Below are 115,343 nucleotides of genomic sequence, written 5' to 3' on the forward strand. Positions count from 1 at the left end.
TACGAGTTCGTTTGTGGTAAGATGGGTGTAGGTCATTTATGGTAGTTCCTCTCAGACAAATGTGGTGTTTATCTGAGCCTAACATAAATGGCTTTTTTCTGTCTAGCTTAATTTTACAAATTGGGGTTACAAAAAGTATATTACTACATTGAGATAGTTTGGTCAATAGAAGTGTTCATTCTCTACTATCTAATTTTTTAAGAGGTTATCACTTGGTGTTAATTCTAAATGATAAAGGAAAGAGACACGCACAAAATTCTGAAGCTGACAGCACAGCTAACTTGATAAGCAACGGTTTATAAACCTAAATCTGTTACTGCTTGCTGTCACCTCTTCTATAAACAATCTAGAGGGCAAACCAAGTTGGTCGTGTTATTTTGAGCTAGCTGTAGTGCTCCAGCTATACTGGGAAAATCTTTATTATACCTTAACTTTACATTGATTTTGACTAATAAATTTGCTAAACTAGCTATAATAAAATTTTAAGGAGTTTTAATATGAATACATCCACAAATGGTCTACGCACCTTGGCTAAGGCTAATGGTTTGCTGGGGGTGATTGGGGGAGTTATTGCCTGTATTTGTACGGGGATTCTAACTGTCTATATCTTAATGAACGGAAATGATGCAGAACAGTTGGCAAAAAGTGGGGTAGTATTTCTTTCTTTCCCCACTTATATCATTCGAATTGCCGCTCTAGTGATGGGAATTATTGCTACGGTTAAATTTAAAGCAAATAAAAATGTCCCCCTAGCAGCTCATATTTTGTTCATTGTGGCATTTCCGGCAGGGTTTATTTTGGGATTTTTTGCTGATCTGTGCATTATCATCGCTGGTATCATTTATCTGGTTTCACTTAAGAACTTTGATCAGCCTCAGGATCCACAGCAGCAAGCACCGTTTCCTCGGCAGTAATGTCAATCAAAAAGCCACCTTAAGTCATTTCACAGACTTAGGTGGTTTTTTTGATTTTAAAATGTATCGACCATACTTTTTAACAGTTTAAAAGAATGGCCCTGAGCCTTCTGGTCATAGATATAACTATTGACAATGAGCTCGTCAAAGTCCACCCTGTTTCTAAGTTGGTTCAGCTGTTTGGAAGCTGTCTCTGGACTGCCGATAAGAGAAATCTGCGACATCTGTTTAACAATTAATTTCTCACGATGAATAATATCCTTACGCTCAAACGCTATCGGTCCAAAGTGCGGAACCTTAGTTGCCTGAATATAGTCCTGCCAAACCGCTTCCTCGTCTTCAAGCGGAGGGAGAAGCCCACTGGGATCACCTGTAATAATACCAAGGAAAGACTGCAGCTGAGTAGTAGCCAGACGCTTGGCTTCTTCATCACTGTCGGCTAGTACTGCATTGGCTCCTAATATCACATAAGGCTCAGCCAGGCCTTCTGATGGCTTAAAATTTCTGCGGTAAATAGCTACTGCTTCCTCCATCATAGCTGGCGCAAAATGAGAAGCAAAAGAATAGGGCAGCCCTAATTTAGCAGCTAGGTAAGCACTATCTGTGCTTGAGCCGAGAATATAGAAGGGAACGGTTAAACCAGCTGCTGGATAGGCATGAACAGGGTTCGTATCTCTAAAATAACCTGCCAGCTCAGCCACGTCCTCTGCAAAATGAGGATTAAGATCATCAGTTCTGCGCAGAGCCCTAGCCGTTACCATATCAGTTCCCGGTGCACGTCCTAACCCCAGATCTAATCGGCTAGGATAAAGAGTAGCTAAGGTACCAATCTGCTCGGCCACAATGTAAGGACTGTGGTTAGGGAGCATAATCCCACCGGAACCAATACGAATACTGGTGGTATTGGCTAGGGCATGTTGCATGAGGAGTACCGTGGCGCTGGAAGCAATACTTTTCATATTATGGTGCTCAGCTATCCAAAGGCGGTTATAACCTAAATTTTCTAGCTTTTGTGCCAAGTTAACCATATCATCTATAGCTTCCTTGTAAGTTTGCCCTTGGCGCAAGGGCACTAAATTCAATACTGACAGTTTCATCTTGTCTTCTTTCTAATCTTTTGGGCAGATCTACTTAAATTCTGTAATCTGCTCAGCCTTAAGACGAACAGATTCGTGCCCTTGCTCTTTGGCTTTTCCAAGAGCTAGAATCATTACTGGGACATAGCGTTCTTGTTCTAAACCGAATGTTTGTGCCAGCTGATCAGCTTCAAATCCACCAATAGGATTAGTATCATAACCATGGGCACGTGCCACTAACATTAGCTGCATAGCCGCTAGACTGGCATCAATTTTGACAATGCTGGTCATAGTATCGCGATCCAAGCTTTGATAAAACGGAATGATTCTGTCTAATTGGGAATCACGAATTTCTTTAGACATCTTGCCTTCTTCTACTGCTTTATTATAGATCTCTTCACCGTATCGATAGCATTGTAAATCACCAAAGATCAAAACCATAGCCGAAGAAGTTTCATTCTGGATTTGATTGGTCTTTAGAAGAGGAGATAACTGTTGCTTTCCTTCTTGACTATCGATAACAATAAAACGCCATGGCTGCATGTTAACAGAAGACGGAGCTGTTGCAGCCTCATCAAGCATATCTAGTATCTCGTTGCGGGAAATTTTTACTGCCTCGTCATAGATGCGTATAGATTTACACCCTAAAACAATCTCATCAAACTGGTTCGTTTTCATTCTTCCTCCTGCCTATGAAAACCATTAAACGATTATTCTACAATCAATACACAACGGACCATCATTGATATATGCTGGGGGTTCCCAGCCGCTTAGAGCTTTTTCAAAGCTTCTTCTAAGCCAACCTGACCTTGTGTCATTTGGATAACCTTACCGATAGTATTATCATACTGAAGCAGCTTAGCTAAAACTGAAGCAACATCTGGAATCGGATTGCTGCCGACCTTGTTCGGAGCTAGATCTACTTGTCCTGTCCCTGCCTCTTCAACCAGTCCGCCTGGCTGTAAAATTGTATAATCTAAATCTGTCTGCGTTATAAGATAATTATCTGCAAAAAATTTCGCAATATTATAGTTGGTCAGTTGATCAAGACCGGTTTGATGCCATTTTTCAGGTTCTGTCGCAAACAAGGAACTCAGAAGGATATAGCGCCTGACGCCAGTTTGTTGGGCAGCCTGCATAGACTTGACAGCACCGAAAGCATCTGTCTGCAAGAGATCCTTTCCACGAGACCCTGCCATAAAATAGACAGCATCCATATCCTTAAATTTTTCAGCCATCACATCAGGATCATCATGCAGATCAAATGAAATAGGAATAACTCTATCAGCCACCTGAAGTTTGCTAACATCCCTTACACCAGCATAGATAGTGTGACCATCTTTTAGCAATTGTTGAGTCAACCCTTGAGCAACCCTGCCATTAGCACCAATGATAAAAATATTCATTTTACACTTCCTCCTTTAAAAATACTGAGATTAGAACAATGCACATATGAGCTTTGCAGCCATGCATAACCATCTTAACCTCCTAGGTATAATGTATTTTATGACTTCCTAGGCCATCTGTCAAAAATCTGGATTTTTGACAACATTTTCTGGACTATTTTATTACTAGTCAAGATAATAAAAAATCGACCCATTATTAAAATGAATCAGATTTTCTCTTATTCTTCTACTAAAGCAATATCAGCACCTAAGGCTCTCAACTTTTCAATAATATTGGCATAGCCACGTAGGATAAACTCAATATTGGTAATCTCAGTCCTTCCCTTTGCCATAAGGCCAGCAGTCACCAGCGCAGCTCCTGCTCGCAAATCGGTGGCCTTGACTGCAGCACCTGTCAGCTGACTTGGTCCATTATAGACAATCTGACCACCAAGTACAGAAATATCTGCTCCCATACGTGCTAATTCAGCAACATGGTTGACCCTTTTTTCATATATAGTGTCCTGAATCGTTCCACGACCGTCAGCAGTTAACAAGAGCGGTGTAATCGGCTGCTGCAAGTCAGTTGCAAATCCGGGATAAGGTGCTGTTCGAACAGAAATAGCCTTGAGGCCTTCTTGCTTTTCAACAAAGATCGCATCTTCATCAATGACCATGCGGACGCCCATTTCTTCCAACTTCGAGATAAAACTATCCAAATGCTCATAAAGAACATTGGTTATACGGATGCCCTCACCAATAGCCGCTGCCATAGCAATATAAGTTCCAGCTTCAATACGATCAGGAATAACTTGATGACGAGTTCCGCCTAGACGCTCAACACCATCAATAGTAATCATATTAGTACCAGCACCGCGGACTCGCGCTCCCATATTGTTAAGTAGAGTAGCAACATCAATGATTTCAGGTTCACGCGCAGCGTTTTCGATAACAGTCCGACCTTGCGCCTTGACAGCCGCTAGCATAGTATTGATAGTGGCACCGACACTAACGGTATCCATATAGATATGGGCACCTTTCATGGGCTGACCGCTAGTAGCCAAGCGCATAGCCTCATCTTCATAGGAAATACTAGCCCCCATGGCTTCGAAGGCCTTGAGGTGCAGATCAATAGGGCGGGGACCTAAATCGCAGCCGCCCGGTAAGCCGACCACGGCCTGTCCAAAACGTCCTAGCAGACTGCCATAGAAATAGTAAGAAGCCCGCAGACTATTGATTTTGCCAAAAGGCATAGGCATATCTTCGACACCGCGGGGATCAATTTCAAGTGTATCACCTTCTCGCTTGATTTTAGCCCCCATGATTTCCATGATTTCTACCAGACTGTCCACATCACTGATAGCAGGCACACCATCTAATGTTACAATATCATCTGCTAGGATAATGGCTGGAATCAAAGCGACAACACTATTCTTCGCTCCTGATACAGCCACTTCACCAGACAGTGGCCTACCACCATTGATAATAATTTTTCGCATACCCTATGTGTTCTTTCTATATCCTTGAATTCAACCTTTTTATTATAGCAAAGATTAAGGTTTTTGACAATAAGTCTGAATAGAAAAGGCAAAGCTCCGCCGAAGGAACTTTGCCGCTAATACTATTGACTGATGGAAGCTTTCAAGGCTTCAACCTTGTCCAATTTTTCCCATGGCAGGTCGATATCGGTCCGTCCCATGTGACCATAGGCAGCAGTTTGTTTGTAAATCGGACGCTTGAGGTCTAACATTTGGATAATACCTGCTGGACGCAGATCGAAAGTTTGGCGCACTGCCTTTTCCAAAGCTGATTCTGATACGATAGCCGTACCAAAAGTATCAACACGGACAGATACCGGATGAGCAACGCCGATAGCATAAGCTAGTTGAACTTCCGCTTTATCAGCCAAACCAGCAGCCACAATATTTTTAGCAATATAGCGAGCGGCATAAGAAGCAGAACGGTCTACCTTGGTCGCATCCTTGCCAGAGAAAGCACCGCCACCATGACGGGAGTAACCACCGTAAGTGTCCACAATAATTTTACGGCCTGTCAGACCAGAGTCGCCTTGAGGCCCGCCAATAACGAAGCGGCCTGTTGGGTTGATGAAAAACTTAGTTTGCTCATCCAGGTATTTAGCAGGGATGACTTCCTTGATGACTTGTTCAATAACGTCTTGGCGAATTTGCTCGTTGCTGACTTCTGGGTCGTGTTGCGTGGAAATAACCACTGTATCTATACGTGCTGGCTGGTCATTTTCATCGTATTCTACTGTGACCTGAGACTTGGCATCTGGGCGAAGGTAAGCAATTGTACCTGATTTACGTAGTTCTGCTAATTTCCTTACCAATTGGTGAGAAAGTGAAATTGGTAAGGGCATGAATTCAGGTGTTTCATTGACCGCAAATCCAAACATCAGGCCCTGATCACCAGCACCAATCAAGTTCAGATCATCTTCCTGACCTTGACGGGCTTCCAAGGCCTCATTGACCCCTTGAGCAATGTCAGTAGATTGTTCTACTAAAGATGGATGAACTCCAACAGAGTCAGCGGAAAAGCCATACTCTGCTTTATCATAGCCGATTTCAGCGATAGTCTCACGCACGATTCGGTTGATATCAATATAGGCTGTCGTCGATATTTCTCCGAAAACATGGACGGAGCCTGTATATACTGCTGTCTCAGCTGCCACGTGAGCATCTGGATCCTGCTTTAAAACAGCATCTAAAATAGCATCTGAAATTTGGTCTGCAATCTTATCTGGATGCCCCTCCGATACAGACTCAGACGTGAAAAGTTTACGTTCTGACATAAAAATGTCCCCCCTTATAAAATGTGAAACACTCACCGTTCATCACTTTTAGAGACGGCAAGCCAAACTGAAATATTGATATTTCAATTTCCTAAAGGGGCTGGGACAAAAGTCCTGCCTCCATAAATTAATTGAGATATAACAGTTTGACGCAGTAGTTGAATGACGTCCTTATCCCTTGCCTTGCAAGAGATAGTGGCTATACTAATCAACTGTGCGGAGGTGGGACGACAAAATCGAAATCGCAATTTTATTACGATTGACCGATTTTTGTCCCACTCTTTTTTGTCGAGTTACAAAGAACTGGCCCTGATAACGTACAACAGCTGCTAAGCTATAACTTAGAAATCCTCAGGCCACCTTTTCGGGACTCACTAACTCCATCATTTTATCACAAAAGACAGGAAGTTCCTATTTTTTTTCACAATACTCACTAAATAACTTTATTTAATGACTTAAAACAGCTTCTAAGACTAACCGGTTTATGATACAATCATAGAAAATAGAGACCGAGAGTCAGAGTATCAAATGAATAATTCTTAACTATTTTAAATAAACTGAAATACATCAGACAATCAACCACGAAGGAAATTCTATGAAAACTTATGAAAAGCTCTATAATTTATTATTAGCACAAAATAATAATTTCATCAGTGGCGAACAGCTAGCACAGAAGCTAGCTGTTTCTCGGACAGCCGTTTGGAAATCTATCAAAACTCTTGAGAGCAAGGGACTAGTTATCGATTCCTTAAAAACCCGAGGCTATCACCTAGTTCAGGGTGATCTACTTCTACCAGAGGTCATCGCACAAGCAACGGGAATAGCTGTCCACCTTAAAGAAGACTCCGCTTCCACTCAGGAGGATGCTAAAGAAGGGATACAAAAGGGACAATCTTCCCCCGCTCTTTATATAGCCCCTAATCAACAATCTGCACATGGCCGCTTTGAACGTCCCTTCTTCTCCCCAGAAAATGGTGGTATCTACATGTCTCTCCACCTCCAGCCTAATATTACTTATGACAAAGCACCAGCCTACACTCTCATGACAGCTGCGAGTATTGTCAAAGCTATTTCTAGGCTCAGTGGCAAGAACTGCCAAATTAAATGGGTTAATGATATTTATCTAGAGCAAAAAAAACTAGCAGGTATCTTAACAGAAGCTATTACCTCTATTGAGACAGGTTTAGTAACTGATGTTATCATCGGTGTTGGCTTAAACTTTTTTGTCCCCCAGTTTCCAGCTGATCTGACTGAAAAAGCCGGCAGCCTTTTTACCAGCCAGCCTGACATTAGTCGAAACCAACTGATTGGGGAAATTTGGAAGACCTTCTTTGAAACGCCAGAAAAAGATCTCCTCAAAGTCTATAAAGAAAAATCACTCGTTCTAGGTAAACGAGTGTCCTTTGTAGAAAATCATGTTAGCTATGCAGGCCTAGCTCGTGACCTTACAGACAGTGGACAGCTAGTCGTACAACTGGATAATGGCAAAGACAAAGTCCTAAATTCTGGTGAAATCAGTCTTTCTTCTTGGGAGACTTAGGAAGGGACTTGAGCAATTCTTTAAGGAGCCGATCAGCCAGATAGGCATTTTGTAAATTACGTATTAGTAGGAAAGCCCAAAAGGCAGCTATCCAAAAATGTCCTGTCAGCAGAGCATCACTGAAAAAATAGCTTTCCAGTGCACACCATAAAGCCATGCTGGTAAACTGTAATCTATTCATATACTTCATTATAGCAAAAAACCATCCAACTGGGTGGTTTTTTGCACAGAAAGAAAATTATAACTATTTAGTGACAATATCCTTCCTTTTTAATCTTCTTCAATATCAATCTTGCCAGAGAGAAATTCGAAACCATCCGGAATAAGTCCTTCTTGCGGAGTTTCTTCTTCTACTGCTGTTTCTTCCTTTGAACCTCGCATTTTTTGAGCAAATTCTGTACGAATTTCTTCAAAATCAGCTTTTGGCACTGCCATGATTTGGGGCGAGAAGCCGGCAGCCTGACTCATGATATTGCCAAAGACAGTATTTAAATCTGTCCTTTTCATAGCCTGTTCAGCATTGAAGGCAGCCTGAAAGGCTAAGATTGCATTCTCACTGTTGGCTAAAACAGGCTCCGATCCCAGCAACAAAGCTCTATCCTGCGGACCAATAGAATCCAAAATTTCATTCCAAGAGCTTTTTAAAGCATCCAAATACTGGCGAGACTGTTGACTATCTGCTACAGTTTCTTCCATTATGGTCAAAATCTTAGCCTTATCAACCTTAAAGGTGAAGCTTGTCTTAACCCTGGGCTTACTAATCAAAGCAGGAAGAGCCGTGTCTGCTTGAGCTACCTGCTCCTTGAGCTGGGCAACTTCTTGTCTTAACTGTTTAAGTTCGACTTCTAACTCTTCTGAGATGTCAGTCCTATCAGAATGTTGGACATGTTCAGCTAGTCTCATCGTTAGCATTTCTGCATAGATCTTAGGCTGGGTGCCATTCTTAATTTCAGGCAGATAGTCTGTTACTGTCTCAATCATAGCAAAAACACGTTCTTGAGGAAGAGCTGTATTAGCCTGAAAGACTCGGCTAGTTCGTTGAACCTCTCCTCCTACCTGAACCATAAGTATGTCTCGTAGGTAACCTAGCAGGTCTGTAGCGAGGCGACTCATACTCTTACCACTGTCAAAAATGACTTGCAAGTTTTCCAAAGCAGCTAAACTATCGTGCTCTGCCAACTTAGCGACATAATCATCTAGAGCTTGCTGGCCGACACTGCCTGTAATTTCCTCGGCAATAGCTTCAGTTATTTGGTTGTCAGTAGATAAGCTTAGGGCTTGATCCAGAATTGACAAAGCATCCCGCATCCCGCCCTCAGCTTGGCGGGCAATCAGTGTCAGTGCTTCATGTTCATAGGCAATCTTTTCACGCTCTAAAATATCGGACAGATGCTGACGGATAGCTACCTGTTTGATAGCCTTAAACTCAAAACGCTGAACTCGAGACAGAATAGTTGCGGGAATCTTATGCAATTCCGTAGTAGCTAGAATAAAGACAACATTCTCAGTCGGCTCCTCTAAAGTCTTAAGTAAAGCATTGAAAGCCCCTGTTGAAAGCATGTGAACTTCATCAATAATATAGACCTTGTGGGTTGCTCGGCTCGGCGCATAAGTTGACTTATCGCGAATTTCCCGAATCTCATCAACACCATTATTAGAAGCGGCATCAATTTCAATGACATCTTCCAAACTGCCTTCTGTAATATCGCGGCAGATATCACAGGTGTTGCAGGGCTCGCCATCCACCTGATTAGGGCAATTCATGGCCTTAGCAAAAATTTTAGCAACACTGGTCTTACCGGTTCCGCGGGGACCTGAGAAGAGATAAGCATGGCTGATTTTCCCAGAAGCTACGGCCTGCTTAAGCGTTGTTGCCACTACTTCTTGTCCAATTAGTTCACCAAAGCTCTGGCTGCGGTATTTACGATAAAGCGCCTGATACATTACTTTCCAACTCCAAACATGGCAAAATCCCATTCTGTCTTATCCACAAGAATGGCAACAAACCTCTCCAGATAGTCCTGATCAATTTCATCGTAATCACTGACAAGCGAAGAGTCGAGGTCTAAAACACCTAATAAGCGGTCCTTATGGTACATGGGAACAACAATTTCTGACATGGCAGCCGAATCACAAGCAATATAATTAGCATGCTTGGTTACATCTTGAACAAGCAAAGTTTCATTTTTTTGAGCAGCTTCGCCACAAACCCCTTTTCCAAGAGCGATATGAACACAGGAAACATGTCCTTGAAAAGGGCCTAAAATCAACTCACTACCATCATACAGATAGAATCCCGTAAAGACCGAGTTAGGCAGTCCCTGACGCAGGAGAGCCGAGGCGTTGGCCAGATTAGCAAGGGCGTTAGTTTCACCTTCTAATAAGGCTTCTAACTGCGCTAAAAGTAAATCGTATTGTGATTTTTTTTCTACATTTGTCATAGGGTTATTATACCAAAAAAGACTGAGCCGAGCGAATTTAGAGGTGCAAAAGAAAAGGAAAACTCTTGAAACCTGCTGGCGCTAGACAGGAAAATCGAGCCTTTGAATTTTAGTTTTGACACTAGATCAGCAAATAATCCCCCTTCAGTAAAGACACTAAAATTTGACAGCCATAATGCTTTTATATCATTGCTTTATGAGCTTAATAAGGCTGTCTTATTTCTTATTTTTGCTTTTTAAGGACGTCATGTCCTACTTTATTAAATTTAAAATAAATTCCCTTGCAAAAATAGTCTGTCTCAAAAATCAAAATTTCCAAAGGGCTTCTATTTTTCTGTCGGAAATTGTCCCCAGCAAAGTCCTTATTGCTATCTTATTCAATTAAACTCAAACGGCACAACTGAGTGAAAAAGAAAAATCCACCTAGAATTTCCAAGAATCCACTGGTGAATTTCCCAATTTCATTTTACTTGCCGTGAAAAGGTTCGTGTAAATCTAATTAATAATATTCGCCTTGGCGATAATTCCATGAGTTAAAGATATCTGATAAGTTCATCATGATCTTATCAATGTCCAGACCTTTGCGAATAACGACAGGACAGTTGTCAATTGAGCGACTGCCCTCACCTTGTTCAGGGATCAACTTACCATCTTTATCCACCATAGACACCATGACTCCTTGTTCATAGCGGGTTTCAATTGTCTTATCCGGTTGGATTGAAGCTACATAGTCATCAGCCTCAATAACCAAGTCGACTGACGATTCAATGCGTTCACCAATTCCTTCGACTTTACCGCGGTTACCCTTACCTGATGGGTTAGCAGATGAGGCATAAACCATCTTGCCTTCTTTTTCCCACATTTCTTTGGCAATCTGCTCACCTGCAACACCAAACTTGATGACAAAACATGAGGTACCACGGCTGTCAGTCATTAACTCTTCACGCCCATCACCAAAGGCTTGGAGCTTAGCGTAAGCATCTTCACGCCATGGAAGGATACAACCCAGAAGGATATCTTCATCCCAATGTTTTTGGTAGAAGCGTTCAATTTCAGGTGTTAATTGTGCAAGAGCACGAAGTTCGTCCATACTGCCGCAAAGGACAACTCCTGGTTTATTGCGATTACGGTTTTTAGCTTCAAACTTGCGTTCCAAACCAGCCTTATCACTGGTCATAATGATGTAACCAACCTTTGTTGGGGTTACAATACAACCACCATCGCCTTTAAGAATTTCAAGGCCTTCTTGGTTAAGGCTTCCATCCCATTGAACATGTTTAGTCATAAAATAGTTTCTCCATCTAAATCAATTATCGACCTGACCATTTTAGCATGAAACAGGTCCTTTTTCAAGTAATTTTCTGAATTTTCAAATACCAATTCTGATTCAACCTTGCCAGTAACTCGGACGATTTCTCTCGTATTCAGCAATCAACTCTTCGTACTGAAGTGTAATACCGATATCGTCCAGCCCATTTAGGAGTTTGTGTTTCCAATCACCATCGATCCCAAAGCTGAACTCACCGACGGGGGAATTGATCTTTTGTTCATAGAGATCAACCGTCACTTCATCCGTCGGAGACAGTTCTGCTAGTTTTTGGCGAACCTCAAGTGGCTGAACGATAGGCAAAATTCCATTGTTGAGGTCGTTGTTGTAGTGAATATCACCGAATGAGCCGGCGATAATCACTTTAAAACCATAATCAGCCAAGGCCCAGGCCGCGTGCTCACGCGATGACCCAGCACCAAAGTTGTCCCCTGTGATCAGGATTGTCGCCTTGCGGTAGGGGGCAGTGTTGAATACAAAGTCCGGATTTTCTGTGTAGTTATCATCTAGATAACGCCACTCATACATGAGGTACTTACCAAAACCTTTCTTATCAATCAGCTTGAGGAATTGCTTGGGAAGTATTTGGTCAGTATCAATATTATCATTCATTAAAGGAACTGTTGTCCCTGTATAGACTGTAAATTTTTCCATAAATTTATTATTTGCTGGTTTTTAGCCAGCCCATCCTTTACTGTGCTTCTGGAAGTTGACGGACATCGACAAAACGACCTGCAATTGCAGCTGCAGCCGCCATAGCAGGGCTACAGAGATGAGTTCTAGCGCCTACACCCTGACGATCCTCAAAGTTACGGTTGCTGGTTGATGCTGCATGAACTCCAGATGGGACCTTGTCAGGGTTCATCCCCAAACACATCGAACAGCCTGGATCGCGCCATTCAAAACCAGCATCCATAAAAATTTTATCCAGACCTAGATCTTCTGCCGCTCGCTTAACTGGCCGTGACCCTGGAACCACAATAGCCGTTAGATTCGGAGCAATATGTTTACCCTTAACAAAATCTGCCGCTACCTTGAGGTCGCTGAGACGGGCGTTAGTACAAGAACCCAAAAAAACATACCCGAGCTCAATATCTTTAATGTGTTCACCTGGTTTAAGATCCATATAATTATAGGCACGCTCATCATTCATATCACGAATCTCAGGGAAAGGTTGGTCATAAGCCACACCCATGGATGGATTAGTGCCCCAGGTTACCATAGGGGCAAGCTCTGAAACATCCACCTCAATGATTTTGTCATATTTAGCATCAGGATCTGATACTAAAGTCTTCCAATCCGCTACAGCTGCTTCAAAATCTTCACCTTGAGGTGCTTCTGGACGCCCCTTGACGTAATCAAAAGTAGTTTGATCTGGATTCATAATCCCCATCTTAGAGCCAAATTCAATAGACATGTTGCAGATGGTCATACGTTCTTCCATGCTCAAAGCCTCTACGGCTTCACCAACATACTCAACAACATGGCCGACACCGACGGCTACCCCATACTGGGCAATAAGAGCTAGAACATAGTCTTTCGAATAAACGCCCTTTTGCGGCTTCCCGATAAAGCGGACCAAAAGTTTCTTAGGCTTTACCTGCCAGATGGTTTGGGTCGCAAAAACATGCTCAACCTCGGTCGTACCGATACCAAAGCCAATGGCACCAAAAGCGCCATGAGTAGCTGTGTGGCTATCACCACAGACGATAAACTTCCCAGGCTGAGTACGGCCGCTTTCTGGCCCAACCATATGGACAATCCCCTGATTTTCGGAGCCATGAGGGGCGTGGGGAATCCCAAATTCTTTAACATTACGCGCCAAGGCATCCATTTGGGCTTTGGAAATAGCGTCACGAATATCATAAATATTAACTGTCGGCACATTATGATCAAAGGTTCCAAAAGTCAAATTCGGCCGGCGCACTTGACGATCAGCTTCGCGCAGGCCATCAAAGGCCTGGGGACTAGTTACTTCATGGATATAATGCTGATCCACATACATCAGCTGGGGCTCACCTTCATGTCCCGTAATGACATGACGTTCCCATACCTTATCAAATATTGATTTTCCACTCATTTTACATACTCCATAGGACATAAATAATCACTGCGTCAATAAGCAGTCCCAAATACCAACAAATTCTAAAATACCATTTTAAGATTTTGTGACGAAAGAGTCTGGCAGCTAGATAGGAGCCGATGCCTGCTCCTGTTAAGCTCATAAAGAGCAAGCTCCTTTCAGAAATTCGCCAGTCCCCTCTTACAGCACGCCTTTTGTCCAAACCGTAAAGAATAAAAGCAATGATGTTCCATGCCAATAAGAGGCCAGCAACAGTAACAATAACCATACTTTTACAGGTTAGCGATAATGGCGGCTGTCATCTGAGCCGTATCGGCATTACCACCTAAATCACGCGTAAAAATACCTTGAGCAAGAGTCTTATCTACTGCTGCTTCAATCATATCGGCCCCCTTTATCTCACCAAAAGAATCCCGCAGCATCATAGCGACAGATAAAATCATGCTGATTGGATTAGCAATCCCCTGACCAGCAATGTCGGGCGCTGACCCATGGATGGGCTCATAGAGGCTAGGACCATTTTCTGAATGGCTAGCCGATGGCATAACACCAAGTGTCCCAGGTAGGACACTGGATTCATCAGAAAGAATATCACCAAACAGATTTTCCGTTACAACCACATCGAAGCGGGCAGGATCAGTAATCATCAGCATGGCTGCACTGTCCACTAACTGATGCTCCAGCCTAACATCAGGATAATCTTTGGCAAGATCATCAGCCACTTTACGCCAAAGCTTAGAGGTCGCAAGCACATTTTGTTTGTCAATACTGGTTACTTTTTTACTGCGGTTTCGTGCGATATCAAAGGCTTTGCGCAGAATACGACGGATTTCTTCTTCTGAATAATCATTGATATCACGCGCTTTTGCTTCCTCAAGAATGTGTTCCCCAAAGTAGATTCCACCCGTCAGCTCGCGTACTACAACAAAATCAACACCTGCAATACGCTCGGGTTTAAGAGGAGATAGATGCTTGAGCGCATCAAAAATTTTTACCGGACGGATATTAGCAAATAGATTAAGCTCCTTACGCAGGGCTAATAACCCCTGTTCCGGTCGGACAGGTGCTGTATCATATTGAGGGGCACCAATAGCAGCTAGGAGGATAGCATCTGCCTGACGGCTGGCTGCAAGGGTCTCTTCCGGCAATGGCTGCCCCTTAGCATCAATGCCAGCACCACCAAAGAATTGAGCGTCAATGTTGTAAGCAAAGTCTATTTTATGAGCAACAGCTTCAAGAACCTTCAATCCGGCAGCCATAATTTCAGGACCAATACCATCACCAGCTAGAGTTACAATGTTTTTCGTCATACTATCTCCCTTTTACATGTCTTTTTCTGACAGACGCCGGCCAATTTCTCCAGCATTTTCCTTTTGAACAAAGACATTGGCATTCACATAAGCTATACTACTAGCCTTCATAACATCAAAATCAATACCAGAGGCGTTGAAAATCGTACCCGTATCAACATTCTCAACAGAAACTGAAACACGAGCTTGAGCATCAATACCATCTGTGATGGCATCAATACTGTAGCTGAGTAGTTTAACGGTTTGATTAAAGAACTTATCAATAGCATTAAAGGCGGCCTCAACAGAACCCTTGCCATTAGCAACGACATCAACCTGCTCGTCGTCGATGTTGGTCATGGTTACGACGGCTGTTACAGTATCATCATTGTTTGAGGTTAATTTCAGATCATCAAAATGGAAGCCTTCCGGATTAGCAACATCGTTGCCTTCCACTAGGGCGATGATGTCTGCATCTCGGATATCGTGCTTCTTATCTGCTAATTTTTTAAATTTGGCAAAGAAGGTGGTAATTTCCTCTTCAGCAAAATCCAGCTCCAACTCTTTGAGTTTCTCAACAAATGCATGACGGCCTGACAACTTACCAAGCGGCAGGGAGCTTTGCTTAACCCCAACCAGCTCAGGGGTAATGATTTCATAGGTCAATGGATTCTTAAGCACACCATCTTGATGAATGCCAGATTCATGAGAGAAAGCATTGCCACCGACCACAGCTTTGTTTTTAGGTACAGGGATACCTGAGAAGCGCGATACTATAGCAGAAGTATTCACTGTTTCATTAAGAATAATATCGCTAGTTACATTAAAATAATCTTTACGAATATTAAGGGCTACTGCAACTTCCTCTAGCGCTACATTCCCTGCTCGCTCTCCAATACCATTGATAGTCCCTTCAACTCGACCGGCTCCATTTTTAATAGCAGCCAAGGTATTGGCTGTAGCCATACCGAGATCATCATGGCAATGGGGACTAAAAATGATATCGCGATCAGACTTGATATTTTCAATGAGGTATTCAAAAATATGTCCAAATTCGGTCGGTGTCGTGAACCCCACAGTATCCGGAATATTGATGTAGGTTGCTCCAGCATCTACGGCAGTCTGTACTACCTCCAAAAGATAATCCAGCTCCGTTCGTGTGGCGTCTTCTGGTGAGAACTCCACGACATCAAAATACTGGCGAGCATAGGAAACGTGCTCCTTAATGACGTCCAAAATTTCTTCTTTAGATTTTTTCAGCTTAAATTCACGATGGATAGGACTTGTCGCAATAAAGACATGGCACTGAGGATATTTCGCATCTTTCAAGGCCTCATAGCAAGCATCAATATCCGACTTAACTGAACGAGCCAAACCTGTTACAGCTGTAGTTGTCATGGCAGCTGCAATCTGTTTAACAGCTTCAAAAGAATCCGGACTAGCTGCAGGGAATCCTGCTTCAATAGCAGAAATGCCCCATTTTTCCAGCTGCTTAGCAATAGCTACCTTTTCTTTTACTGAAAAGTTAACCCCTGGAGTTTGTTCACCATCGCGCAGGGTGGTGTCAAGAAATTCTACTTTATGCATAGACTTACCTCTCTTTTTAATAAATCAGTAAAACGCACCTTAAGCTCTCCGTATGAAATTAAGTTCATTAAAATTTACCCTTATTTTCACCCTTTTGGTACTTTTTAAGGATGAGATGCTTACTGGCCTGTTTTTTTAATAAGATAAATAAAAACACCTCGCACCAAGCGAGATGTTTTCATGAATCCCGCTTGGTAAGCCAAACAGGACTAATGCTTTTGCACTAGCCCTCATTCCTCAACAACAAGACTGTCATAGGTTGTGAGATCATTTGACTTTTTCCCTTCGATGTTTCTTGCTTAATATCCTATCCTATTCTAAAAGGAAAGTCAAGTGTTTTTAGAAATTTTCTGAAAAATCGGATAATTATATCTCGATAAAAGTTCCAAAATAAAGCTAGCGACTGGCAAATATTTCAAACATCTAGGTGCGAAGGTGTGTATAGCTATCACAAACCGTTTAACAGACAGAGGGTCTCTAAAGTTAACAGCTTTCCAATAAGATCGCACCTTGTCCGCTGTTAATAGTTAGTTACCCAAGATACTGGCAATCTTAGTATTGATAAGGTCGATAGCCACAAGGTTTGATACTCCTTCTGGGATAACAATATCAGCATAGCGCTTTGTCGGCTCAATGAACTGGTGGTACATGGGCTTGACCACACTGGTATATTGTTCAATGATACTATCTAAACTGCGGTCGCGCTCTTCCATATCCCGTTTAATACGGCGAATGATACGAATATCATCATCTGTATCAACGAAAAGTTTAATATCCATGAGATTTCGCAAGCGTTCATCCTCTAATACTAGAATCCCCTCCACGATAAAAACATCCTGCGGCTCTTGCCGATAGGTTTGCTCACTGCGTGTATGCTGGGTATAATCGTAAATCGGTATATCTACTGGTCGCCCCGCCTGTAGTTCTCTGATATGTTCAATCATAAGGTCAGTATCAAAAGCCAGAGGATGGTCGTAATTAGTTGAAACTCGTTCTTCAAAGGTCAGATGAGACTGATCCTTATAATAGGAATCATGCTCAATCATCGCAATTTTAGAATCGGGAAAGTGATTTAAAATCGCTCGTGAAACACTGGTTTTTCCACCACCAGAACCACCAGTGACGCCAATAATAATCGTTTTTTTGCGCATGCTTTTCTCCAAAACTTTTAATTAAAAATCAACTTCCCTATTATACCCTAAAAGATGGTATAATTAAAGCCGACATTAAAGAATAAAGGAAGTATAATGACCATCAAACTCCCACTAGTACTGCAAGAAAAGTGTCAGCAAAAAGATATCACTGATTGGACATCTATCCAGAAGCAAGCGTTTCAGCCGATAAAGAGCGGTGCTAACTTTTTAGGAATCAGCCCAACTGGAACGGGAAAAACCCTAGCCTACCTTCTGCCGCTCCTCTTAAAAATAGATAGACTGAAAAGTCAACAAGTCTTAATTTTAGCACCAAACACTGAGTTGGCTGGACAGATTTTTGAGGTTGTCAAAGACTGGGCAGAACCTGTAAAGATTTCCGCCCAGCTTTTCATCTCTGGTTCCAGTCAAAAAAGACAGATTGAACGCCTCAAAAAGGGACCGCAGATTTTAATTGGCACTCCAGGACGAGTTTTAGAATTGATCAGGCTGAAAAAAATCAAGATGATGAATGTAGACACCATCGTCTTGGATGAGTTTGACGAACTCCTTAGTGATTCCCAATACCAATTTGTCAGTAAGATTTCCCACTATGTCCCTCGCCAGCACCAGATGATTTACATGAGTGCGACGTCTAAAATTGATCGGCAGGAGCTGGCTGAGGATACTCTGGAGATCAATCTGAGTGATCAAAGTCTAGACAATATTCATCACTATTATCTCCAAGTAGATAAACGTCAACGCCTAGAAATCCTGCGCAAGCTGTCCAATATTCCCGAATTTCGAGCCTTGGTTTTTTTCAATAACCTCTCCGACTTAGGAGCCAGTGAAGAACGCTTACAATTTAATGGTGCTTCTGCCGTTTCTTTGGCTAGCGACGTTAATGTCAAGTTCCGAAAAATTATCTTGGAGCGCTTCAAAAATCAGGAGATTTCCTTGCTATTGGCTACAGATCTAGTAGCACGTGGTATTGACATTGAGAATCTAGAAACCGTTATCAATTTCGATCTTCCTCGGAATAAAGATGTCTACACCCACCGGTCAGGACGCACCGGGCGAATGGGTAAGAATGGTACAGTAATCACCTTTATTAGCCATCCAGAGGACTTAAAAAAACTGAAAAAATTTGCAAAGGTTCAAGAAATTAGTTTGAAAGATCAGACCTTTTATATTAAATAGCCTTAACTTTTTCCTGTCTTAATAGGTATCACAGATCTTGATCACTCTTCTCGACCAAGATCTGTGAGCCAGATAAGGGGGCTCTGTAGCAAAAGAAGCTGGGCGAAACTCGTCCAGTATTTTTGTTTTAGAATAAACTCTTACCCCTACACAGGTCATTGGTTGCTTTAGCACCACTGAACCACTGCTGGCTGGCTTTCCTTGTACCACAAGATCAAAGGGAAAAACCTAAACGACTGCAATGAACATCGTTCATCTCATTTTCAATCTCCAAAGGCTCCCCGAACCTTATGGGGTGGCTACTGTTCGTCTTATCTCTACTTTTACAGTTGGTTAGGATAGCCGCTATCACTTGTATAGCAGGGGATAAGGATATCCAACCAACCACTGCGCCTAGCAAATAAAATTGACCAATAAATAAGGCTGAGAACTTTTGTCTCAACCTCGGGAAATAGAACTGGCAAAGCAAGCAAGTGTTAAAAACAGTCTGAGGCTAGACTGTTTCAGGCAACAACTAAAAATGAACATTTGTTGATAGCCCTTTTGTTATTTTTGGGTTGATCCCACTCCCTTTTCTTATATAAGTTAGTATTTCCTTCGCTAATTTAGATCCCTTAGAGGCGAGAAGACAATTTTCTCAATATCATTAAGATAAACTGACAGAGCTTGCTGTGCCTCAAGATAAGATTTCAAAAGACTATTGCCTTCAAGCTTTTGTCCAAGTTCTTCAATCTTTTTTTGATCTGATTCACTAGGCATTTGACCAGACTGCATAGCAGTGTAAAGTTGTTCTTGAAGGGCTGAAAACTCTGTAAATAAAGTTTTTGCTTCCTCATTAGCATCAATTTGGGCTTTCTGGTCAACTAGAGTTTGGTATTCCGGTAGCGCACGAATGCCACGTTCAAGTTCATTGGCTAAGTCATAAATATTTGCAGTCATTTCTGTTTTCTCCTCAATCTATCGTTACTGTATAGTCTGAACCTTTATTAATAAGAATCAGGGCCTGTTCTTGGTCTTTTTGATTTTTAAAGGTGATCTGTAAGATACCATTGATATCTTCTCGGTTTTCCTCATTGATACGAATATTCATGACGGAAATGCCACGCAGCAGTTCCATAACTCTTAAAATGCTGTCTTCTTCATCGGGAATGGTAACATAGAGGTCAAAACCACTGTCTACCCCACCTTTTTTATGGATTTCCATAGCTTTACGGGTCAAGCGAGCCTGATTAAAAAATTGCCAAATTGCCTCTTCATCGCCTTTTTCAATACGATCTGCTACTGTATCCAAGCGTTGTTTAAAGTCAGCAATCCGACCGAGAACGGCCTCTTTATTAGTCAGCAGAATACTGCTCCACATTCCAGGTTCACTTTCAGCAATCCGAGTCATATCCCGAAAACCACCAGCAGCAAAATGATTCGTCATCTCATGATCTTGCGCATAATCCCCAGCTTGCTCCATAAGACTGGCAGCCAAAACATGGGGAAAGTGGGAAATTTGACTCGTCACACAGTCATGCTCCTCAGCATCTATCTCAATAAAACGCGCATGCAGACCACTTAATATCTTCTTTAGGTCAACAATCGTTTGCGGTCGGGTTAAAGCAGTAGGCGTGAAGATATAATAAGCATTTTCAAAGAGGTTGATATCCGCCGCAATAGCTCCAGATTTATGTGAACCAGCCATAGGATGAGAACCTACAAATTGGACTGGACAATTGGCTAAATAAGATTCAGCAGCAGCAACGATATCTCTCTTAGTTGAGCCGGCATCTGTGATAATCACATTGTCCTTAAGTCTCAGTTCAGCTAATTCCTTAATAAAACCAATCGTTTGCTTAATGGGAACAGCTAGAATAATGATATCTGCTCTTGGTGCAAATTCAGCAAAATTTGCTGTTGCCTCATCGACTATACCGCGCTCCAGAGCAACGTTACGAGATTTATCTGAGCGATTGTAGCCCAAAACAGTGTAGTCAGGGTGACCACGTTTGATGCCTAGAGCAATTGAACCGCCAATCAGTCCAAGGCCGGCTATATAAATTGTTTTCGTCATGATTCCCCCTTTTTTCTGTTTCCTAATGCTTACTACTTATTATTTTTTGTTCCAATTCCAAAAGGTATCGCTTACGCTCAATACCACCGCCATAACCGCCTAAATCACCATTTGCAGCAATGACGCGATGGCAAGGAATCAAAATTGAAATTTGATTGGCACCGTTGGCATTCCCAACTGCCCTTACTTTATCAGAACCACCTAGAGACAGGGCCAAATCCTTATAAGACCTTGTTTCACCTACAGGAATTTCCTGCAGCAGTTTCCAAACTGAACGCTGAAAGCCTGTCCCTCTTTGATATAGTGGAATTGTGAAATCAGCAGAAAGCCCTTTAAAATAGTCCTCTAATTCTTTTTTTAACTGCTCTAAGATCATGTTGTGACCATGAATGATACGAGCATTTTGTTGCCGACGCAATTTTTCAAGTTCTTTTTCCAAGCCCCTGCGATTATCAAATTCTAAGAGGTAAAGATAGTTGTCATCAGCAAGAGCAAGCATGCGACCTATTGGAGTCATGATAAAAGAGGCGGTGATAACTATAACATCCGTTTTTTTAGCAGGGTTCCCCATAATTTTCGTAAAAGCATCATTAAAGCCACTAGATGATTGGTAACCCATTGCTAGCTGCTGGTCAATAACTTTTGAGCCTTCTTGGATTTCTTTGAAAGCTAATCCCATTCGACGAGATCTGGCATACTGCACAAAGGTCATGTGATAATAATCTTTAAATTTTCGTCTTGCTGTAGCAGAATGTAACCCCAGCTCTCTAAAGTCTTCTTCCCGCCAATGTTTTTCTGGGTCGCTTTCTACCGCATCCACTAAAACCTTTATATCATCAGGTATTTGTTGGGGATAAGACAAAGGACAGCAGATTTTACAGGGACGATATCCCGCAAGCAAGGCCTCTTCAGCAGTGCGATAAAAAAGACAATTTTCAAATTTGGGTTTTCTAGCACGGCAAGTCGCATGGCAAAAGACACCTGTCGTTTTGATAGCTGCAAAAAAGATGCCATCAAATTGTATGTCTCGTTCAACAAGGGCACGGTAATAGCGATGGGTTAAAGTGTTATCGGTAATCATTAATCAAACTCCTTCAGCTGTACGATCATTTTATTTTATGATAACGCAATGAAGGTGAATTTGCCTCCGAAAAATGAACAAGTATTTACCGGAGGAATACCACGATTAAAAGTTCTTCACATAATCGCGATGGCGTGCCACTGCTTCTTTAAGTTCTTCCATGTTGTCCGATGAGAATTTTTCCAAGATTTCATCAACCAAAACTGTTGCGACAACAGCCTCCATGACAACACCAGCTGCAGGTAGAGCAGTTGGATCAGAACGTTCAACCGTAGCCTTATAAGGCTCATGTGTCTCGATATCAACTGACATCAGCGGTTTATAGAGAGTCGGAATGGGTTTCATGACACCGCGGATGACAAGAGGTTGACCGTTAGTCATACCGCCTTCAAAGCCGCCTAGATTATTGGTTCTGCGGGTATAACCCTCTTCTTCATTCCAGAGAATCTCGTCCATAACTTGGCTGCCGCGCAAATAACCGTCCTTAAAGCCAAGGCCAAACTCAACGCCTTTAAAGGCATTGATTGAAACAACCGCTTGGGCAATCTTGGCATCTAGTTTGGTATCCCATTGCACATAGGAGCCCAGTCCAACCGGAACACCGCCAACGACCGTCTCAATAACACCGCCGATGGTATCGCCTTCTTTTTTTATCTGGTCAATGTAATCTTTAATTTCTTGTTCACGCTCTTGGTTGACAATTGATACTTGCGACTTGGCCGCTAACTCTTTGATTTGCGAGACGCTCAGACCATCGGGCACATCAATTTCCTTGCCGCCAAAGACCACAACATGATTAGCAATTTCAATACCCAATTCGGCTAGTATACGTTTAGCTACTGCTCCAACTGCGACTCGCATGGTCGTTTCACGGGCACTCGAACGTTCCAAAGAATTGCGTAGATCGTCAAAGCGGTACTTGATACCACCGACTAAATCTGCATGCCCAGGCCGTGGATGGGTAATCTTTCGTTTGGTCTTGAGGCGCTCCTCAATATCTTCTGCTGACATAATATCCAGCCACTTCTGGTGATCCTTATTAAGGACATCCATTGTGATTGGAGCACCGGTGGTTTTTCCATGGCGAACACCTGAGGTAAAAACGATCTGGTCGCTTTCTATTTTCATGCGCCCACCGCGACCATAGCCCCCTTGACGGCGTTTAAGATCAGTATTTATATCCTCCGCTGCTAGGGATAAACCTGCAGGTACACCTTCAATGATAGCCGTTAGACGTGGACCGTGTGATTCACCAGCTGTTAAATATCTCATTTACTTCACCAAATAATCTTTCATCTCAGCCAAGGGGATTTGATTAACAGCAGCCTGTCCAATTTTAGGAAGGATAACTGTTTTAATGCTATTTCCCCGTGCTTTTTTATCATGGGTTAAAGCAGTGTAAAGCTCTTCAACCTCCCACGGTTCGTGGTCAATTGGCAGTCCAAACTTGATACACATATCGGCAATCTGTTGCGTAATACCTGCGGGCATCAATCCTTTTTGTTCGGCTACCCGCGATAACTGTACCATTCCAATAGCAACAGCTTCCCCGTGCATCACCTTACCATAGCCTGCTGTTTGCTCAATGGCATGACCGATAGTATGACCAAAGTTAAGGTACATACGAACGCCGCCTTCAAATTCATCTTCAACTACAATTTTACGCTTAACATCGCAGGAATGATATATGATAGATTCCGCATGCTCTAAGATAGATTGAGTTGTCCCTGACATAGTCTCCAATTCCTGCCAAAGCTCCACGTCATTGATAAGACCATACTTGATGACCTCTCCCATTCCCTCGATAAGCTCACGATTCCCTAGAGTCTGCAGCGTATCAGGGTCAATGAGTACACCATCTGGCTGAGCAAAACTCCCCACAATATTTTTAGCTAAAGGGGTATTAACCCCCGTTTTTCCACCAATAGAAGAGTCTACCTGTGCTGTCAGGCTAGTTGGGATCTGCAGAAAGTGGATACCGCGCATATAGGTAGAGGCGATGAAACCAGCCAAATCTCCCGCAACACCGCCGCCTAAGGCAACAATACCATCGCTGCGGGTCATCCCCTGCTTAATGAGAAACTCATAGGCTTTTGTAGCTGTAGTCAGGCTCTTGCTGGCTTCTCCTTCCAAGAAATCAAAAACGCAAACATCAAAACCAGCTCCTTCTAAGCCTAGTTTAACCTTTTCAGCATAGAGACGGGCAACATGATTGTCCGTAATAATAGCAATTTTTTGCGGCTGCCAAAGTTCAGTCACCCATCTCCCAACTTCGCTAAGGGCACCTCTTTTGATCACAATATCATAGGGAGTATGTGTTAAATCTACATGTAATTTCATCCTGTGCACCTCTCACTCAATGCTTAAACGTCGTAGCGCTTTGTCAACTCCTGCCAAATAGTATCGGTCGGCATTGTTTCACCCGTCCAAAGCTCAAAAGCCTTAGCAGCCTGATACAGGAGCATTCCCAGACCATTGGTCGCCTTAAGTCCTTTGCTGCGAGCATATTTTAGAAAGGGAGTTTCAAAAGGCTGATAAATAACATCAGCTACACGTAAGCCATCTGGCAAGAACGTATCGTCCGCAATGACCATAGATTCTCCGTCCATACCAACACTTGTAGCATTTACTAAAAGATCAGCCTGAGTAATCTTTTCCTGAATAAGAGACTGGTTCTCAATAGGGAAAACTTCGATAGCAGCTCCCGTTGCTTGAGTATAGCGCTCTGCCTGACTGCGAGTATCTTCTAGGAAAACTGACTGGTTAAAGATATTGATCTTCTGGACACCATTAAGAGCAGCCTGAACAATAATTGAGGTGGCAGCTCCACCGCCTCCAAGAATGGTCATGGTTTTCTCTTTAATATTAAAGCCATCTTTGGCCAAAGCCATAAAGAAGCCATAGCCATCCGTATTGTAGCCGACCAAGCGACCCTTACTATTAACAACTGTATTGACAGCACCAATGAGCTCTGCCGCTTGATCTAACTCATCTAAAAAAGGGATAACCGCTTGCTTATAAGGCATAGAAAGGTTAATCCCAAACATGTCGTAGCGACGGATATTTTTGACAGACTCCTCTAAGTCTGCCTCAGGAATATCCCAGGCTACGTAGACCCCATTAATACCTGTCGCATCAAAGGCCCAATTATGAATAAAAGGTGAAATAGAGTGCTTGATGGGCTGTGCGACTACAGCCGCCAGCCGTGTATGTCCGTCAATCTGCATCGAGAATCTCCCTTATCTTATATATATCTGTTAAAGCTAATTGACCCGGTGCACTGCCCTCTTCAACGCTGGCGAAGGTCCAGCTAGATCCCATCAAATCACCAGCTATACGTGAAATTTGGCCAAGTTTTCCTATGGACATGGTTGCATAATCTTGTTCCGGGTTAATGACCTTGAAGCCACGTGTAAAATTCATAACATCAAGAACATCTTGTTCATTTCGCGGCATCACTGCAATTTTCACCACACGCGGTGTCAAAGCTGTCAGCTCTGATATAATACTCATGAGATTATCCGGTGTTTCTTGAAAATTATGGTAGGACAATACCAAATTAGGAAAGTCCAACATCTGAGAGAATACCTCTTGATGGGAATAGTATTCAAAGTCAATATAGTCAGGACGATAAAGAGCTGAAACTTCTTTAATCAGGTTGATATACTCATCATCAGTCAGCGAAATCTGTCCGCCCTCTTTATCGGTCCTTAGTGTAAAAATTATTTCCCTGTCCGGAAATTTTTCAAAAATAGCCGGAGCTACTTCGATAATACTCTCTTTAGGGAGAAAATCTGCCCGCCACTCGATAATATCAGCATGGTCGTATTTAGCGATGTCAATGTTATTAGCCTCGTCTAGGGAACGTGGCATTACTGGAACTACTATCTTCATGATCTTACTACTCTACCTTTATTGTATATACTTTTAAATAATTACTACGCTTATCAGCTTTGTTGACAGCAAAATCAGCAGGCAACTGTTTCAAATTCAGATACCGATGTCCTGCTTTGCCGAAACCTTTTTCTAATTGTTTTTTGAATTGCTCAACCGACATATTTGAAGCATTGGTTGAGGCAATAATAGTTCCGTCGGGATTTAAAATCTCTAGGGCTTGATGCACCAACTTATCATAATCTTTTACAACTGAGAATGTTTGCCCTTTATTACGAGCAAAGCTAGGAGGGTCTAAAACCACAATATCATAGCTCAAGCCCTTGCGCTTGGCATACCTAAAATACTCAAAAACGTCCATTACAACCAACCTATGAGGAGTTAGCTCCAAGTTGTTAGCTTTAAAATGGGCTTCAGACAGCTGGCGTGAACGTTTAGCTAAATCAACCGAAGTGGTTTCCAGAGCTCCTCCCATAGCCGCAGCTACTGAAAAAGCCGCTGTATAAGAAAACATGTTCAAGACAGTTTTTCCCATTGCCAAACCGTTAATGAGGCTGGCACGAACTTCATGCTGGTCGAGAAAGATTCCCGTCATCAAGCCCTCATTTAAAAAAACCGAATAGGTCACACCATTTTCTATGACTGTGAACGTATCAGGAGCTTCTTGGCCGTATAAATGTGCTGATTCATAATCCAAGCCTTTAAAGCGAATTTTCTCGTAGGCACCTAAAAGCTCAGAGAATACTTCTCGAAAGGCTGCTACAATAATATCCTTCAAGCTGTAAATATAGGGATTATACCAAGAGAAAAGCGCGTAATCCGAATAGCGATCGATAGTCATACCACCGAAGTCGTCACCATCCTGATTAAAGAGGCGGTATGCCGTCGTTAAATTATCCTTTTCGTAGAATTGACGCTTGTTTCTGGCTTGCCTGAAGAGATTGATGAAGAACATCTTATCCAGTTGGACAGTTTGCCGCGAAATAACCCAACCAACCCCCTTATTTTGCGGGGATAGGTAGGCTGTTCCCAGAAACTCTTGCTTGGACGAGTAGAGTTCCAGAACCTGATCTTTTAAAGAAAGTGTTTTGAAATCTTCTCCTTGCAAGAGCTGAATGCCACGGTTAATTTTTTTGACAACCGAGCTATCCACGGTGAGCTTATTCATACTAAGTATTGTACCAAAATTTCAGTAAACTTTCTACCTTGTTTCATATTTAAAATTAAATTTGTGGTATAATGAAAAATGAATTTTTTAGAATAACAGTGATCGAGGATATAGAATGAAAAAGTATTTAAGTCCCTTGAAAAAATTGGGTGGCATTATTAATACGCGTTTAGGCTTTGTCCTAGTCCTGCTCTTTTTCTATTGGATAAAGACTCTGTGGGCTTACGCGATTGATTTTAACCTAGAATTGGAGGATACCCTTCAGACTGTCGTGGCTGTCCTCAATCCTCTTCCTTTGGGACTATTAATTTTAGGACTTCCTCTCTATTTCAAAAATAGCAAGGTTTTCTATACCCTAGAAGTCCTTATCTACCTCTTTTTAAATATCGTGATTATTGGGAATTCCATCTATTTCCGAGAATTTACTGATTTCATCACAGTTAATACCTTACTGGCAAGCTCTAAGGCAGCAGCAGGTCTAGGAGACTCGGCAGCCAATCTCTTTGAACTGACCGATCTCTTTTATTTAATTGACTTAATCTTCTTTGCTTATCTATTAATTCGCAAAAAAATTAAATCAGATAGCCGCTATTTCAACAAGCGAGCGAGTTTTGCAGTGACTGCTCTGTCTGCTCTACTTTTTTCTGCTAATCTCTTTGTTGCGGAGGTTATTCGTCCCCAACTCTTGACCCGCGGTTTCTCCAATTACTATGTAGTTCGGGGAATTGGACTGCCAGCCTTTATCACCTACAGTGCTAATCAGACTTATCAAGCACAGAAAGAGCGCAGCTCTGCGACAGCTGATGATCTCAAGGACGTGCAAAAGTATGTTGATCAGAATTATGCAGCTCCTGATAAGAAATATTTTGGCGTTGCCAAGGGACGCAATGTTATCGTCATCCATTTAGAAAGTTTCCAACAGTTCCTAATTGACTATAAATTGAAAGCTGATGGTCAGGAATATGAAGTAACACCTTTTATTAACTCCCTTTACCACTCTCCATCATCAATCTCATTTTCAAACTTTTTTAATCAGGTCAGAAACGGTAAAACCTCTGACGCAGAAACCATGATGGAGACCTCTCTCTACGGTTTAAACAGCGGCTCTTATATGGTTAACTACGGTGGTGACAATACAGCCTATGCCACACCATCTATCCTCGCGCAAAAAGGCGACTATACTAGTGCTGTTTTCCACGGAAATACTGGAAGCTTCTGGAATCGTAACAATACTTATAAACAGTGGGGTTACAATTACTTCTTTGACTCAACTTACTTCCAAAAACAAGACAGCAGTAATTCTTTCCAATATGGTCTTAATGACAAGTACCTCTTTGGGGACTCTATCAAGTATTTGGAACAGCTGCAGCAACCTTTCTACACGAAATTTATTACCGTATCTAACCACTATCCTTACACCAGCTTGAATGGTGAAAAGGATGAACTCGGTTTCCCTTTGGCAGATACAGGTGACGACACCGTTAATGGTTACTTTGCAACAGCTAACTATCTGGACTCGGCTCTTAAGTCCTTCTTTGATTATCTCAAGGCCAGTGGCCTTTATGATAACTCAATTATCGTCCTTTATGGGGATCACTATGGTATTTCAAACGACCGCAACACCAGCCTAGCACCCCTGCTTGATAAGGACTCAGAAACTTGGTCTGACTACGATAATGCTATGATGCAACGAGTACCTTACATCATCAATATACCGGGCTATACTGATGGCTTTGTCAGCGATACTTACGGTGGTGAAATTGACTCTCTGCCAACCTTACTCCATCTTCTCGGTATTGATACTAAAGGATACATTCAAATGGGACAAGATCTTCTGTCACCATCCAACGATCAGCTAGTACCACTTCGTACCCCTGGTTACTACATCACTCCTACTTATACTAGTTACGGGGGTAAGACCTACTATACTCAAACCGGTCAAGAAATCATTAAACCAAATACAGTAACGCAGGCCGATCTCGATAAATTCCGCAAAGCTGCGGCTACCCAGCTGTCCAACAGTGATACAATCCAAACTGGAGACTTGCTGCGCTTTGCTAATTTCCCTGGCTTGGAAAAAACCGATGCGAGTCAATATTCCTATACCAACTCGCTGAATGATCTCAAAAAGATCAATAAAAAACGAGGGGATAAATCAACCAGTGCCTTCCATCGCAATGGCGATAAGACAACGACCAAACTTTATCAGCCTAAGAGTTACTCTGAAATCCATGGTTCTAATAGCTCCAGCAGTTCAAGCTCTTCCAGCTCCAAGTAGACCATAGATAAGAACAAACCTGTAGTGATTTGTTTTGAAAGGCTCTTTATCGACTGTAGCGGATGATTCACTTCTAGAGAGGACAAGCCTTGTCTTCTCTATTTGTATATTCAAAACAATGAACATTTTGGTTTTGCTGCTTTGATTTTAAAATTTCTTGGGTTCTTTGCGCAGTCTTCAAGGGAGGTGAAGACTTTATGGGATTGCTTTTATAACTTAACTTCGCGAAACAAACTAAAGACTAAAGTATTAGCAAATAAACCAACAAACTTTCAAGACTGTAGCTGCTCAGCTTTTACAACAGATTCTTGAGTCATAATAAAATAAAAGGAAGGTTTTATCCACTCTTTGGGGATCAGACCTTCCTTTTTGCTTATCCGCTATTCTTAGTTTGACCAATAAATAGGCCTAATTCATTCTTTCTTTACTCACTTCCATACTTGATCTGAACATTGAGAAAAACCATCAGTTTAAGAAATAGACTAGTCATATTAGAAAGCACTCCAGAACTTAGGCCATTATACCTGGAAACAAAAACCAAGAAGCTGAACAACTGAACTGTTTTAGAGTTGCTTCTACTCTCGCTTTTCAAAAACCTTGTAAGGACGGCCAACCTTAGTGTAAATGACATGACTGTTGAGATATTGCTGCTCTTCCAGATAGGAGACGTATTTACGGATGGTAACATGGGAGATTTGGCAGCTATCAGCCAGTTCCTGAATGGTAAAAGGAGCTGGCTGTGCGAGAATTACCTTTTTAATCTTTTGTAGGGTTTCCAAAGATAGTCCCTTATCCAGTTCTGAAACGTCCTGTTTTGCCTGCTTTTCATGGCTACTGATAAGCTGATCAATCTGTTCTTGACCGACAGTGGCCTTGTTTAAATTGGTTCTTTGCCGGATAAAAAGAGCTATGCTTTGCTGAAAGCGCTGATTCGTAAACGGTTTGATTAGGTAGTCAACAACTCCCAGATGGAGCCCTTCCTTAACAGTTTGAGCTTCATTAGCGGCAGTAATCAATATAACATCGCTATTGCTATGCTGCTTACGGAGATCACTAAGAAGTTCTAAACCACTGCCGTCTTTCAAATGAACATCCAAGAGAATCAGATCAATTTCATAACTTTCCAGCAATTCTTCTGCATCTTGCAAAGAATTAGCCGAATAGATCGCCTCAAACTGACCGCCTTTTTCTAAGTAGTTGCGATGGATAAATTCAACCATAGGATCGTCTTCTACAATGAGTACCTTCATCTACTTTCCTCCCTGTAGGGTAATACTAAAACAAGCTGAACCAAATCATGGTCTATTTCTAATTCAAAATCAGCCCTATGCTCTTCCAGCATCTGCTGAAAGAAATGATTATCAAAATAGCTCTGCAGCTGCCCATGCTGCTTATTGGGCAGGGTCAAAAGGTAGCATACCGTTAACTGGACATTCTTATAATGAAGCAGCAAAGAGGGCTGAGTAGATAGAACAAACTGCAGGAGGACATGGTGGATATAACGGCAGATATTAATCAAAGCCTTAGTCTCTGCTTCGTTTTGACTGGCCGGAATTTCAGATGAAATTTCAATCACTAGCGGTGTTTTACGCTCCATAAATTTTTGGCGTTCACCATTCAAAAAACCTGCAATCTGAGGATTTCCAACCAAAAAGGGCAGCTGCTGGGCAAACTCATGATCTGGTTTCAGGATATCTTCCAAGTAGACTTTCAATTCCTCATACGCATTGAGGTCTGCCAAACCATAGATGACGTGGAGACGGTTGACAAATTCGTGAGTTTGGGCCTGCAAGGCCGAGGCATAGGCGGTTGTATTGGCTAGCTGATCCATAATCAGGAAAGATTCGGTAGCATTGCGTAAAAAGATAAGCCAGCCAATCCGCTTACCATTTACTTCAATAGGAGACGATGAAAAAATATAATCCTGCCCCTTTTGCCGATAGATCTGCTCTTTTTGATTTTCCAGCATATCATGAGAAAAATCTGCCATCAGCTGGGTAATAGACTGTCCCACCAAACTGTCGCTGAGGCCGCTGTTTTTGCGGTAAAGCTGCTCTGCAGCGATATTGGCCAAATTAATTCGATAACTAAGATCAATCACGACCACGGCATCCTTGCTCTGATCCAGCATCGCATTGCGTTCTTCAAAAAGACGAGATAGTTCTTTGGGTTCCAAATTAAGAAGCTGTCGTTTGAGATAGAAAGCTAAGCCAGTCGCAGCTAGAAAACCTGCCATAACGCTTAAGAGTAAGGCCAGAGAATAGCCTTGACGCGAGGTTTTGATGAGAGTGCTCAAGGAGCGCACCTTGATTCCCAATACCACAACACCGATTTGTTTCTTCTTCGTGCTGTCAGCATAGATAGGGACAAACCCTCTCAGGGACTTGCCCAGACTCCCCCGACTAACTGATATTTTTGTCCTGCCTTTTAGAGCAGGCAGTTCATCACCTCCTTCAAAATGCTTGCCAATTTTGCTGCTATCTGGGTGGGTCAGGCGAATCCCCTGCATGTCAGTAATAACCACGAAATCCAGTTCATGAATGGCCGCAATCTCTTTAGTATAAGCTTCTAATTTTCCGCTTTGATGTTTATTTAAAAGAGCCGCTTTGATCTGCGGATCCAGAGCCAACTGGCGGCCAAGAGAAAGCAGCTGCTTTTCCTGCAGCTTGTACATAAGCTGAGAGTGCTGATGTTAGTAAGTAAAATAGAGAAACCATCAGCAAAAGTGTCAGAATGAAGACCGTGGTCAACAAATTTCTAAGATTCAAGCTCTTTTTCATAGTCACCTCTTACTTTTTATTGGCAGGAGTCTTATATGTAAGCGCTTCATTGTTCAGTATAACACATTTCCTATAAGTCCTTCTTTTTAAAAAAATTGATTTACTTAAATTACTTAAATAATCTTAAGTCTTAAATAATATTCTTTTATAATGTGTTTATTAATAAAATTAGGAGGAGGAATTTATGGAAAAGGTTAATAATACCCTAACAGGTTGGGACAAGTGGATGAACCGCTATGTTGGTTCTGTTCCCCTTCCTGTCTACCTAGTTTTGTCTGTAATCATCTTGATTACAGCCCTGCTTCAGCAGCTGCCTGTTAACATGCTGGGAGGCTTTGCAGTTATTCTGACTTTAGGTTGGCTTTTAGGAACAATCGGCGGTAATATCCCGATTTTGAAAAACTTTGGCGGTCCGGCTATTTTTTCATTGCTGATGCCTTCTATTTTAGTTTTTCTCAATCTGCTCAACCAGAACATTTTAGATGCTACAGATATCCTGATGAAACAGGCCAATTTTCTGTACTTCTACATTGCCTGTTTGGTCTGCGGCAGCATTTTAGGCATGAACCGTAAAATCTTAGTGCAAGGGTTGATACGGATGATTATCCCCATGATGTTGGGAATGGTGTGCGCTATGGCAGTCGGTACCTTGGTTGGAGTACTGTTGGGACAAGACTGGAAGCATACTCTCTTCTTTATTGTCACGCCAGTTCTCGCCGGAGGAATCGGGGAAGGCATTCTCCCACTGTCCCTTGGTTACAGTGCCATCACTGGTATGGGAAGTGAGCAGCTGGTTGCACAGCTTATCCCTGCTACTATTGTCGGCAACTTCTTTGCCATTGTATGCACGGCTATCCTATCGCGCTGGGGAGAAAAACGAACTGACTTGTCTGGGCAGGGACAGCTAGTCAAACTTAAATCACAGGATGATATGGCCGACGCCCTTGAGGATGACTCCGGCCCGCTTGATATTAAAAAAATGGGAGCTGGCGTTCTGACAGCCTGCAGTTTATTCATTATTGGCCATCTGCTGCAGCATTTGACAAGTTTCCCAGGACCAGTATTGATGATTGTAGCTGCCGCTGCTCTCAAATATCTCAATGTCATCCCTAAGGAAACACAGCATGGGGCTAAGCAGCTCTATAAATTTATCTCAGGCAACTTCACTTATCCTTTGATGGCTGGACTCGGTCTGCTCTATATTCCGCTGAAGGATGTAGTCGGAGTATTAACACTGCCCTATTTTATTATTGTGATCAGTGTTGTCTTCACTGTTATTTCGGTTGGGTTCTTTGTTGCCCGTTTTATGAACATGTATCCGATTGAAGCTGCTATTATTTCTGCCTGCCAAAGCGGAATGGGCGGTACAGGAGATGTGGCTATCTTGAGTACAGCCAATCGTATGAATCTCATGCCCTTTGCCCAAGTAGCTACCCGTCTTGGGGGAGCTATCACAGTCATCACCATGACGGCTATCTTACGGTTTATTTTTTAATCATTAACTACATTAACTATAATCTTATAAATGGAGGAATTATTATGTCAAATGATGTTAGAGAGCTGGCTTTGCAACAAGCTAGAGAAAACGGAGGCAAGTTGGAGGTTACTTCCAAAGTCAAAGTTGAAGATAAAAGAGATTTAAGCATCGCTTATACACCCGGTGTTGCTGCTGTTTCTTCGGCTATTGCGGAAAATAAGGAATTGGCTTATGAATTGACAACCAAAAAGAACACAGTAGCAGTTGTCAGTGATGGTTCTGCTGTTTTGGGACTAGGAAATATTGGTGCTGAAGCGGCAATGCCAGTTATGGAAGGCAAGGCTGCTCTCTTCAAACGGTTTGCTAATGTAGATGCTGTCCCAATTGTCCTTGATACACAGGATACTGAGGAAATCATTGCTACTGTTAAGGCTATAGCTCCAACTTTTGGTGGGGTTAATCTCGAAGATATCAGTGCGCCACGTTGCTTCGAAATTGAAGAGCGGCTCATTAAAGAATGTAACATTCCGATTTTCCATGACGACCAGCATGGTACAGCCATTATTGTTTTGGCAGCAGCTTTTAACAGTTTAAAGCTAATTAACAAGGCCATTGATGAAGTTAAGATCGTCGTGAATGGCGGCGGTTCTGCAGGTCTGTCAATCACACGAAAATTCTTGGCTGCTGGGGCTAAGCATATCACGGTTGTCGACCGAGCAGGTATTATCAACGAGGAAGATCCTGATCTCCCAGCCCATCATGCTGATATCGCTAAGCTCACCAATCGTGAACATTTGTCAGGTAATCTGAGAACTGCCCTGCAAGGCGCAGATATCTTCATCGGTGTATCAGTACCGGGGGTATTAAAGGCAGAATGGATTAAGGAAATGGCAGACAAGCCTGTTATCTTTGCTATGGCTAATCCCGTTCCTGAAATATTCCCTGATGAAGCTATTGCTGGTGGTGCCTATATTGTCGGAACCGGACGCAGTGATTTTCCTAATCAAATCAATAACGTCCTCGCCTTCCCAGGTATTTTCCGCGGTGCTCTGGATGCCCGAGCTAAAAAGATTACGATTGACATGCAGATTGCAGCGGCACACGGTATCGCCGATCTCATTCCTGCTAGTGAACTCAGTCCAACCAATATTATTCCCGATGCCTTCCAAGAAGGGGTTGCTAAAACAGTTGCGGCTGCCGTTCGAGAAAGTGCCAAAGGATGACTAGGTTTTTCTTGAAATATCAATAAATAAAAGACTGATCAATTTTGAACTGTACCATCCTCAAAAGTTAGACAGAAAATCTAACAATTTGGATACAGCTCAGTATAGCGATCAGTCTTTTTTTGTACTCCGTCCAATTTTACCCTTGATTGACTCAAATCTTCTGACAAAAACAAAAGTCCCAACATCAGGCTGCAGAAAGCACAGTTCAGTGTTATAGTTGCTGTAATTGGCTTATTCCAAATAACAGACACGACCGACTGCTGCTTTTTTTGCTTAGGCGAAAAAAGCATTTATAGCAGCCTTTTTTGCAAAGAAAACTTTAACCGTTACCTGTTCCTGTTGTTTTCTCCTGTTTGAGATTAAAGAGAGTTTTTTACACCTACATTGGATAACTAGCATCTGATTTGAGCTTTATAGTCTGTTTTTTTAAGAGATTAACTTTCCTGCCCCAAGGTTTCTATGATATTATCAAGAAGTTTATCCACTTCTTCTTGACTGTAACCTCGACATTTAACAATTCATTGTTTGTCACGGATGTCCTGCTGTTTTAGCACCTTTCTGGTCTTTAATAATCTGTAATTTCTTTTCGATCATGAACATTGCTTTTCTTGCCCTGGCGGGCTTCCAGCACTTTATTGACATCGTCCGGCGTCACGCCAGTTTCGACCAGCATGACGGCCAAATGGTAGAGTACATCGGCTGTTTCATTGGCGATTTCTTCTTTGTCTGCATTTTTGGCTCCAATGACAACTTCGGTGGCTTCTTCACCAACCTTTTTTAAAATCTTGTCCAGACCCTTGTCAAAAAGATAGTTGGTATAAGACCCTTCTTTTGGGTGCTGTTTGCGATCCAGTGCTTCTTTGTATAAGGTTTCTAACATATTTAAGATATGAGAGCGTCTAAAAAGCGACCGAATTTTAGGAAATTATCGGAAAATCCTGATTTTCCAGATAATTTATCAAAATTCCGAGCTTTTAGCTCAAACTCAATTCCTTTCTTTCGATTTTTTGAAATGACAGTCCTACTTCTTTTACTCTTCTTCACTGTAAATCTCATTGAAAAAGCAAGAATAGGCTCCTGTATGGCAGGCGGCACCGACTTGCTCGACAGCGATAAGCAGGGTATCTTGATCGCAGTCTGTTTTGATGGATTTAACGTATTGGTAATGACCGCTGGTTGCGCCCTTGTGCCAGAGTTCCTGCCGCGAGCGGCTCCAGTAGTGCATTTGCTTGGTTTCAAGGGTCAGTCGATAACTCTCCTCATTCATATAAGCCAGCATAAGAACCTGTCCTGTCCGATAATCTGTGACAATGACAGGGATTAGTCCGCCCTGCTTAGCAAAATCAAGTTGAATATCTGTCATAAGCGCACCTCGATTCCTGCTGCTGCCATGGCTTTCTTAGTATCTGCAACAGCAACTTCTCCATAGTGAAAAATAGAGGCTGCCAAGGCTCCAGTCGCTGGGGTTTTCTCAAAAACTTCCACCATGTGGGCAATATTGCCCGCACCGCCTGAGGCAATGATTGGGACATCTGCCACCGCTGCGACTGCATTTAGCATGTCCAAATCAAAACCTGACTTGGTACCGTCCTTGTCCATGGAGGTCAGAAGAATCTCGCCAGCACCGAGACGGACTGCTTCCTTGACCCAGGCAAGCAAGTCCTTGCCAGTATCCTTGCGACCGCCAGCCACATAAACATGCCAGCTGCCATCAGCCTGTTTCTTAGCATCAATGGCCATCACTACACACTGGCTGCCAAATTTTTCAGCACAGTCTGCGATGAGCTGCGGATTGACCACAGCCGAAGAATTGACTGCAACCTTATCAGCGCCAGCCTTGAGCATCTTGTTCATGTCCTCAGCCGAGCGAATGCCGCCGCCGACGGTAAAGGGGATGAAGACTTGGTCTGCCACGCGCCGCACCATATCTACCGTGGTTTCGCGATTGTCAGAGGTCGCCGTGATATCTAGGAAGACCAATTCGTCACAGCCCGCTTGGTAGTAAGCACGCGCCGAATCTACCGGGTCGCCGACATCGGTCAGATTGACAAAATTAACCCCTTTGACCACGCGCCCGTCCTTGACATCAAGGCAGGGAATAATTCGTTTTTTCAGCATGTTTATCCTCCAAAACTTTTTAACTCATCCAGCGTGATATTACCGTTATAGTAGGCCTTGCCGACAATGGTACCTGCCACACCGATAGCCTCAAGTTTGATCAAATTATCCAGCTCTGCAATGCCACCTGAAGCGATAACTTTGGCGGTTGTCAGCTCAGCCACCAAACGCTCATAATGGTCAAAATTGGGACCGGTCAGCGTGCCATCTCGGCCAACATCGGTGTAGACAAAGAGCTTGACTCCCATTTTTTCCATTTCCTTGGCCAAGCTGATGTAGTCAACCGTACTGGTCTTGAGCCACCCTTCCGTAGCAACATAGCCATCCTTGGCATCAATACCAACAACAATCTTATCTGCCCCAAACTTATCCAGTGCAGCCTTGACAAAAGTGGGATTTTTAACGGCCATAGATCCGATAATGACACGGTCAATACCGACATTGAGATAGTCCTCAATCTGCTTCAGCGTACGAATGCCGCCGCCGACTTCAACACCAAGGCCTGTCGCCACTTTCAGCGCTGCAATGAGATCGCGGTTGGTCGCCTGACCATCCAGAGCTCCATCAAGGTCCACAACGTGAATAAAGTCAATGCCCGCACCTGCAAAAATACGTGCCTGACCCAGCACATCAGGATTAACCACCGTCTGCTGCTTAAAATCACCTTTGAAAAGGCGGACAGCCTGACCGTCTTTAATGTCAATAGCAGGAAGAATCTGCATAATTAAGATACCAAGAGCGTTAAGAAAGCGAGATGAAAATAGGAAACTGACGACGTGTGCCCGCACACAAGGAAGTTTATCTTTTTCACGACGCTTTTAGCTCGGGTTCAGTTCAGAAAATACCTGAATGAACCGTCCTTTCTAATTTATTTTCATCGCTCACACAAGTCTACAAATTTTTTGAGGATGCCCAATCCGACAGTTCCTGATTTTTCGGGGTGAAACTGGGCGCCATAGACATTGTCCTTGTGAATCATAGCGGGTACTTGGATAGAATAGTCAGCTGCTACGTCAATGTAGGCTTGGGGGACATCTGTAAAATAGCTGTGCACGAAATAGACTGCTTGATCCTGCAAACCAGCTGTCAGCGGCGACTCCTGCTTGACCTGTAAATCATTCCAGCCCATGTGAGGCACTGGAAAACCATTCTTGGCTGGAATTTCACGTGTCGCACCTGGAATGAAGCCTAAGCCAGCCGTTTCTTGGTGCTCCAGCCCTGTTTCGGTCAGCAATTGCATGCCCAGACAAATTCCTAGGAGCGGCGTGCCCTTGGCAACGGCCTTTTTAATAGTGGATACTAGCCCTCGTTTTTCCAGCTCGGTCATTGCTGCAGGATAGGCTCCTACTCCCGGCAAAATCAAGCCAGAAGCTGCCAAAATCTTTTGCGGGTCAGCTGACAGCTCGGCTTCGACACCGATCTTATCCAAGGCTCGCAGGACATTAGCCGTATTGCCGGCGTCATAATCAATGACTATTATTTTCATATCACAACATTCCTTTGGTGGAGTTAACCCCGTGAATTTCTGGGTTGATGGTTACTGCTTCGCGCAGGGCACGGCCAGTCGCCTTAAACAGACTTTCTGCCTTGTGGTGGTTGTTTTTACCATGCAAGATTTTTAAGTGCAAATTCATCTGTACATTAAAGGAAAGGGCTTGGAAGAATTCTTCCACCAATTCGGTATCAAAATTGCCCAGTTTGGGATTGTCAAAGTCAGCATCAAAAACGAGGTAAGAGCGGCCCGACAAATCAAGGCTGGCCATACCCAGCGTTTCGTCCATGGGCACAAAACTTGTTCCATAGCGGTTGATACCGGCCTTGTCTCCCAAGGCCTGGCGCAGGGCTTGACCAAGAACGATCCCTACATCTTCAACTGTATGGTGGCTGTCTACATACAAGTCACCATCAGCTTTGACCACCAAGGACATCCGTCCATGACGGGCAAAAAGCGTCAGCATGTGGTCAAAAAAACCAACACCTGTCTGAATATCCACGGGTTCTTGTTCATCTAAATTCAGGCTCAGTTTGATTTTGGTTTCAAAGGTATTGCGCTTAATTTCTGCTTGTCTCATTTTCTTACCTCATCTAATATCTCAATCACTTTGTACAGGTCAGGCTCCTGAATTTGGTAGGGGGCTTGCTCGCGTACAACAGGTTTGGCACAAAAGGCAATGCCGATACCAGCCTCGTGAATCATGGGCAGATCATTGGCTCCGTCACCCATAGCAACAGTGTCTGCCAACGTCAGCCCATTTTCCGCAGCCCAATCGCGAAGCTTTTGCACCTTGACCTCCTTGGTCACAATATCACCGTAAGTTCGGCCTGTCAGAATGCCGCTTGCCGTTTCCAAGTGGTTGGCCATGACATAGTCAACATTTGCCTCAGCAGCCAGACGGTCAACCGTCTCATGAAAGCCGCCAGATACCAGACCAACCTTGTAACCGCGCGCGTGCAACTCAGCCACTAATTCCTTGGCTCCCTTGTTAAAATGAATGCGGGCATAAACCTTATCAAAGATGTTTTCTGACAATCCTTTCAAGGCGGCCACGCGCTCAGCCAAAGCTTCCTTAAAGTCCAGCTCCCCTCGCATGGCACGCTCGGTAATGGCAGCTACTTGCTCGCCAACGCCTGCTTCTTCTCCCAACAAATCAATCACTTCTTCCTGAACGAGGGTTGAATCTACGTCCATGACTAACAGTCCTTTAATTTTGGTCATTTCTCACCTCGATGGCTCTGGCATGTGCTTGCAGGCCTTCAGCATAGGCCAGGGTCGTGATATCGTGTTCAGCCCTATTAACCGCTGCTTGAGTATATTGGGTGTATTGAATGCGCTTGACAAAGTCATGCACCCCTAGCGCTGATGAAAAACGGCTGGTTGCGGTTGTTGGCAGGACGTGATTGGCACCTGCATAGTAATCACCGATGGGCTCACTGGTATAATGCCCAAGGAAAACAGATCCAGCATTTTCAACCTTGTCTAGGTAATCATAGGCATTTTCCATAGAAATTTCTAAATGTTCCGGAGCCACTTGATTCATAAGGTCAAACATATCAGCAGTATTGGCTGCAATGATGATGCGGCCGTTATTTTCAATAGACGGACGGGCAATGGCTTGACGCGGCAAGGTTTGCAGCTGAGCTTCAATCTCAGCCTCTACCGCATCAGCCAGAGCTTCAGAATTGGTTACTAAAATCGTCCGCGCACGAACATCGTGCTCTGCCTGCGAGAGCAAGTCTGCTGCTACATAGGCTGGATTAGCTGTACTATCCGCAATAACACCAATTTCCGATGGACCGGCAATCATATCAATACCGACAATGCCGTAAACCTGTTTTTTGGCTGTTGCCACAAAGATATTCCCAGGGCCAGTGATTTTATCAACCTGAGGAATGGTCTGGGTGCCGTAAGCCAGAGCGGCAATACCTTGGGCACCGCCCACTTGGTAAATCTTATCCACACCAGCTAGCTTAGCCGCAACCAAGATAGCTGGAACAAAATGCTCCTGTGGCGGCGTGATCATAATAATTTCCTTGACACCTGCAATATTGGCCGGAATGACATTCATGAGGACTGAGGACGGGTAAGCCGCTGTCCCTCCCGGCACATAAACACCCACCCGCTCAATGGGGCGGATGAGCTGGCCGCGAAGGACACCATCTGAGGGCTGATCTTCAAAGCCCGTCTCCAGTTGTTGGCGATGGTAAGATTCAATATTAGCCTTGGCATTTTCAAGAGCTTTCAGAACATCCTTGTCAACCTCAGCAAAAGCTTGATCAATCAGCTTCTGCCCGACTTCAAGATCCCTTAGGTCAACCTTGTCAAATGTCGCGGAGTACTCGCGCAGTGCTTGATCACCGCGATTTTTCACATTCTCAATAATAGCGCGGACAGTTTCCTCAACATCGATATTCTGCCGGCTCAGCTCCAGCTGCTCTTGATAGAGAATCTTAGATATAGTTTCGTTAGTTCCTGTTAGACGTTTCATTGAAAAGGTACCTCCTCGTCTCCAACAATAGCCTCAATTTTTTTAATAAAAGGTAGCACTTGGGAGTTATTTTTAAGAGCTGCCTTGTTAACAATCATTCTAGCGGATATACGGCAGATATCCTCAAATACTTCTAAACCGTTGGCTTTTAAGGTGTTGCCTGTTTCGACAATATCGACAATGGCATCAGCTAAACCAATAACTGGAGCAATTTCAACACTTCCCTGAATGGAAATGATTTCGACATCCTCTCCTTTCTGATTATAAAAATCAGTGGCAACCGTGGGGTATTTCGTTGCGATACGCTTACGCTTATGGTCGCCCGGATCAAAACTAGGGATCGAAGCTACGGCAAATTTACAAAGACCGATATTCAGATCCAGCATTTCCAAATAGCCTGTCGGATGCTCCAGGAGCACATCCTTGCCCACCACCCCAATATCAGCTACGCCGTGGTGGACGTAAGTAGTAACATCCGGTGCTTTAACTAATAGGAAGCGAAAACGGCGATCGGGACTTTCAAAAATGAGACTGCGCCCTTTATCGGCCATAAAAGCCAAATCAAAACCGGCCTGTTTCAGGAGGTCCACGGTACCTTTTTCGATCCGTCCTTTCGTGAGTGCTATCGTAATCTGTTCTGTCATCGCAGACCTCCTCCTTCTAAGCTATTATGAATGGCCTGATAAATACTGTCTAAATCAACTGCCCAGCCAACAGCCGTCAGCTCTGACGCGCCGAAACGTTCAAACAATTTGTCATAACGGCCACCAGACACAAAAGCATCTGGAACATTTTCACCAAAAACTTTAAACATCATACCGGTATAGTAAGGCAGGGAGGGAACTTGCGCGAGGTCAACTGTTGTTTGGGGCAGAAAACGGTAAATGTCTCCTAGTAAAGCTTCCAAATCATCAAGGGCCTTCAAAATCAGCTTGTGTTTAACTAGCCGACGGACTTTTGCCAGCACATCGTGACTTTCCCCAAACAAGAAAGGCAGAGCCTCGATCAAGGCATCAAACTCGCTGGGATGGACTTCGGTAAAAGTATGGAGAGCTGTGATATTCTTATCAATAATAGCTCCCTCCAAATGGTGCTGACCGACTTCATCCAAGTCCAACTCATCATAGATGGTCTGCAAGATAGCTGCATGGGAAAACTCGAACTGATAGACTTTAACCCCAGCTACATCTAGGGCTGCTTTAGCCGATAAGATAGCTTCTTTAAGCGCCTTATCGGCTGGGTAGCCAACAATCTCTACACCAGCCTGAGTGTGCTCATTGAGCAGGCCGCGCAATTCTTCATTATAGTGAAAGACCTTTCCTGAGTAGGAAAACTTAATCGGTGTTTCTACTTGAGTTGAGGCAATGACTCGTCCAATTTGACTGGTAATATCTGGCCGCAGACTGAGTAAATCCCCCGATTTATCAAAAAGATGATAGTGGGTGTTTTTTAACTCATCTCCAAATACTTCTGTATGCTCCAAAGTCGGTGTTTCGATGCGCCTGAACTGTCGTTCTATCAATAAATCACTGATATCACGTTCTAAGCGATACATGGTCGCAGCCCTCTTGAATAATTTGTCGTGCATACCTACTGGTAATGTTGTTTTTTTCATGAAACTACCTCTTGAATGATCATTATGACTTTCTCCATTTCTTCCTGTCGACCGATAGAGATACGTAAATATTCCTTAATTCTCTCTACTCTAGGGAAATAACGGACATAGATATTCTTAGTCTGTAAATACTGAAAGAGCTCCTGAGCTGCTAGAGCCGGCTTAACCAAAACAAAATTGGCCGAACTCGGCAGGACAGTAAATCCGATAGCTTCGAGCTCCTTTACAAACCAATCGCGGGTTTTAACAATTTTTTGACAGTTATTGCTGTAGTAATCCCAGTCATCTACAGCCGCTAGAGCTAATTTTTCTGCTATGCTATCAACGGCGTAAGGGTTGACCGAGTTTTTGACAGCCTCGATAACCTTGATCAACTCGGGGCTGCCAACCCCATAGCCTACACGCAAACCTGCTAGAGAAGCATCTTTTGAGAAAGTGCGCGTGATAAAAACGTTTTTGTATTTTTCCAGCAGAGGCAGGGCGGTCTTACCACCGAAGTTAATGTAGGCCTCGTCAATAATAACAACGACATCCTGATTTGCCTGAATGATCTTTTCCAGTTCATCCAAAGGCTTATAAATACCTGTGGGGGCATTTGGATTAGCGACAACAAGACCGCCGTTTAATGTCTGGTAATCTGATGGGGCTATCTCAAATTGACTGGTCAGCGGCACCTCACGATAGGCAATATCATATAAGTTGGCCCAAACCTTATAAAAACCGTATGTTAAATCTGGAAATAAAATTGGTTCATCATTGTTAAAGAAAGCCAAAAAAGCCATGGAAAGGATATCATCGGAACCGTTACCGAGGATAATTTGATCAGCTGCCACTCCTAAATGAGCAGACAAGGACTGACGCAGTTCTTCTTGAGTGAGTGTAGAATATTTGCGCAAATCGGCGCTGTCAAATGCCTTCAAAGCATCCGCCACCTTAGGACTAGGTGAGTAGGCATTTTCATTGGTATTCAGCTTAATAATTCGTTTACCCTGGGGCTGACTACCAGCTGTATAAGGCTCAATCTCTCTCAGACCTCTAATCATAAAAACCTCCTGATGCACTAGCTATTTAACAAAAAAGCCCTCGCAAAAATTTTTGCAAGGACGTCGCAACGTGGTTCCACCTCAATTCGAAAGACAGTCACCTATCTTTCCTCGTGAAGTCATAGACTTCTGGTTATTAACGAAACCACCCGTCAGGCACTACTATAAGCTTCGCACCTGCACTCAAGACTGTGTGGCCAAACCTGTGTCCCTTTTTCAGCAACGGAACTCTCTGGCAGTTGATTTGGCGCTTGTTCTCTCGTCGTTTTCCTATTACAAAAACCAGTATAGCAAAAAATTCAGACAATTTCAACACAAAAAATAGTTTTCTGACAATTTATTTTTATGCAACAATCAACTCTAACAATTAGCATTGTAAACGTTTCCATACAGTGATATAATAATTTTGAGAAAGCTTTAATATTTATAATCCAAGCTGCTGATGATTGGGCAGCTATAAGACAAGTCGTTAGAGCTTTTCTCTTCAGCCATTAGAAGGAGGCTAACTATGGAAATCAAACGACGCATTAAAATGCACAAGGTAAAAAAACACTGGGTAGCCATCGCAACCATGGTAGTGATGCTAACTGGTCTGGGAGCTGTGAGAGTCAGTGCAGATCAAACGACAGCTCCTGTAAGTGACTCTGTTCCAAGCAGTCAGACGAGCAACGCCAGTCCTGCTAAAGCAACTGAGACTGGTTTCATCACTGATGATAAAACCGCTGAAACGGTGACAGCTTTTGAAGCTAAGTCTCAGGTTCAAGAAGATGCTAAGAATACTGATTCAGAAGGTACTCAGTCGGCTTCTGCCGAGGGAGAGCAAGAACTAGATGACAAGAGGGCTGAACGTGGTACTGAAAGCTCTACGGTTGATGCTAATACTGGGGCGGCAGCTGTTTCAGACTCTAGCAGTTCTGGAATTTCAAAAGCAAATTCTGACACTGACATGCCTAAACATCAGGAAGGTCAAAACAGTTCTGGAATCGTCAGTGAGACCCACGCATTCAACCAAAACGCTCGAATGGACACTGAAAATATGGTTAGCGCTACACTTACTACCGCTGGCTGGCACAAAGGGGATACTGGTAAATTTTACAGTGACGGTAGCGGTCAAAATCTAACCGGTTTCCAGACGATTGATGGTAAGCTGTACTACTTCCAAGATAATGGCCAACTGGTTGAAAACCAATTTTTTACCCCCGATCATGAGGTTACTTGGTACTGTGCTGATGAAACTGGTCAACTTCTGACGGGGCTGAAAACTTTTCAAGGAAACACCTACTTCTTTAGGCCAGATGGTTCTCAGGTCAAGGGTGCATATGCCGAAGTTGATGGAAATTGGTATTATCTGGATAAGGATAACGGTCAGCCACTGAAATTTTGGCAGACTATTGACGGTACCCTGCGCTTCTTTGATGATGAAACTGGTATCCAAGCAAAGAATGGTATCTATACTATTGAAGGTCGTGTTTTACGCTTTGATGATAACGGCAATCCCTTCACAATGGATGGTCAAGTCTACACCCTGCCAAGCGGCCTCTACACCCACAAGGGCAAGACTTATTACCGCAACGAAGATGGCAGCAGGGCAAAGGGGTTTAAGACCATTGATGGTAAACTTTACTTCTTTGGTGATGACTATGCTCAAGTTACTGAAGGCTTCCGCAGGATAGACTACAAACTCTATCACTTTGGTTTTTATGACCACGAAGGTGATATTCTCAAAGGAAGCTATCTAAATGATGGCGACAAGTGGTACTACTTTGATAAAGACACCGGTCAAGCGCTGACTGGCTGGCAGACTATTGATGGTACCAAACGTTACTTTGATGATAACGGTGTCCAAGCTAAAAACATCGATAAGACAATTGACGGCCTGCTCTACCATTTTGACGATAACGGCAATCCATCTGGTAACCAAAACGAAGAACATCCTAGCATCACCGGCCATTTTGAAAGGTCTGGCAATGGCTACGGACACGTCTTCATTGATGATAAAACTGGCCAAAAGGTCAGCGGCGTTCAGTATATCAACGGTGAGGAATACCATTTTTCAAAAATCTATTATAATAATTTCCTCGTTAAAATTGGCAAAGATGGTAAGGCCTATGATTATCGAGGAGAACTGCTGACCCCTGGTCTTACATTAGACGATGTTTCAGCTAATGTTGATCCTATCTTAATCAATGATGACCATACGCTGGCGCGCAACAAACTTTATTGGGGTTCCATTAACTATCATCCACTGCGGCCCCACCTTGGCGATATTAAGACAGGTTACCTCTATTTTGACCAAGAGGGTTATGCCATTAGAGACAAGTTAATAACAGTTGACGGCAAGATCTACTACTTCAGTCAAGACGGTTTTGCCATTACCAACAGCAGCCAGACTATTGATGGTAAGACCTACTACTTTAATGAAGATGGTAACCCTATCACCAGCCAATATAAAGAAATAGGGGGCAATTGGTACTACTTTAATAAGGAAGGTCACATGTTAACCGGCTGGCAAACCATTGATAATACTCAGCGCTATTTTAATAAAGACGGCGTACAGGCTAAAGATGGAGATTACACTATTGATGGTATCCTCTATCACTTCGATGCCGATGGCAATCCCAGTCGCATAGGCTGAGTGTGACTAACTGACCTGCTTTCTTCCAACTTTAGATTATTTTGAAGAGACCCCAATTCCGAATGGAATCGGGGCCTCTTTTATGAGACGAACCGTCAAATTAAGTGTTATATTTTCGGCGTAGCCAAGCCTTTCTGGCTTCCTCAATCAGGAAGATTGGAATTGGGCAGAGAATAAGGATGCCCCACTCTAGTCTGTTAATGGGGGCTGTATTAAAGAGACCGTTGAGAAGAGGGACATAAGCCAGAAGGCAAAAAAGCATAATCTCCAGTGCCAGTCCAAGATTAATGGTACGGTTGGTGAAAAAACCCCGCTTAAAAATAGATTGGGTCTGTGTGCGACAGTTCATGACTTGAGCGATCTGGCTAAAAATAATCGCTCCTAAGGTCATTGTTGTAGCCTCACGATAGAGACTGCCACTGCTAGCTAGAGCGCTGCCCAGCTCTCCATGAAAGGCATAAACTGAGAAGAAAGCAGCCATAGCAACAAGGGCTTCCATACCACCGTACCAGATAAAAGACTTGATTAATATCTTGCGGTTGACCAGACGGTCAGACTTGGCACGCGGTGGCTGACTCATGATACCTTCCTCAGGCTGTTCAACACCTAAACCTAGAGCAGGCATCAGATCGCTTCCTAAGTCGATCGCTAAAATTTGCATAACCGTCAAAGGCAGAGGAACTAATCCCCTAGAAAAGAGAAAGACCGCCGACGGCACAGCTTCTGAAGTATTGCTGTTAAAGATATAGCTGAGGAATTTGCGCAGGTTATTGTAAATACTGCGACCTTCTTCAATAGCTTTAACAATAGAGGTAAAATGATCATCTGTCAAAATCATATCAGCAGCTTCCTTGGCGACATCGGTTCCTGTGATCCCCATTGCGACACCAATATCAGCCTTTTTCAGAGCAGGGGCATCATTGACCCCATCACCAGTTACAGCGACAACATGGCCAAGTGCCTGAAGATTGGTGACAATACGGAATTTTTGTTCCGGAGCAATCCGAGCAAAAATGACTTCATCCTTGAGGGCTTCTTGCAATTCCGCATCAGACATCTCTGTTAGGATACGGCCACTGATAACTCGTGGTTGTTCGGTTTTAACAATACCAATACTCTTAGCAATGCTGACAGCAGTCAGGTCGTAGTCCCCTGTCATCATGATAATCCGAATATCAGCTGCATGGCATTTAGCAACGGCTTCTTTGACGCCTTCGCGCGGTGGATCCTGCATCACTAACAAACCCATGAAGATCATGTTGCTTTCTGCGGTTTTTATCGTAGCGGCCTCAATCTTGTCTTCGTTATCGTAGAGCCGGCAGGCCAGCGCCAAAACCCTGAGCCCTCGTTGGGCATAGGCATCATTGGCTCGTAAAATTGCCGCTTTTTCACTGTCACTGAGGCTTCTGATGCGGCCATTCTCACGAATATAGGGACTGAGCTCCAGAATTTCCTTAGGCGCGCCCTTGGTAAAAGACGCTGTCGATTTACCTTCAATCGCTTGCGCTAGATGATTGAAGGTTGTCATGCGCTTGCGATCAGAATCAAAAGGCAGCTCTTTTAGTCGGTAATTGTCTCTCTCATTATCAGACAAATCAATCCCAGCCTTCTGAGCGGCTACTTCTAAGCAGGCCTCAGTCGGATCGCCCAGCACGGTGTAATTGGGATTATCGCTACTTGGATTGCTGATTTTAGCATTGCTGCAGAGAGTCGCCCCTCGCAGAATCCAGTTGAGATCGGTATCCTGTGCTGCTGCGACCTCTTGACCGTGTAAAAGCACCTGCCCTACTGGCGCATAGCCCAAACCAGTCAGCTTGTATTCCTTTTTGAGGGTCCAAACATTGTGGACAGTCATTTCATTTTTGGTTAAAGTTCCTGTTTTGTCCGAACAGATAACAGTGGTCTCACCCAAGGTCTCTACCGATGCTAATTTTTTAACAAGGGCATTTTCCTTAGCCATGCGCTGAACAGCCATAGCTAAAGACAGTGTAATCGTCGGCAGCAAACCCTCTGGGATAAAGGCTACAACCATCCCCAGTGAAAAGATAAAGGCTCTAGCAATCGGCTCCTTGACAAAGAAAACTGAGGCAATAAAGAAGAAAATTCCAACGCTCATCGCAATAAGAGAAATCTGCTTGGTCAGACGATCAACGTCTTTTTGCAGCGGGCTTTTATCATCGGCAACATCCTGAGTTAAATGAGCAATCTTGCCAAACTCTGTCTGCATACCAATCTGAGTGACTAAAACTCGGGCAGAGCCATTGGAAACCGTCGTCCCCGCAAAGACTAAATTATCAGCTTCCAGTGCTGTAACATCACTATCTGTTACTGTTTTATCATGCTTGCGGACAGGGTTAGACTCACCAGTCAAGGCAGATTGATTAACCTGCAAGTCTGTCGCCATAAGAATCCGAGCATCGGCTGAAATTTTATCACCTTCCTCAATAAGGAGGACATCACCAGGCACTAAATCCTCTGCTAAAATCTTTTGCTCAATGCCGTCGCGAACAACGCGAGCATAGGAAGGTAGCAAGTTTTTCAAGGCTTCAGTTGCCTTCTGAGCGCGATTCTCCTGAATAAAACTAAAAATACCATTGATGACATTGACCAACCAGATGGCAATTCCTAGCTCAATAGTCCCTGTCAATATAGCCACCAGTCCGCCCGTCCAGAGTAAGAGGGCCATCAGACTGGTAAAATTCTTTAGAAAACGCAATAGTTTGGATTCTTGCTTGGCTTCTGCCAGAAGGTTCTTGCCAAACTGCTCCTGCCGTCGGTGAACTTCTTCACTGTGCAAACCAGTCTGTCTCGTATTAAGCTGGTCGTATAGTTCCTGTGATGACAGTGCTTGATAGCGAACTGTTTCATCAATCATGTAACCGCCTTCTTTCTATTTACACCTACATTTTAACACCACTAGAAAAAAAGAAAAGCAAAAAGTTTGAAAGAAGAAATCTAAGTTTTCATTGCTAGCCAATCCCAATTTATCCCTTGGCTACAGTTGGACGATCCGCCCATCGGATCCCATCAGCACTGGTCTAGAATCACCCTTGCGTGTATAGGTGAAACTCTACATCCTGAACTGATTCAATAATCAAAGCAGGCTGAAAAATCTCTAGCTAGACTTTGGGAGCCAAAACGACAGGAACGAACTGGTCTTTGATTAATAAGACCACCTAGAACATGCGGTAATCTAGGAGGAAAAAGTAAACTCTAAGGCTATATTCTCCCGCAGTAGCTTGCTCACCCGACATTTTTCATTGATATAAGCTACAATATCCGAGTGATCCTGATCTGTTAAATTCCTATCAATATCAAGCTCTAAGGCAAAGCGGCCAGCATCATAATCGAGATCAGACTTTACCCTAATCGGAAGACTATCAATATTTTCATAACGTTTAAAGTATCCCTGAATGCACATGGTGACACAGGAGGCAAGGGCTACATTGAGCAGACTGACTGGTGTTTCTCCATCATTGACCCCACCAAACAATTCAACAGATTGACCATAACCTGCAGACTGACTGTGATAAAGACGGTCACCCAAAATTTCCGTATGATACATACTATCACCTCTTAAATTTTTTCTCATTGTAACATCTTTAGCTAGTTTTCACGACAAATTGGTTTCACTATATTTAGTATTTTAATACCAAATATGTCTCCCACTGACCTAGCGCAAGTCCTAAATTGTTGTCAATACAGATTAGGCACAAAATACTAGCCTAGAGAAGACCCAGCCTAGGCAGCCTGGATTTTTTTTAATCATTGCCATCTGACTGCCTTTTTACTATTAGCATAAAGTAGTTTGGAAGGCTGAAATTCTTGCAATAGGAGAATTAGAATTTAAACCCTTTCAGATATTAATTAATATAAAGGATCCTCTGCAGTTGGTGAAGAAACTCCTTCATAATAAGAAGAAACAAAAAGACTGATCTCTCACTTAGAGGAGAATCAGTCTTTTTAGCTATTGCTTATCAGCTATTAAATCTGCTAGGCAATCTCAATCTTCTTTGCGCTTATAAGAAGCCATGAGAGTTGCTAGTGTAAAGGCTATAATACCAACACCAAAGGCTGCCACACCATAGCTAGTGGTTTCACCAGTTTCTGGTAATGTCCCAACTGGTGTTTGTGAAGCAGGTGGTTGCGGTGTACTATGTACAGGCACAGGCGTAAATGGTGCTGGATCCTTAGGTAGATCAGTCGTTGGAATACCTGGCTTTGGTTTTTCAACAACTTCAACAATATAGTTCTTATGCCATCTTACAGTTGGAACCTTTGGCTCGGTTGGCGGTGTTGGTTCTGCTGGAACTTCGACATTGATTGTTGTTGGCGGCGTCGGCGCTGTCGGTGGGGTCGGCGCATCCGGTTCCGTCGGCTCGTCTGGAACTTCAACGATGACCTTAGTCGGCGGCGTTGGCGCTGTCGGCGGGGTCGGCGCATCCGGTTCCGTCGGCTTTTCTGGAACTTCAATGATGGTCTTGCGCGGCGGCGTTGGCGCTGTCGGCGGGGTCGGCGCATCCGGTTCCGTCGGCTCGTCTGGAACTTCAACGATGACCTTAGTCGGCGGCGTTGGCGCTGTCGGCGGGGTCGGCGCATCCGGTTCCGTCGGCTCGTCTGGAACTTCAACGATGACCTTAGTCGGCGGCGTTGGCGCCGTCGGCGGTGTTGGCGCGTCCGGTTCCGTCGGCTCGTCTGGAACTTCAACGATGACCTTAGTCGGCGGCGTTGGCGCTGTCGGTGGGGTCGGCGCATCCGGTTCCGTCGGCTCGTCTGGAACTTCAACGATGACCTTAGTCGGCGGCGTTGGCGCCGTCGGTGGGGTCGGCGCATCCGGTTCCGTCGGCTCATCTGGAACTTCAACGATGACCTTAGTCGGCGGCGTTGGCGCTGTCGGCGGCGTTGGCGCGTCCGGTTCCGTCGGCTCGTCTGGTACTTCAACGATGACCTTAGTCGGTGGGGTTGGCGCTGTCGGCGGCGTTGGCTTGGTTGGCACTTTTGGCTCTTCACCTGGATTTTTAGGGAATCCAACATTTGAGTTAATGGCAAACCAATAAACTGTTGGGGCACCATCCGCATTAGCCCCCTGAGCAGTGAAAACCAAGTGACCGTCGGTCATACGAACACCTGCACCACCATAGTAAAGATAAGGGGAGTCAGGGTCATCCCATCCACGCAGTGTTGGTGTTGTCTCACCATTGAAAACTGCGCCATTTTCAATATACTGATTCTCGTTTTCAGAAGTTACTTGCTTCGTGTTTGGATCGTAAGTAACACTTGAATTAGGAATTGCTACAAAACCTTTATTACCAATGTCAACAAACTCTTGGTGCTCTGTTGATTGGAATTTTCTTTTAGGGGTAAACGTAATAACACCGGTTGTCTGATCAACGACATAGGTTCCGAGAATATCATCTTTCCCATCAAATCTATATTCATCAGTACCAGTTGAATGACCGTTGCCACCACCTGAGGCATATACAGCGTTACCGAATATGGTCGTTTCTTTTTCTACAATCCAACTATGACCATTCCAGCTAGCCTTCTGAGCGATAATTCTAAGAGGATTGTCCTGCGAAACCTCGACAGTCTTGCCAGCAAAATCAGCACGGCCTGATTTGACAACAACCCCTCCATTTTCCATACTTGGAGAGCTGCCGTCAGCGTAGGGATCCCAAGTACCACGGACCATATTGCCATTAACATCTTTGGCTTCAACAGTTAAAGCACGAGGTTTATCACCACTATCAATATAAGCAGCTCCCTTCCAGTGGTTAAGAGAGTTCAATGCAATGATAGCTTTACGCTGTGATAGGTCATACATCTTGCCATCTTTATCGTAGAATTCAATATCAACGGCTACTTTGACTGGCTCTTGCGTATCTGATGATGCCCCAACCGTTAGCGTAACCGTGGGGTCAGCATCAACCTTGGCGATTCCCTTCTTATCGTAAGAAGGCAAGTTCACGATTTCGTAGCGGTAAATAACTCTGCTGATATCGCGTTGAACACCTTCAACCAGCATTTTAGATTGTGAAAGCCCATCATAGGTGACAGAGAACTTATCACCTACCTTGATTTGAATCCATTCAGATTCTTTATCAGAGTAAGGACTTTCTGAAACAACTTCACCATCTGCCAATTCATTAGATTGGTACTGCTCAACCCCACCCTTAGAGGCCAGACGTTCTTGAGCAGCCTTAGTCAGATAACTACTAATGCCTTCAATCTTATGTGTTGCAGTTGGTTCACGCAAGAATGTCAATTCCTGTGCAGCAGCTTCAGCTGATAATCCTTGGTCAGCTAAGAATTTATCATAAGCCTCTTTGGCGTTTTCGTACTGTTTCAGAGCAGTTTCGTACTCTAAGAGTTTTGTATTGTAATCAGCAAGATCCTTGTCATATTGCTCTTTATCAACCTGATATTGAGCCAATTCCTGCTGATACTTGGCCTCGTTCTCCGCATTGATGCGGTCGGCTTCCGCCTTCTCAGCGACCTTGCTATCATAGTTAGCTTTATCAGCGTCGTACTTGGCCTTATCTTGGTCGTACCTAGCTTTATCGGCATCATACTGGGCTTTAGCTGTATTATATGCCGCTAACGCTTCTTGATACTTGGCCTCGTTTTCCGCATTGATGCGGTCGGCTTCCGCCTTCTCGGCGACCTTGCTATCGTAGTTAGCCTTATCAGCGTCGTACTTGGCCTTATCTGTATCGTACTTAGCTTTATCGGCATCATACTGGGCTTTAGCTGTATTATATGCCGCTAACGCTTCTTGATACTTGGCCTCGTTTTCCGCATTGATGCGGTCGGCTTCTGCCTTCTCGGCGACCTTGCTATCGTAGTTAGCCTTATCAGCGTCGTACTTGGCCTTATCTGTATCGTACCTAGCTTTATCGGCATCATACTGGGCTTTAGCTGTATTATATGCCGCTAACGCTTCTTGATACTTGGCCTCGTTCTCCGCATTGATGCGGTCGGCTTCCGCCTTCTCGGCGACCTTGCTATCATAGTTAGCTTTATCAGCGTCGTACTTGGCCTTATCTTGGTCGTACTTAGCTTTATCGGCATCATACTGGGCTTTAGCTGTATTATATGCCGCTAACGCTTCTTGATACTTGGCCTCATTTTCCGCATTGATGCGGTCGGCTTCTGCCTTCTCGGCGACCTTGCTATCGTAGTTAGCCTTATCAGCGTCGTACTTGGCCTTATCTGTATCGTACTTAGCTTTATCGGCATCATACTGGGCTTTAGCTGTATTATATGCCGCTAACGCTTCTTGATACTTGGCCTCGTTTTCCGAATTGATGCGGTCGGCTTCCGCCTTCTCGGCGACCTTGCTATCGTAGTTAGCCTTATCAGCGTCGTACTTGGCCTTATCTGTATCGTACTTAGCTTTATCGGCATCATACTGGGCTTTAGCTGTATTATATGCCGCTAACGCTTCTTGATACTTGGCCTCGTTCTCCGCATTGATGCGGTCGGCTTCCGCCTTCTCGGCGACCTTGCTATCGTAGTCAGCTTTATCAGCGTCGTACTTGGCCTTATCTTGGTCGTACTTAGCTTTATCGGCATCATACTGGGCTTTAGCTGTATTATATGCCGCTAACGCTTCTTGATACTTGGCCTCGTTCTCCGCATTGATGCGGTCGGCTTCCGCCTTCTCGGCGACCTTGCTATCGTAGTTAGCCTTATCTGTATCGTATTTTTTCTTATCAGCATTATACTGAGCGAGCGCGGCTTCATAATCTGCTTGCGCTTGCTTATAAACAGCCATCGCTTGTTCATAGGCAGCCTTATTCTGAGCATTGATTTGATCAGCCTTTTCCTTCTCAGCAGTCTTATTGTCAAATTCTAATTTAGCCTTGTTGTAATTCTCAACAGCAGCTTGGTACTGGGCTCTAGCAACTTGGTAATCATTCAGTGTTTGATTGATTTCTTGAGTTTGAACATTGTTGTCAGCAACTGCTGCCTCTACTGACGGCTGAAGCTGGGGCGGGGTTTCTTCAACTTGGATACCCTGCTCTTGAGCAGCTGCTTTAGCCTTCTCCAAGCCAGATGAGGTCACCTCTGAAGTTGTCGTAACGGTAGTACCGTTGTCATCTACACCAACAACACGAGTTTGAATGGAGTCTGTTTCGGAAACTCCTTCATTGGTTGCTGGAACCGCTGGTTGATCAGCTGTACTGCTCCCATCATCAACAGCTGACGGGGCTGCTGCCCCCAAATTAGCGTCCTCTGCTTTTACTTGTACTCCTCCTGCAGCCAGTAAAGCTGTACCCAGCAGGACAGACGCTGCCCCAAAGCTATACTTTCTGATGGAGAAGCGCTGTGAACGTTTTCCCATTTCAATCTTCCTCCCAATAAAGATAGTTTAAATTAGTATTTGTTTTTGCAAACACTCTTTTATATTCTAGCAAATTTTCTATTAATTACAATACTTTTGTCCTCAAATGTTGTTTTTTCAGTGCCTTTCATCGTTTTTGAAAGTTCTAAAATGAAGTTAGACACAAATCTCAACTCTCCAAATTTCTGAATACATTGAAAGCGGCCCTAGCAAACAAGTGCTAGAGCTGCTTTTAGATTATTTAGCAATCAACGAATTTCCGCATTAACATTTTCCGTCAGTGATTTGGTAATTTTCTCCATATACTTAGCAACTTCCTCATCTGTTAAATTATCCTTTGGATTTTGGAAAGTTAAACTATAGGCCATTGACTTCTTACCTTGACCAAGATTAGCACCTGCGTAGACATCAAAGAGTCTAATATCACTCAGGCGTTTAACCCCTGCTGCTACAATTGCTTGTACAATGGTCTTGTGACTGATAGATTGATCAACCAGAAGGGCGATATCGCGCGACACTGCAGGGAATTTGGTGATATCTATAAAGGCTGCAGCTGGTTGTAAGGCAGCTGCCACTGCTGTCAGGTTTAACTCGGCAACATAGGTTTCAGGAATGCTATAGGCCTTAGCCACCTCAGGGTGAACCTGTCCAACAAAACCAACCACATGGCCATCCAGCGAAACAGTAGCTGTACGACCGGGATGCATGCTTGTTAAACTCTTATCAGCTGCAAACTCGACTGTCAGATCTAATTTATCAAAGAGAGCCTCAATAATTCCCTTAGCATGGAAGAAATCAACTGGAGTTGCCTCAGTTTGGAAATCCTTATCGGCGACTAGGCCAGTCATCGCAAAGGCAAAGGTTTCCAACTCACGAGGCAGGTCTTCTTTTGGATTGCCTTCTTGTTCAAAAATTTTACCAATTTCGTAAATAGCAACATCGCTGTTCTTACGAGCTACATTATAAGCCACAGTATCCAGCATCCCAGAGATGATGTTTTGGCGGAGAGCAGAGCGCTCAAGGCTCATTGGCCACATCAACTCCGTTACTTGGCTTGGTGCCATTGTAAATTCGGTTGCCTTCTCAGGCGTGGTCAGAGCATAGGAAATAATCTCTGATAGACCAGCGCCTTCGGCAAGAGTGCGAACCTTACGACGCAGTTTTTGCATCGCTGTCAGTTCACCAGCCGTTCCAGACGCTTCTGGCAAGGTCGTCGGCAATTTATCATAGCCATAGATACGGGCAATTTCTTCAACCAAGTCTGCCTGAATAGCGATATCCCAGCGACGACGGGGCACAGAAACAGTAAAGGCCTCGCTGCTGCCAGCGACAGGAAATCCGAGTCGAGTGAAGATAGCCTCAATGTCTGCGTAGGTTAACTGAGTTCCCAGACGAACATTGACATATTCAAGACTAGTGGAGACTTCTACTGGGTTTGTTGGCAAGCTGCCTGCTGAGACACTTCCAGATAGGACACTGCCCCCAGCTAATTCCTGCAGCATAGCTGCCGCAAAATCAAGCGCCTCTGAAACGGTATCATAGTTGATTCCTTTTTCAAAACGTGAAGAACTTTCTGAACGGAGGTTGAGGCGGCTACTGGTTTTACGAATTGTTTGGCCATCAAAAACCGCGGCTTCCAGTACTACCTTCTTAGAGTCAGCAGATATCTCTGTAGACTGTCCGCCCATGACACCGGCTAAGGCTACTGGCTTATCGGCAACGGTGATGACTAGATCTTTCTGCGTCAGGTCGCGCTCTTCACCATCAAGGGTAAGCAGACTTTCACCTGCACGCGCTGAGCGAGCGACAATCTTTTTATCTTCAAACTTATCATAGTCGAAAGCATGCATGGGTTGACCGAAATACAGCAGAACATAGTTGGTCACGTCAACCACGTTATTGATAGGACGAATCCCTGCATTCATGAGCAAGTTTTGCAGCCACTGAGGACTCGGTGCTACGGTAACATTATCCACCAGACGGGCTTGATAAGTTAATACCTTATCTGACTCGATAGCCACCGATAAGTGTTCAGCAACTGGCTGGCCATTTTCGCTGAGCTGCTTTTCAGGAAAATGGACAGTTTTGTCATAGATGGCAGCTACTTCATAGGCAACACCGCGCATCGATAAAGCATCAGCACGATTAGGAGTAATCGCCAACTCAATGATTTCATCATCCAAATCAAGATAAGGAAAGATGCTGTCGCCAGGGACAGCTGATTCAGGCAAGATTTGGATCCCATCGGAAAATTCTTTAGGGATAATACTGTCTGACAAGCCCAGTTCCTGCAGGGAACAGATCATTCCCAGCGATTCCAGACCGCGGATTTTCCCTTTTTTGATTTTATAATTATCAGCGATACGGGCGCCCGGTAAGGCGACAATAACCTTGACTCCAGCCTTGATGTTTGGAGCACCGCAGACAATCTGACGCGGTTCTTCCTCACCAGTATCCACTTGACAAAGATGAAGGTGAGTATCCGGAACATCTTCACAGGATAAAACATCTCCCACTACAAGTTTCGATAAACCCTCAGCTGGTATTTCCACACCTTCTACTTCGATACCTGTTGTCGACATCTTTTCAGCAAGTTCAGCCGTTGTTACATCAACATCAACTAACTCTTTTAACCACTTATATGATACAAGCATATTACTACCAACGGATATCTTTAAAAACAGTTGGAAACAGAAACCCTATCATATCGAGTTCCCCTTTGTCCTTCCAAACTTTTTATCCGCATCCATTTCCTTTCAGTTATTTCAATTTTTTCTTGAGCAGCCAGTCTACATCAACCTTATCCTCTGAAACCGGAAAGGCATGCTGGCTGAATTTTTCAAAACCATACTTGGCATAGAATCTCTGTGCCTTAAAATTCTTTTCCCAAACACCTAACCAGACCCAAGAAGCACCTGATTTTTTTGCCTCTTTCAAGGCAAATTCAAAGAGCATTTTACCGATTCCTAATCCCTGAAACTTTTGCAGGACATAAATCCTTTGGATTTCAAAAGCATCATCCAGTTCTGTCTCAGTCTGAGCAGAGCCCGTATTGGTCTTAAGGAAACCTGCCTTTTGTCCATCAACTTCCGCAAAGGTATAGCTAGATTCTGAGCAGGCAAGTTCTTCCCTTAAACGTTCGAGAGCTAAGGCAGAATCAAAATAAGCCTGCAGCTGCTCCTCAGTATTATCGTGGGCAAAGGTTTCGCGAAAGGTTTGCATAGAGAGTTCTCTCAAGGTGTTAGCCTCGTTTAGGCTAACGGTTTTCAATACAATAGTCAAAACCTTTTCTCCCTTTTACTTAGGCTTATTTAAACTGGGCGGAAAACCGAACATCGCCTTGATAGAAACCACGGATATCATTGATACCGTAACGTAACATAGCAATGCGTTCTTGCCCTAGACCAAAGGCAAAGCCTGAATATTTCTCTGAATCGACACCAGACATTTCAAGGACTCGCGGATGAACCATACCAGCACCTAGGATCTCAATCCAGCCAGTTTTCTTGCAGACATTGCAACCTTGGCCTCCACACTTGAAGCAGGAAACATCTACTTCTACTGATGGTTCAGTAAAAGGGAAATACGATGGTCTCAGACGGATTTTCCGATCTTCACCGAACATTTTTTGGCTAATCAGCTGCAGGGTCCCCTTGAGATCCCCCATCGAGATATTTTCTCCGACAACAAGACCTTCAATCTGATGGAATTGGTGCGAATGAGTAGCATCATCGGTATCGCGTCGAAATACACGCCCCGGTGAAATCATTTTAAGAGGGCCTTGTGAAAAATCATGCTGATCCAAGGTCCGGGCCTGAACTGGACTGGTATGTGTCCGCAGCAAGATATCCTCAGTAATGTAGAAAGTATCTTGCATATCGCGCGCAGGATGGTTCTTAGGCAGATTCATCCGCTCAAAATTGTAGTAGTCACTCTCAACTTCAAACCCATCAACAACTTGAAAGCCCATACCGAGGAAAATATCCTCAATTTCCTCAGATATTTGCGTCAAAATGTGGCGGTTCCCAAGATTAACCTTGCGCCCTGGCAGTGTCACATCCAGTGTTTCTGACTCCAATTGGGCTTGAATCTTAGCAGCCTCAACAATCTTAGCTTGCTCTTCAAAAGCCTGAGTCAAAACATCGCGCACTTCGTTGACTTGCTTACCAATGACTGGACGCATCTCACTTGATAGGTCTTTCAGCCCTTTAAGGAGCTCCGTCAAAGACCCCTTCTTCCCTAAAACAGCAACCCTCAGCTCTTGCAATTCCTTGCTGTGATTGCCATTCATTTCCTTGAGTTTAGCCTTGGTTGAAATTTTTAACTCTTCTAACTCTTTTTGTAAATCCATTACAGGTTTCCTTTCATGATTGATTCAGACCTCTTGAGATGAAAGCGATACTAAAAAACCGCCTGCCTACTACTCCTCTATCAGCGGAGCGTTGACACGCGGTACCATCCGTTTTCATCCAGTATGCTGGACCTTAATTTGATCAAGTCTTTAACGCGAGTGAATTCACAAGGTTTTCCTTTAGTGAACTTCCAGTCAACGATTCACATTCCCTTTAAAGTGCCACCAAGCTACTAGTCTCACAGACCTCTATTCAATTAGCCTTATTCTATCAAAAAAAGCAAAGGCTGACAAGTTAATTTTATCAGCCAGTAAACTCTTGCCAAGCTTTAAACAGAGAGTAGTAGCACCTGATTGCAGGTAAGGCACTCACTTACAAGCATTTGGGGAAGCAAAGGCAATTATTACGATAAAAAAAGGGGATAAAAAAGCAGGCAAAAAGTGAAAAAACAGCGGCAGGTTATTGGGTGCAAGAAAATAATTTCAAAACAGCTAAACTTTTTTCATAGAAGTTAAGCGAATTTCTTAACAGGAACCTTAATATCTATCGTTCTTGATTCTAATCTGGCCATTAGGATTATTAGCATCGCTTATCTTTAAAGGCTACTTGGCCCTCCTTACCTGACCAGTTTTGTAATCCAGTGTTATACCTTCCTGAATATTAGGAATAAAAACATTAAATTCAAGGCTTCCATCATCAGATCTTGCTTCCAAATGACGGCCACTGGCAATCAGATTATCCCCTTCATAAATAAGAGTAACACGGTAGCGAACACGTTTGCGCCGATCTAAGGTCTGACGAATGAGGTTCTCATAATAATTTTGCCCCGTGGAATCTTCACTGTTAGCCTGGTTTGACCAAGCTGTCTGAACGGCAATATTAGCAGGATTACTGGTTGAGGCATCAAAGCCTTTGAGTCTGCCACCCAAAGCGTAGCCGATCAGATGTCCACGATCAATAGCATGATCATATTTACCAGTCAATCCAGTTTGTTGGTGCCAACCAGCTGGTGTCCAATCCGTAGCGCCATTGCCAGTTTCTTGACGGCTGCGATACTGGCGGGTTGATTTGGACAAAAGCGCATTAGCCACTGTAGGCACTGTTTGTCCTTGCACTTGTTTGGTCTGATTATTAACATAGGGGGAACTGGCGACATGGGCATTGAGTTTGGTCCTATTTCCATTGACCACATAAGCACCTGCCCCATTCCACTTTATATCACCACCAAGCTGCTGTTTGACCGATCCAGTCAGGACCCCCTCAGCCAAGCTTTGACTGGGACTATCTGTCTCTTCCTCATCACCTGTTAGAAGGTAAGCAACTTGTTTAAGAGGACTCTTATCAGAAATATTTTCATTGGTTGTCACATAGCCGAGAAACAGTACTATCGCTAAGCTGATAAGGGACAAGAGCGCCTTTTGTTCACGCTTGTTCAATCGTTTTTTCTTCATTTATTTCATCTCTCTAAAAAGGCTCGCTGGCTAATGACCATCGAGTCTTTTACGCTTCTCATTTACTAGCGTCCAGTGAATTTGTCAACCAAGGACTGCCATTTTTCCGGTGACAAAATAGCTAAGGGATTATGACCTTGACCAAGTACGGCATAGCCCAAGATCAAACCTAGAACAAAGACAAACAGGCAGAGGAAAACTACCAGCAAAACCAGACCTAGCTGACGTTTGACATAACCCCAACCTACATTTGACATTAGCCATTCACCCTTTCAATATCAGCACCTAGAGCAGCCAATTTTTCGTGGAATTTATAGTAACCCCGATCTAGATGCGTGAGTTTGCCAACAGTCGTTGTCCCCTTGGCTACCATACCGATGAGAATCAGAGCTGCGCTAGCACGCAAGTCCGTTGACATAACTTGTGCTCCTTGGAGTTCTTCTCCTCCATGGATAATAGCTGTATCGCGCAGAATTTCTGAGTTCAAGCCCATGCGGCGCATTTCTTCAAGATGCTGGAAGCGATTTTCAAAAACCGTCTCAATCATAGTCGACTCACCTGCCACCACAGCCATCAGAGCTGTGAATTGAGCTTGCATGTCTGTCGGAAAACCTGGATGAGGCAGGGTTTTTACGGTGACTGGTTTTAAACGGCTAATATCCGATTTAACGCGAATTCCTCGTGCTTCTTCGATCACCTCGACCCCCATCTCTACCAACTTAGAGATCAAGGGACGATTATGTTCCCACACAGCCGATTTAATCAAGACATCTCCAGAAGTCATAGCAGCTGCAACCATAAAAGTTCCAGCTTCAATACGGTCCTGCACAACATCATGCTCAGTCCCATGAAGCTGTTCTACACCTTTGATTGTAAGAGTTTCTGTCCCTGCTCCTTTGACATTGGCTCCCATTTTATTGAGGAGGATAGCAAGATCGACAATTTCAGGTTCACGGGCTGCATTTTCAATAATTGTCGTCCCTTCAGCTAAAGTGGCAGCCATCATCAAATTTTGAGTAGCACCAACAGAAGGAAAATCCATGTAAATCGTTGTTCCCTGAAGCTTTTCAGCTCTTGCTGTAATATCACCACCAATTTGGCTGATTTTAGCTCCCATAGCTTCTAACCCTTTGAGGTGGAGGTCAATAGGGCGACTGCCGATCGTACAGCCACCCGGCATCGATACCTTAGCGTGGCCATTGCGGGCCAAAATAGGTCCTAGTACAACAATGGAAGCCCGCATCTGGCTGACGTACTCATAGGGGGCTTCATCCAAAAGCTCTCCTCTGGCATCAACTGTGACTTTGTTTTCATCTTCATCAAAGGTCACACCCACATTAAGTCCACGTACTACATTATTCATAGTGTAGACATCTGACAGGATAGGAACATTATGCAGAACTGTCTGACCTTCTGATGGCAGAATAGTCGCTGCTAAAAGGGGCAGAACAGCATTCTTAGCCCCTTCGATCGTTACCTCACCATGCAAGCGTGTTTGTCCGCCTTTGATAATAATTTTATCCATAAGTAATTCTCCAATTTTACCAAGTATTTTTACTATTATATCATAAGATAACCAAAAGTTAACGTTAGTGGATTGTGGTAAAAATCGTTGTACTCAGCGAAATAATGGATAGGAAGAAACTACTGACCAAGTAACCCAGAGCGATCGCTAAAAACATGACAAGTAAGGTGATAGTCCCTAAATTATCAGGGTTAACCTTCAAAAACTTTTCCCAATCTACCAATCTTATTAAGAGTTGATAACTTAAGAGAATAAAAAAGATGTGACAGATAATAGGGATCATTGATTGTAAAATATCCATGCTGTTATTCTATCATGTCCATAGGTAGGAATACAACTGTTAGCTTATAATTTCACCTTTGTAAAAAATCAAAGTTTTCCGAACTGCTCGTTCAGATCCAGAGAGCGATTTGCTTACAAAATTTCCAACAAGAAAACAGGAGAGTGGCGACGTTTATTTGCATACAAGGAAAGCTATCTTTTCTTCAGGAATTAACCCCGAGTTTAATTAACAGATTTTTTGAAAATTTGTCTGTAAAAAAAACTCTAAGCTTTTTAAACTTAGAGTTTGTAATAAGCAGCTTACTTACAGCAGTTGGGATACAAAAGCCGTTATTTATTTCCAACACTGATACGATTAAGGGCACGGCGCAGAGCCACTTGAGCGCGACGAACTTCATCCATTTGATGGGCTTGCTCGGCTAGTTCAAGCTCTTGTTCAGCACGCCGTTTAGCACGTTCAGCACGTGAAATGTCAATATCACGAGCACGCTCGGCCGAATCGGCTACAATGGTAACCATATTGTCCTTGATCTCAAGAATCCCGCCATTAACAGCTACCCAGTCCACATGGTTATCATCATCAACGCGGCGAATTTTCATCTCATGTACAGCCAGCGGAGCAATAGTATTGACATGGTTAGCCAAGATCCCCATCTCACCATCAGTCGTAGTTACCGAGATATAGGTTGCATGGTGGTCATACCGAATGCCATCCGGCGTCACAATTTGCACGGTCATCATTTCGGACATAATTTCACCTCATTAAAAACCCATTTGTTTAGCCTTTGCGACAACATCCTCAATTGGACCAACACTGCGGAAGGCATCCTCAGGTAGATCATCGTATTTTCCTTCAAGAATTTCCTTAAATCCACGAACTGTTTCAGCAACTGGCACATAAGAACCGGGCTGTCCTGTAAACTGTTCAGCAACGTTGAAGTTTTGTGAGAGGAAGAACTGGATCCGACGAGCACGGCCAACAAGGACCTTTTCGTCATCTGACAACTCATCCATACCAAGAATAGCAATAATATCCTGCAATTCGTTATAACGTTGCAGCACACGCTGTACTTCTGTGGCTACTTGGTAGTGTTCCTCACCAACAATTTCCGGAGCAAGGGCTCGTGAACTTGATGCCAGTGGATCTACGGCTGGATAAATCCCCATTTGGGTCAATTTACGTTCCAAGTTGGTTGTTGAATCCAAGTGGGCAAAGGCTGTTGCCGGAGCAGGGTCTGTATAGTCATCAGCAGGTACGTAAATAGCCTGAATGGAAGTAACCGAACCTTTTTTGGTTGAAGTGATTCGCTCCTGCAATTGTCCCATTTCAGTCGCCAAGGTTGGCTGGTATCCAACGGCTGACGGCATCCGTCCGAGGAGGGCTGAAACTTCAGAACCTGCTTGGGTGAAACGAAAGATATTATCAATAAAGAGCAAAACATCTTGGCCTTCCCTATCACGGAAATATTCAGCCAAAGTTAAACCAGTAAGAGCAACACGCATACGCGCTCCAGGTGGTTCATTCATCTGCCCAAAGACCATGGCAGTCTTTTCAATAACGCCTGATTCCTTCATTTCCCAGTAAAGGTCGTTACCCTCACGAGTACGCTCACCAACCCCAGTAAATACCGAAATACCACCGTGTTCTTGAGCGATATTGTGGATCAACTCTTGGATCAGGACAGTCTTACCAACTCCTGCTCCTCCAAAGAGGCCAACCTTACCACCTTTTAGATAAGGGGCAAGTAGGTCAATGACCTTAATCCCTGTTTCCAGAATTTCTGATGAGGTTGATAGTTCATCAAAACTAGGAGCTTTCTTATGGATCGGTTCCCGCTCTGCTTCTTCTGCAAAAGGCTGTTCAAGGTCAATAGTATCGCCAAGAACATTGAAAACTCGGCCCAATGTTTCCTTACCGACTGGTACGCTGATTGGACGCTCAGTATCTAAAACCTCCAGCCCACGCGTAAGCCCATCAGTTGACTCCATAGCAATGGTACGTACAACGCCGTCACCCAATTCAAGAGCAACTTCGAGCACGATTTTTTCTTTTTTATCGCTGTCTTTATAAACGACCAATGCATTATTTATCTCAGGGAGTTTATCATCGGCAGCAAACTTAACGTCGACAACCGGTCCAACAACCTGAGCAATCTTGCCTGAGCTCATTCTAATTTCCTTCCTTGTCATATTTCCCGCAGAGGCCGAGGCAAAACAAGCCAATGACCTAATCACTGCTTATCTTGACCCAACCTTGAGGGTGTCAGCTTATTCAACTATCTTATTCCAGTGCATTTGCCCCCGCTACGATCTCTGTTATTTCTTGAGTAATCGCAGCTTGACGGGCACGGTTGTATTGGATAGTTAAGTCACTGATAACGTTTTTTGAATTATCTGTTGCTGTTTGCATAGCTGTCATACCCGCAGCATGCTCAGCTGTCTTTGCATCAACAATGGCACCGTAAATCAAACTTTCAGTATACTGGGGCAGAAGCTGCTCCAAGATAGCACTGCGATCGGGTTCTAGTTCAAAAGCATTAGCAGCCTCTTCTTCTGATTCATTAGCATCGAGGTCAACAATAGGCAGCATCTGCTCAACACGCACCTGACTGGTTAGACTGTTGATGTGATGGTTATAGCAAACATAGAGTTCATCAAAAAGCTCTTGTTTGTACATTTCAACAGACTGAGAAATGATTTGTGATACCTGATCGAAACTAGGCTGATCTTCTAATCCCCGTAATTCAAAAGCCAAATCAATCCCACGTGCCTTGAAAAAGTCGGCTCCTGTTCCACCGATAGAGATGATCGCATAGTCATCTTTTCCAGCATGGTAATCCTCAATCAAGTCCATGACAGCCTTGAGAATTTTGGCATTATAACCACCAACCAGACCTTTATCAGACGTAATCACAATATAGCCGGTCCGTTTGACAGGACGGGAAGCCAGCATAGGGTTATCGCTGCCATTTGTTAATTCTGCCCGCAGCAAATCTGTGGTGATTTGACGAATCTTAGCAGCGTAGACCTGAAAATCTTTGGCCGCCTGTTCAGATTTAGTCAGTTTAGCGGCTGATACCATCTGCATGGCACTTGTAATCTTACTTGTTTTTTCTGTTGATGTGATTCTTGTTTTAATTTCACTAAGAGATCCGGCCATATATCCATCCCCCTTTATTCAAATGATGATTGATCTTTAAAGGCTTGGATAGCAGCATCGAGTGCTGCTTCGTCAGGGAGATCTTTAGTCGTACGAATAGTTTCAAATATATCGGCATGATGCACATCAAAATAATCATACATAGCCTGTTCAAAAGCTAGGATATCATTGACTGGGACACTATCCAAGAAACCATGCGTCAAAGCATAGAGAATCAGCACCTGCTTCTCAACAGGAAGCGGTTGATGAACCGGCTGTTTAAGTACCTCTACGGTACGGCGGCCACGGTTCAATTTAGCCTGAGTAGCTTCATCCAGATCCGATCCGAACTGAGTGAAAGCTTCCAATTCACGATAAGAAGCCAAGTCAAGACGGAGCGTACCTGCAACCTTTTTCATAGCTTTGATCTGGGCAGACCCCCCAACCCGTGAGACAGATGATCCTGCATCAATGGCTGGACGGATCCCAGAATTGAAGAGATTTTCCTGCAAGAAGATTTGCCCATCAGTAATAGAGATAACATTGGTTGCGATATAGGCGGAGATATCTCCAGCTTGTGTTTCAATGAAGGGGAGGGCCGTGATAGAACCGCCGCCTAGCTCATCTGAAACCTTGGCAGAACGCTCTAAAAGGCGACTATGGAGATAGAAGACATCCCCTGGGTAAGCTTCGCGTCCAGGAGGACGGCGCAAAAGCAAGGAAAGTTCACGATAGGCAACAGCTTGCTTGGAGAGATCATCGTAAACAATTAAGACATGCTGCCCTTTGTACATGAACTCTTCTGCCATTGCAACACCAGCGTAAGGAGCGATATAAACCAAGGGTGATGGTTGCGAGGCAGAGGCCGTCACAACGATGGTATAATCAAGAGCGCCATATTTACGAAGGGTTTCTACCTGATTACGAACTGTTGATTCTTTTTGTCCAATAGCAACATAAATACAGATCATATCCTGATCCTTTTGGTTCAGAATAGCGTCAATCGCTACGGATGTTTTACCAGTTTGACGGTCACCGATGACCAACTCACGTTGACCGCGGCCAATTGGAACGAGGGCATCAATAGCCTTGAGACCTGTCTGCAGAGGTTCAGAAACAGACTTCCGCTGCATAACACCTGGGGCAGGCGTTTCAACAGGACGAGTTGCACTGGTCTTAATATCGCCAAGTCCGTCAACAGGCTGACCTAGCGGGTTAACCACGCGGCCAATCAATTCCGGACCAACTGGAACTTCCATAATTTTACCAGTACGTTTGACAGTGTCACCTTCGGTAATTTCAGAAAAATCACCTAGGATAATGATACCAACATCATTTGACTCAAGGTTTTGAGCCATACCATAGGCACCATTTTGAAATTCGAGCAACTCACCAGCCATGGCATTATCGAGACCGCGAGCGCGGGCAATGCCATCACCGATATAGGTTACTACTCCAGTTTCAGTGACGTCAAAATTTGGCTGGAAGTTTTCAATTTGCTTTTTAATTAAAGCACTAATTTCTTGAGCATTTATGGCCAAAAGTCACACCACTTTCTATTTAAGATTATTTTTTAATTGCTGTAATTGACTGCGGATGCTGGTATCAATAATTTGATTATTGGCTTTTAAAACGAAGCCACCAATGATTGCTTGATCCAGTTCTTGCTTCAATTCTTTGGCTTCAATATCAAACCGCTGTTTGCCCAGTGTAAGCAGACGCTCCTGCTGGCTGTTACTCAGGGGAACAGCCGTTGTTACCGTCAATGGAAATTCTCGCGTTTCTTGACGCAGTTTATCCAGAACAGTCCGAAAAATCGGCTCAATAAGACTTTCACGCCCATTGTTTAGAATAACTGTGAGAAAATTCTTCAGATAAGCAGAGAGTTCTTTCTGCAGCAAACTAATTAAGGCTATCTTATCATCATGAGCAAGCGCGAGACTGGACAGATAAGTACTGAGGTCAGTCTCCTCAAAAACACTCAAACAGGCTGCAAGCTCCGTCTGAATGTCAGAGACTAGATTTTTCTCAAGGGCAAACTGACTTAGGCCCTCAGCATATTGCTCAACGATAGCTTGTGTATTACGATCCATTAGGCATCTCCCAACTGATCAAGATACTGGTCAATCAACTCTGACTGGGCCGAGTGATCCAGATTTTTTGTCATGATTTTTTCTGCCAGCAAGATAGTCAAATCTGCCACGTCTCCCTTCACGTTGGTGAGGGCTTCAGCCTGATTTTGAGCAATATCTTGGTTAGCTTTTTCTTTCAAACGCTCAGCATCAGCACGCGCGTCTGCGATAATTTTGCTACCTTGCGCTTGACCTGTCTCCTTGGCATCATCAATAATTTTAACTGCATCATCTTTAGCAGCACTCAGCTCAGCTTGACGTTTTTGAGCCAAACCTTCTGCTTCCTTACGAGCGCTCTCAGCATCAGCAATATCCTTTTCAATCTTTTCTTGACGCTGCTCGAAAATACTTGTCAATTGTTTCCAAGCAAATTTACGAATCAAGAATATCAATAAAAGGACAGAACCAGTTGTAATAATGATATTCCCAAGCGTCGTGCTATTAATAAGTATAGACATAAGGTTCCTCTCTTTCTTGGTTAATCATTAACTTTACCACCAATGTAATTTGAACTTAGGATGATAAAGACATAGGCTTGAATAAATCCGATAAAGGCTGAAAAAGCCACCCAAATCCCATTGAGTAAGAATGCTAAAGGTCCTAAAAATACCGATATGGTAAACAATTGTAGGATCAGACTAGTTATCACCTCACCAGAATAAATGTTACCAAATAGACGTAGAGCAAGTGAAGCAACATTTGTGAACTGCTCAAGGATATTCATGGGCAGCATGGCTGGATAGGGCTGCAAATAGCCTTTCAAATAGCCTTTGATTCCTTTTTTACGAATCCCCTCAAAGTGGCAAACAAGCGCAATTATTAGAGAAAGAGTAATGGTAACCCCAAAATTCGACGTTGGAGAAGTCCAAAAATTATACTTTTGTGTTTTAATAGCTGTCACCAAACCGATATTATTGGCCGTAAAGACAAAAGTAAAGATAATAAACAGAAAAAAACTGTAATTTTTAGTATATCTCCCCAAGTTTTGAGAAATGGTATTGTTAACAAACTCATACACATACTCAAGAACATTTTGTTTCTTACTTGGCTTCAAAGTCATCTCACGACTAGCCCAAAAGACCAAGAAGAAAATGATGAGAACCGTTAAGAGAGAGACTGCTAAAATGGTCAAATCAAACTCGATACCTAAAAAAGATACGCTTGGATTTTCAGTTGATTCCAAACCTTATCCCTCCTTCTTTTTCTTATAAACCTGCGAATTTCACCAAGAAACTTAGAGCAAAAAGAACGAAGAAGGTCCCTTCGATAAAGGCAACACCAGTAAACATCAAGGTTTGCAATTTACCAAACATTTCTGGTTGGCGAGCTGCAGCTTTGGCGATATTGGCAACAAGAATCCCTTCACCAATTGATACCCCCATAACGGCGAGGCCAAGACCTAAGATTGTTAAACTCATAATAGAATTCTCCTTTAAATTTTTTTACCCACTAATTTTAGTCCTATTTGCTGGGAAAGTCAACGATTTCCTGCAAAATGTAAAGGCTTACTGAAAACTGTTTTACCTATTGCTGACTTTTATAACTGATTGTTCGGAATTTTTAATGATAATTTCTTCTTACACACCTGATGTAGCCTAAGATAAAAACCGAAGCAAGCAAAAAAATCTAGCTCGCCTCGGTTTGGATCAGTCTTTATTTAGAATGAATCGCTATACTCTTCGAAATGTCACGATTCGTCCTTCTACTTATGAGGCCAGCTCTGCTGGTCTCACCTCCTCACCTTAAAAGCTCTCTCAAACCTTTTAAGTTATCCCTGCTTCACCGACAGAAGCTAGGTTTGCCTGACCCTCAGGCTAGGTCATAATTTTGATCCTCACCACTCCATGATTGTAAAGCGGCAGCTCAAAACGCTCTCTTCCCAGAGCGTTTTAGACCATAAAAATGCTACGTCGCTCAGTCTGATTTTTTAAGTATTTGCTTTCGCTCAAATATTGATGAGCCTAATCATCGTCATCACCAAGTTCATCAACCTCGTGTGAGAATTTTTGAGCGATAGCTTCGAGAGCTAACTCTTCTGTATCGAGCTCCAGTGCATCATCAGAAATCTCATCTGCATCAGCATAGAACTCAATATGATTTTTGAGATTTTCCAGAGTAATTGGAGCATCACCACCGTATTCACCGTCTAGGTTAATCATCATACGCTCACTGGTTTGGGGTTCGATGACAATTTTACTCGTCTTAATATACTCAATACGCCGATCCCCGATATGCTTACCACCTTGAAGAAGCTTTCTGACTAAATGAGCAATATCAATCAGGTTGGCCGTCTTAATAATAATCAAGGTAAACATTCCATCATCAAGTTTCGCATCAGGAGCAATCGTTTCAAAACCACCGACTGAATTGGTAATAGCCGCAAAAATCATGGATGCTTCACCATCAAAAACACCCTGATCGTGGGTGATCTTGACAGGAGCCGTCCGAACACGAGGCAGGAGTTCTACCCCTTTTGCCAAATAGGCTAGATAACCAATCATCGTTTTTAGTTGGCTGGGGACACTGTAAGTGAGTTCAGTCAGCGTACCCGCTGCTGCAATATTAACGAAATAGGAATCGCCGTGCGCTTGACCAACATCCATCTGAATGGTTTGATTTTTCCCGATAACCTTGGCTGCTTCGATAGGCTTGCCTCTTGGAATCTTGAGCGCCCGCGCCAAATCATTAGTTGTTCCTGTTGGAATGATTGCCATCTGAGGGCGATTCCCCAACGGAGCAATACCGTTGACAACCTCATTAATAGTCCCGTCTCCTCCTGCCGCAATAACCAAATCAAAACCTGCTTGGGCAGCTCGACTCGCTTCGTTTTTGGCTGAGTCGGGATCTGGAGTCGTTTGAAAGGCAGAGGTCTCAAAGCCAAACCCTTCTAAAATATCCAGTACTTCGCCTACATTTTTTTTCATAATTTCTTGGCCTGATGTTGGATTATAAATCAGGCGTGCACGCTTTTGAGCCATCTTTTTCTCCTATAGGTTAATTAACCACTCTTCGTCCTGGACGGTAATCCCCAGTTCTTGAGCCTTACTCAGTTTAGAACCAGCATCTTCTCCCGCAACAACGATATCTGTTTTTTTAGAAACCGAACCTGTAATCTTGGCACCTAGCGCTTCTAACTTTTCTTTGGCCTGAGTCCGAGTCAGGTCGGTCAACTTGCCAGTTAGTACAATGGTCAAGCCCGATAACTGAGCATCTGCAGCCACTCGCTTACCTAGATAATCAAAGTTCAGTCCAGCTTGATGCAGCTCTGCCATTAGCTGCTGTGCTCCTGCGGTCGCAAAATAATCTTTGAGGGATTGGGCAAGAACCTGCCCCAGACTATCAATGGCAGCAATAGCATCAAAATCTGCCGCTATCAATTCGTCCAAGTTCCCAAAAGTTTCTAGCAATAGACGACTAGCCTTGGCACCGACATGACGAATTCCAAGACCAAAGAGGAGTTTTTCTGCCGAATTATCCTTGGAAGCCACAATTGCTTGATAGAGCTTTTGGGCTGATTTTTCTTTGAACCCTTCTAGATTAAGGAGCTTTTCTGGAGTCAACTGGTAGAGGTCAGCAACGTCTTCAACCAATCCTGCCTCATAGACTTTTTCAATATTTGACGGTCCCAGACCGGTGATATTCATTGCATCACGGCTGGCAAAATGAATCAGCTTTTCTTTAAGTTGAGCTGGGCAGCGTGGATTGACGCAGCGCAGGGCCACTTCATCCTCATAGTGGACCAGCTGACTCTGACAGGACGGACAATGTTCGGGGATTATCATAGGAACTTGGTCTGTTCGCTTATCTGTGACTACATTGAGTACTGCTGGGATGATATCGCCTGCCTTGTAGACCAATACCCTATCGCCGATGCGAATATCCTTATCCGCGATATAATCAACATTATGCAAAGTCGCTCGACTAACTGTTGTTCCGGCCAGCTGCACTGGTGTCAAATTAGCTGTCGGTGTCACAACTCCTGTTCGGCCAACTGTCCAATCAACTGAGAGAAGCTCTGCCTCTTTTTCCTCAGCAGGAAATTTATAAGCAATCGCCCAGCGAGGAGCCTTAACCGTAAAGCCTAACTCCTCCTGCATAGCTAGGCTATTAACCTTAATAACAATACCATCGATGTCGTAAGGTAGATCGTCGCGCTCCGCTTGAACGGTTTGTATAAAATCCCAAACATCCGCTATAGAAGAAGTTACAATACGTCGTTGATTAACAGTGAAGCCTAGCTTTTCAAAGCCCTCTAAAACTGCTTCTTGGGTCGCAAAATTGGTTTCTCCTGCTTCTTGATAGATGAAAGTAGCCAAGTTTCTCTTGGCCACTACAGCTGTGTCCAGCTGCCGCAGGGTACCTGCCGCAGCGTTGCGAGGGTTGGCAAACTCCTCCTGCCCATTTTCTCGCCGTTTGGCATTGATAGCATCAAAAGACACTCTGGGCAAATAGGCTTCTCCCCTTACCGTTATGGTGGAGTTATTAGGTAAGCTCAGGGGAATATCTTTGATGCGTTTGAGATTTTCGGTGATATTTTCACCAACAGTACCATCCCCACGGGTAGCTCCAATGACTAGTTGACCATTGCGGTAGGTCAGGGAAATGGACAGGCCATCAATCTTCAACTCTGCTAGGTAAGAGGCTTGGGGAAATTCTGACTTGATACGGCGGTCAAAATCCTCTAATTCTTCCCGAGAGAAGGCATCCTGTAAAGAAAAAAGAGGATATTCGTGAGTATACTTTTCAAAGCCATCCAAGACCAGACCCCCAACACGGTGGGTAGGGCTATCTGGCTGAACTAAGTCGGGGTAGTGCTCCTCCAAATCAAGCAATTCACGGTAAAGCTTGTCATACTGAGCATCGGAAACGCTAGGCTTGTCTTTGGTATAGTATTCTTTGGCATAGTGGTTTAACTGGGTAACCAACTCTTTGATACGATTTTCCATAATGCTATTATAGCACGAAATGAAGGGAGAATTAAGACAAAAAGCCTTCTAACTCCTCTTTGAAAACCAAAAATACGATCTTGCTGACTCCAGCTTGACATAAGCATTTGATTTTTTGAGTGTTAAAAGACTTTTACCCATCTCTATTGGTAGAGGTCAACACGTTTGGACAGAAGACTGATGAGGTAGCCACCGACTAGCAGGGAAGCGAGTTCACCAACTGCTGTTGTAAACCAAGTTAAAAAGAAGGGAGCTTGAGCCACAAGGTGCAATTCAGCCGCAATAATAAACATGCTAGCTGAAAATAGGAGGCTGAAGTAGAAGAAAGCCTTGTTGTACCCCCATATAGTCTGATTCATATAGGACTTAAAGAGCCAAACACCTAGGCTGACAAAAATCAGAGTTTGACTGCTGCCAACGAGGACATCAACTAGACCAAAGCTATAGAAATTAGAAAGGGCACAACCTAAAGTTAGGGCGATAATATATTTTGGCTTGTAAAAGCCCAAAAAGTTTAGCATTTCCGATAAACGAAACTGATAAGCACCATAGCTAAGTACGTTAAAAGGCGGTAGAGCTGTAAAAACAAAGTAGAGGGCTGTTACAACAGCGATTTGCAGTAAATCACGAGCAGAAAATTTCATCAGATTAATCACTCCTTTAGGGGCATCCCTTATAATATGCTTGACGAAAGGATTAGAAGCGTCAAGGGCCGCAAGACAGCCTATCCAGTATAGCACAATCGACTGAAAAAAAGAAGCCAAGCTGTTTGAGCCTGACTTTTTCCTAACACGAAAAGAGTTAAGCCGCACTCCCAAAATTAGACAAAAGTTCCAACAATTAGGGTGTTTTTCGACTCTTTGAATGCCTTAAATAGATCGGTAGCTTGTAAGAAGCGAGGAACTGCTGGACTGTTTCTACTCCAAATAAACGGTTTTAACTACCTTCTCTTCCATGGTACAATAGGGGCGTTTAAGATGGTAGTCGCAATGAATGCCTGTATCAAATAAGGATCCTTCTTCTGTCACTAGGTATCGCCCTTGGTCACGGTAATTATTAAAGGGAGCAATGCCAGCGGTTGTTGTAATCGTAAAAATGATAAGGGACAGAACAGCTGCCAGAAAAAAGCTCTTCCACCAAGACAGCTTACCAAGGAGTAATAACAATAGGCTGGGACCCGATAAAAATAAAATAAGACCAATATGCATAATCCTTGTCTCCCAGAGCAAGCCAAAATCAGACAAGATGACATTTCCAATAAAAATGACGGCTAAACTGATGAGCCATAGAGCCAAAATCAGGGACTTCCAAATATTCACAATATCTATTCCTTTTTAATTGCTTGTTTAATCCCAGACTACACTAACAAAAACATAGTCAATGTAGCACTTTGTTTACCATTTCCTTTTCTTCCAAGTGTTTTAGGCCAATGACTCCTAAACTCAAATAAAACACTTATACTTATTCTAGCATAACCAGCCATTTTATGCTAAAGTATTTTTATGAAAAAAATTAAATCACTTATTATTTGGGCTTGGAATAACGAAGCCATGAAATACCTTTTTTTTGGCGGACTAGCTACTATGGTCTATATGATCAGCCGTTTTACCATCTTTTCGCTGACGACTATGCCTCTAGTATCCACTGTTTCGGCTAATGCCATCGCTATTATTTTTGCTTTTGTCACTAATGACATCTGGGTCTTTAATCAGGAGCGGTCAGGCTGGCCCAGTCGGTTTATCAAGTTTGTATCAGCCCGTTTGATCACTCTGGTGCTGGACTTTGGTATGACCTTTATCTTTGTTAAGACCTATCCTCATATCGTCGGACAATTTGTAGGGGACAATATTCATGCCGTCGATACTATTGTCGGTGCGATTAGTCAGGTAATGATTATCCTGCTCAACTACATTTTTAGTAAACTTTTCATTTTCGACAACAAGAAAACAGCTGACTAATTTCGGTCAGCTGTTTTTTGTTATCTAATCATCATTATTCCTAATGCAGTCAGATTGAGGACGGAGAAGTTATAGTACTGTAATTCTTAAAATACAGTCGCTTTAGTGATATCAATTTCAAAAATAGTATTAGTTCTTATTCAGCTTTTTCAATGTCTTCTCTCAGCTCATCAACGTTTAATTTCGCAAAAAGGTAATCTCGATCCTGAACTGGAAAACGCTGATCCAGCTGATCAACAGGCCCCACTTCAACCGTACCATCTTCAATGATGAAGTCCATAACATGGCCACCAAAGGTTAAATCATTCGACAAGAAGTGCAAATGGTAGCCTGCTACACTTACGCCGTGAAACATTTCAGGCGTCCAGATACCAACAATGGTTCCAGAAATATTGTCAATGCTGTATTCAGGTTGCATAGTTGCCACTTGGGCAAATTTTTCCCCGCTTTGAGCCTTGGGAATCATGCGGACATGCATCTTTTTAAAGTGCCCTTTAATTTTTATGGAGCGAAAGAGGTTAACACCATCGTAATAGGATTCAATACGGTCTTCTAGCTCCTTATCTGTCATTTCAAAACGTTGGCGAAAAATGACTTCTGCTTGGTGAGGAACGACCGCTGCGTAGGGAACCTTGGCATCAAGCGATACTTCAACTACTTCTGGTTTATCTCCAGATCCCTTAGCTTGATAGGCCTTGCCATCAAGAACAATCAGTTCACCATCAATAGAATCCAAGGTACCAATTCCCAAATCGCCGTGCTCTAAAAGTTCACCAATCGTCAAGGATCCCTCGTAGAGACCTGCCATAAGAGCACCCAGTGTATTATACTGAAACAGCTTAATCACATCAGCCATATCTGATCCCTCCTCTTTTTCTTTCTAATAAAATTCGTCTGGCAAAATCGTTTCGCCCAGCTTGATATTATCCTTGTAATCAATAGGAACATCAATTAAAACAGGCCCTTTCGCTGCTTCACTCAGAGCTTGCTTTAGAAGATGGTCAAAGGAAGCCTTACTGTCAGCGCGATAGCCCTTGGCGCCAAAGCTTTCAGCATATTTGACAAAATCAACTGCACCGAACTCAACACCAGATGAGCGACCGTATTTCATCTCTTCCTGAAATTCTACCATATTGTATTTACCATCGTTCCAGATAATATGGACAATAGGCAGTTTCAACCGGACAGCTGTCTCTAATTCTTGAGCAGAGAAGAGAAAACCACCGTCACCAGAGATAGAAACAACCTTGGTATTAGGACGTAAAAGGGCAGCAGCAATTGCCCAAGGCAGCGCGACCCCTAAAGTCTGCATACCATTGGAAAAAAGCAGGTGGCGAGCCTCATAGCTCTTAAAATAACGCGCCATCCAAATATAGTGACTGCCGACATCAACAGTTACCGTCATATCGTCCGTAACAGCTTCCTGCAGACTTTCAATAAGGTCCAGAGGATGAACTAAACCTTGTGGGGACTGACGGTCAAATTTCAGGTCTTCAACAACCTCTTTTTTGAGATTTTGTAAATATTCAACAGACCCCTCTGGCAGACTGTAGCCCGAAACAGCAGGGAGTAAAAGCTCAAGTGTCTCTTCAATATTACCAACGAGCTCACGCTCCGGCTGAAAATAGGTGTCAATTTCCGCCGGTTCAACATCAATCACAATGATACGCGCTGAGATTTCAGCATTCCAGTTGCGAGCCTCATATTCAATTGGATCGTAGCCAATGGCGATGACTAAATCCGAACGTTTCAGCAACATATCACCAGGCTGGTTGCGAAAGAGACCAACACGGCCAAAGAAGGTTTCTTCTTCTAAATCACGAGAAACAATACCAGCTCCTTGGAAGGTCTCAACCACTGGCAACTTAACTGCCTCTAAGAGACGTCGAACAGCTCCTGTCACTGCACTGGTTGAAGCACCATTCCCTAAAAGGAGGACGGGCAGGGCAGCATTGCGAATAGCCTGAGCCAAGTAATTAATATCATCAACTGAGGCTGAACCCAATTTAGGATCTGTCAAAGGTTTGATAGCCTTGACAGAAACAGGGCTGTCTGTAACATCCTGCGGAATCGATATGAAACTAGCGCCAGGTTTACCAGATTTAGCATAGCGATAAGCATTCGCTACAATTTCTGAAATGGTATTAGGTTCATGAATTTCAACCGCATATTTAGTAATTGGAGACAGCATAGCCACGTTATTCATGGACTGGTGAGAGCGTTTCAGCAGATCAGAGCGCTTAACTTGACCACCGATGGCTAGGACAGGATCACCTTCATCTGTAGCTGTCACCAGTCCAGTCGCCAGATTAGAGATACCAGGACCTGAGGTCGCAATCACAACCCCCGGTTCCCCAGTAATCCGACCAACTCCCTGAGCCATAAAAACAGCATTTTGCTCATGGCGGGCAACAATGAGTTCAGGTCCCTTATCTTCCAAGGTATCAAAAACACGGTCAATCTTAGCTCCTGGAATCCCAAAAACATAAGGGACATTGTGATTAATAAGACTGTCAATCACCAAATCTGCACCATAATTTATAGCTTCTTCTGCCATCTACCTACCTGACTTTCTACTTAATTGAAAAGGAAGACCTGTGATCTTACTGAAAAATTTCACAAAGTTTTCCTCATACTTCTGTCTAATATAAACCAATTATAGCACGTTTTTCAGCAATTTCCACAGCAAAGTATTGTGAAATAATGAGCAAATATTTGCTAGGATATCTTTCCTTTAGGAATTTTCCTGCCTAGTACCTTTCACTTTCATCTTGTTTTTAGCCAGCATTCCCATGCTGGAAACAATTGCCACCAAGCTGATAAAACTAATTTTATATCGTTTTAAACTGATATTTGCCTTTCCTGCTGCAAGCACTACTGCTATTTGGAAAAAATTAGGGAGTCTTTTACACCGTAAGCTAGCAACCCTTGCAAAAAGAGCAGAAACAAGCTGATTTCCCTGAGAAATCACTAGCCTGAATCCACTCTTTTAACTTTTTATATCCTTTTGTCAGTATATTTGGTGATTGCTATTTTTATTTTATACTACAGGAGCAAGAGAATTGGGCGGTTACCGTGATGAAAGGAGTTGTCATAGCCAAATTATCCTTCCAATGAGTGCTCGCTATACGAGGCGGCAAGAGGATACCAGCGGCTCAACTATAGGAGTAGCCCTATTCCAAATTATTCTTGCCAAACTTAAACCAGAATTATATACTTCTTTAGCTTCTTGTCCAATATAGCAAATGGACATGGCGCGTCCATAAAGTCGGTCAATAGCTTTCCTACTTAACTGATAGCGAACGATAAGACCATACCGATGGGCATCATCTTTGAGCCATTGACTAGCCGGACCATCTCTCAAAAAGTCGCCTCCCTTATCTGTTAAGTCATAGGTGAGTCTGGAACCTAAACTTACTGAGGTGCAATATTAATATATCGACGGATACCGCTGTAGGACATATAGCTAATCCATTGCTGGCCATCAGCCTCTAGCGTTTTGTCGTAGTGCACACTTTCGCCTTGGTTGAAGTAAAATTGAATTGGGCTTGATAAATCAGCTTGATTCCTAACTTCTGTACGCTTCGCAAAGGTATAGGTTCCTTGGTTAGGAAGGGCAGCTCGACCAGAATTAGAAGCAGCTACTCTGTTCTGAGCGCCAGCAATCCCCACCATTTGACCATCGTCTTCAACATAGTAGAGGTGAACCTGATAAAGCCCCGTCTCATTTTTATGTTCAGAGCGTTTGACAGTCACTTTGTAAGTACCATCGCCTTGTTTAACACCGTCATACCAAATAAGGTCATCTTGGTCATTCTTATCTGTCCAGACAGGGACCTTAACGGCCTTAAGGCCCTTGCTGTCAGAAACATTAGAAACAATGATATCAAAGTCACCATTGGCTTGATTGCTGAAAGAAAGAGTACCTGTGCGGGTAATCTGTGGTTCAGTTTCTGCTTCGACGGTATGCTGAACACCTGCTACACCAATCATTTTACCATCATTTTCGACATAGTAGAGGTGGACAGCATAGTCGCCTGTTTCATTTTTATGGTCAGCCAACTTAACAGCAACCTTGTAGGTACCGTCGCCTTGTTTAACACCATCGTACCAAATAAGGTCATCTTGATCATTTTTAACTGTCCAGACAGGGACCTTGACCGCTAGCACACCATTGTTATCAGAAACATTGGAAATACGAATATCAAAACCTTGAGCAGTTTGATTTTCAAAACTGATTTGACCAGTTGCTTTGGAGTCAGATTTTTGGGGATTAGATGGGACAGCCAGCTGATCCAGCATGACATAGCGACGCACACCGCTATAGGAGATATAGCTGATCCAATTATAACCATCAGCTTTAATACGCTTGTCGTAGTTGATACTTTCTCCTTTTTTAAAGGTAAAAGCTGTTGCAGCACTGGCTTTCAGTTCATTTTTAACTTCTACTTCTCTATCAAAAGTATAGCGTTCAAGAGCTGGCAGCGTTATTTCACTGTTATCTGAGACATTTGGAGCTGGTACTGTGGCTTGAACCGCACCAACAGGCACAACTTGACCATCGGTTTCTTGATAGTAGACATGTACCTGATAGGTACCAGCTTCACCCTTATGATTGCTGGTTTTGACAGTTAACTTATAACGACCGTCAGCCTGTTTAGTAGCATCGTACCAAATGAGGTCATCTTGATCATTTTTTTCTGTCCATGTAGGAACCTTGACCTTAGCAAGACCATTGCTGTCGGAAGCGTCACTAATGATGACATCAAATCCTTGCGCAGTAATATTTTCTACCTTAATGTTTCCCGTCACCTTGGCATCAGCTTGTGGAGCCGCTTGGCTAACTAACTTGGCGATATTGGCATAGCGACGAATACCGCTATAAGATCTGTAGCTGATCCATTGATAACCATTTTGGTTCAGCACCTGATCATAGAAGACTCTGTCACCAGCATTGGCATAAAATACCAGCGGGGCTGACGGATCTGGACTGTTGCGTACCTCTGTTCGCTCTGGATAGCTATAATAGCCTTGGCTCGGAATATCTTTTCCACCAGTGACCACTGTTGTCGAAGCGTCCGCTCTGGTAATTGCAGCTGCCTTAGTCTCCGGTGCTTGGCGAGCTGCTACCGAACTAACAGCAGGAATTTCTGCTTGTTTGGCAGGAATTTCGTCTGTCTGCGTACCGACGTCGACCTTTGTAAACTCTTCGCTAGCTTGTCCTCTTTCTGGGATAGCATCGTTTCCAGCCACTACATTTATTGGCTCTTCGCTCTCTATAATTTCAACGGCTGCTGGAGCTTGAGCAGGGGGTTGTGCCACAGTTGATACATCACCAGCAGTTATACCATCTGGGGCAATCACTGTCACCGTATCATTAGCAGCAGTTACATCGCTATTATTTGCCACATGTATCTGAAGCGCTAGATCTTGCTGCTGCGGTGTTGGGAGTGCCTGCTCATCTGCTAGTGCATAGCCACCCATCATAAGACTAGCCCCAATAACAACAGAGGCCGCTCCGAATGAATATTTCCGAATAGAAAAGCGCTCTCTCTGATTCCATGCCCAATCTTTTTTCATAATAGTGACTCCTTTCATCCGAACACATCTTTTAATTTTGTTATCTTAATTATAGAAAAATATGAAAGCGCTGTCAACATATTTTTGTAATATTTGTAATATACCGTAATATTTTTGGTTCCAAATTCCGTTAAAAGGCGTTCAAAAAACCAGAAGAGCAGCTGCAATCTTCTGGTTATAGTTGTTTCTGGTTTATTGACAAGGACTAATCTTCCAAGAACTCAGTCATGTTGAGGTCATCGGGGACTAATTCCAAATAGCGGCTAGCAATTTGGTAGGCTCTGTCACGGTAGCCAAATTCACGCAAGATATAGGCATAGTCCTGCAAGAATTCAGGATTATCCTTAAGATCCTCTGCAATCGCCTCAAAATACCTCAGGGCCTCTTCTTCTCTCTCAAGGGCCTGGTAAGCCTTGGCTAAATTCCACTTGGTTAAGACATTGTCAATCTCCTCCTGCTCCAAGGCGACAACTTCTTCATAGCGTTCTTCTTCTAGGTAGAGATTGGACAGGCGCATTAAAACATCTTCTAAATCCTCCGCTAGGTCTTTGGCGGTCAAAAGATAGCGTTCAGCTGCCTGAAAATCATGGTTTTCGTAAGATAGTTGAGAGGCTAAAAGCAAAAGCTGGCTGTCAAAATCATTCTTAGCCAGTCCTTGCTGAGCTAATTTCAGAGCTTCTTCAATTTTGTGTTCTTCATGAAGAGAGAGGGCGTAGATGTACTCATATCCTTCAAAATCAGGGTTTATAGTATCTAGCTGCTTAAAATAGAGATTGGCCTTTTGAAATTCTTCTTGATCATAAAGCAGCGTGGCCAATTCAAAAACAGTTGCATCATCATATTCAATCTCAACAGCCATCTCCAGAAACTCGATGGCAACTTCAAATTCGCCCATATCTGCGTAAGCATGACCAATTCGCTGGTAAGTGGAGACGCCTGTCATCTCTAAGGTTCTTCGACAGTCCAATTCGGCATATTCTCGGATTGCTTGCTGTAAATTCCCCAGCTGATAGTCCAATTCTGCCAAGCCAAATATCACTAAGGGATCATCGCTGAGTTGACGAGCTTCCAACATTTTTTCACGCGCAACGTCACTCAATCCTTCCATATCATAAAGATCAGCCATAACCAGCAGAGCCGATAAATAATTATCATCATTTTTATCAATGGTATCTAGATAGAGAAAGGCTTCTTCAATTTGCCCATCTTCAGCAGCAATCTGAGCTAGATTAATGTTAACATCAGGATAGGCTCTGCGCTCCTTCAGATAAATTTCTTTGGCCTGCGGTAGAAAACCGATCCCTTCTAAATACTGAGCCAGAGATAGAAGAGTTTCGTCATCATCCTCTTCCAGAGCTCGTTTGAAATATTTATTGGCATGCTCCAAGTCTTGTTGATCAATAGAAGCAATCATTTTTTCACTATTTAACACACTTACGTTACTCACTTTCTTCATAGAGTCCGCTAAAATCACGATACCATTCAAAGATTTCTTTGATGACAACCCTGATTGAAGCATAGATTGGAATACCAAGCAGTACACCCCAGACGCCAAAGACCGAGCCTGACGCTAAGAGAATAAAGAGAATCATAATAGGATGGATACTGAGCTTATTTCCCAGAACCAAGGGAGAGACAAAGCGGCCTTCGACAGTCTGCTCAATAGCAAAGACTATAGCGACCTTGACCAGCATCCATGGACCTTCAACCAAAGCTAAGATAACAACGGGAATCATAGCGACAAAGCTCCCTAGGTAAGGAATCATATTAAGAAAACCAGCCAATATTCCGAGAGTCACTGCATAGCGCAGACCGATGATGCTAAATAAAATAGAAAACATGATGCCGACGATAATGGCCACAGTTACTTGCCCCTGAACGTAACCCTGCCACTGAGAATTGATATCACTCAAAATACGAGAGCTGGGTGTACGCCATTTAACTGGAATCGTCTTTAAAATATTTTCTTTTAGTTTATCACTGTCGCGCAGAAGATAGAAAACCACGAAGGGAGCCATGATAATGGCAATGGCTACCTTGGCAACAGCACCGGCAAAGTCACCGGCCCAACTGACAATATTCTTAGAGAAATTCTCAGCATAGTCAACAGCTTTATCACTGTAGTTGTTCACCCAGTTTTCTACCTGCGGTCGAATGAAAGCTAAACGGTTGTTATCTAATATTTCATTAGCCTGACGCTCAACACTTTTAACATATTGTGGCAGATTATTAATAAAAGACATAATCTGTTCCTGCAACATAGGAAAAAGACTGGAACCTCCCCAGAATAAAAGTCCTGCCAAAAGCGTGTAAACCAGAGTGATAGACCAAGTTCGGCTGGTTTTAAAATGATACTCAATAAATCGGACAAGAGGTTTGAGCAAGTAGTAAAGGAGGACAGAGATAACAATCGGCAGCATAACAACCGCTACAAATCTTGCCGCAGCAGCAAAAATGAAGCTGATCTGGGTCAAGAGATAGAGAGTCAGAAAGGTAAGTAATAAAACCAAAAGAGCACTGACAAAACGATTGTCAATAATCCACTTGTAGAACCAGCTATCATAAAATTTTCCTGTTTTTTTATCCATTATTGCTCCTATCTCTTGTAAAATTGGACACTTTTATCAATGAGCTGACCTGATCGGTCGTAACTAAACTTAGCTGAAAAAAATGGCTTGTCTTCTAAAATCCATTTAAAGAGTTCATAGTCACCTTCCCAAGTTGGCTTGGACAGAACCTGATCGTAAGGAACCCATTCCAGTGTGCCTTCACGGGATTCTTCATCAGAAATCAAATCACCTTCAAAGTCTGTAACCTTAAAAACATAGGTATACCAGTCGTGCCCTGGGGTGAATTCAGGAAAGGTAATCATTCCTTTAAAATCCATCTCCTTAACAGTGAGATGGGTCTCTTCAAAAATTTCTCGTCGGGCACACTCTTCAGGTGTTTCCCCCACTTCTAATTTTCCGCCAACAGAAATCCATTTGCCCTCATGCACATCATGGGGCTTTTTATTGCGCAGCATCAAGAGTAGTTCTTGGCCGTTATCAATATAACAAATGGTGGCTAGTTTGGTCATACTTGCCCTCTTTCACAGTCTTTGCCCCTATTTTAACAAAAAAATGCTATAATTTCTTTGTAGAAATAGCCTTCAAAGCCTTTGGTTAATGAAAAGCTTCAATAAGTAGATTAATACAGAAAACAAAGAGGTAAAAGGGGACTATATGGAACAAATTTATTTTGGAACCTATACAAAACGGGAATCGCACGGCATATATCGAGCTGACTTTGATAACCAAGCAGGACACCTGACTAATTTACAACTGCTGGCGGAGGTTAGTAATCCTACCTACCTTACCAAGACTAAGGATGGCTGCCTCTACAGCATCGCTAGCAAAGAGGGGCAAGGTGGAGTAGCTAGCTTTGGAGCTGACTTTCATCCTCTTAATCATGTCCTCGAAGACGGTGCTGCTCCTTGCTATCTTGGAAGCGACGATAAGCGCGGTTTGGTCTTCAGTGCTAACTACCACACTGGCCAGGCTCTTATTTATAAACGGCAAACGGATGGACAACTTAGTTTAGTCAACCGTATTATTCATCAGGGTTCCGGGCCTCACCCGCACCAAGATCACGCTCGAGTTCACTTCGCTGATTTAACACCAGACCGCTATCTATTGACCTGCGACTTAGGTACCGATGAACTGACGAGCTACGCGCTGAATGATACGGGACAGGTACAACCAATCAATAATTTCCAGCTGGTATCAGGATCTGGCCCTCGCCACGTGATTTTTCACCCTATTTTCAAGCATGCTTTTGTTGTCTGTGAACTGAACTCAACCGTACAAAATCTCATTTACCAAGGCTGCGGAAGCTTCGAGAATTTCCAATCCCTCTCGAGTATTCCTAAGGGCTACACTGCCTTCAATGCTCCGGCAGCAGCTCAAGTAACCCAAGACGGGTGGTTCCTCTACGTTTCCAACCGCGGTCATAACTCTATTGCCTGCTATCAGTTTACTCTTGATGGCTACCTTCATCTTATCGATATCGTTCCTACTCATGGACAGACACCAAGAGATATAAGTTTAACCAGCAGCGAAGACTACTTACTGGTTCCCCATCAGGATTCAGATAATGTAACTGTCTTCAAACGTGATAAGAAGACTGGACACTTAAATGAAGTGAGTCATGACTTCCGCGTACCGGAGGCTGTCTGTGTGCTCCATTAACTTGTTGCTTCGCCCTGCTTAAGCAAGTTCGGCAGAGCAACTGATAAGCAGATTGATTTGATATTTTAAAGATGTATGATTTAATAAGGGTAACGTATAAGGAAGGCAGGTTACTAGATATGAACCCAGCAGAACTTTTTAACCAAGTAAAGGACTTAATTGCACAGAAAGATTTCTCCGCAGCTCAGCAGTTTATTGATGACCATAAAAATGATTTGGGGGAATACTTTGAGCAAGCTCAGGGACTGTTGTCAAATGTCCAAGGTGCTGACGGTATACTCGATAAGCTCAAAGGTTTCTTTGGCAAATAACTAAAAAAACTGGGGCCTAAGCTTCAGTTTTTTTGATATAGTTCTGAACTGGATAGGCAGCGCTGTCTAATTCGCCTTGCCGTTCCATTAAAAGGGAGACTAGTTCTTTAGCTATCAGAGGACCGGTTGTTAAACCAGATGAGCCTAAACCGCTGGCAGCATAGACCCCAGGCAAACCGGGAACTTGACCGTAAAAAGGCGCAAAATCGCTGGTATAGGCACGTGTCCCCACTCGTTCGTCAACTCGCACAGCCTCTGCTAACTTAGGGAGATATTTCAAAGCTTCTTCTTCCAAGCCGGCTAAAATAGCTGAATCAGCTGTCAAATCATAGCCCTTATCATTTTCATGACTGGCTCCCACTGAAATCTGACCAGCTTTAAAGGGAATAATGTCCAATTCTCCTTCTGGCATAACCACTGGCAGCTCCTGTGTTTCCCAACCATCAAAAAAGTAATCGCGCAGCTGACCTTTCTGTGGATAGATATCAACTTTATATCCTAAGGGTTCTAATAAGGCTGGCAACCAAGCACCTGTAGCCAAAATGACACGATCAAAGTGCTGGTTAGCAATTTCATAACCGCTTCTTTTGAGAGTTAAGTCTACCTGTTCCTTAATTAGATGACAGCCACTAGCCTCCAACAAGGTCGCTGTCAGACTTGCCCCTTCTACTCTAGCTCCACCAGAAGCAAAGAGCAGCTGCTCAACTCCCTGTAAATCTGGAAAATGCTGCTGCACCTCTTCGCGTCCGAAGAGCGCTAACTGACCGATCAGAGGTGACTCTTTCTTACGCTTTTCTGCCAGCTCCTTTAGCTCTAGGATTTTTATTACCTGTTTCTTCAATACGAAAACACCAGTCTGCCGATAAAAATCTGTCTCAAAGCCATCCATCTGCAAATCAGCAATCAACGTCTGGTAAAAATCTGCCCCCAAACGAGCTAGTCTATACCAAGCTTTATTGCGACGTTTAGAGAACCAAGGGCTGATAATACCAGCGGCAGCCTTGGTCGCCTGCCCTTCCCCGTCATCAAAAACGCTAACCTCAAGGCCTGCTTCCTTAGATAGATAATAGGCCGCTGTTGAACCAACGATACCGGCTCCAATAATAGCAACTTTCATGCATTCCTCCTATCCAAGAGCAACATCCATGACCATCATAATAACAAAGCCCAACATCAACCCCAAAGTAGCGATGTCGGTATTGCCATTGGTTTGTGATTCGGGAATCAGCTCTTCCACTACGACGAAGATCATAGCCCCTGCAGCAAAGGAAAGAGCATAAGGCAAAATGGGCATCATCAGCATGACAAGTCCCGCTCCCAAAACCGCTCCGATTGGCTCGACAATAGCCGACATAGAACCCAGATAGAAAGCTCTGAGTCGAGATTCCCCATCAGCCCGAATAGGGATGGACAGGGCAGCTCCTTCTGGAACATTTTGCAGACCAATTCCAACGGCCAAACCAATAGCCCCTAAAAGAGCGGCTTGACTAGCATTACCACCTGCTAGTGCCCCAAAGGTAACCCCGACAGCTAAGCCTTCTGGGAAATTATGGATGGTAATTGCTAAGAATAAGAGAGCCGTTTTAGATAGTTTCTTTTGAGGCTTTAATCCTTCTGCCTGACTAACATCCTTCTTATCAAGGTGGAGATGGGGGACCACTGCATCGATCAAGCGCAGCATAAACCCACCAAATAAAAAACCAACAGCTGCCGGTATCCAGGACCAGTTGCCATAGTCTGCTTGCGCATAAGAAATAGAAGGCTCTAAAAGCGACCAGAAAGAGGCAGCGATCATCACTCCTGCAGCAAACCCCATCATAGTATCTAACAGACGACGGCTAATATTTTTAAAAAAGAAAACAATCGCAGCACCGATAATCGTACATCCCCAAGTAAAGAGACCAGCTAAGAGAGCTAGTACAACAACATTTTGCGATAAAAGCCAATTCATAACAATAACTCCTAAAGATGACTAAAAGGATTAGTTGATATCTGACTAGGGATTAGCTCAATATTCCAGCCTTCCTCAGCCGCCCAGACTGTCATCTTTTCAACTAATCTTTCAATAAAGAGAGCTTCAATATGATGTCCTGGATCAATTGCCAAAAGACCGTCAGTAATCATATCTTGAGCTGTATGATAGTAAATATCTCCTGTAATTAGAACCTGAGCACCTCTGGTAAGGGCATCGCGATAAAAACCTTGACCACTGCCGCCGCAGATAGCAACTCTGTTAACTTCCGGATTAGAACCAGCATAGCGAACTAACCGCACACTATCCAGATTAAAGGTTGATTTCACCTTAAGTGCCAACTCCTCCAGCGACAGAGGTCGAATATTGCCAACGCGGCCGATACCATAGCCAGCAACTGTAGGTGTCAGTATTTCTGTATCTTCAATCTCTAGGAGATCACAAAACCAATCGTTCAAACCATCTGGTACCACGTCAATATTCGTATGGCTGACATATACTGAAATATCATGTTTAACAAGCTCCAGCAAAATATCTGTCCTAGGACTGCTAACCAAATCCTTCAAGGGGCGAAAAATAGGAGCATGCTTAGTCACAATCATATCAACATTTCTTTCAATTGCTTCTGTGACCGTGGTCTCGCGAACATCTAACGTTACCATCACACGTTTGATGGTTTTATCTAAGCTGCCCAACTGCAACCCTGAAATATCGCCTTCCATTGAGAGGTCCTGCGGACAGTAGCTCTCATATTTTGCAATAAAGTCACTCGCCTTCATAACTGATAGCCTCCTTAATCGCTTCTATTTTCTGCTGAATGTCCCTGCGGTCGGTCTGATTAGTTTCAGGAATCTGCTCCAGAGCCTTTTCCAGCTTCTGCAGCTCATTTTGCCAGCGCTCCTTAAAAACAGCCGCCCCCTCTTGCAAAAGGCAAGGTCCAAAGCGCAGCTCCTGCGGCTGTAGCTGCTGTCTGCCGTGCTCTGCTACAATGATTTCATAATACTTGTGATTTTCTGCCATGATTTTTTCAGCAAAAATTGTAAAACTATGCTGACTCAGCCAGTAACGCAGATCATCTTCGCAATTATTGGGCTGTAGAACTAAACGCTTGACATTATCCAATTTCTCTAGGCCTGCCGCTAGGATATCCGCAATCAGACGCCCCCCCATTCCGCAGATTGCTATCACATCAACAGCATCACTATCATCAAAAGCTGCTAGCCCATCAGCCAAACGAACATCAATCTTATCAGCGTAGGCTGATCCTTGAGCATTGTTTAGAGCCGACTGATAAGGACCTTGGGCAACTTCACCTGCGATCGCTGAACTAATTCGCTCCTGCTCCAAGAGATAAAGGGGCAGGTAGGCGTGGTCACTGCCAACATCTAATAGAATGCTGCCCTGAGGGATAAAGTCTGACACATCCCGCAAGCGCTGAGAAATATTGATTTCCATAAAATCCTTTCTTTTTAAATTACAAAGGTCGTTTATTGAGGGAGCTAGCCTGCTGAAGTAAAGAGCCAAGCCTTCCCGAGCGTTTTTTAGGCTTCAACGATTCTATTATAACAAAAAATGAGAGCCAACCCCACTGCTAGGACAGCGATCTATGGCTCTCATCACTTATATTACAAGCTTAGCCGTGGCTGGTCCATCAGCTCGATTTATTGGTCATCACTCCACACATTCATAGCATTGAGAAAATCATCTGATACTTGGACCTTAGCAGGGTTTGCCTGATCCCGTTCCTGCCTGCGTTCTTCAATCTGGCGAACAGTCGTAATGCCGTCGCGCATCCAGCGGCGTAAAATGGCTGTCAGATACTTCCAGTTGCGCTTACTATTGAAGATACTCTCTTTGAGAGCCTCCCGAATCAAATCTGGACTGATGCCATCTTCACGAACATATTTTTGAATATCTTCCAATTCAAATGGTGTCAACATCCAGCCCGATTTTTCAAAATCATTCAGCAGCACTTGAAGATCATTTGCGTTGTCTAAAGGCTCCGACGCTGCTGAATCCAGCTTGTCCTCACCTAGAAGAGCATCCAAGCGTTTGAGAACGGGACTGGCATCGAAAATGATATCAGTTTCACCGTCTAGCTCAATGGTTTTCATGACCAAAAGCTCCTGGTTGGTCAGATTACTGATGGCTTGATTAACCTCAGCAACTGTCTTGCCCAGAGCATCAGCGATACGGCTAGACGGCATTTCCTCAACCTTAGTCGTGTTTTGCAGATAGAAAAACTGCCAGATCAGGTAATCATCGCTGCTGGAAAAAATATCTTTGTAGTGAAAGAGTAAGCTGCTAGGCAAAACCAGATTGCCTGACTGATAATTCTCTAAAAAACTCATAATTCCTCTTTTATAAATAACCATAATAGGAGGCTGAATTTTCCAAATCCTCCAAATGGTAAGGTGTCTCTTGATAAACAGCATAATTGAGCCAGTTGGTAAAAAAGGTCGAAGCCGCTAAACTCCATCGCAATTCTGGAGTTCCACTACTGTCATTATTCGGAAAATAATTGACAGGCAAGGCCGGATTCTTATTAGCTTTTCTATCGCGCAGGTACTCTCTTTTCAAGGTATCTCTATCATACTCCAGATGCCCAAAGCTATATACCTCTCGCATATCACGGCTGGAAAGAATGGAAGGGCCCACTTCCTCTCCCCGTGCTAGGATCTGGAGATTAGTCTTACTATGGATATCAGCCTCTAATACCTCAGTATATCTGGAATGCGGCGATAGAAACTGATCATCAAATCCCCGCATCAGGGGCGATAGGTGTTCTGTCACCTGCTGAGAATAAATTCCCGATAGCTTGTGCTCCATTTTTACCTTATCAATACCGTACTTATAATAAAGGCCGGCTTGAGCTCCCCAGCAAAGATGCAGGGTAGAATAAACATGGTGCCGCTTCCACTCAAACATCTGACAAAGCTCATCCCAGTAATCTACTTGCTCAAAGGGCAACGTTTCAACCGGCGCTCCCGTGATAATCAGACCATCATAATAATCAGACTTGATATCTTCAAACGTTTTGTAGAAGGTTTCTAAATGATCAGGTTTGGTATTTTTAGATTCATGGCTAGCCATATAGAGAAAATCTAAATTGATCTGTAAAGGGGTGTTTGACAGGTAGCGCAGCAACTGAGTTTCTGTCGCTTCCTTGGTTGGCATCAGATTGAGAACCAAGACCTTGATAGGACGAATATCCTGACCGCTGGCCCTTTTATCATCCATGACGAAGATATTCTCATTTTTTAAAATATCGACGGCTGGCAATTTCTTGTCTAAAGTAATTGGCATGAAAATATCCCCATTCTATAATAGTTTATTCCTATTATAAGGTAAGGGGATGGGCTTTTCAAATACAATTTTTCTTGATTAAGCTATAAAGAATAGCTATAGCTAATAGCTAGCCTGGGAAATTCATCAAAATTTTAGTATCGTAACCTTCAATCGCCCTGCGGCCATCTAAACCATCCAGCTCAATTAGGAAGGCACAACCAGCAACAACCCCACCGAGACGTTCAACCATTTCGATTGTTGCTTTAACCGTTCCGCCAGTAGCTAAAAGATCATCAACAATCAAGACCCTTTGTTCTGGCTTAATAGCATCGGCATGCATGGTCAAGGTATCAATACCATACTCTTTTTCATAGTCAGCAGAGATAACTTCCCGTGGCAGCTTGCCAGGTTTACGAACTGGTGCAAAACCGATGCCCAACTCGTAGGCTACCGGACAACCAACGATAAACCCGCGTGCCTCTGGTCCAACAATCATATCAATCTTTTTGTCTGTAGCGTATTGGACAATCTCACGAACAGCATAACTGTAGGCATTCCCATCAGCCATTAAGGGGGAAATATCGCGGAAGGTAATCCCTTCTTGTGGGTAATCTTTAATAGATGCAATATAATTTCTTAAGTTCATAAAAAATCTTTCTATCGGCTCTCAGCCAAAAATGTTTTACATTTCATTATAGCATAAATTGATATAAAAGATTTAAAAATTATCTTGAAGCATAGGCTTCAGCCCTCATCAAGAAGGCCTCAACCTGAAATAAGGACGAAAAATTTGGTAGCCAAATTGACTACCAAATTTCTCATTGTTCAACATAGGCAAAGGCTCTGACAGGGGAACCAGTGGCTTTTTCCCAATGGGGATAACTAATAGCAATAAAGCTGCCAGTTGCTGGAACTTGATCCAAATTAGCCATGACTTCCAGCTGGTAAATGCCTTGTTCCAGAAGATAATATTCATTAAGGAGAGCTCCATTTTTAGCAGCCGTCTGACCACTATCGGTATCTAAGGTTTCATGTCCGAGAGCCTTAACCTTTCTCTCTTTGATGAGGAACTCCAGAACTTCCCGACTCCAGCCTGGCGTTTCTTGCACACCTTGAGCGTTGAGATTTCGGATAGCGTCTTGGTGGGGCCATCTTTTAGACCAGTCACTCCGAAAGGCTACAAAGGCAGCTGCTTCTATCCTGCCATGTTTCTTTTCAAAATCTAAAATATCCTCTACCCCCACTTCATAATTGGGATTTTCAGCAACCTCTTTGGATAAGTCCAAAACATAAAGAGGCAAGAAAAGGTCTTCTAGGGGGAGTTCGTCCAGCCATTTACCTCCTTGCACAAAATGAACGGGGGCATCAATATGCGTGCCGTATTGACCGACCACTTTGAATTGTTGGACATGAAAGCCATCTTCAAGGGTAAAAATATCCCTTTTTTCAAGAGCTGGTAAGGCAGGGAAATGGGGACTGGTCTCTGAAATTTGATGGGTTAAATCAACTAATTTTGCCTGCTTAAAGATGGCAAAGGCTTCTTTCAGACTTACCATAAAAACCTCCCAAATTATATCTGTTTTAAAGCTTGATCCAAATCACTAATCAAATCATCGACATTTTCCAAACCGATAGACACACGGATTTGGTTAGGTTCAATACCGCAGGCAAGGAGATCCTCTGGACTCATCTGACCGTGAGTTGTGGTTGCTGGGTGTACAACCAGAGACTTGGCATCAGCGACATTGGCAAGATCTGAGAAAATATCCAAACTGTCAATCACCTTACGAGCAGCCTCCGCTCCTCCTGCGACATTGAAGGTAAAGATGGAGCTGGCTCCCTTAGGCAGATATTTTTGTGCCAATTCGTAGTAAGGACTAGATGGCAGACTAGCGTAGTTGACCTGAGTTACCTTGGGATGATTTTCTAGATATTCTGCAATTTTCTTGGCATTTTCAACATGGCGTTCCACTCGCAGAGACAAAGTCTCTAGTCCTTGTGTCAAAAGAAAGGCGTTAAAAGGGGAGAGACAGGCACCGGTATCGCGCAGCAATTGTGTGCGAACCGCTGTAATAAAGGCTGCTGCCCCGATATCACGGGTATAGCTGAGATTGTGATAAGACGGGTCTTCATCGACAAACTGCGGGAATTTGCCGGATTTTTCCCAGTCAAATTGACCCGAGTCCACAATTACACCACCGATAGAGGTACCGTGACCGCCGATAAATTTAGTGGCCGAATGCACGGCAATATCAACACCGTAAGAGAAAACATTGATCAGATAAGGGGTGCCAAAGGTATTGTCAACAACCAAAGGAATATTATGGCGATGGGCAATCTCTGCTAGTTTTTCAAGATCAGCAACGTTCCCTAAGGGATTTCCTAGGGTCTCAGCTAAAATAAACTTGGTATTGTCCTTGACAGCTGCTTCAATGGCTGCAAAATCGGCTACATCGACAAAGCTGGTCGTAATTCCATAGCGCGGCAGAGTTTCTTTGAGTAAGTTAAAAGTGCCACCATATACGGTAGTAGCCGATACAATGTGATCGCCAGCATGCGCTAAGGCAAGAGCCGTATAAGTAATAGCTGCCATGCCAGAGGCAGTCGCCAAAGCACCAACCCCACCTTCTAAAGCTGCCATCCGCTCTTCAAAAACAGCAGTTGTCGGATTAGTAATCCGCGTATAGATATTACCTTCTGTCCGTAGGGCAAAAGAGTCTTCAGCGTCCTGTGAATCATTGAAAACATAAGATGTGGTTTGATAAATGGGCAAAGCACGGGACTTGGTGGTCGGATCCACCGTTTGACCGGCGTGCAGCTGCAAAGTTTCAAATGAATAGTCTGTTGTCATAATCATTCCTCCATAGATATCATTAGGCCTATTTTACACCTAAAGCTTTTTATTGGCCAATAGTTATCTAAAAAGAAGAGCTATAGTTGATAACTATAACCTCTATCTTATTAGTTCATTCTCTCTTTTCAATCGGCGCTACACTGGCTAAAACCTTTTTGAGACCGATATCTGGAAACTTGATTTTAAGTTCTTGCGACTTGCCGCTGCCCGTCACCTCAAGTACAGTGCCATCTCCCCATTTTCTATGATGAGCGATATCTCCAATCTGCCAATCCAGAACTGGAGTTTCTGCCGCCTTTTGACCAACTGATAGGGCAGTTTGGGCAAATGGTAACGATGCTTCTTTTTTAGCAGTAGATGAAGGTGCCACTTGCGCTTTGCGATTCTGCAGTGCCTGAGCTAAGCTCATGCCTTGGCCAAAGGTCTTTTCTTCACCACCAGCATAAGTAGCTGAAAAAGCTGTGTTTACTGGCCGGGCCAATCCTTGATAATTCAGAAGTTCATCCGAAATTTCTTTAATAAAGCGGGTTGGGCGATTAAAACTAGACTTTCCAAAGAGGATACGGCTGTTAGCGTTAGTCAGGTAAAGCACTTGCTCAGCACGAGTAATCCCGACATAAGCTAGTCGACGTTCCTCTTCTAGCTCATCTGGATCTTCGCTCGCTCGATTAAGTGGGAAAACATTTTCTTCCATTCCAATTAAAAAGACAACTGGAAATTCTAATCCTTTAGCAGCATGCAGAGTCATAAGGGTCACTTCTGCAGTATCGGTATCACCTTCATCAGTATCAGCAATCAAGGCTAAATCATTTAGAAAGCGGCTAAGTTTTTCCAAGCCTGTTTCATCTTCGGGTGCTGCTTCCTGATTATCATCAAAATTTTTGGTGACAGAGAGAAACTCCTCAATATTTTCAATTCTCGCCTGACTTTCCAGTGTATTTTGCAGCTGCAAAGCCTCCATATAACCAGTCTTACCCAATACCTCTTCAACTAATTCTGTTAAGGTGTAGGTATCCAAGTTAGAGCGCAGTCCCAGTAGGATGCCAGCAAGAGTCAAAACTGCTTGAGCCGCCTTCCCCTTGATTCCTGAGAGCATGATCTGTTCAGAAGCCTCCAGCAAACTCATATTCTGTAAATTAGCAAAATCACGAATTTTCTCAAGGGTTCCGGGCCCTACTCCCCGCTTGGGTTCATTGATAATACGCTCATAACTGATATTATCCTGAGGATTGGCAATGACATTGAGGTAAGCAATGACATCACGGATTTCCTTACGGCTGTAGAATTTAGTTCCCCCGACCATGGTGTAAGGAATATTTGACTTAAGCAGGGCTTCTTCAATAGTACGTGACTGGGCGTTAGTACGGTAGAGGACAGCAAAGTCCTTAAAGTCCTTCTTGTTTTCACGTACCTGCTGGTCAATAGTAGCAGCTACAAAAACAGCCTCATCACGTTCATCATTGGCACGATAATAGACAATCTCTTCTCCATCTGCATTTTGTGTCCAGAGCTTTTTAGGGCGTCGGTTACGATTATTGTTGATCACATCGTTAGCTGCTTGCAAGATTTTCTTTGTTGAACGGTAATTTTCTTCGAGGAGAACCACCTTAGCCTCTGGATAATCCTTTTCAAAATCCAAGATATTTTGCATATCAGCACCGCGCCAACCATAGATAGACTGATCAGCATCTCCAACCACACAGATATTCTTAAAACGGGAAGCTAAGAGCTTAACCAGCTGGTACTGGGCATGGTTGGTATCCTGATACTCATCCACATGAATATACTGGTAGCGCTGCTGATAATAGGCCAATACATCAGGATTTTTATCAAAGAGCCGCAAGGTCAACATGATTAAATCATCAAAGTCCATGGCCTCACTACGACGCAGCTCTTCTTGATAAGCTTTGTAGCACTTGGCAACAATTTGTGTGTACATATCACCAGCTTGGTTCTCATAAGCGACTTCATCAAGCAGGTCATTTTTAGCATTGGAAATAGTTCCTAAAATCGCTCGTTCATTCCATTTTTTAGAGTCTAAATTCAAATTCTTGATGATACGCTTCATAAGGGTACGCTGTTCACCAGGATCCACAATCGTAAAATTGCGATTGTAACCTATGTGATCGCCATCGCGGCGCAGGATGCGCACACACATGGAGTGAAAGGTCGCGATTAAGGTCTCTTGCGTAGCAGGGTTGAGCTGCATAGCCCGCTCTCTCATCTCACGCGCAGCCTTGTTAGTAAAGGTAATGGCCAGAATATTCCAAGGGTTGACCATCTTCTCATCAATAAGATAAGCAATACGGTGTGTCAGCACCCGTGTCTTCCCAGAACCAGCCCCAGCCATAATCAAAAGCGGCCCTTGAGTAGTTTTGACCGCTTCTGCTTGTTTGTCGTTCATTCCATTCAGTAAAGGATTCATGCTTTTCTCCTTATCCATTTTGCCCTAAAATTATATCACAATTGCATTTAAAAACCTACTATGTAAAAGCCGAAAAACATGCCAAGCAATAAGAAGTAACACCATATTTTACTACCTGATCAATGAACACATTCAATACTTCCCAAGAGTTAGATATACTTCTATAAATCATAGGGTTGCCAGTTTATTTCTTCGCCTAGTGCTTTACGCCGCCTAATATTTTCCTTTCCCCAGTGACACATAACATCAATAAGACTATTGGCTGTACGGCCATAATCTGTTACGGAATAGACAACTTTAGGAGGCATCTGCTGATAGTCCTTGCGGTGAACCAAACCGTCTCTTTCCAATTCTCTTAACTGCTGAATCAGCACCTTCTGTGATATTCCATCAATCAGCCGTTCTAATTCCAAGGTTCTTCTAGGCTTTTTCATCAGCAAGCAGATAATCAGAGCCTTCCACTTTCCTCCAATAACATCAAGTGTCGCTTCAATTCCAAGATGATAATTTTTCATAATCCTCTCCTCCACATTTTTCATTATTATATCATCCGTCACTCCTACTTTAAATACTGACTTTAAAGTAAGTATTTACTGATTTATTTGTGGGTATTTACATATTTTAAAATTATAAGAAAATAGAAATAGAAAGTCATAAAGGAGGATCAAAAATGAAAACCTTAATCATATTAGCGCACCCTAACATCGATCAGTCGCAAGTAAACAAAAGTTGGAAAGCTGAATTAAAAAAGTTTCCTGAAAAATTTAAACTACACGAGCTTCATACCCTGTATCCCGATTGGGAGATTGATGTTGCTAAAGAGCAGGCCTTATTAGAACAATATGAAACCATAATTTTTCAATATCCCCTCTATTGGTATAGTTATCCACCCCTTCTCAAAAAATGGTTTGATGATGTTTTAACACATGGATGGGCCTATGGATCAAAAGGAGACAAACTCACAGGTAAAAAATTCAGCCTGATTATCTCCATTGGGGACAAAGAGGAGAATTATTCACCTGAAAAAAGCATCGGTCATACCATGGAAGAGCTGATTGCTCCATTCCAAAGCACGGTTAAACATATTGGCGGAGAGCTTTTGCCTATTTTTACAAGTTATGGATTTTCCTTCGAGTCAAGTAAGGAATTAATTGACAGCAGTTCACAAGCTCTTATTAAACACCTTTTAGAAATCACTCAATTGTAATGCTTGAACTATCTATAAAAAATTCCAATAAGTGCTTCACATTAATCCTTACGCAGTTCTTTTCGGTAACGAAAACGCCAGCGACAGTAATCCCATGTAATCATCAACTTACTGCGCCACTTGAAATCATGGCGTAAAAAACGAGCACCATCCCTAAGCTGCTTAAAACCAGCAGTCTGCCAATTCTCTCTTATCAAGAACTGACCGCGACTGCGCCAGTATTGCTCATTGTAGCGGTAGTAGAATTTACGAACTCGGGCTAGACGGATTAAGGGCTGGTAGTGATTAGCAGGGGTATAGTAGCCGCTTGGAACATTGATAAGAGCCCCTGTCAGCAGGGGCTTCCAACTATTAGGATGCTCATGAAAGTATATACGCATAGGTTTTTGAAGATCGTTAGGGAGCTGGTAGTGCCAACGTTTCCCATTTAGCAATTCCACTTGGACATAGAAAATTTTCTTGCGCTTGGCCATGTGCCCGCTCTCCCCCTTTTTATGTAAATGTCCCTAATATTTAATATTGTAACACAGATCAGTTTGAAATAGGATCGAACTTATTGTTTTTTAGAGAGTTGCCCATCCCAAATATTTTTCCAAGCGGGAAAGGGATCGTTTGATTAGGTCATAATTCGGAATATACTATTATTTATGGAAAATAACCTTGACAGTATTCGGAAATTGAGCTAAACTAGGACAGTATTATCATAAATAAACCGATTGAAATCATCAGGAGAGAAAAGACAGGGTCTTTCGCCGAAGGAGTAATGCTCTCAGGTTTCTAGTGCTTAGAATAGGACTGATGGTGGACGGACTTCTGGAGAGCTTCCCAATTAGGGGAACGCCGAAGGGGCAAGGCAGTCAACTGCTCAAACTCTCAGGCAAAAGGACAGAATTTTCAGCAAAAATAAGCGATCAAGCCTATAAGAGGTTAGGTAGTTTTTATTTTTCTGACCAGTCTTTTTAGAAGTCCATGACATTACTGTCTGGACTTTTTTCGTACTTGGGATGATGATTTCATCGGTTTCAGAAGGGATATGATTATGTTAGACTTTTTTACCAAAATTGATGACTTTGTCTGGGGCCCACCGCTCTTAGTGCTGCTAGTAGGAACAGGAATCTACCTCAGTTTTCGACTGGGGTTGTTACAGATTCTTCGTCTGCCTAAAGCCTTTAGACTTATCTTTGCTGAGGATCAGGGAGAAGGTGATATTTCCAGCTTTGCTGCTTTAGCAACAGCCCTAGCCGCTACCGTCGGAACCGGTAACATTGTCGGTGTTGCGACGGCTATCGGAACCGGCGGTCCTGGTGCCCTCTTTTGGATGTGGGTAGCTGCTTTTTTTGGAATGGCTACCAAGTACGCTGAGGGACTTCTCGCTATCAAATATCGGACTAAAGATGACAATGGGCAAGTTTCAGGCGGTCCCATGTACTATATTATCAATGGAATTACAGGACGCCTGCGTATTATTGCTAAACCCTTGGCTTACTTCTTTGCCCTAGCTGGTATCCTCGTAGCTCTTTTAGGAATCGGAACTTTTTCACAGGTCAATTCTATCACGGAATCCCTGCAGAACAGTTTTAGCTGGTCACCACAGATTGTCAGTATCCTAATTGCTATTTTCGTAGCGATTATCGTTTTCGGCGGCATTCAATCAATTTCCAAGGTATCAGAAAAAATCGTACCATTTATGGCAATTCTTTATATTCTAGCTGCATTGACCATCATTGTTATTAACCATCAAAACCTTATTCCAACAATCGCGGCGATTTTTAAATCTGCTTTCACACCAACCGCTGCTGTCGGCGGCTTTACAGGAGCGACTGTTATGCAAGCTATCAGACTCGGGATTGCCCGCGGGGTCTTCTCCAACGAATCAGGACTTGGATCTGCACCTATTGCAGCGGCAGCGGCTAAAACGGAGGAACCTGTTGAACAAGGATTAATCTCTATGACTGGTACCTTTATTGATACTATTGTTATTTGTACTTTAACGGGCCTCTCTATTCTGATTACAGGGCAGTGGTCTGTTAAAGGACTTGAGGGAGCGGCAGTGACACAGAGTGCCTTTGCTTCAGTTTTTGGCAATATTGGCAGCCTTGTCCTTACCTTATCTCTTGCTCTCTTTGCCTTTACAACCATTTTGGGCTGGTCTTACTACGGTGAGCGCTGCGTTGAGTTCGTTTTTGGTACCAAGGCTATTACCCTTTATCGCTGCGTCTTTGTGCTTATGGTAGCACTCGGTGGCTTCTTGCAGCTGCAAGTTATCTGGAAAATTGCTGATATCGTCAATGGACTTATGGCTCTGCCTAATTTGGTTGCTCTGCTCCTGCTGTCACCCGTTATTATAAAGGAAACGACGTCATACTTTAATCGTCATAAATAGGAATACTTGTTTCTTAACTCCATTTGACAAGTAAAAATATTATTTTATAATAAATAGGGATATATTGATGAAATGTGTCAGGCAGACTGGGCTAGGCAACTTAACTAGCCCTTTTCTTGTGGTGATGCCTAATCCTCTTTGAAAATTACAACCTATAGTATATTACTTCCCTAGCGAAAACACCCTATAATCTCAATATTCTAATAAGAATTAAGGGCATTTAAGAAGTTGCTACGCTTTCAGTTTTGATTTTCTTTGAGTATAAAACTAAAAAGATTGGATTGACACTATGTTAGATTTATTAGCTAAAATTGATACCTATGTATGGGGGCCTCCCCTATTGATTCTTCTGGTCGGAACAGGAATTTATCTCAGTGTTCGGCTGGGACTGCTACAGGTGGCCAAGCTGCCTCGCGCCCTGCGGCTAATTTTTGCAAATAGCGAGGGCCATGGCGATGTTTCCAGTTTTGCGGCTCTATGTACAGCTCTGGCTGCTACGGTGGGAACAGGTAATATCGTTGGTGTTGCGACGGCTATCAAGGCAGGTGGCCCCGGTGCCCTCTTTTGGATGTGGATGGCTGCCTTCTTTGGTATGGCCACTAAATATTCCGAGGGGCTCCTAGCTATTAAATTCCGCGAGAAAGATGAAAACGGTGAGATTGCCGGCGGTCCTATGTACTATATTGTTAACGGTCTTGGTAAACATTGGAAATGGCTAGCGATCCTCTTTGCTATCTTTGGAACCATGACCGCCCTGCTGGGGTCTGGAACCTTTACTCAGGTTAATTCTATTACCGATTCTATCAAGAATAGTCTGGGACTGGATCCGCGTATTGTCAGTATCGTATTGTCCATTCTGGTAGCTATTATTATCTTTGGTGGTATCCAATCTATCTCTAAGGTTTCAACCTTTGTCGTCCCTTTCATGGCGGTTATTTATGTCTTAGCTGCTATTATTGTCTTGGCTGTCAACTACGATAAGTTTATTCCAAGCATCGTGTTAGTGCTGACATCTGCCTTTACTGGTAAGGCAGCAACTGGAGGCTTTCTTGGAGCAACTGTTATGGTAGCTATTCAAAAAGGAATTGCCCGCGGTGTTTTCTCTAACGAATCTGGGCTTGGATCTGCGCCAATTGCTGCTGCTGCTGCTAAAACGGAGGAACCTGTTGAGCAAGGGCTCATTTCTATGACTGGTACCTTTATTGATACAATTATCATCTGTACATTGACAGGGATGGCTATCATTGTCACAGGCGGTTGGACTTCTGAGTTAGACGGTGCTGTCCTCACACAATCTGCTTTTTCATCTGTTTTTGGTAACTGGGGGATTTGGGCTCTGACCATCAGTTTAACCCTTTTTGCTTTCACAACCATCCTAGGCTGGTCTTACTACGGTGAGCGCTGCTTTGAATTTCTTTTTGGTGCTGCCAGTATTCCTTTATACCGACTACTTTTCGTTGCCATGGTTGCTATCGGTGGTTTCATTAAATTGGAAATGATTTGGACCATTGCTGATATTGTTAACGGACTTATGGCCTTCCCTAATCTTGTTGCCTTGATTGGATTATCTCCGATTATTATCGCAGAAACGAAAAAGTATTTTGCCAAATCCAAGCAGCAGGAAGTATCAGATAAAGAATAGTTGATATTAACTAGACGGGTTGCCTGCCCGTTCTAGTTTTTTATTAGCCTTATCAAGGCTAGCTGATCGCTAATATTCATGTTATAATGGGGAGAATCGTTATTCTTACAAGGAGGCTATATGACAAGGCACGAACAAAACATCCGCTTGGCTAGACGGGGACCGATTGTTAGTATTGCTGCCTATATCAGTTTAGCTGTAAGTAAATTGCTGTTTGGGCACCTTTTGTCCTCTTCATCCTTGATTGCTGATGGTTTTAATAATCTATCAGACATTATGAGCAACATCATTCTCTTAGTCGGACTTTACTTAGCCAGTCGACCGGCCGATGAGGATCACCGCTTTGGCCATTGGAAGATTGAAGATTTGGCAAGTTTGATTACTTCATTTATCATGTTTTTAGTAGGATTTCAGGTTCTAGTAGAAACTGCTAAAAAGTTAATGACAAACCACCAGACTGCCATTGATCCTTTAGGAGCCATTGTCGGACTGGTCTCAGCTCTAGTCATGTACGGTGTCTACCTCTATAATCGGCACCTATCTAAGAAAGTCAAATCCAGCGCCCTATTGGCTGCCTCTAAAGACAATATTTCCGACGCTCTGACCTCGCTTGGAACTTCGATTGCCATTGTTGCTAGCTCGATCAATATGCCCATTATTGATCGAATAGCTGCAATTATCATCTGCTACTTTATTCTAAAAACAGCTTACGATATCTTTATCCAAGCAACCTTTAACCTATCAGATGGCTTTGATGATAAGCAGTTAGCCCAATATGAGAAGGCTATTCTACAAATTCCAAAAATTTCTGCTGTGAAATCTCAACGGGGCCGTACTTATGGCAGCAATATCTTTCTCGATTTAGTGCTTGAAATGAACCCTGATTTATCTGTATACGAGAGCCATGCGATCACAGAACAGGTTGAGCAGCTCCTGCATGATGAGTTTCAGGTTTATGATGTTGACATTCATGTTGAACCAGCTGCTATTCCTGAGGATGAACTGCTGGAAAATGTTTACAACAAGCTCTACAAATTTGAAAAACTAATTCTGTCTAAAATACCGGATTACGAGGCCTATATTGCCGATGATTTTATGATGGTTAATGAAGACGGTCAGTTCCTATCACTTCAAAATTTTCTTAAGCTAGCCCCCTACTACTCCAGTAATTTTCAATACTTTAAGATGGTGTCCATCAGCCAAAAGACCAAGTTGATTACCTATCAACTTGAGGGAAACCGCCACGTCAGTATCTGGCGTCGTCACGAACAATGGAAACTGATTTTTCACCAGATTACAAAGGAAGTGTCCGCTCCTACCAACCAAGTCAACTAGAACATTAACCATGCAGCACGTAAAAATGAAGAAAGTCCAGTTAAAAATCCAATATAAACCCCTATTATTCCAAAGTGGATTTGTCCACTACAGAAATTAGAGAGTCAAATAAAATCGCATGAAATCAGGCTTAAACACTAAATTCATGCGATTTTTATATAATTTAAAAAATGAAAACACGTTATTTTTTTCAGATACAGATTTGTTCAAATGAATCAGAAAGTTCACTAATAATGATTGTCGTGAGAGTGAAAGCGGCCTATCGAGCTTCGCTCTTTACTTGTTCTGTAGCAACATCGTCACCAAACCATTTGTGAGAAATCTTCTGGAATTCCCCTGTCCGATAGAGTTCAGTGAAGGCCTGATTAACCTTCTTGACCAGTTTTTTATCAGCCTTTCGAGCACCAACTGCAAAATTTTCAGCTTCATAGCCCGCTGGCATAATATTATAGTCTGCCAGCTTGCCTTCCTGCTCCAGATAGTAATTAGCATAGACACGATCAATCAAGAGAGCATCTATCCGTCCAGCATCAAGGTCAATTAAGGCTTGGGTAAAGGTGGAGTATTGTATAGCCTTCTGGTCTTTAACCTGATCTTTCAAAATATCGGGTTCTGCTGTGAAAGCATCATAACCTGAGGAACCAGCCTGAGCTCCCAGAGTTTTTCCAGACAGTTGCGTGAGGCTATTAATTCCAGAAGATTTTTTGGTTACAACAACCTGCTGGTTAATCATATAAGGTTCTGTAAATAAAACCGACTGTTTGCGCTCATCAGTCATGGAATAGCCATTCCAAATCAAATCAATTGTACCGTTTTTAAGCTCAGTCTCTTTCATATCCCAGTCAATAGCCTGCCACTCTACCTTAATCCCATACTTTTTGAAGACTGCATTAGCCAGATCAACATCAAAACCTGTGTAGGAACCATCTTTTTCCTCAAACCCCATAGGTACAAAGGTAGCATCAAATCCAATTTTGATCGTCTTCTCTCTGGTATATGTTGACCATTGATCAGTCTGGGTTGCAAAGTTCGACCTAGAGCTGCAGGCACCGAGAGTTAGGACCGATAAGAGGACAAGTATCAAGAGAGAAAGGAAATATTTTGCTAATCTCATCTATATACTCCCTCTGCTATTTAGGATTTATGCTCAGAATATCGTCAGCAACATTCTGGGCGAACTGCATATCATGGGTAATCACGATTTGTGTGATGCCCAGCTCACGGTTCTGCAAGATCAATTTTTCTACTTCCTGGCGCAGCTCCGGATCCAAGGCTGAGGTTGGCTCATCATAACCAATGATTTTAGGGTCAATCATCATCGCACGCGCAAAGGCAACTCGCTGCTTTTGACCGCCAGACAAGGAGAAAGGGTAGGCATCCGCATGTTCCTCTAAGCCAAGTTTGGCTAAGAGTTCTCTAGCCTTCTTAACAGCTTCATCCTTGGAAGTCCCCATTGTTTTCGTCGGTGACAAAATCAAATTTTCTAATACTGTCAAATGTGGGAAAAGCTGAAAATCCTGAAAAACAAAACCGAGGATATTTTCTGACTCTAGATGATTCAAAGGTACTTCTTTTTCCTGATAGATGACCTGACCCGAATCGATTTTCTCAAGTCCTGCCAGCATACGTAGCAGGGTCGTTTTACCACCGCCAGAGGGTCCAACAACAGCAAGAATTTTCCCTTCTTCTACATTGAGATTGAAATCCTTAAAAATTTGCTTATGGCCGAATTGTTTAGAAATATTCTTTAATGTTAACATACGACCTCCTATTTATAAAAATTAAATTTTTTCTCGATACGTTTAGACGCAAGGGTTACAAGCCCAACTAAGATGAGATAAATAGCCCCAGCAACAAACATAGGTGCTAAGGTCGCATCGCGGTTGGCCGCCGTTCGACTTTCCAAAAGCAGATCACCAACTCCCAGCACATAAACCAACGAGGAATCTTTCACAAGATTAATCACCTCATTAAAGACACTCGGCAGCACAATCTTAATAACCTGCGGCAAGATAATATAACGAATCGTCTGCAGCTGATTAAATTTTAAAACCTTAGCTGCCTCGTACTGTCCCTTAGGAATGGCAGCAATACCGCCGCGGAAAATTTCTGCAAAATAAGCCGCATAGTTAAGAGTGAAGGCTAAAATCGCTGCCGGTAGACGATCGAAGACGACCCCCACACTGGGCAGTACATAATAAACAAAAATAAGCTGCAATAAGAGGGGAGTTCCTCGCATGATCCATATATAAATAGTCAGCAGCCAATTCAAAGGCTTAAATTTCAACTGCATGAGAAAGGCCAGAACAATCCCCAGTGGAATGGATAAAATGATAACGATGCAGAAAACCTGCAGGGTAACCCAAGCACCATTTAAAAGGGCTGGGAGAATTTCCAAAACGTACGACATAAATGCTCCTAGTGAGTTGATATGCTTTATTATATCAAATTTTCAGACACTTTGAAATATTATTTATTTTTATTCATATAAAAATGAAAAAAATACATTTGTCTGCTTTTCTTCTAAATTTTCAAAATCACTTATCGGTAAAAACAAACCCACAGCTATTTTCAGCCTTTCTTAGCAAGGGTTAGTATGTTATAATGCTGGTAATTTTAAAAAAAGGAGGCACCCTTTATGGTTAAAAGGATCGGGATTGTCAGTCTGTCCAGCGGTATCCTCGGAGAGGACTTTATTAAGTTTGAAGTGGACTTAGGGGTTAAACGCTTGGAACAGTTAGGAATGGAGGTCGTGTTTTTAGACCATGCCTTCAAAGGTATTGACTATCTGAGAGAGAATCCTCAAGCCAGAGCTCAAGATCTGCTCACTGCTTTTAAAGACCCCGCCATTGATATGATTTTATGCGCTATTGGCGGTGATGATACCCACCGTCTCCTGCCTTATTTATTTGACCATAACGAATTGCAGCAAGTGCTCCAGCAGAAAATCTTTTTAGGCTTTTCCGACACCACTATGAATCACTTGATGTTACATAAGCTGGGACTCACGACCTTTTACGGTCAGGCTTTTTTGCCAGATATTTGCGAATTGGATCACGAGATGCTGCCCTACTCCTTTCATTACTTTAAAGAGCTGATCGAGACAGGCCGTATCTCAGAAATCAGACCCAGTGCTATCTGGTATGAGGAGCGGACAGATTTTAGTCCCAAGGCCTTAGGAACCAGTCGAATTATGCATAAATTTGATTCATCACGCTATGAAGACAGCAGTGCCCTCTGTCAGCGTTATCAGCTCTTTCCCAGTTTGAGTGATTGGCAGGGAAAAATTCTCCTGCTGGAATCTAGTGAAGAAAAACCTGAACCTGCCCTTTATCGTACCATGCTGGAAACATTAAAAGCTACTGGTATTTTTGAGGTTCTGAATGGTGTGATTGTCGGTAAGCCTATGGATGAGACTTACTATGATGACTATAAACAAATCCTGCTAGAAGTGATTGATACGGATATTTCCCTCCTCTACAATGTCAATGTCGGGCACGCTACCCCTAGAGCCATTGTTCCTTTGGGTGTCCCAGCCAAAGTGGATGCGGCCGCATCTGTCATTAGCTTTCAATCATAAGTAGAAGACGAGAGCAACAAAAATTCGTTCTTGTTTTTTTGTTGCACTTTATTTTACAATCTATCAGTTAAAAAGCCCAAGGTCTTTGCCTTGAACTTTATAGGGATTTATATTTTTTTAACAAACTCTGACTTGAGTTTCATGGCTCCAAAGCCGTCAATCTTACAGTCAATATTGTGATCCCCTTCAACCAAGCGGATATTCTTAACACGGGTTCCCTGCTTAATGTCCTTTGGAGCCCCTTTAACCTTGAGATCCTTGATGACCGTAACGGTATCGCCATCAGCAAGACGAACACCATTGTTATCAAGAACGACTAAGCCCTCTTCTTCAGCAGCTTCGTTTGGATCCCATTCATAGGCACATTCTGGGCAGACCAAGAGGATACCGTCCTCGTAAACATACTCCGAGTTACATTTAGGGCAATTTGGTAAAGACATAGATTTTTCCTTTTCTAAAAATACTTACTAAGCTATTTTACCTTAATTCTGATGACTGGGCAAGCTCGTTTTGAGGTAAGGGAAACTGCCAGAGATACTCGGGTAAAGATCTTCTGCTACCCTTTAGAATAGCTCTTTTCTTTAAGGTAATACTGTTTGTCATTATTTTGTACAGAAAAGGGTTGCCTTTTCATGATTACTTGATAAGGCTCTTTGCTGCCATAGCCGTTTGTATAGGTTACCGCAAACTCTAGTCTAAGATCGCCAGACTGGGGAAAGTAATTTTCTTCTGGATATTCCAATTTCATAATGACAGAGTGATAACTCTCTTCCCCTTGACCGTTTTTGCTCTCCCAATTTTAAGGTTATCAGACTTAGTTTTCTCAAAAAATCCCTAGCTTCCTCTTGGGGCAAAAATCCTTATTTCCCAACTACTTAATGATTTGCAAATGTAGTAGCAGTTTTTATCTTTCTTATCAACGCTCAGATCCAAATTGTCTGGATTAGGGCAATAACTCAAACGCAGGCTAGTATAAGAATGTGATACTCTTCTTTCCCCTATTGATTGACAATCTTATCATATCCGTTCCTTTTATTGAAGTCCTCTGCTCATAAGAACTACTCACTTTCAAACTCTGAAATTCCTGATAAGTCTAAGTACAGATCCTTGCTCCTTTAGCAAGGCCATGCTTAAATTTTGCAGTCAGACCAAAATTATCTATTCACTATAAAAACAACTAACACGATTAAAAACGTGAACCCGATAGCTCCACCAAAGGCTAGTATGAGCCCTTTTTTAAAGCTTTTGGCGTCTATCTTTTCAGGCACTAGCTTTGGATCTCGGCCTGAAAAGATCGGAGAATTATTTTCCTTGCCTGTCGAAAAAGCTGATTCAAATTCATTATTTTCTTCCATGTTTGCTACCTTTCTCTTTAATGGATATCTATTTGCTGACCTTTGCTATCAGACTGCGACAATATTTTTCTATCCGACTTAAGGACTTTCTCTTTACTCCTAGATAGTATTGCCCGTCTTTGTACTTGTTAAATTACAACTCCTGCTCGCAATAGCCATCGCTATCATTCCAGAGTTAGTCAACCATTAAGCTTGTGCTCTAGTTTAAAGCTACCCAATTTTGATAGGAACAGTGGTGAGGCTCTTTCCCATTTCCCGCTGAAATTCTTTTTTGCAAAATAGAAGCCACCTTCAACAGAGCAAACCATATAAACAAAAAACAGAAGGCAAATCCAGCAGCAACTCATATCTGGCTCAGGGTCACGCCTAGTTTGTCACGGATTTTTCAGACGAACTTAAATAATTTGTTTCACTAGTGTCGAAAATCCTATCAGCATCCTAATCTTTGATCGTTACCCCATGTTCTTTTCAATCAGTCAGAAATCACATTGATTATAGCATTTTTTAAACTGAGCTAAATTACAATTCTATTAAGTCCTAAACTAATCCAACTTCCCCATCAAATAGGTGGTTTGTACCGTTCTCTCGGTCAATAGATAGCCAGCAAAAATACAGCTTGGCAACCAACGCAAACTGCGGAATGACTATTAGTAGCCAACTCTCATTGTCAAAAATGATGGAGCTTCTTCGAGTATAACAGTCCCACAAAATTAAAACTAAAGGTAACAAAAAAGAGAACAGATGTTACTCTATTCTCTAATCTCATCAAGGTTTAATTATTACTATTCTACAAATTCTTACCGCTTACAAGATAAATGGCCTTGAAAGGCTTTTTCTGAGGTCTTTATAGCATCAATAAATTCCTGATAGTTAGTGCAGCCTTGAGGAATAGTGAGACCGAGCTTTTCGACAATCACTGAGGGTTCCCGCTCTTCTTTTCTGCCCTGTAAGAGTTGATATTGAGTCGGTTCTGATTCTTGTTTAGCATTTGGAAAAAGATAGAATCCTACTTGAGCCTCAAAGCGATACATATAAGCCACCACCTGCAAATAATCTCGTCCATTGATGTTATCCAGAGGTTTATATTTGGCATCCGCAACAATTGGTGATTCTGATAACGAGAGAAAGTCTGGATAAATTCTTCCATATCCTCCTTGAAACAAGGAGTAACCGCCCTTCTTTCTCTTATTTTGAGGATGCTCAAATTCAGGCAGCAAGGTTCCCAGATATTCTTCCCAGAGCCAAGCGACATCAAAAAGAAGACCGTAGATTTTTTGGTGGGATTGATCCAAGCCATGCTTTTCTTGACACAAAATCATCAGGCAAAGCCGCTGCAAAGTCCGATACTCACGATAGTAAGCATGACGGATAGGTTTATTTTGATTTTCTCTGATGATCTTAGTCCTATCTGAAAAGCGATAACTGGGTGTTACCCGTACAATTTCAGCTATATTTTCCTTAACTGATGACGAACTAGACAAAAGCGCTCTGCCATTGGGAACAGTATGCTGAATAAAGGCAATGGTGTGGCGAACCAGCTGCATGAGGGCGTTATCAAAGGAAAATTCTCTGGTTGAATAAGCTATTTCCCCTGTAAAAGGTGTGTTCTGCTTAATATGTCGAGCAACTTCTATTGTCCCTTTGATATAACTGTCATTGTAGAAAAAGCGCTGGTACTCCTTATAAAGCCCCTTGCGCAAGGCTGCCTCAAGATATTTGGGAAAGAGGTAGACTAATAGCTGGTACCAGCTAGCTTCCTGAGACAAACCGACATCAAGACTAGTCAGATTGAGCTGCAGCACCTTTTGCAGCATGTAATGCAGGAAATAATCATCTTTCCCAGTAGTAAAACGCGAATGAATGCTCAAGTGCTCCTCCCCACAGCCCAGAAAACCGATGATATTTTGCGTTTTAATCTGACCGTCAACTGTCTCTAACACCTTGCCGTCTTTTTCCAAATCAGGGGATTCCAGCAAATCGTGCGGGAAAATAAAGAGATTGTCCTCTTGAGAAAGACTTTCCAGCCTTCTATCCAGCAATTTTTCCGACAGCCGAGGATAAGAAGTCTCAAATTTAGACTTAGCTACTGAATCATTATCCGTCAGTCTCATCTGATTCTTCCTTTGTTACTAAATTGTAGGCTTCTTCTAACTCTTTCAGCTTTTCTACCTCATCATAGGAACCACGTAGGTAATCTTCCAAAAGCGGTTCTAAATAATCGGACCAAAGTACATCATAATCGTAATCAAGATCCTTCAACTTCAAGAAATACGACGGACCGATATGATAGTGACTGTTGAGACCGTCAGCCTGAGAAATGGCATTGTTGAGGTTAATCAACCGTGCCTTCGCTTCCTCAGCATAGTCGTCTTCTAATGTGTCATCCAACATTTCCAATCTATCCTTAGCCTTAATTTCAACAAACCTGAAACGCCGGCGCATAGCGAAGTCAAAAGTATCAACGGAGCGATCTATATCGTTCATGGTGCCAATGATATAGACATTCTCAGGAATATAAAATCTCTCATCCGTTTCATGTAAATTAGCATATTGGGTTGATACTGCACCCTTCTCCCCGCGGTAACCCGGATCAATAGCGAAAAACAACTCTCCAATAATCTTGGAAATCTCCCCGCGATTGATTTCATCAATGATGAAGACAAAGTTTTTGTTTAGATCATCTCTTGCTTTCTTACAGAATTCCTTAAAAATCCCATCCTGCAATTCAAAACCAATCTGACCATCAGCACTTGAGACAGGGCGCAACCCTTCCACAAAATCTGTGTAATCATAAGATGGGTGAAATTGAACAAAGCCAATTTGGTCATCATTCCCTCCAGTCAGTTCCTCAGCAATCTGCCTAGCAAGATAAGTTTTCCCAGTACCCGGTGCACCACGGAGGATGAGGTTTTGGCAATTTAATAAAATATTGGCATATTTACTGTAAAATGCAGATGGATTTTCTTTTACTAGATTTTCTCTGGATTTGACTAAGTCTCTATACACTTCTGTTTCCTTAATATTTATATATTCGTCAAAAAAATTTCTTAACTTCCAATTTGGTTCCGCATCATTAAATAAATCTAAATCTTCTATATTAGCTGCTATTCCTGTTTCTAAATCTTTTTTTCCTCCCTCCCAAAGGATAGTCTTTATTGAAATAATTTTTTTATTTTTAAAATTAAATCTTAAATTTGCCCAGAAATTAGAAATAATTCTGTTGGAAATATCATAATTTATATACGGTACTTTCGAGGAACCTCTCTTTGTTGGTCCATAAGAGCCTGAATTAAATAAATGACAATGAAATGTAATCTCATCAATCGTTACAAAAAACATACCAGATCCATCTCTATATTCGCTATTTGGAAAATCTTTTGATGATAATTTCGTTTTCTTGTTCTCTGTTTGATTTTTGTTTGCCTGTTCTACAAATCTCCTAAGTAAGTTCTTAAATTCCTTATAACTATTGGACATATCAAATATTCCCTCTGGCTTTCTTCTAGCAAATTTTGCTGCTGTATTTGAAAGTTTCTATCTTACTGGTAAGCTAACATAATTTATTTTAGCAGCTCTTCTTTAATTATACACCAATTTCAGAAAATTTAATAATACGTTTAAAAATTACTTTTTAGAGCTATAAGAAGCCTAAAAAGGACTACAAAAAAAAGCAAGCTATCAATTTAGCTTGCTTTTAACATGACTGCTGTCTATTTCTAGATTGAAGTGACTGCATTTTCAATCTCTTTAATGAGATCCTGGTCTTTAAGGTCTGTGACTTGGGCGATAACCTCTGGCAGCGGCTTGCTAGCCAAGAGGTCTTGCAATTCAACAGATTGCGGGTCTTCAGGATCATTGTATTTGAAGACAAAAGCGACGGTTTTTAAAAGATTGTCATAGGAAAGTCCGCGCTCTTTTAATTCACGAATCGGGCGGATAAAGCGCTCATCAAAGCCCAGTTTGCGGATTGGCGTGCGGGCAACACGGGTCACATCGTCGACAATATAAGGATTTTCAAAGCGAGAGATGATGACCTTATGATAATCAACTAAGGCTGCTTCATCAAAGCCCCATTTAGCTATCAAGAGACTGCGAATCTCTGCTAGAACTGCTTCGACATTGGCTTTAACCGTTTCGTTTTTAAGCGCTTCAAGGATCGTTTGGGCACCATAGAAGGCACCAGTATAGGCAGATGTCGCATGACCGGAGTTAACTGAGAAGAGCTTGCGCTCAATGAAAGGCGTCAATTCTTCTTCATAATGAACACCGTCCAGTTTCAATGCCTTATTTTTCATGCGGCCCGTTTCAACAACCCACTCTTTGAAGGGTTCAACCACCACAAAAAGAGGATCTTCATGGCTTTGCGCCGGAACAATGCGATCGACAGCCGCATTAGGGAAGCCGACATATTCCTTAGCATAGGCCAGACCAGCTTCAGATAAGTGCTTCTGCACTTCGGACCAGAGGAATTCTGACCCGCCAATCATATTTTCGCAGGCTAAAACATCAATGGCTTGCTGACTGCCAGCGGCTTGGCGGGCTTCGATCCCCTTGGCTACCAATTCAGCGATAAGCGGTAGGATATTAGGACCAATGGCCGTAGTGATAATATCTGCTTGTGTGATAGCTGCCACGACAGCCTCTGGATCTTGAGCGTTATTGATACCGCTAACACCTGACACAGCGATATGACGCTGACCGTCCTCAGCAATTTCAATCTCATAACTGTGGCGCTCATTAAGCGCATTGATAATGGCTTCGTTAACATCAACAAAGGTAATATCAAAATGATTTTCAAATAAAATCTCACCAATAAAGCCCCGGCCGATATTTCCGGCACCAAAGTGTACTGCTTTTTTCATCATAAACCTCTTTTCCTTCTATCTAGGCAACACTGTTTAATAAGCGAATAACTTCATCCTCAGACTGAGCATCGGCTAATTTAACGACATTGTCAACATCCGCACAGAAGATGGAAATCTTTTGAATCATCTCCAAGTGTTCATCACCGATACCAGCGATTCCAAAGAGGACTGTTGCAATTTGTGGTTCCTCCTCTGTTCCAAAATTAACCCCCTTGGGTACTTGAACGACTGTGATGCCAGACTTGAGAACTTCCTTTTTGGCCTCGTCTGTTCCGTGCGGAATGGCAATGAAATTCCCCATGTAGACCGATAGCTCTTGGTCACGCTGAACCATAGCCTCGATATATTCAGGATTAACATAGCCGCTGTCTGCCAAAAGTTGACCGCAGTAACGAATAGCTTCTTCCTTATTGGCAAATTGCTGATTAAGTTTAATCAGTGTTTTTTCAAATTCCATAGTTAATTCTCCAAATCCTTGATGGTTTCTGTAAAAATCTTATTTAATAATTGATAGATAATCTCCTGATTACCAGTTTTGTAAATTTCTGTGTAGAGATGATTCTCAATGATAGATTGACCAATAGCTGACATCAATCTTTTGGTCTCAAGACTACTGTTTTCCTCGGTCAGCATGACTAGCAGCCGACTAACATTTTCCATTTCATGATTCATTGACTGAACCTCAATCGTTTGGGTTAGGCTATAAACCATGAACTGACTTTTTTCCACCGCATGGGATTGCGTATGCAAAAGAGCTAGGCCTGTCTCTGGAATGGCAAAGGGGCTAAGTTCAAAACGTTTGAGCAATTTCTCTGTCAAATAAGCGGTATCAGATATTGCTGTTAGATCAGCAATGGTCTCGGCCACAGTCTCTTCAAAAGAAGAGCTGTTATCCAAGTGACGCAGCTGAAAATGTTCCAATAAACTCTGGCTGGCCTCTAAATAAGCCTGCAGATCTGTTTTCCCAACAATTTCGATGCTGCGTTCCCGCTGCTGATTTCGGCGCAGCTGTACTGCCTGTAACTGCTCCTGTAGGTGCAGGATTTCAGCTGTATTGGGATAAGTTGAAATCGTATCGACACCTTGACTATCTATAGGACTTGTTGACAAAATGTAATCGTAATGTTCCAAATCTTCTTGGGAGAACTCATCCAGATGTTTTATCTGTACTGACTGAACAAAAGGGGCTACTGACTTTATTTTTGTAACCAAAAGCTCGACAGCTAAGGGACGTTGGTTAGTCAGCATTAAAACCTGAATAGGATAAATATCTGGACTTCGCCGAATACTTGACGCAAAATGCAGAGTAATCAACTCATATTCTGCTTCATTCTGAATATAGGCAGGAAATAAATCCTGAACGACCAAACGGATGATTCGATGAAGAAACTCATTTTGGTAAGCAATTACATGGGCCGTTGAAGACATCGACCGATCAGGAAAAAGATAGGGAATAGCCAAGCTCAAAAGTATATGATGAAAGAGAAATTTAAACAGCGTTTTATCCTTAATAAAGTTAATCTTTGTAAAAGATGAAACCTTATCAATCAAATTAGTAACACTGTAAAAATACTGACTGTCGAAATTCTCAACATAGAGAGGATTCTCCTGACGCTTGATATAGAGCTCATCCAACTGACTGGCCCAATAGAGAATATCGTTCGTGCCATAGGCTTGAGCTGTCAGCCTAGCATAGCTGGTAAACAGTTCCTGAGACAATTCCAAAGCCTGTTTACTGACATGAAGAACGGTCTGAGGCTGACCAAAAAACTTCGACAGGGCCAGAAGACTAGTGAAAAACTGCAGGAGCTTGGGATCCATCTCTGGCACAAAAGATTGACAGTCTCGAAAGGTTTTCTTAGCCTCTTTAATCCTTTCTTGCAGTCTATCTGGAACATTGATTTTACCAGCTTTAAAATCAGCAGTTGAGACCATGTTGGTCAACAGCACTGCTAATAAATAGCGGCGCTGCTCTGTAGTGACTTCCAATCGGTAGCCTTGCTTACGATCAAGCCTAGCATCGAAATCAGCCAGACGCTGGCTGATTTCATTGACGTCTTGAATAATCGTCACATTGCTAACCATGAAACGTTCTTGAAAATAAGCATTAGTCAGGGGAGTATCAGATAATAGTAAGTCTAGACAAATCAAGTTGAGACGCTCACTGCGGCTGTAATCCTCCATGCTATAGAGAGCGCTGAGCTTTGATATATCACCAGATAAACCGTATTTTTTGCGATCTTTAGCTAGGACAATATCAATTTGACTAAGGCTCTCAGTCAAATCAGCAAGGGTTCGATAGGCCGTCCGCTGCGATACATCTAAAATTTTTTGAATATCATCTACCGAAAGCTTTCCTAGTTCTAGGAAAGCCTTAATCAATTTTTCTTCACGTTTGGTAAATATCATAACCTCATTATACACTATTCTAGGATACCAAGTTTGCTGAAACTATTTGTGCATACGCGCGACCATCTTGTCATATTCAGGTGTTGTCACTAAACTGTCAACAATCAAGAATTGGGCGTGTGGCGCGAAGTGCTGGGCATCGGATTGATTAGCGATGGTTGTCACAATAAGGATATTCTTGGCATTGAAATTGCCAAGTTGATCGTTAGCAACTTTAGATACTGGGATACCAATGTCGTGGTTCTTAAAGATCAGCTCCAGCGTAGCCTGACCCATCGTTGCTGAACCTTCGGCTGTGCCATGAGCAAAGACGACTTCGTCAATATAGTTTAAATCAACATCTTCACTGGCTTCTTCGCCTACTTGATCGGCAGTTTCAGCACTCGCTTGCCCTTCACCTGCCAGCAGACCGACAATCTCGTCGTATTTAGGCGTTGCTAAGAAATTATCAACCGTGACATGGACAGCACTCGGTGTGCGCTCTGCTGCACGCGCTGCTAATTCTTCCTGTGTAACGATCAAGGTGTGGTCCGTATCGGTTAAGTTAGAAATAGCCTTATTGGTAACTGGGATATCTAAGCCAGTCTTTTTAACCTTATCGCGCAGGATTGAAGCCCCCATAGCCGAACTTCCCATACCCGCATCACAGGCAAAAATAATTTGCTTAACATTATCTGTCGTAATCTCTGTTGAATTTGATAGCGGTTCTTCTTCAGACTGACCCTTTGACTCTGCTTTTGCTGCTTGAGTTGCAGCCTGTGCATCCTCAAGCGAAGCTCCTTCAGATTTGTCAGCTTTCAGAATAACAGCTCCAACAAGGAAAGAAACAACCGTCGCAACTAGAACACCACCCAAGACGGCTAAATGCGGACCTAAACCTTTAGGGGCCATCAGCATAATGGCAATGACGGAACCAGGAGACGCAGGGGATTTAAGACCGGCATCTAAGAGCTGGAAGGTAAAAGTACCTGACACACCACCCGCAATAACGGCCAAGAACATGGCTGGTTTCATCATCACATATGGGAAGTAGATTTCATGGATACCACCAAAGAAGTGGATAATCATTGCCCCCCATGATGAAGATTTGGCAGATCCCTTACCAAATAGGGCATAGGCAATAAGGATACCCAAACCAGGCCCAGGATTGGCTTCAAGAAGGAAGAAGACAGATTTACCAACTTCTGCTACTTGTTCGGTACCAAGCGGGGTAAAGATACCATGGTTAAGGGCATTATTGAGGAAGAGGATTTTAGCTGGTTCGATAATCACATTGGCCAGTGGCAACAAATGAACGTCCACAATGGCTTGAACCCCTTGACCAACCCATTCTGTCAACGTAGCAACAACCGGACCAACACCAAAGTAGGCCACTAACATCAAGCCAAAGCCGATGAGACCAGCAGAGAAATTGTTCACCAACATCTCAAAGCCAGTTTTGACCTTGGGTTGAACAATTTCGTCAAATTTCTTGATGCACCAAGCACCCAGAGGTCCCATAATCATTGCCCCGACAATCATGGTAACATTAGGTTTACCATTTGCTAAGATCTCTTGGTACTTAGCCACAAACTCACTAGCAGACATAGTGCTTGGATCCAAGGCACTGATGAGGCTGTTAACCATCAAGCTACC

103 protein-coding genes, 1 pseudogene and 3 riboswitches (1 of these 107 running past the window's edge) are annotated in these 115,343 nt (G+C 43.1%); of the genes and pseudogenes, 15 read left to right on the forward strand and 89 right to left on the reverse strand.

The window, feature by feature from the left end; translation table 11 throughout:
• Positions 1–497 precede the first annotated feature (497 nt).
• Complete coding sequence (locus tag AC4HAO_RS03130; protein ID WP_491092989.1) at positions 498–914, forward strand: hypothetical protein; 417 nt, start codon at positions 498–500, stop codon at positions 912–914.
• Between the two features lie 56 nt (positions 915–970).
• On the opposite strand, the gene AC4HAO_RS03135 is transcribed toward AC4HAO_RS03130, so the two are convergent.
• The 5 genes from AC4HAO_RS03135 to metK form a co-directional block, all read right to left on the reverse strand.
• Complete coding sequence (locus AC4HAO_RS03135) at positions 971–2,011, reverse strand: LLM class flavin-dependent oxidoreductase (RefSeq protein WP_491134559.1); 1,041 nt, start codon at positions 2,009–2,011, stop codon at positions 971–973.
• A gap of 30 nt (positions 2,012–2,041) precedes the next feature.
• A complete protein-coding gene (locus tag AC4HAO_RS03140; protein WP_491134560.1) occupies positions 2,042–2,668 on the reverse strand; it encodes a nitroreductase family protein in 627 nt (208 codons plus the stop codon).
• A gap of 92 nt (positions 2,669–2,760) precedes the next feature.
• Positions 2,761–3,396, reverse strand: coding sequence for an SDR family oxidoreductase (locus AC4HAO_RS03145; RefSeq protein ID WP_491134561.1), 636 nt, complete (start codon positions 3,394–3,396; stop codon positions 2,761–2,763).
• A 218-nt stretch (positions 3,397–3,614) separates the two neighbouring features.
• A complete protein-coding gene (gene murA / locus AC4HAO_RS03150; protein WP_491092993.1) occupies positions 3,615–4,874 on the reverse strand; it encodes a UDP-N-acetylglucosamine 1-carboxyvinyltransferase in 1,260 nt (419 codons plus the stop codon).
• Positions 4,875–4,996: 122 nt separating this feature from the next.
• Positions 4,997–6,187 (reverse strand): methionine adenosyltransferase, encoded by a 1,191-nt coding sequence (gene metK, locus AC4HAO_RS03155; protein WP_491134562.1) that lies wholly within the window; start codon positions 6,185–6,187, stop codon positions 4,997–4,999.
• 595 nt (positions 6,188–6,782) lie between these two features.
• On the opposite strand from metK, the gene birA reads away from it, so the two are divergent.
• On the forward strand, positions 6,783–7,727 hold the full coding sequence (birA, locus tag AC4HAO_RS03160; RefSeq protein ID WP_491134563.1) for a bifunctional biotin--[acetyl-CoA-carboxylase] ligase/biotin operon repressor BirA: 945 nt from the start codon (positions 6,783–6,785) through the stop codon (positions 7,725–7,727).
• Here birA and AC4HAO_RS03165 read toward each other — a convergent pair.
• The 10 genes from AC4HAO_RS03165 to udk all read right to left on the reverse strand — a co-directional run bounded on the left by AC4HAO_RS03165 (position 7,702) and on the right by udk (position 17,605).
• On the reverse strand, positions 7,702–7,917 hold the full coding sequence (locus AC4HAO_RS03165) for a DUF3272 family protein (protein WP_491092996.1): 216 nt from the start codon (positions 7,915–7,917) through the stop codon (positions 7,702–7,704). The genes birA and AC4HAO_RS03165 overlap by 26 nt on opposite strands.
• Before the next feature lie 80 nt (positions 7,918–7,997).
• Positions 7,998–9,671, reverse strand: coding sequence for a DNA polymerase III subunit gamma/tau (gene dnaX, locus AC4HAO_RS03170; RefSeq protein WP_491134564.1), 1,674 nt, complete (start codon positions 9,669–9,671; stop codon positions 7,998–8,000).
• Positions 9,671–10,168, reverse strand: coding sequence for a GAF domain-containing protein (locus AC4HAO_RS03175; RefSeq protein ID WP_447451211.1), 498 nt, complete (start codon positions 10,166–10,168; stop codon positions 9,671–9,673). The genes dnaX and AC4HAO_RS03175 overlap by 1 nt, the downstream gene beginning before the upstream one ends.
• 499 nt (positions 10,169–10,667) lie before the next feature.
• Positions 10,668–11,453, reverse strand: coding sequence for an L-threonylcarbamoyladenylate synthase (locus tag AC4HAO_RS03180; protein ID WP_491092998.1), 786 nt, complete (start codon positions 11,451–11,453; stop codon positions 10,668–10,670).
• Positions 11,454–11,555: 102 nt separating this feature from the next.
• Positions 11,556–12,149, reverse strand: coding sequence for a 3-isopropylmalate dehydratase small subunit (leuD, locus tag AC4HAO_RS03185; protein WP_491092999.1), 594 nt, complete (start codon positions 12,147–12,149; stop codon positions 11,556–11,558).
• Positions 12,150–12,186: 37 nt separating this feature from the next.
• A complete protein-coding gene (gene leuC / locus AC4HAO_RS03190; RefSeq protein ID WP_491093000.1) occupies positions 12,187–13,575 on the reverse strand; it encodes a 3-isopropylmalate dehydratase large subunit in 1,389 nt (462 codons plus the stop codon).
• 1 nt (position 13,576) lies between these two features.
• Entirely contained in the window at positions 13,577–13,846 is a 270-nt protein-coding gene (locus AC4HAO_RS03195) for a DUF1294 domain-containing protein (protein ID WP_491093001.1), read from the reverse strand.
• Between the two features lie 4 nt (positions 13,847–13,850).
• A complete protein-coding gene (leuB, locus tag AC4HAO_RS03200) occupies positions 13,851–14,888 on the reverse strand; it encodes a 3-isopropylmalate dehydrogenase (RefSeq protein ID WP_491134565.1) in 1,038 nt (345 codons plus the stop codon).
• Between the two features lie 12 nt (positions 14,889–14,900).
• Positions 14,901–16,454: a 2-isopropylmalate synthase gene (locus tag AC4HAO_RS03205; RefSeq protein WP_491134566.1), complete on the reverse strand. Its 1,554-nt coding sequence runs from the start codon at positions 16,452–16,454 to the stop codon at positions 14,901–14,903.
• Positions 16,455–16,981: 527 nt separating this feature from the next.
• Positions 16,982–17,605, reverse strand: coding sequence for a uridine kinase (gene udk / locus AC4HAO_RS03210; protein ID WP_447451204.1), 624 nt, complete (start codon positions 17,603–17,605; stop codon positions 16,982–16,984).
• 96 nt (positions 17,606–17,701) lie between these two features.
• Between udk and AC4HAO_RS03215 the strand changes: the two genes are divergently transcribed.
• Positions 17,702–18,784, forward strand: coding sequence for a DEAD/DEAH box helicase (locus AC4HAO_RS03215; RefSeq protein ID WP_491134567.1), 1,083 nt, complete (start codon positions 17,702–17,704; stop codon positions 18,782–18,784).
• A 600-nt stretch (positions 18,785–19,384) separates the two neighbouring features.
• On the opposite strand, the gene AC4HAO_RS03220 is transcribed toward AC4HAO_RS03215, so the two are convergent.
• The 8 genes from AC4HAO_RS03220 to AC4HAO_RS03255 form a co-directional block, all read right to left on the reverse strand.
• Positions 19,385–19,723, reverse strand: coding sequence for a YlbF/YmcA family competence regulator (locus AC4HAO_RS03220; protein WP_491093006.1), 339 nt, complete (start codon positions 19,721–19,723; stop codon positions 19,385–19,387).
• Between the two features lie 13 nt (positions 19,724–19,736).
• Complete coding sequence (locus AC4HAO_RS03225) at positions 19,737–20,843, reverse strand: prephenate dehydrogenase (protein WP_491134662.1); 1,107 nt, start codon at positions 20,841–20,843, stop codon at positions 19,737–19,739.
• Positions 20,844–20,862: 19 nt separating this feature from the next.
• Entirely contained in the window at positions 20,863–21,921 is a 1,059-nt protein-coding gene (locus tag AC4HAO_RS03230; protein ID WP_491093007.1) for a bifunctional transcriptional activator/DNA repair enzyme AdaA, read from the reverse strand.
• Between the two features lie 105 nt (positions 21,922–22,026).
• The gene (gene aroC / locus AC4HAO_RS03235; protein WP_491093008.1) at positions 22,027–23,193 is read right to left on the reverse strand and encodes a chorismate synthase; all 1,167 of its coding nucleotides are present in this window, start codon (positions 23,191–23,193) and stop codon (positions 22,027–22,029) included.
• On the reverse strand, positions 23,194–24,261 hold the full coding sequence (gene aroB / locus AC4HAO_RS03240) for a 3-dehydroquinate synthase (protein WP_491093009.1): 1,068 nt from the start codon (positions 24,259–24,261) through the stop codon (positions 23,194–23,196).
• Between the two features lie 23 nt (positions 24,262–24,284).
• Positions 24,285–25,148: a shikimate dehydrogenase gene (locus AC4HAO_RS03245; protein WP_491134568.1), complete on the reverse strand. Its 864-nt coding sequence runs from the start codon at positions 25,146–25,148 to the stop codon at positions 24,285–24,287.
• The gene (aroD, locus tag AC4HAO_RS03250) at positions 25,138–25,815 is read right to left on the reverse strand and encodes a type I 3-dehydroquinate dehydratase (RefSeq protein ID WP_447451197.1); all 678 of its coding nucleotides are present in this window, start codon (positions 25,813–25,815) and stop codon (positions 25,138–25,140) included. Before aroD ends, AC4HAO_RS03245 begins: the two co-directional genes overlap by 11 nt.
• Before the next feature lie 7 nt (positions 25,816–25,822).
• A complete protein-coding gene (locus AC4HAO_RS03255; RefSeq protein WP_491093011.1) occupies positions 25,823–26,983 on the reverse strand; it encodes a class I SAM-dependent rRNA methyltransferase in 1,161 nt (386 codons plus the stop codon).
• A gap of 115 nt (positions 26,984–27,098) precedes the next feature.
• Between AC4HAO_RS03255 and AC4HAO_RS03260 the strand changes: the two genes are divergently transcribed.
• Positions 27,099–29,261, forward strand: a complete 2,163-nt coding sequence (locus AC4HAO_RS03260) for an LTA synthase family protein (RefSeq protein ID WP_491093012.1) — start codon at positions 27,099–27,101, stop codon at positions 29,259–29,261.
• 575 nt (positions 29,262–29,836) lie between these two features.
• Here the strand turns inward: AC4HAO_RS03260 and AC4HAO_RS03265 are convergent.
• A complete protein-coding gene (locus AC4HAO_RS03265) occupies positions 29,837–30,511 on the reverse strand; it encodes a response regulator (protein ID WP_491134570.1) in 675 nt (224 codons plus the stop codon).
• The gene (locus AC4HAO_RS03270) at positions 30,508–31,935 is read right to left on the reverse strand and encodes a Spo0B domain-containing protein (protein WP_491134571.1); all 1,428 of its coding nucleotides are present in this window, start codon (positions 31,933–31,935) and stop codon (positions 30,508–30,510) included. Before AC4HAO_RS03270 ends, AC4HAO_RS03265 begins: the two co-directional genes overlap by 4 nt.
• A gap of 290 nt (positions 31,936–32,225) precedes the next feature.
• Between AC4HAO_RS03270 and AC4HAO_RS03275 the strand changes: the two genes are divergently transcribed.
• Positions 32,226–33,536, forward strand: coding sequence for a 2-hydroxycarboxylate transporter family protein (locus AC4HAO_RS03275; RefSeq protein ID WP_447451192.1), 1,311 nt, complete (start codon positions 32,226–32,228; stop codon positions 33,534–33,536).
• A gap of 44 nt (positions 33,537–33,580) precedes the next feature.
• Complete coding sequence (locus AC4HAO_RS03280; protein WP_491093016.1) at positions 33,581–34,741, forward strand: NAD(P)-dependent malic enzyme; 1,161 nt, start codon at positions 33,581–33,583, stop codon at positions 34,739–34,741.
• 437 nt (positions 34,742–35,178) lie between these two features.
• Here the strand turns inward: AC4HAO_RS03280 and AC4HAO_RS03285 are convergent, their stop codons facing one another.
• The 12 genes from AC4HAO_RS03285 to hisC all read right to left on the reverse strand — a co-directional run bounded on the left by AC4HAO_RS03285 (position 35,179) and on the right by hisC (position 43,506).
• A complete protein-coding gene (locus AC4HAO_RS03285; RefSeq protein WP_491093065.1) occupies positions 35,179–35,262 on the reverse strand; it encodes a DivIVA domain-containing protein in 84 nt (27 codons plus the stop codon).
• A gap of 47 nt (positions 35,263–35,309) precedes the next feature.
• The gene (hisE, locus tag AC4HAO_RS03290) at positions 35,310–35,624 is read right to left on the reverse strand and encodes a phosphoribosyl-ATP diphosphatase (protein ID WP_491093017.1); all 315 of its coding nucleotides are present in this window, start codon (positions 35,622–35,624) and stop codon (positions 35,310–35,312) included.
• 150 nt (positions 35,625–35,774) lie between these two features.
• On the reverse strand, positions 35,775–36,107 hold the full coding sequence (hisI, locus tag AC4HAO_RS03295; RefSeq protein WP_491134573.1) for a phosphoribosyl-AMP cyclohydrolase: 333 nt from the start codon (positions 36,105–36,107) through the stop codon (positions 35,775–35,777).
• The gene (gene hisF, locus AC4HAO_RS03300; RefSeq protein WP_491093019.1) at positions 36,104–36,862 is read right to left on the reverse strand and encodes an imidazole glycerol phosphate synthase subunit HisF; all 759 of its coding nucleotides are present in this window, start codon (positions 36,860–36,862) and stop codon (positions 36,104–36,106) included. The genes hisI and hisF overlap by 4 nt, the downstream gene beginning before the upstream one ends.
• A 2-nt stretch (positions 36,863–36,864) precedes the next feature.
• Complete coding sequence (gene hisA, locus AC4HAO_RS03305) at positions 36,865–37,584, reverse strand: 1-(5-phosphoribosyl)-5-[(5-phosphoribosylamino)methylideneamino]imidazole-4-carboxamide isomerase (protein ID WP_491134663.1); 720 nt, start codon at positions 37,582–37,584, stop codon at positions 36,865–36,867.
• 152 nt (positions 37,585–37,736) lie between these two features.
• Positions 37,737–38,348: an imidazole glycerol phosphate synthase subunit HisH gene (hisH, locus tag AC4HAO_RS03310; protein WP_491134574.1), complete on the reverse strand. Its 612-nt coding sequence runs from the start codon at positions 38,346–38,348 to the stop codon at positions 37,737–37,739.
• Position 38,349: 1 nt separating this feature from the next.
• Positions 38,350–38,934 carry an imidazoleglycerol-phosphate dehydratase HisB gene (gene hisB, locus AC4HAO_RS03315; protein ID WP_491134576.1) on the reverse strand — a complete coding sequence of 195 codons (585 nt, stop codon included), beginning with the start codon at positions 38,932–38,934 and terminating at the stop codon, positions 38,350–38,352.
• The gene (gene serB, locus AC4HAO_RS03320; RefSeq protein WP_491134578.1) at positions 38,931–39,578 is read right to left on the reverse strand and encodes a phosphoserine phosphatase SerB; all 648 of its coding nucleotides are present in this window, start codon (positions 39,576–39,578) and stop codon (positions 38,931–38,933) included. Before serB ends, hisB begins: the two co-directional genes overlap by 4 nt.
• Positions 39,565–40,848, reverse strand: a complete 1,284-nt coding sequence (gene hisD, locus AC4HAO_RS03325; protein WP_491134579.1) for a histidinol dehydrogenase — start codon at positions 40,846–40,848, stop codon at positions 39,565–39,567. Before hisD ends, serB begins: the two co-directional genes overlap by 14 nt.
• A complete protein-coding gene (gene hisG, locus AC4HAO_RS03330; RefSeq protein ID WP_491134580.1) occupies positions 40,845–41,492 on the reverse strand; it encodes an ATP phosphoribosyltransferase in 648 nt (215 codons plus the stop codon). The genes hisD and hisG overlap by 4 nt, the downstream gene beginning before the upstream one ends.
• Positions 41,489–42,463, reverse strand: a complete 975-nt coding sequence (locus tag AC4HAO_RS03335) for an ATP phosphoribosyltransferase regulatory subunit (protein WP_491093025.1) — start codon at positions 42,461–42,463, stop codon at positions 41,489–41,491. Before AC4HAO_RS03335 ends, hisG begins: the two co-directional genes overlap by 4 nt.
• Positions 42,460–43,506 carry a histidinol-phosphate transaminase gene (gene hisC / locus AC4HAO_RS03340; RefSeq protein WP_491134581.1) on the reverse strand — a complete coding sequence of 349 codons (1,047 nt, stop codon included), beginning with the start codon at positions 43,504–43,506 and terminating at the stop codon, positions 42,460–42,462. Before hisC ends, AC4HAO_RS03335 begins: the two co-directional genes overlap by 4 nt.
• 508 nt (positions 43,507–44,014) lie before the next feature.
• On the opposite strand from hisC, the gene AC4HAO_RS03345 reads away from it, so the two are divergent.
• The gene (locus AC4HAO_RS03345; protein ID WP_491134582.1) at positions 44,015–46,141 is read left to right on the forward strand and encodes an N-acetylmuramoyl-L-alanine amidase family protein; all 2,127 of its coding nucleotides are present in this window, start codon (positions 44,015–44,017) and stop codon (positions 46,139–46,141) included.
• Positions 46,142–46,241: 100 nt separating this feature from the next.
• Here the strand turns inward: AC4HAO_RS03345 and AC4HAO_RS03350 are convergent, their stop codons facing one another.
• The 22 genes from AC4HAO_RS03350 to AC4HAO_RS03455 all read right to left on the reverse strand — a co-directional run bounded on the left by AC4HAO_RS03350 (position 46,242) and on the right by AC4HAO_RS03455 (position 73,634).
• On the reverse strand, positions 46,242–49,016 hold the full coding sequence (locus AC4HAO_RS03350) for a cation-translocating P-type ATPase (RefSeq protein ID WP_491134584.1): 2,775 nt from the start codon (positions 49,014–49,016) through the stop codon (positions 46,242–46,244).
• Between the two features lie 318 nt (positions 49,017–49,334).
• Positions 49,335–49,706: an OsmC family protein gene (locus AC4HAO_RS03355; RefSeq protein WP_491093029.1), complete on the reverse strand. Its 372-nt coding sequence runs from the start codon at positions 49,704–49,706 to the stop codon at positions 49,335–49,337.
• 438 nt (positions 49,707–50,144) lie between these two features.
• Positions 50,145–54,488 carry a GbpC/Spa domain-containing protein gene (locus tag AC4HAO_RS03360; RefSeq protein ID WP_491134586.1) on the reverse strand — a complete coding sequence of 1,448 codons (4,344 nt, stop codon included), beginning with the start codon at positions 54,486–54,488 and terminating at the stop codon, positions 50,145–50,147.
• Positions 54,489–54,736: 248 nt separating this feature from the next.
• Positions 54,737–57,142 carry a phenylalanine--tRNA ligase subunit beta gene (gene pheT, locus AC4HAO_RS03365; protein WP_491134588.1) on the reverse strand — a complete coding sequence of 802 codons (2,406 nt, stop codon included), beginning with the start codon at positions 57,140–57,142 and terminating at the stop codon, positions 54,737–54,739.
• A 106-nt stretch (positions 57,143–57,248) separates the two neighbouring features.
• Positions 57,249–57,710: a GNAT family N-acetyltransferase gene (locus tag AC4HAO_RS03370; protein ID WP_447453058.1), complete on the reverse strand. Its 462-nt coding sequence runs from the start codon at positions 57,708–57,710 to the stop codon at positions 57,249–57,251.
• An 85-nt stretch (positions 57,711–57,795) separates the two neighbouring features.
• Positions 57,796–58,839, reverse strand: a complete 1,044-nt coding sequence (pheS, locus tag AC4HAO_RS03375) for a phenylalanine--tRNA ligase subunit alpha (protein WP_491093031.1) — start codon at positions 58,837–58,839, stop codon at positions 57,796–57,798.
• A gap of 603 nt (positions 58,840–59,442) precedes the next feature.
• Entirely contained in the window at positions 59,443–60,291 is an 849-nt protein-coding gene (locus tag AC4HAO_RS03380) for a DNA/RNA non-specific endonuclease (RefSeq protein ID WP_491134590.1), read from the reverse strand.
• Between the two features lie 65 nt (positions 60,292–60,356).
• Positions 60,357–60,548, reverse strand: coding sequence for a DNA-directed RNA polymerase subunit beta (locus AC4HAO_RS03385; RefSeq protein WP_491093033.1), 192 nt, complete (start codon positions 60,546–60,548; stop codon positions 60,357–60,359).
• Positions 60,548–61,816 carry a UDP-N-acetylglucosamine 1-carboxyvinyltransferase gene (gene murA, locus AC4HAO_RS03390; protein ID WP_491134592.1) on the reverse strand — a complete coding sequence of 423 codons (1,269 nt, stop codon included), beginning with the start codon at positions 61,814–61,816 and terminating at the stop codon, positions 60,548–60,550. Before murA (AC4HAO_RS03390) ends, AC4HAO_RS03385 begins: the two co-directional genes overlap by 1 nt.
• Positions 61,817–61,880: 64 nt before the next feature.
• Positions 61,881–62,117, reverse strand: coding sequence for a DUF1146 family protein (locus AC4HAO_RS03395; RefSeq protein WP_491093034.1), 237 nt, complete (start codon positions 62,115–62,117; stop codon positions 61,881–61,883).
• A 311-nt stretch (positions 62,118–62,428) separates the two neighbouring features.
• Positions 62,429–62,848, reverse strand: a complete 420-nt coding sequence (locus AC4HAO_RS03400) for a F0F1 ATP synthase subunit epsilon (protein ID WP_447453049.1) — start codon at positions 62,846–62,848, stop codon at positions 62,429–62,431.
• A gap of 12 nt (positions 62,849–62,860) precedes the next feature.
• Complete coding sequence (gene atpD / locus AC4HAO_RS03405; RefSeq protein ID WP_491093035.1) at positions 62,861–64,267, reverse strand: F0F1 ATP synthase subunit beta; 1,407 nt, start codon at positions 64,265–64,267, stop codon at positions 62,861–62,863.
• Between the two features lie 112 nt (positions 64,268–64,379).
• Entirely contained in the window at positions 64,380–65,258 is an 879-nt protein-coding gene (locus AC4HAO_RS03410) for a F0F1 ATP synthase subunit gamma (RefSeq protein WP_491134594.1), read from the reverse strand.
• A gap of 14 nt (positions 65,259–65,272) precedes the next feature.
• On the reverse strand, positions 65,273–66,778 hold the full coding sequence (atpA, locus tag AC4HAO_RS03415; RefSeq protein ID WP_491134595.1) for a F0F1 ATP synthase subunit alpha: 1,506 nt from the start codon (positions 66,776–66,778) through the stop codon (positions 65,273–65,275).
• 15 nt (positions 66,779–66,793) lie between these two features.
• Positions 66,794–67,330 (reverse strand): F0F1 ATP synthase subunit delta, encoded by a 537-nt coding sequence (locus tag AC4HAO_RS03420; protein ID WP_491134596.1) that lies wholly within the window; start codon positions 67,328–67,330, stop codon positions 66,794–66,796.
• Complete coding sequence (gene atpF, locus AC4HAO_RS03425; RefSeq protein WP_491134597.1) at positions 67,330–67,827, reverse strand: F0F1 ATP synthase subunit B; 498 nt, start codon at positions 67,825–67,827, stop codon at positions 67,330–67,332. Before atpF ends, AC4HAO_RS03420 begins: the two co-directional genes overlap by 1 nt.
• Before the next feature lie 20 nt (positions 67,828–67,847).
• Entirely contained in the window at positions 67,848–68,552 is a 705-nt protein-coding gene (gene atpB, locus AC4HAO_RS03430; protein WP_491134598.1) for a F0F1 ATP synthase subunit A, read from the reverse strand.
• 22 nt (positions 68,553–68,574) lie between these two features.
• Positions 68,575–68,787 carry a F0F1 ATP synthase subunit C gene (locus tag AC4HAO_RS03435; protein ID WP_447453042.1) on the reverse strand — a complete coding sequence of 71 codons (213 nt, stop codon included), beginning with the start codon at positions 68,785–68,787 and terminating at the stop codon, positions 68,575–68,577.
• A 543-nt stretch (positions 68,788–69,330) separates the two neighbouring features.
• Positions 69,331–70,347 carry a diacylglycerol kinase family lipid kinase gene (locus AC4HAO_RS03440; protein ID WP_491093042.1) on the reverse strand — a complete coding sequence of 339 codons (1,017 nt, stop codon included), beginning with the start codon at positions 70,345–70,347 and terminating at the stop codon, positions 69,331–69,333.
• Between the two features lie 9 nt (positions 70,348–70,356).
• Positions 70,357–72,315: an NAD-dependent DNA ligase LigA gene (gene ligA, locus AC4HAO_RS03445; RefSeq protein WP_491134599.1), complete on the reverse strand. Its 1,959-nt coding sequence runs from the start codon at positions 72,313–72,315 to the stop codon at positions 70,357–70,359.
• 143 nt (positions 72,316–72,458) lie between these two features.
• Positions 72,459–72,959, reverse strand: coding sequence for a QueT transporter family protein (locus AC4HAO_RS03450; protein WP_447453039.1), 501 nt, complete (start codon positions 72,957–72,959; stop codon positions 72,459–72,461).
• A gap of 2 nt (positions 72,960–72,961) precedes the next feature.
• A riboswitch (PreQ1 riboswitch) is annotated at positions 72,962–73,056 on the reverse strand.
• Positions 73,057–73,232: 176 nt separating this feature from the next.
• A complete protein-coding gene (locus AC4HAO_RS03455) occupies positions 73,233–73,634 on the reverse strand; it encodes an ABC transporter ATP-binding protein (RefSeq protein WP_447453038.1) in 402 nt (133 codons plus the stop codon).
• 183 nt (positions 73,635–73,817) lie between these two features.
• Here AC4HAO_RS03455 and AC4HAO_RS03460 point away from each other — a divergent pair, with 183 nt between their 5' ends.
• A complete protein-coding gene (locus AC4HAO_RS03460) occupies positions 73,818–74,273 on the forward strand; it encodes a GtrA family protein (protein ID WP_447453037.1) in 456 nt (151 codons plus the stop codon).
• Positions 74,274–74,409: 136 nt separating this feature from the next.
• Here AC4HAO_RS03460 and budA read toward each other — a convergent pair whose 3' ends face one another.
• The 7 genes from budA to AC4HAO_RS03495 all read right to left on the reverse strand — a co-directional run bounded on the left by budA (position 74,410) and on the right by AC4HAO_RS03495 (position 82,932).
• The gene (gene budA, locus AC4HAO_RS03465) at positions 74,410–75,129 is read right to left on the reverse strand and encodes an acetolactate decarboxylase (RefSeq protein WP_491134600.1); all 720 of its coding nucleotides are present in this window, start codon (positions 75,127–75,129) and stop codon (positions 74,410–74,412) included.
• A gap of 24 nt (positions 75,130–75,153) precedes the next feature.
• Entirely contained in the window at positions 75,154–76,830 is a 1,677-nt protein-coding gene (gene alsS / locus AC4HAO_RS03470; protein WP_491093047.1) for an acetolactate synthase AlsS, read from the reverse strand.
• Positions 76,831–77,397: 567 nt separating this feature from the next.
• Positions 77,398–77,637 carry a hypothetical protein gene (locus AC4HAO_RS03475; protein WP_491134601.1) on the reverse strand — a complete coding sequence of 80 codons (240 nt, stop codon included), beginning with the start codon at positions 77,635–77,637 and terminating at the stop codon, positions 77,398–77,400.
• A 50-nt stretch (positions 77,638–77,687) separates the two neighbouring features.
• Positions 77,688–79,853 carry a GBS Bsp-like repeat-containing protein gene (locus AC4HAO_RS03480; RefSeq protein ID WP_491134602.1) on the reverse strand — a complete coding sequence of 722 codons (2,166 nt, stop codon included), beginning with the start codon at positions 79,851–79,853 and terminating at the stop codon, positions 77,688–77,690.
• Positions 79,854–80,058: 205 nt separating this feature from the next.
• Positions 80,059–81,285, reverse strand: coding sequence for a tetratricopeptide repeat protein (locus AC4HAO_RS03485; RefSeq protein WP_491134603.1), 1,227 nt, complete (start codon positions 81,283–81,285; stop codon positions 80,059–80,061).
• Between the two features lie 7 nt (positions 81,286–81,292).
• Positions 81,293–82,441: an AI-2E family transporter gene (locus tag AC4HAO_RS03490; RefSeq protein WP_491093052.1), complete on the reverse strand. Its 1,149-nt coding sequence runs from the start codon at positions 82,439–82,441 to the stop codon at positions 81,293–81,295.
• An 8-nt stretch (positions 82,442–82,449) separates the two neighbouring features.
• Positions 82,450–82,932 carry an NUDIX hydrolase gene (locus AC4HAO_RS03495; protein WP_447453030.1) on the reverse strand — a complete coding sequence of 161 codons (483 nt, stop codon included), beginning with the start codon at positions 82,930–82,932 and terminating at the stop codon, positions 82,450–82,452.
• Positions 82,933–83,077: 145 nt separating this feature from the next.
• Here AC4HAO_RS03495 and AC4HAO_RS03500 point away from each other — a divergent pair, with 145 nt between their 5' ends.
• A complete protein-coding gene (locus AC4HAO_RS03500) occupies positions 83,078–84,082 on the forward strand; it encodes a lactonase family protein (RefSeq protein ID WP_491134604.1) in 1,005 nt (334 codons plus the stop codon).
• Between the two features lie 119 nt (positions 84,083–84,201).
• The gene (locus AC4HAO_RS03505) at positions 84,202–84,393 is read left to right on the forward strand and encodes a hypothetical protein (RefSeq protein WP_491134605.1); all 192 of its coding nucleotides are present in this window, start codon (positions 84,202–84,204) and stop codon (positions 84,391–84,393) included.
• A gap of 16 nt (positions 84,394–84,409) precedes the next feature.
• Here the strand turns inward: AC4HAO_RS03505 and AC4HAO_RS03510 are convergent, their stop codons facing one another.
• From AC4HAO_RS03510 to AC4HAO_RS03560, 11 genes are all read right to left on the reverse strand, one after another.
• Entirely contained in the window at positions 84,410–85,510 is a 1,101-nt protein-coding gene (locus tag AC4HAO_RS03510) for an NAD(P)/FAD-dependent oxidoreductase (RefSeq protein WP_491093055.1), read from the reverse strand.
• A 9-nt stretch (positions 85,511–85,519) separates the two neighbouring features.
• Positions 85,520–86,344, reverse strand: coding sequence for a ZIP family metal transporter (locus AC4HAO_RS03515; RefSeq protein WP_447453026.1), 825 nt, complete (start codon positions 86,342–86,344; stop codon positions 85,520–85,522).
• An 11-nt stretch (positions 86,345–86,355) separates the two neighbouring features.
• Entirely contained in the window at positions 86,356–87,144 is a 789-nt protein-coding gene (locus AC4HAO_RS03520) for a Nif3-like dinuclear metal center hexameric protein (RefSeq protein WP_491093056.1), read from the reverse strand.
• Positions 87,131–87,820: a tRNA (adenine(22)-N(1))-methyltransferase gene (locus AC4HAO_RS03525; protein WP_491134606.1), complete on the reverse strand. Its 690-nt coding sequence runs from the start codon at positions 87,818–87,820 to the stop codon at positions 87,131–87,133. Before AC4HAO_RS03525 ends, AC4HAO_RS03520 begins: the two co-directional genes overlap by 14 nt.
• 206 nt (positions 87,821–88,026) lie before the next feature.
• Positions 88,027–88,716 carry a DnaD domain-containing protein gene (locus AC4HAO_RS03530; protein ID WP_491134607.1) on the reverse strand — a complete coding sequence of 230 codons (690 nt, stop codon included), beginning with the start codon at positions 88,714–88,716 and terminating at the stop codon, positions 88,027–88,029.
• A 10-nt stretch (positions 88,717–88,726) separates the two neighbouring features.
• Positions 88,727–89,671: a homoserine O-acetyltransferase MetA gene (metA, locus tag AC4HAO_RS03535; RefSeq protein ID WP_491093059.1), complete on the reverse strand. Its 945-nt coding sequence runs from the start codon at positions 89,669–89,671 to the stop codon at positions 88,727–88,729.
• A gap of 109 nt (positions 89,672–89,780) precedes the next feature.
• The gene (locus AC4HAO_RS03540; RefSeq protein ID WP_491134608.1) at positions 89,781–90,299 is read right to left on the reverse strand and encodes an adenine phosphoribosyltransferase; all 519 of its coding nucleotides are present in this window, start codon (positions 90,297–90,299) and stop codon (positions 89,781–89,783) included.
• Between the two features lie 172 nt (positions 90,300–90,471).
• On the reverse strand, positions 90,472–91,209 hold the full coding sequence (locus tag AC4HAO_RS03545; RefSeq protein ID WP_491134609.1) for a cyclase family protein: 738 nt from the start codon (positions 91,207–91,209) through the stop codon (positions 90,472–90,474).
• Positions 91,210–91,223: 14 nt separating this feature from the next.
• A complete protein-coding gene (locus tag AC4HAO_RS03550; RefSeq protein WP_491093062.1) occupies positions 91,224–92,504 on the reverse strand; it encodes an O-acetylhomoserine aminocarboxypropyltransferase/cysteine synthase family protein in 1,281 nt (426 codons plus the stop codon).
• Between the two features lie 115 nt (positions 92,505–92,619).
• The gene (gene pcrA, locus AC4HAO_RS03555) at positions 92,620–94,950 is read right to left on the reverse strand and encodes a DNA helicase PcrA (protein WP_491134610.1); all 2,331 of its coding nucleotides are present in this window, start codon (positions 94,948–94,950) and stop codon (positions 92,620–92,622) included.
• A gap of 143 nt (positions 94,951–95,093) precedes the next feature.
• A complete protein-coding gene (locus AC4HAO_RS03560) occupies positions 95,094–95,447 on the reverse strand; it encodes a winged helix-turn-helix transcriptional regulator (RefSeq protein WP_447453017.1) in 354 nt (117 codons plus the stop codon).
• Between the two features lie 155 nt (positions 95,448–95,602).
• Between AC4HAO_RS03560 and AC4HAO_RS03565 the strand changes: the two genes are divergently transcribed.
• On the forward strand, positions 95,603–96,139 hold the full coding sequence (locus AC4HAO_RS03565) for an NAD(P)H-dependent oxidoreductase (RefSeq protein ID WP_491094029.1): 537 nt from the start codon (positions 95,603–95,605) through the stop codon (positions 96,137–96,139).
• Positions 96,140–96,180: 41 nt separating this feature from the next.
• Here the strand turns inward: AC4HAO_RS03565 and AC4HAO_RS03570 are convergent, their stop codons facing one another.
• Entirely contained in the window at positions 96,181–96,612 is a 432-nt protein-coding gene (locus AC4HAO_RS03570; RefSeq protein ID WP_491094028.1) for a DUF7679 family protein, read from the reverse strand.
• 243 nt (positions 96,613–96,855) lie between these two features.
• Positions 96,856–96,947: riboswitch (glycine riboswitch) on the forward strand.
• 3 nt (positions 96,948–96,950) lie between these two features.
• A riboswitch (glycine riboswitch) is annotated at positions 96,951–97,030 on the forward strand.
• Positions 97,031–97,178: 148 nt separating this feature from the next.
• Here AC4HAO_RS03570 and AC4HAO_RS03575 point away from each other — a divergent pair.
• The 3 genes from AC4HAO_RS03575 to AC4HAO_RS03585 all read left to right on the forward strand — a co-directional run bounded on the left by AC4HAO_RS03575 (position 97,179) and on the right by AC4HAO_RS03585 (position 101,499).
• Positions 97,179–98,522, forward strand: coding sequence for an alanine/glycine:cation symporter family protein (locus AC4HAO_RS03575; protein WP_491094027.1), 1,344 nt, complete (start codon positions 97,179–97,181; stop codon positions 98,520–98,522).
• A gap of 289 nt (positions 98,523–98,811) precedes the next feature.
• Positions 98,812–100,164, forward strand: a complete 1,353-nt coding sequence (locus AC4HAO_RS03580) for an alanine/glycine:cation symporter family protein (protein WP_491094026.1) — start codon at positions 98,812–98,814, stop codon at positions 100,162–100,164.
• Positions 100,165–100,284: 120 nt separating this feature from the next.
• Positions 100,285–101,499 carry a cation diffusion facilitator family transporter gene (locus AC4HAO_RS03585; RefSeq protein ID WP_491094025.1) on the forward strand — a complete coding sequence of 405 codons (1,215 nt, stop codon included), beginning with the start codon at positions 100,285–100,287 and terminating at the stop codon, positions 101,497–101,499.
• 259 nt (positions 101,500–101,758) lie between these two features.
• Here the strand turns inward: AC4HAO_RS03585 and AC4HAO_RS03590 are convergent, their stop codons facing one another.
• The 3 genes from AC4HAO_RS03590 to AC4HAO_RS03600 are packed head-to-tail and all read right to left on the reverse strand — an operon-like array spanning position 101,759 to position 103,909.
• Positions 101,759–102,613, reverse strand: a complete 855-nt coding sequence (locus tag AC4HAO_RS03590) for an amino acid ABC transporter substrate-binding protein (protein WP_491134611.1) — start codon at positions 102,611–102,613, stop codon at positions 101,759–101,761.
• Positions 102,614–102,629: 16 nt separating this feature from the next.
• On the reverse strand, positions 102,630–103,259 hold the full coding sequence (locus AC4HAO_RS03595) for an amino acid ABC transporter ATP-binding protein (protein WP_491094023.1): 630 nt from the start codon (positions 103,257–103,259) through the stop codon (positions 102,630–102,632).
• A gap of 8 nt (positions 103,260–103,267) precedes the next feature.
• Entirely contained in the window at positions 103,268–103,909 is a 642-nt protein-coding gene (locus tag AC4HAO_RS03600; RefSeq protein WP_491094022.1) for an amino acid ABC transporter permease, read from the reverse strand.
• A 228-nt stretch (positions 103,910–104,137) separates the two neighbouring features.
• On the opposite strand from AC4HAO_RS03600, the gene AC4HAO_RS03605 reads away from it, so the two are divergent.
• Entirely contained in the window at positions 104,138–105,079 is a 942-nt protein-coding gene (locus AC4HAO_RS03605; RefSeq protein ID WP_491134612.1) for a S66 family peptidase, read from the forward strand.
• Positions 105,080–105,186: 107 nt separating this feature from the next.
• On the opposite strand, the gene AC4HAO_RS03610 is transcribed toward AC4HAO_RS03605, so the two are convergent.
• The 8 genes and pseudogenes from AC4HAO_RS03610 to AC4HAO_RS03645 form a co-directional block, all read right to left on the reverse strand.
• On the reverse strand, positions 105,187–105,519 hold the full coding sequence (locus AC4HAO_RS03610; RefSeq protein WP_491094019.1) for a zinc ribbon domain-containing protein YjdM: 333 nt from the start codon (positions 105,517–105,519) through the stop codon (positions 105,187–105,189).
• Between the two features lie 714 nt (positions 105,520–106,233).
• Positions 106,234–106,434, reverse strand: coding sequence for a hypothetical protein (locus AC4HAO_RS03615; protein WP_491094018.1), 201 nt, complete (start codon positions 106,432–106,434; stop codon positions 106,234–106,236).
• A 797-nt stretch (positions 106,435–107,231) separates the two neighbouring features.
• Positions 107,232–108,545 (reverse strand): 5-methylcytosine restriction system specificity protein McrC, encoded by a 1,314-nt coding sequence (locus tag AC4HAO_RS03620; RefSeq protein ID WP_491134613.1) that lies wholly within the window; start codon positions 108,543–108,545, stop codon positions 107,232–107,234.
• Entirely contained in the window at positions 108,529–109,911 is a 1,383-nt protein-coding gene (locus tag AC4HAO_RS03625; RefSeq protein ID WP_491134614.1) for an McrB family protein, read from the reverse strand. The genes AC4HAO_RS03620 and AC4HAO_RS03625 overlap by 17 nt, the downstream gene beginning before the upstream one ends.
• Positions 109,912–110,150: 239 nt before the next feature.
• On the reverse strand, positions 110,151–111,296 hold the full coding sequence (locus tag AC4HAO_RS03630; RefSeq protein ID WP_491134664.1) for a mannitol-1-phosphate 5-dehydrogenase: 1,146 nt from the start codon (positions 111,294–111,296) through the stop codon (positions 110,151–110,153).
• A 22-nt stretch (positions 111,297–111,318) separates the two neighbouring features.
• A complete protein-coding gene (locus AC4HAO_RS03635) occupies positions 111,319–111,756 on the reverse strand; it encodes a PTS mannitol transporter subunit IIA (protein ID WP_491134615.1) in 438 nt (145 codons plus the stop codon).
• Positions 111,757–111,758: 2 nt separating this feature from the next.
• Positions 111,759–113,708 carry a BglG family transcription antiterminator gene (locus AC4HAO_RS03640; RefSeq protein ID WP_491134616.1) on the reverse strand — a complete coding sequence of 650 codons (1,950 nt, stop codon included), beginning with the start codon at positions 113,706–113,708 and terminating at the stop codon, positions 111,759–111,761.
• 410 nt (positions 113,709–114,118) lie between these two features.
• A pseudogene (locus AC4HAO_RS03645) lies at positions 114,119–115,343 on the reverse strand (PTS mannitol transporter subunit IIBC); its annotated part runs 285 nt beyond the window's last position; the annotation flags it as partial.

The organism is Streptococcus sp. ELY_137 (genome assembly GCF_058314515.1).

Bases quoted from the DNA above. Each gene is read 5' to 3' on its own strand.
- AC4HAO_RS03140 (WP_491134560.1), bottom strand. From the start codon at position 2,668: ATGAAAACGAACCAGTTTGATGAGATTGTTTTAGGGTGTAAATCTATA.
- AC4HAO_RS03530 (WP_491134607.1), bottom strand. From the start codon at position 88,716: ATGAGTTTTTTAGAGAATTATCAGTCAGGCAATCTGGTTTTGCCTAGC.
- AC4HAO_RS03335 (WP_491093025.1), bottom strand. From the start codon at position 42,463: ATGAAAAAAACAACATTACCAGTAGGTATGCACGACAAATTATTCAAG.
- udk (WP_447451204.1), bottom strand. From the start codon at position 17,605: ATGCGCAAAAAAACGATTATTATTGGCGTCACTGGTGGTTCTGGTGGT.
- hisC (WP_491134581.1), bottom strand. From the start codon at position 43,506: ATGATTAGAGGTCTGAGAGAGATTGAGCCTTATACAGCTGGTAGTCAG.
- AC4HAO_RS03275 (WP_447451192.1), top strand. From the start codon at position 32,226: ATGGAAAAGGTTAATAATACCCTAACAGGTTGGGACAAGTGGATGAAC.
- AC4HAO_RS03570 (WP_491094028.1), bottom strand. From the start codon at position 96,612: ATGGCCAAGCGCAAGAAAATTTTCTATGTCCAAGTGGAATTGCTAAAT.
- atpD (WP_491093035.1), bottom strand. From the start codon at position 64,267: ATGAGCTCAGGCAAGATTGCTCAGGTTGTTGGACCGGTTGTCGACGTT.
- AC4HAO_RS03400 (WP_447453049.1), bottom strand. From the start codon at position 62,848: ATGTCCGAAATGATGACCGTGCAAATTGTGACGCCGGATGGCATTCGG.
- AC4HAO_RS03585 (WP_491094025.1), top strand. From the start codon at position 100,285: ATGACAAGGCACGAACAAAACATCCGCTTGGCTAGACGGGGACCGATT.
- AC4HAO_RS03260 (WP_491093012.1), top strand. From the start codon at position 27,099: ATGAAAAAGTATTTAAGTCCCTTGAAAAAATTGGGTGGCATTATTAAT.
- AC4HAO_RS03490 (WP_491093052.1), bottom strand. From the start codon at position 82,441: ATGGATAAAAAAACAGGAAAATTTTATGATAGCTGGTTCTACAAGTGG.
- pcrA (WP_491134610.1), bottom strand. From the start codon at position 94,950: ATGGATAAGGAGAAAAGCATGAATCCTTTACTGAATGGAATGAACGAC.
- AC4HAO_RS03630 (WP_491134664.1), bottom strand. From the start codon at position 111,296: ATGAAAAAAGCAGTACACTTTGGTGCCGGAAATATCGGCCGGGGCTTT.
- murA (WP_491092993.1), bottom strand. From the start codon at position 4,874: ATGCGAAAAATTATTATCAATGGTGGTAGGCCACTGTCTGGTGAAGTG.
- metK (WP_491134562.1), bottom strand. From the start codon at position 6,187: ATGTCAGAACGTAAACTTTTCACGTCTGAGTCTGTATCGGAGGGGCAT.
- AC4HAO_RS03410 (WP_491134594.1), bottom strand. From the start codon at position 65,258: ATGGCCGGATCTCTTAGTGAAATTAAAACAAGAATCACATCAACAGAA.
- hisI (WP_491134573.1), bottom strand. From the start codon at position 36,107: ATGACAGATATTCAACTTGATTTTGCTAAGCAGGGCGGACTAATCCCT.
- AC4HAO_RS03385 (WP_491093033.1), bottom strand. From the start codon at position 60,548: ATGTCAAATGTAGGTTGGGGTTATGTCAAACGTCAGCTAGGTCTGGTT.
- hisE (WP_491093017.1), bottom strand. From the start codon at position 35,624: ATGTTAGAAACCTTATACAAAGAAGCACTGGATCGCAAACAGCACCCA.
- budA (WP_491134600.1), bottom strand. From the start codon at position 75,129: ATGGCTGATGTGATTAAGCTGTTTCAGTATAATACACTGGGTGCTCTT.
- AC4HAO_RS03355 (WP_491093029.1), bottom strand. From the start codon at position 49,706: ATGTATCATACGGAAATTTTGGGTGACCGTCTTTATCACAGTCAGTCT.
- birA (WP_491134563.1), top strand. From the start codon at position 6,783: ATGAAAACTTATGAAAAGCTCTATAATTTATTATTAGCACAAAATAAT.
- AC4HAO_RS03600 (WP_491094022.1), bottom strand. From the start codon at position 103,909: ATGTCGTACGTTTTGGAAATTCTCCCAGCCCTTTTAAATGGTGCTTGG.
- AC4HAO_RS03175 (WP_447451211.1), bottom strand. From the start codon at position 10,168: ATGACAAATGTAGAAAAAAAATCACAATACGATTTACTTTTAGCGCAG.
- AC4HAO_RS03615 (WP_491094018.1), bottom strand. From the start codon at position 106,434: ATGGAAGAAAATAATGAATTTGAATCAGCTTTTTCGACAGGCAAGGAA.
- AC4HAO_RS03220 (WP_491093006.1), bottom strand. From the start codon at position 19,723: ATGACTGCAAATATTTATGACTTAGCCAATGAACTTGAACGTGGCATT.
- pheS (WP_491093031.1), bottom strand. From the start codon at position 58,839: ATGGATTTACAAAAAGAGTTAGAAGAGTTAAAAATTTCAACCAAGGCT.
- AC4HAO_RS03545 (WP_491134609.1), bottom strand. From the start codon at position 91,209: ATGGTAAGTCTGAAAGAAGCCTTTGCCATCTTTAAGCAGGCAAAATTA.
- AC4HAO_RS03510 (WP_491093055.1), bottom strand. From the start codon at position 85,510: ATGAAAGTTGCTATTATTGGAGCCGGTATCGTTGGTTCAACAGCGGCC.
- AC4HAO_RS03495 (WP_447453030.1), bottom strand. From the start codon at position 82,932: ATGACCAAACTAGCCACCATTTGTTATATTGATAACGGCCAAGAACTA.
- AC4HAO_RS03635 (WP_491134615.1), bottom strand. From the start codon at position 111,756: ATGGAATTTGAAAAAACACTGATTAAACTTAATCAGCAATTTGCCAAT.
- leuB (WP_491134565.1), bottom strand. From the start codon at position 14,888: ATGACGAAAAACATTGTAACTCTAGCTGGTGATGGTATTGGTCCTGAA.
- AC4HAO_RS03500 (WP_491134604.1), top strand. From the start codon at position 83,078: ATGGAACAAATTTATTTTGGAACCTATACAAAACGGGAATCGCACGGC.
- AC4HAO_RS03540 (WP_491134608.1), bottom strand. From the start codon at position 90,299: ATGAACTTAAGAAATTATATTGCATCTATTAAAGATTACCCACAAGAA.
- AC4HAO_RS03580 (WP_491094026.1), top strand. From the start codon at position 98,812: ATGTTAGATTTATTAGCTAAAATTGATACCTATGTATGGGGGCCTCCC.
- AC4HAO_RS03135 (WP_491134559.1), bottom strand. From the start codon at position 2,011: ATGAAACTGTCAGTATTGAATTTAGTGCCCTTGCGCCAAGGGCAAACT.
- AC4HAO_RS03420 (WP_491134596.1), bottom strand. From the start codon at position 67,330: ATGGATCGTAATACACAAGCTATCGTTGAGCAATATGCTGAGGGCCTA.
- AC4HAO_RS03245 (WP_491134568.1), bottom strand. From the start codon at position 25,148: ATGCAGATTGACGGACATACACGGCTGGCGGCTGTAGTCGCACAGCCC.
- AC4HAO_RS03610 (WP_491094019.1), bottom strand. From the start codon at position 105,519: ATGTCTTTACCAAATTGCCCTAAATGTAACTCGGAGTATGTTTACGAG.
- AC4HAO_RS03480 (WP_491134602.1), bottom strand. From the start codon at position 79,853: ATGAAAAAAGATTGGGCATGGAATCAGAGAGAGCGCTTTTCTATTCGG.
- AC4HAO_RS03595 (WP_491094023.1), bottom strand. From the start codon at position 103,259: ATGTTAACATTAAAGAATATTTCTAAACAATTCGGCCATAAGCAAATT.
- hisD (WP_491134579.1), bottom strand. From the start codon at position 40,848: ATGAAACGTCTAACAGGAACTAACGAAACTATATCTAAGATTCTCTAT.
- aroD (WP_447451197.1), bottom strand. From the start codon at position 25,815: ATGAAGATAGTAGTTCCAGTAATGCCACGTTCCCTAGACGAGGCTAAT.
- dnaX (WP_491134564.1), bottom strand. From the start codon at position 9,671: ATGTATCAGGCGCTTTATCGTAAATACCGCAGCCAGAGCTTTGGTGAA.
- serB (WP_491134578.1), bottom strand. From the start codon at position 39,578: ATGACCAAAATTAAAGGACTGTTAGTCATGGACGTAGATTCAACCCTC.
- AC4HAO_RS03345 (WP_491134582.1), top strand. From the start codon at position 44,015: ATGGAAATCAAACGACGCATTAAAATGCACAAGGTAAAAAAACACTGG.
- AC4HAO_RS03450 (WP_447453039.1), bottom strand. From the start codon at position 72,959: ATGAAATTTTCTGCTCGTGATTTACTGCAAATCGCTGTTGTAACAGCC.
- AC4HAO_RS03565 (WP_491094029.1), top strand. From the start codon at position 95,603: ATGAAAACCTTAATCATATTAGCGCACCCTAACATCGATCAGTCGCAA.
- AC4HAO_RS03230 (WP_491093007.1), bottom strand. From the start codon at position 21,921: ATGATTACCGATAACACTTTAACCCATCGCTATTACCGTGCCCTTGTT.
- AC4HAO_RS03460 (WP_447453037.1), top strand. From the start codon at position 73,818: ATGAAAAAAATTAAATCACTTATTATTTGGGCTTGGAATAACGAAGCC.
- AC4HAO_RS03180 (WP_491092998.1), bottom strand. From the start codon at position 11,453: ATGACTAAACATGTTCAATGGGATGGAAGCCTTAACCAAGAAGGCCTT.
- alsS (WP_491093047.1), bottom strand. From the start codon at position 76,830: ATGGCAGAAGAAGCTATAAATTATGGTGCAGATTTGGTGATTGACAGT.
- AC4HAO_RS03605 (WP_491134612.1), top strand. From the start codon at position 104,138: ATGGTTAAAAGGATCGGGATTGTCAGTCTGTCCAGCGGTATCCTCGGA.
- hisB (WP_491134576.1), bottom strand. From the start codon at position 38,934: ATGAGACAAGCAGAAATTAAGCGCAATACCTTTGAAACCAAAATCAAA.
- leuD (WP_491092999.1), bottom strand. From the start codon at position 12,149: ATGGAAAAATTTACAGTCTATACAGGGACAACAGTTCCTTTAATGAAT.
- leuC (WP_491093000.1), bottom strand. From the start codon at position 13,575: ATGAGTGGAAAATCAATATTTGATAAGGTATGGGAACGTCATGTCATT.
- aroB (WP_491093009.1), bottom strand. From the start codon at position 24,261: ATGAAATTACATGTAGATTTAACACATACTCCCTATGATATTGTGATC.
- hisH (WP_491134574.1), bottom strand. From the start codon at position 38,348: ATGAAAATAATAGTCATTGATTATGACGCCGGCAATACGGCTAATGTC.
- AC4HAO_RS03270 (WP_491134571.1), bottom strand. From the start codon at position 31,935: ATGTACAAGCTGCAGGAAAAGCAGCTGCTTTCTCTTGGCCGCCAGTTG.
- AC4HAO_RS03515 (WP_447453026.1), bottom strand. From the start codon at position 86,344: ATGAATTGGCTTTTATCGCAAAATGTTGTTGTACTAGCTCTCTTAGCT.
- pheT (WP_491134588.1), bottom strand. From the start codon at position 57,142: ATGCTTGTATCATATAAGTGGTTAAAAGAGTTAGTTGATGTTGATGTA.
- AC4HAO_RS03350 (WP_491134584.1), bottom strand. From the start codon at position 49,016: ATGATTGATGAAACAGTTCGCTATCAAGCACTGTCATCACAGGAACTA.
- AC4HAO_RS03165 (WP_491092996.1), bottom strand. From the start codon at position 7,917: ATGAAGTATATGAATAGATTACAGTTTACCAGCATGGCTTTATGGTGT.
- AC4HAO_RS03505 (WP_491134605.1), top strand. From the start codon at position 84,202: ATGAACCCAGCAGAACTTTTTAACCAAGTAAAGGACTTAATTGCACAG.
- hisF (WP_491093019.1), bottom strand. From the start codon at position 36,862: ATGCTGAAAAAACGAATTATTCCCTGCCTTGATGTCAAGGACGGGCGC.
- AC4HAO_RS03280 (WP_491093016.1), top strand. From the start codon at position 33,581: ATGTCAAATGATGTTAGAGAGCTGGCTTTGCAACAAGCTAGAGAAAAC.
- atpF (WP_491134597.1), bottom strand. From the start codon at position 67,827: ATGTCTATACTTATTAATAGCACGACGCTTGGGAATATCATTATTACA.
- AC4HAO_RS03370 (WP_447453058.1), bottom strand. From the start codon at position 57,710: ATGCAAACCTTTCGCGAAACCTTTGCCCACGATAATACTGAGGAGCAG.
- AC4HAO_RS03575 (WP_491094027.1), top strand. From the start codon at position 97,179: ATGTTAGACTTTTTTACCAAAATTGATGACTTTGTCTGGGGCCCACCG.
- AC4HAO_RS03440 (WP_491093042.1), bottom strand. From the start codon at position 70,347: ATGGCTCAAAAGCGTGCACGCCTGATTTATAATCCAACATCAGGCCAA.
- AC4HAO_RS03195 (WP_491093001.1), bottom strand. From the start codon at position 13,846: ATGGTTATTGTTACTGTTGCTGGCCTCTTATTGGCATGGAACATCATT.
- AC4HAO_RS03560 (WP_447453017.1), bottom strand. From the start codon at position 95,447: ATGAAAAATTATCATCTTGGAATTGAAGCGACACTTGATGTTATTGGA.
- aroC (WP_491093008.1), bottom strand. From the start codon at position 23,193: ATGAGATATTTAACAGCTGGTGAATCACACGGTCCACGTCTAACGGCT.
- AC4HAO_RS03435 (WP_447453042.1), bottom strand. From the start codon at position 68,787: ATGAGTTTAACAATCTTAGGTCTTGGCCTCGCCGTTATGGGGGTATCA.
- AC4HAO_RS03145 (WP_491134561.1), bottom strand. From the start codon at position 3,396: ATGAATATTTTTATCATTGGTGCTAATGGCAGGGTTGCTCAAGGGTTG.
- murA (WP_491134592.1), bottom strand. From the start codon at position 61,816: ATGGATAAAATTATTATCAAAGGCGGACAAACACGCTTGCATGGTGAG.
- AC4HAO_RS03360 (WP_491134586.1), bottom strand. From the start codon at position 54,488: ATGGGAAAACGTTCACAGCGCTTCTCCATCAGAAAGTATAGCTTTGGG.
- metA (WP_491093059.1), bottom strand. From the start codon at position 89,671: ATGCCAATTACTTTAGACAAGAAATTGCCAGCCGTCGATATTTTAAAA.
- AC4HAO_RS03620 (WP_491134613.1), bottom strand. From the start codon at position 108,545: ATGAGACTGACGGATAATGATTCAGTAGCTAAGTCTAAATTTGAGACT.
- ligA (WP_491134599.1), bottom strand. From the start codon at position 72,315: ATGGAAAATCGTATCAAAGAGTTGGTTACCCAGTTAAACCACTATGCC.
- AC4HAO_RS03380 (WP_491134590.1), bottom strand. From the start codon at position 60,291: ATGAAGAAAAAACGATTGAACAAGCGTGAACAAAAGGCGCTCTTGTCC.
- AC4HAO_RS03265 (WP_491134570.1), bottom strand. From the start codon at position 30,511: ATGAAGGTACTCATTGTAGAAGACGATCCTATGGTTGAATTTATCCAT.
- AC4HAO_RS03640 (WP_491134616.1), bottom strand. From the start codon at position 113,708: ATGATATTTACCAAACGTGAAGAAAAATTGATTAAGGCTTTCCTAGAA.
- AC4HAO_RS03395 (WP_491093034.1), bottom strand. From the start codon at position 62,117: ATGGATATTTTACAATCAATGATCCCTATTATCTGTCACATCTTTTTT.
- AC4HAO_RS03520 (WP_491093056.1), bottom strand. From the start codon at position 87,144: ATGAAGGCGAGTGACTTTATTGCAAAATATGAGAGCTACTGTCCGCAG.
- AC4HAO_RS03590 (WP_491134611.1), bottom strand. From the start codon at position 102,613: ATGAGATTAGCAAAATATTTCCTTTCTCTCTTGATACTTGTCCTCTTA.
- AC4HAO_RS03550 (WP_491093062.1), bottom strand. From the start codon at position 92,504: ATGACAACAGACTATTCATTTGAAACTTTGCAGCTGCACGCCGGTCAA.
- AC4HAO_RS03525 (WP_491134606.1), bottom strand. From the start codon at position 87,820: ATGGAAATCAATATTTCTCAGCGCTTGCGGGATGTGTCAGACTTTATC.
- hisA (WP_491134663.1), bottom strand. From the start codon at position 37,584: ATGCAGATTCTTCCTGCTATTGACATTAAAGACGGTCAGGCTGTCCGC.
- AC4HAO_RS03625 (WP_491134614.1), bottom strand. From the start codon at position 109,911: ATGTCCAATAGTTATAAGGAATTTAAGAACTTACTTAGGAGATTTGTA.
- hisG (WP_491134580.1), bottom strand. From the start codon at position 41,492: ATGACAGAACAGATTACGATAGCACTCACGAAAGGACGGATCGAAAAA.
- AC4HAO_RS03130 (WP_491092989.1), top strand. From the start codon at position 498: ATGAATACATCCACAAATGGTCTACGCACCTTGGCTAAGGCTAATGGT.
- AC4HAO_RS03255 (WP_491093011.1), bottom strand. From the start codon at position 26,983: ATGAATAAGCTCACCGTGGATAGCTCGGTTGTCAAAAAAATTAACCGT.
- AC4HAO_RS03205 (WP_491134566.1), bottom strand. From the start codon at position 16,454: ATGCATAAAGTAGAATTTCTTGACACCACCCTGCGCGATGGTGAACAA.
- AC4HAO_RS03215 (WP_491134567.1), top strand. From the start codon at position 17,702: ATGACCATCAAACTCCCACTAGTACTGCAAGAAAAGTGTCAGCAAAAA.